We start from the raw sequence: 82,321 nt of genomic DNA, 5'->3' as shown, positions 1-82,321 counted from the left end.
CATTATAGAGTAGTTGATTGCTCAAATACTTGCTGGCGCATCGCCTGTCCGAAGACAGCGCGATTCGCTTTGATCTGTTTGCACTGATCAGTAATTAAGTCACGAACCCAAGAAGTTCGAAGGCTGTGCTCCGATCGCCGAAGGCGACCATCGCAAAAGCCGTTCTCGCGCCAAGGCGCTCGTGACGTCTTTCGTTGACGTTTTGCTGTTCAGTTTTCAAGGTTCAAAATTCAGCGTCCTGTAAAAGCGACTTCTCTAATTTATCATCGACCATCTTCGGAGTCAAGCATTATTTATTATTCTAAAAAACTTAATTTGCCGAAGCGACATGAAATATCATAATATGGTTCGACCTGTTTTGTCAACGCTAAAAGGGTAAAAAATTTAAAACGTGAAAAGTAGTTCAATTGGATTGCCAGATATTATTATTCCTTTTTCTATTCTAATGGCATCCTCTAATGAAAGAAACCGGAATGTCCGAAGACAGTCCGGCTTGAAATATGTCTACTCATTTTGCAGCTTCAACAAAATAATAGCGGTGGAAAATCCTTTCGCTTTTAGTCATGACTCCTTCAGTAAATACCATTTCCTTATCGACTAGGTATTCGATGAAGACTTCCAGATCGGAAGAATAATTTCTCAATTCTTCCTGTTCGTGAAGTTCCTGTATGGTCCAACTTTTCTTTTTCGCCATTACTTCCATGATATGCTTTGCCCCATCATCCGTGCGGGAATGAATGAGAAATTCGCTGGCGAGGAACAAGAGCTCCAGTCTTTTATCGATTGATTCATCACTAAGTACAAGCTCTTCATATAATTTGTAGATGGCCGGTTCGATTTTTTTCACTTGAGACCAGACCGTCACTTCTGGCGGCAGCCCATTCTCCAATACGGAAAGACGAGCCAAGTGATGGAGCGATTCAATCACATGACGATATGCGTCGAGATAATTCTTCTCTTCGAATAACACTTTTCCTTCCAGGTATCGCCGGATCAACTTGGCATACTCTAAGCCCATTTTAATTTTTCTGCCTGCAAAAGGATATTCCCTAAGCTCCGTGATGAGCTTTTCCATAAATTCATTACGATCGTAAATGATGCGTCCATTGAATAACCAGTCTACTATTTTACGGTTCGTTCCCAGCAGCAGCCATTTCTGAAGCTGCTTTTCAGTGATGATATGCATCGCAGCTTTTTTATTCTCATAAGTATAATGCTTGGTGAAAACCGCAGTTTCATTTTCCTTGGTGATGATCAGCAGTATCGTGTCAAAGGTATCCGTACTTGGACTGACCTTCTCTCTCTTCTCGACAAGCACGACTCCTAACGTACTTTCCTGGCTGGCGCGTTCCTGATAAATTGGCCTTAGTATTTGTTCCATTCTATTTCACTCCCTGCAGATTCAGGCTTGCTTACGGGTATACCCTTTTTTCATACGCTCAAATATTTTACTGGAATTTTTTTATCGTCAGCGAAATCCTTCTCTTTAAAAATGAATGAGTTGGATCCGCTTTTCTCTATTTCGACATATTTCCGCTGATTCCTTCATAAGAAAAGCATTAACACTTTTTCACTGCGATTATGATATAGTATGATTGATGCAAGGAGGAGTAAACATGAAGCCTTATAAAAATAAAATCAATCGTATTCGTACTTTTGCGCTGTCTTTGATTTTCATCGGCATCGTCATAATGTATATAGGTATTTACTTTAGAGAACAACCGGCAATCATGGTCACTTTCATGCTGTTGGGAGTTGTCGCCATCATCGGAAGCACAGGCGTCTATGCCTGGATCGGCCTTCTATCCATGAAAACCATTCCTGTCGAATGTCCGAACTGCGGCCGCCACACAAAAATGCTGGGCCGCGTCGATATGTGCATGCACTGCCGCGAACCTCTGACTATGGATCCTTCTCTTGAAGGAAAAGAGTTCGATGTTGACTACAACAAAAAGAATTCAAAAGTATAAACGAAAACCGCCAGCGACTGCTACGCTGGCGGTTTTTTAATTTCCAATAATTTATTTGGGAATTAAAAAAAGCGGGCATAAATTCTATGCTCGCTTTCTTATTGCGCCTTTGCTGAATCAGAAAGGCAATCCTGGCAGGTTCCATAGATTTCAAGCCGATGGTAATCCACTTGGAATCCAGTAACATGTGAAGCCAAATGTTCCACTTCATCCAAACCGGGATAATGAAAATCGACAATCTTCCCGCAATCATTGCAGATCATATGATAATGGTCGTGCGTAACAAAATCGAACCTGCTTGAAGAATCGCCATAAGTCAATTCTTTCACAAGACCAGCTTTTTTAAAGACACGTAAATTATTATAAACAGTTGCAACACTCATATTTGGAAAAGATTTTTCAAGCGCGCGATAAATGTCATCCGCTGTCGGGTGCGTTGTAGAATGAATCATATACTCCAAAATCGCATGGCGCTGTGGAGTGATTCTGACACCTGTAGACTTCAAAGCATCAAGCGCGTCTTTTAATAATACTTCAGACATCGCCGTGCACCTCACTTCATAAAGATTCTTACTTTATAATCGTTATAATTAGTGTACTCAAAAAGCACGGCGGATGTCAAGAAATCACTATAGACACGCTGGTTAAGAGATGTTTATTGGACATTATTTCTTACTGTGCAGCTCATTTTCTTTGCTGCCTAAACGCTGATTAATAAAACGCGCGGCAACAAACAAGAAGTCTGACAACCTATTCAAGTAGGCGAGCACTTCCGGAGATGTCCCTTCTCCGATGGACGTGGCAAGGCGTTCCGCCCGTCTGACCACTGTTCGGGCTACATGCAGCGCCGCTCCAGCTGGATGGCCGCTCGGCAGTATGAAGTTACTCAATGGGGTCAGTTCCGCATCGTATTGATCGATCCAGCTTTCCAGTTTTTCTGTATCTGCAGGGTCCAGTTTCCACTTTACTTCTTTTCCCGCTGGAGTGGCGAGTTCCGCTCCGACATGGAATAAAGTCGTTTGGATTTCATGGAATATATCACAGATTTCTTCCTTTTCACTGAAGAACTCGCCGTTCAGATGCGCAAGGGCCAAACCGATCATCGAGTTTGCTTCATCGCATGTGCCATAAGCTTCCACCAGCACGTCATTTTTCGGCACTCTTGAACCGTATACCAGGGAAGTAGTGCCTTTATCGCCGGTTTTCGTATAAATCTTCATGGTCAATACCCCTTTTCCATATTAACAAGATTTGTCGGTTCATGGTTTCCATTCAGCCATTTGCGTAAATTCGGAAGAAAAACCTCCATGGCCCGTTCAACGTACATCCCGGATTTACTGGATACATGCGGGGATACGATGACATTATCCATTCCCCAGAAGGGATGGCTTTCAGCCAAAGGCTCCTGTTCAAAAACGTCTAATACTGCATAAGCTATCATCCCGGCATTCATTGCTTCTATTAGAACTTCCTCATTTACTAGGTCTCCCCGTCCAAAGTTCATGAATACCGCTTCTTGTTTCATGGCTTTGAAATGCTTGATTCCAAGGAGATGCTTTGTTTCTTCCGTACTTGGCAGCACAGAAATGACAATATCGGCATCCGGGAGCTTCCCAAGCAATTCTTCAAAGGAAATCATTTCATTCATATGATCTGCCTGGTTCCCAGATCGGTTGCAGCCGATGGTCATGACACCGAAAGCCTGAAGCAGCCTGCCTATTTCAGAGCCGATTGCTCCGGGGCCCAGTATTAAAGCCGTCGAACCGAAGAGTTCCGTTGAGCGGAATTTGCGCTCCCATTTATGGTTGCGCTGATTTTTATAGATTTCCGGGAGGGAGCGTTTCAATGCCAATAGGTGACCGAGAACCGATTCCCCCATCGGTGTTTTATGGATGCCGCGCACATTTGATACGGTTATACCCCGTTTTGCAATGGCTTCATGCGGCATTTTTTCAATACCGGCACTTACTACCATAATCCATTTTAATTTCTTTGCGTTATTAATGTCATGATCATCGAGGTCTTCCCCATAAGTGACAAGGATATCCGCTGTCGGCAGTTTACTTTTGTCTTTATAAGCGAAATGGAATTCCGCTTCCGGAAAATCGCTGATGATGCTTTGCTGCATTTCCTCATTTGGTAAAAACGTGAACAATACTTCCATATATGTCTTCCTCCTATGCTTGGCTGAGCTCTTTAACCGTTTCAAGGACTTCCTGGATATGGTCTTTTACTTTGACTTTACGCCATTCTTTGACCACAGTTCCGGTCGGGTCGATTAAAAATGTAGAGCGCTCAATTCCCATGAACTCTTTTCCGTACATCTTCTTCTCCACCCACACACCGTATGCCTCGGAAACTTTATGATCTTCATCAACCAATAAAGAGAACGGCAAACCGTGTTTGCTGATAAATTTACTGTGCTGTTTTTCTGAGTCTGCGCTAACGCCCAAAATGACGGCTCCCAATTCAGAGAAATCTTTCTCTGCATCACGGAAATCGCAGGCCTGTGTGGTGCATCCCGGCGTCATATCTTTCGGATAAAAATAAAGCACTACGTATTTCTTGCCGGAAAAATCCTCTAAGGAAACTGGCTCACCGCTTTCATTTTTCAATGTAAAATCCGGTGCATGCAAACCTTCTAATGTCGTCAATGCAATCACTCCTTCTCTTATATCTATCGTACCGAACTGCAGGTGGAGTTTCAATTTCTTTGGCGTTAATGTATAAACTTGTCTACAATAAGGAATAGACATTAAGTAGGAGGAATAAAATCCATGAACCATTCTGAATCAAATAAACTGCACAAAGAAGCGCTTGAACATATCGTTGGAGGCGTCAACAGTCCGTCAAGATCGTTTAAAGCTGTTGGCGGGGGTTCCCCGGTTGTCATGGAACGCGCAAAAGGTGCTTATTTCTGGGATGTCGATGGCAATAAATACATCGATTTCCTGGCTGCCTATGGTCCCATTATCACTGGACACGGCCACCCGCATATCTCAAAAGCCATCTCGAACGCTGCCGAAACGGGTGTTTTATATGGCACGCCCACACGCCATGAAATCACATTCGCAAAAATGCTGAAAGAAGCAATGCCAAATATGGACCGCGTCCGTTTTGTCAATAGCGGAACCGAAGCCGTAATGACTACTATCCGTGTGTCACGGGCTTACACAGGCCGCACTAAAATCATGAAATTTGCAGGCTGTTATCACGGCCATTCGGATCTAGTGCTGGTTGCAGCCGGATCCGGTCCCGCAACACTTGGCACTCCGGATTCCGCAGGTGTTCCAAAAACAATCGCCGAAGAAGTCATCACTATCCCCTTCAATGATCCAACAGCTTTCGCTGAAGCGATGGAAAGATGGGGCGATGAGATCGCCTGCATTCTTGTAGAACCGATTGTCGGCAATTTTGGAATTGTTGAACCGAAAAAAGGCTTCCTTGAAGAAGTTCATCGCATAGCAGCGGAAAAGGGAGCCTTAATCGTCTATGATGAAGTGATTACGGCATTCCGCTTCCATTACGGCGGCGCACAAGATATGCTTGGGCTCAAACCTGATTTGACTGCACTCGGCAAAATCATCGGTGGAGGGCTTCCGATCGGTGCTTACGGCGGCAAGAAAGAAATCATGGAAACCGTCGCCCCTCTTGGACCGGCTTATCAGGCTGGCACAATGGCAGGAAATCCAGCTTCCATCCAGGCAGGAATCGCTTGCCTGGAAGTTCTTCAGGCTGATGGGGTTTATGATGAAATGGACCGTTTAGGGGAACGCCTCGAAAAAGGCATTTTGGAAGCAGCCGAGGAATTTGATGTGACAATCACAGTAAATCGCTTAAAAGGTGCATTAACTATCTATTTCACGGATGTGACTGTAGAAAACTATGAACAAGCTGAAGCTACGGATGGAGAAATCTTCGGACGCTTCTTCAAATTGATGCTTGAACAAGGCATAAACCTTGCTCCTTCAAAATACGAAGCCTGGTTCCTGACTACCGAACACACGGAAGAAGATATTGATGCAGCGCTGCAGGCAGTTAGAAAAGCATTCAGCCAATTATAAGAAGCAATTCATTATAGGAAGAAGGGATTCGTAAGTTATGAAATTAGGTGCACGTATATTAAAGACCGGCGTGGCTATTTCAATGGCCTTGTTTTTAGCCAACTTATTGGAATTGCCTTCTCCTGTATTCGCAGGCGTCGCAGCCATTTTCGCCATCCAGCCTTCCATTTACAGGTCTTACCTGACTCTGCTCGATCAAATATACGGGAATCTGATTGGCGCTTCGATTGCTGTCATCTTTGTATTGACACTTGGCAGCAATTATCTGACCATTGGACTTGCGGCCATACTGGCCATAGTCATCATGTTGAAGTTAAAGCTTGAAAACACTGTCCCATTAACACTTGTCACAATTATCATCATTATGGATTCGCAAACCAATAATTTCCTTTCATTCGCGTCTTTACGTTTTCTAACAGTTTTACTTGGGATACTCTCCGCTTTTATTGTAAATCTAATCTTTCTGCCGCCTAAATACGAGAGCCGTTTATTCACCTCTATTCATGAAGTCAGCGAAGAAGTGATTCGCTGGATTCGGGTGTCGATCAGGCACGCGTCAGATCATGCATCCGTAAAAGAGGACATCGACAAATTAACCGAGAAACTCGTCAAAGTGGATCAATGGTACCTGTTTTACAAGGAAGAACGAAGCTATACGAAAAAGCAGCAATATACAAAAGCGAGAAAACTGGTGTTATACCGCCAGATGATTGCAACATCCAAAAAGAGCTTGGAAGTATTGAAAAGGCTTCACCGCTTTGAAAATGAATTGACGGAACTCCCGGAACAATTCCACATGATGGTGCAGGAAAGACTCGAAAGCCTGGCCAGCTACCATGAGCAGCTTTACATGAAATATGTAGGGAAATTGCGGCCGGAGCACAGTGAATCTTCCGGAACAGACGCTTCGATAAAGCGGCATGAGGTAATGGCAATATTTGTAAAAGAAATTAATATTGCATTGGAATCCGAAGACAGCGACTTTTCGGTCTATCATTTAATGCATGTCTTATCAGCTATCCTGGATTACGAAGAGCAGCTCGAACACCTTGATTTGCTCATCATCGCTTATTTAAATTATCATAGTGATGAAGTTGATGAAGACCTGGAGAGTATGATTTGATACAACGCAAATAAAAAACGTGCGGAGATAATTTCTCCGCACGTTTTTCTTATGATTTCATACGAGGGTCAAGTGCATCGCGCAAACCGTCGCCCATCAAGTTAAAGCCAAGTACTGTCAGCATGATTGCCAGACCTGGAAAAATCATAGTCCATGGGGCGTTGGTCAGATAGGATCTGGAATCTGCCAGCATTTTTCCCCATTCAGGAGTAGGGGCCTGTGCTCCCAATCCTAAAAATCCGAGTGCTGCAGCTTCGATGATAGCCGTAGCAATTGCCAAAGTTCCCTGAACAATAACAGGTGCCATCGAGTTCGGCAGGATATGGGAAAACAGTATCCTGCTATCCTGCATACCAATTGCTTTGGCAGACATAATGTATTCGTCTTCCTTGATACTCAAAACTTTTGACCTTATCAGTCGTCCGAAGTTAGGAACGTTGATGATTGCAATCGCAATCAAAGCATTACGTAATGAAGGCCCTAACACCGAAACAACTGCAATTGCCAATAGGATACTTGGAAAAGCCAGCATAATATCAAAAATACGTGAAATGATGGTATCTACCCATCTTCCGTAATAACCTGCAAGAATTCCAAGGAAACTTCCGACAATCGCCGACGCTATTACCGCTAAGAATCCTACCCAAAGAGAGATTCTGGCTCCATAAACAATACGGGATAATATGTCCCGCCCAAAATCATCTGTTCCCATCCAGTTAGTAGAGGAAGGAGGCAGAAAACGTTCTGACATATCTTGTTCATTGATGCCCTGCGGTGTAAACAGCGGACCAAAAATAGCCAGCAGGATGAAAAAAATAACAATTCCCATTCCCACAACCGCCACTTTACTTTTACGGAAACCTCGCCATGCCTCTTTCCATGGTCCGGCAACTTTCTGCATTTCTGCATCCTTAGCGCTTACTGTCGTATCAGCCATTGTTCTCCCCCTTCCTAATCATATTTGATGCGCGGATCAACTAAACTATAGAGCAGATCCACAAACAGATTGATCATGACAAATATGAATGCAACAATCAGGATGCCAGATTGGATAACCGGATAATCACGATAATTAATTGCTTCATATATATATCTCCCAATACCTGGCCACGCAAAAATGGTTTCAGTCAAAATCGCGCCTCCAAGCAGCAATCCCATTTGAAGCCCGATGATAGTCAATACCGGAATAATGGCATTTTTCAATGCGTGCTTGTATACGACCCAAAACATTCTCAACCCTTTTGAACGAGCTGTACGAACATAGTCAGATCTCATGACTTCCAGCATGCTTGAACGTGTCATTCTCGCAATAATTGCCATCGGTATAGTCGCAAGCGCAGTCCCCGGAAGAATCAAGTGGCGCATAATAGTTGAGAGCTGATCAAATTGCCCGGTAATTATAGTGTCGATAATATAAAAACCTGTTATTGATTCAATAGGATCCCGAACATTCATCCTTCCCGAAGTCGGCAACCAATCCAATTCTATGGCAAAAATCCATTGGTTGAGAAGCCCCAAAAAGAAAATCGGCATTGAAACACCAATAAGCGCGATAATCATTGCAAGATAATCAAACCAAGAATTCTGGAACCATGCAGAAATGATTCCGGCATTGATGCCGATTATAATGGCAATGATAACAGCGAAAACAGACAACTCGATTGTTGCGGCTAAATAAGGCCAAACTTCATCCACTACTGGAGTTCTTGTTCGCAGCGACTGCCCCAGGTCACCTGTAACCAGTCCTTTTAAGTAATCAAAATACTGGATATACCAGGGATTATCCAAACCTAAAGTTGTTCTTAACGCTTTAATGGCTTCTTCAGAAGCCTGTTGGCCGAGAATAACTTGAGCTGGATCACCAGGTATTGCACGGATGATCATAAAGACGATGAATGTCATCCCGAGCAGAACCGGAATTAACTGCAATAGCCGTTTACCAATATAGTGAAGCATTTCTTCACCTCTCCATCTCTAACAAATATGTATTGATTAATTTAAAAAAGAGGGGAAATCTGTATGATCTCCCCTCTCGAAAAGTCTACTCCAGATCTACTGACGCTAATTTGTCTGAGCCTGTTGGATGCGCTTTGAAGTTCACAACATCGTTGCCTCCAGCCAATAACGGAGTGGAGTGAGCAAGTGGAACCCAAGGTGCATCTTCATGAATAATTTCCTGTGCCTGCATATACAGCTCATTACGAACCTCTTCATCAACTTCAGTCTGAGCTTCAATCAGAATGTCGTGCAATTCCTGGTTTTCGTAATAAGTGTAGTTGTTTGAACCGATATTATCCTGGTCAAGCAGCACATAAAGGAAGTTATCTGCATCACCGTTATCACCAGTCCATCCTAATAGGAAGGCATCAGCTTCACCGTTTGCAGCTTTTTCAAGGTAAGTTGCCCATTCGTAGGAAACGATTTCGGCAGTGATTCCGACTTCAGCCAAATCACTTTGGATCGCTTCAGCCACTTTTTGGCCGTCTGGCATATATGGACGCGGAACAGGCATAGCCCATAGTTCCATTTCGAATCCATCGCCAAGTCCAGCTTCTTCAAGCAATTCTTTTGCTCTTTCAGGGTCATATTCATATCCTTCGATATCGTCGTTATAACCACTGATTACAGGTGGCATCGGGTTTTTCGCAACTTCCCCGCGCCCTTCGAAGAATGCGTCAACGATAGCCTGTCTGTCGATTGCATGGTTCATCGCTTGACGGACCAAAGGATCGTTGAATGGTTCACGCGTATTTGTTAAACCAAGGTAGCCAACGTTCATCGATGGACGTTCAAACAATTGAAGATTTTCATCTCCTTCAATTGTCGCTGCGTCAGATGGATTAATACCATCAGCCAAATCGATTTCACCAGCCAATAGAGCGTTTAGACGGCCAGAGTTATCTGGAATCGCGCGGAATACCACTTCATCCAGTTTTGGTTCGCCTTCAACCCAATAGTCTTCGAATTTCTCGATGCGTACAGTGTCGTTCCGGTTCCATTCAACAAATTTGAATGGTCCTGTTCCTACTGGATTATCGCCGAAAGCATCGCCTTGCTCTTCAAATGCAGTTGGAGATGCGATACCGAACGGGCTCATTGCCAAGTTTTTAAGGAAAGGAGCCATTGGACGTTTCAATGTCATTGTAACTTCATAATCGCCTGTTGCTTCAACAGAGTCGATTACGTGGCCTTCTTCATCACCAAAACCACCGAACATTGAACCGTAGTATGGGAATTGATCTGCATCTCCTGCAGCCCAGCGGTCAAAGTTCGCCACCACAGCTTCTGCATTGAAATCAGTGCCGTCATGGAAAGTAACGCCTTCTTCAAGTTGGAAAGTGTACGTCAATCCATCTTCTGCAGCTTCCCAATCAGAAGCCAATCCACCTTCAATTTCTGTATCCTGTTCACCGAAGTTCACAAGCGTATCAAAAATGTTCTTAGTAACTTTAAATGATTCACCGTCTGTAACAGTGATAGGGTCAAGTGATACCGAGTCTCCACCGCGTCCGAAGATCAATACTTTCTCTTCTCCAGATTCCCCTTCGCCACCAGTTTCACCATTGCCTTCTGAACCTTCTTCCGATCCGCCACTGCAGCCGTAAAGCACTGTCGAGATCAGTAAAAGCATCAAAAATGCAAGGGACATGATTTTTTTGTTCCCCAAATTAACCCCTCCGTTTTTATTTATTATCATTGCGGCCTGCTTTCCTCATAAAGGTGGCAGGCAACAGAATGACCTTTTTCAACCTCCGCGAAAATTGGGACAGTCGTTTCACAAATGTCCATTTTGAATGGACATCTCGTATGGAAACGGCAGCCGCTCGGCGGATTTGCGGGACTAGGAACATCCCCTTTAATCACCACTTCTTCCCTCTCGAATGCTGGATCTGGCACTGGCACTGCTGTAAGCAGAGCCTGTGTATATGGATGCAGCGGCTTTTCGTAGAGGTCTTCCGTATCAGCCATTTCAGCCATGTTTCCTAAATACATCACTCCCACACGGTCACTGATATGGCGAACTACCCCAAGATCATGGGCAATGAATATATAAGTCAGTTTCAGCTCTTTCTGAAGATCCTGCATCAAGTTGAGAACTTGTGCCTGGATCGATACATCGAGTGCTGAAACGGGCTCATCAGCAATAATGAGTTTTGGATTTGTCATCAATGCCCGGGCAATGCCGATGCGCTGGCGCTGCCCGCCACTGAATTGGTGAGGGTAGCGTTTTGCGTGATAACTGCTCAATCCGACAATCTCCAAGAACTCATGAACTTTTTGCTTTCTTTCTTTCGGATCTCCGATATTATGGACGTTCAAAGGTTCCATCAATATTTTTTCAATCGTATGGCGAGGATTCAATGATGCATAAGGATCCTGGAACACCATTTGAATATCGCGTCTCGCCTTGCGCATTTCATTATTCGAAAGTGAAGTAAGCTCTTGCCCGTCAAATGTGACTTTCCCTTCAGTCGGTTCAAGCAGCCTCATCAGCATGCGGCCGGTAGTGGATTTCCCACATCCTGATTCCCCTACAATACCTAGTGTTTCTCCTTCTTTTACGGAAAAAGAGATGTCATCCACCGCTTTTACATGATTGCTCACTCTGCCGAAAATGCCTGATTTAATAGGAAAATACTTTTTCAGGCCCTCAACTTTTAACAATTGTTCGGTCATGCTTTTCTGCCTCCTTCGGATCAAATAGGAAGCACCGGGTCTGATGCTCTTCAGTTGTCTGGTAAAGCGGCGGAGTTTCCTCTAAACAGCGGTCGAAAGCGAATTCACATCTAGGTGCAAATCGGCAGCCGGTTTTGATCGAACCGGGTTTAGGAACATTCCCGGGAATCGAATAAAGACGCTCTTTCTTGAATCTCATGTCAGGCACCGATTCCAGCAGCCCCCTTGTATATGGGTGCTGTGGATCTTTGAATATCGCATCCACCGGCCCTTCCTCAACAACTTTACCGGCATACATGACCACGACTCTTTCACACGTTTCCGCAACGACCCCAAGATCGTGTGTAATGAGCAATACAGCTGTATTCAACTCTTTATTCAGATTCTTGATCAGTTTCAGAATCTGAGCCTGGATAGTCACATCCAGCGCAGTTGTCGGTTCATCCGCAATCAGCACTTTCGGGTCGCACAGCAGCGCCATGGCAATCATGACACGCTGCCTCATTCCACCGGAAAGTTGATGGGGATATTCTTTCATCAAACCTTCCGCACGCGGCAGTCCGACCAGTTTCATCATTTCAACCGCACGATTGTAAATCTGCTTTTTCGACCAGTCCTTCTTATGGATTTTTACCGCTTCCTCCAATTGGTTGCCGATAGTAAACAGCGGATTCAGTGAAGTCATCGGCTCCTGGAAAATCATTGCTATTTCATTGCCCCGGATATCGCGCATTTTTTTCTCGGGCAGTTTTGTTAAATCCTGATCTTCAAATAAGATTTCACCATTGGTGATTTTACCGGGAGGACTAGGAACCAATCCCATGATTGACAAGGAAGTAACACTCTTGCCGCAACCCGATTCACCTACAATTCCCAAAACTTCCCCTTCACGGATATGGAAGTCAACATTGTCGACAGCCGGTACCTCGCCGTCATCTGTGAAAAAGGTAGTCTGCAAACCTTTTACTTCTAAAATCTTCTCTCTTTCTATCATTTGGCCACCCCTTTTACACAAAAATAATTCTGAATATTTTATTTCTTTTAATTATACGTAAATTCAAACTATATGCAATAGTTCTTTTTATGGGGCTTCCTGATAAATTTTTATGAATAAAAAAAGCCAGCCGATAAATATTTCGGCTGACTTTCTATAAACACCTATATTATGGAAGGAAGTTTTTTTATTTGAAATGCTGAACCTGGAAAAGGTTATAGTATACCCCTTTTTGTTTCATCAATTCGTCATGTGTGCCCTGTTCAGCAAGATTACCATGGTCAATGACAAGAATTTGATCAGCATGGGTAATTGTCGATAAACGATGGGCAACTATTAATGTTGTTCTGTCATGTGCGAGGCGCTCAAGCGAATCCTGGATCAATGATTCACTTTCCAGATCAAGTGCTGAAGTCGCTTCATCGAGAATAAGCATTGGCGGATTTTTCAGGAATACACGAGCAATCGCAATGCGCTGTTTCTGCCCTCCTGACAATTTCACACCACGTTCACCGACTTTGGTGTCATAGCCTTCCGGCAGCAACTCAATAAAGGCATGGGCGTTCGCGGCTTTGGCAGCAGCTTCAACTTCTGCGTCAGTAGCGTCAGGTTTTCCCATTAAGATATTGGCTTTAACTGAATCACTGAAAAGAATAGAGTCCTGCAGGACAAGGCCGATCTGATCACGCAGCGTGTGGATGCTGACATCTTTCAGATTATGGTCATCCATATAGATGCCGCCCTCCGTCACATCATAGAAACGCGGAATCAGTGACACAATCGTCGATTTACCGCCGCCGCTCATGCCCACCAGCGCTACAGTTTCACCCGGTTTCACGGTGAAACTCATATTGGACAGCACTTCCGAACCGCCATCATTATAATGGAAAGAAACGTTGCGGAATTCCAGTTTTCCATCAACCACTTTCAAATCACGCGCACCTTTTTTATCTGTAACGTCGTAATCTTCATCGACCAGTTCAAATACCCGGTCCATCGATGCCAAAGACTGGACAAGCGTCGTGGAAGAATTGACAAGACGGCGCAGCGGATTATAAAGGCGTTCGATATAAGCGATGAACGCAACCATTGTACCAAGCGACAAATCACCCTGTATAACCTGATAACCTGCATAGCCGATCACTAGTAATGGCGCGACGTCAGTAATGGTATTGACCACCGCGAAAGCTTTCGCATTCCATTTCGTATGGTCGATTGCTTTTTCTAAAAATTGATCGTTCGTATCATTAAAGATTTTCTGTTCGTGCTTTTCCAGCGCAAAATTTTTGATGATGCTCATTCCCTGCACACGTTCATGAAGATAACTTTGGACATTTGCCAGTGCCTGGGAGCGTTCACGCGTCAAATCGCGAAGGCGGCCGAAGAAATACTTCACGCTTAGCGCATAGAACGGGAACGCTAAGAGAGCTACGATTGTCAGCGAAACATCCATCGACAACATAATACCGATGGCGATGAGAATCGTCGCCAAATCGAGCCAGACATTCATCAATCCGATCATCACAAAATTTTTCGTCTGCTCCACATCGTTGATGACACGCGAGATGATCTCACCGGCGCGTGTATTGGCATAATATCTGAGGCTTAACCGTTGAAGGTGTCCGTAAAGATATCCACGGATGTCATAGAGGATTTTATTGCTTACATACTGTGCATAATACTGCCGGAAATATTCAATCGGCGGCCGGAGAAGAAAGAACACGATTGCCGTTCCGCCAAGCCATAAATACAGCTGTTCCAATTTTTCCTGGCTCGACAGCGCTTCCGCCCCGATAATATCATCGATGACGATTTTGATGAGCAAAGGGATGAAAAGCGGAATCGCAAATTTAAATATACCAATAAGGATGGTTAATGCTATTTGCCAATAATATGGCTTTACAAAATGCATGTATCGTTTCATGCTGCTTTGTTTCTTATCGTTCAAACTATTCACTCCAATCTGACTTCAAAATGAAAAACCTGTTGGCTGGCAACAGGTTTTCATACTATTCAACGGATCCGGTTATGTCTGTGGAATTCATAACGGTCCGTCCATACTTCGATGAAGTCCTGGGCAAACGGGCCTCTGCGCTGTTTGATCCAACCTATCAGCTTTTCGACATTGCGATAAAGAATCTGGTCGATCACTTCAGGGTAGCCCATCTGCCTTTTGTGGTCTTCATACTCGTCTTCATCCAATAATGTGTAAGACATGTCCGGAAACACTTTGACATCTAGGTCGTAATCGATGTATTTCAAAGAACCATTATTATATACGAATGGTGAACTGATATTGCAATAATAATAGACACCATCATCACGAAGCATGCATATGATATTAAACCAATGCTCCGCATGAAAATAACAAATCGATGGTTCGCGCGTAAGCCACGTCCTGCCATCCGATTCGGTTACCAGGGTCCGTTCATTCGCACCGATTACAATGTTATTTGTACCTTTCAAAACAGTTGTTTCCTGCCAGACACGGTGGATTCGGCCGTTGTGCTTGTAACTGTGGATTTGTATCGTTTCTCCCTCTGCGGGAATCGCCATGTCCATCCCACCTTCTCGTCTAAGCCCTTATATTATCTGCTATTTCAATATTATATCAATCAATTCTGAAAACATACAGCAATACGGCGAGAAAGGCAAAAAATTACATAACGACCGAGCGTCCGCCGTCTACGATAATTGTCTGGCCGCGGATCATATCCGAATCGTCGGAAATCAGGAACATGGCCGTCTTGACCATGTCTTCGATTTCGACCATGCGTCCTGCCGGTGTGTTGACACGTGCATCATTCAGTAGATCATCGCGGTTGGGAAAATGTTTTAACGCTTCCGTATCGAGTGCCCCGCCGGAAACCGTATTGACCGAAATTCCTTTGGGCGCAAGTTCTACCGCCAAATAACGGGTGATTGATTCGACAGCCGCTTTCGAAACTCCGATAGTCGTATAATTTTCAAGATAGCGTATTGAGCCGAGTGAACTGATGCCCACGATTTTGCCGCCTTTATCCATCAGTTTTGCAGCTTCCTGAGCTCCAAAAAGCATGGCTTTTGCATTGATATTCATCGTCCAGTCCCAATGTGATTCTTCCAGCTCCATAATAGGGCGTAGAACACCGGATGCGGCGTTGGATACGAAAACATCCAATCTGCCGAACTCCTCTTTGATCGTTTCGAACATGCCGCGCAGCTTCTCAACATCTCCCACATTCGCTCTAACCAGTAATGCTTTGCGGCCACGCGCTTCAACTTCCTTCACTGTGTCAAGTGCCGCTGTTTTGCTGCGTGCATAGTTGACCACGATATCGTATCCTTCTTCTGCCAATGCGATTGCCATCGCCTTGCCAAGACCTCTGCTGCTTCCTGTTACCAATGCCACTTTTTGTTCAGCCATCGTTATACATCTCCTCTGCTTTTTAAAGCTGTTTTCATTTTTTGAACCGGACCTGATATCGGCAGCAATTCCATTTCCACCGAATCTACCCATTTCATATTTTCTTGGATCTCCAAGTCTATACCTTCGGCAATAAAGCCATCCACATTCCATGTTAAATGAGAAAAGACATGTTTGAAAGAAGTAATTTTCTCCGCTTTCGCAATTGTTCCGTTAAACTGTTCGGATAGGAGCTCCTCGATTTCTGCCCCATCTATGCTATCCGGCAATTCCAGCATCGGAAATTGCCACATATTGGCCAGCAGGCCTTTTGAAGAACGTTTTTCCATCAATAAAGACTCGCCGTTTCTTATCGCGACCATCGCGTAATTTACCGCTTTATTGTTTTTCGCTTTGGTTTTTACCGGAAGCTCATGTTGGCGCCCTTCGTGAAACGCGGCACAATGTTCACGAACCGGACACAGCAGGCATTTCGGTGAAGTCGGTGTACAAATGAGCGCCCCCAGCTCCATCAGGCCCTGATTAAAAGCGGAAGGATCTTCATGGCTGATTAATTCAGTAACCGCTTCTTCAAAAACTTTGCGTGTTTTGGGTTTCGCTATATCTTCTTCTATTAAAAGAATTCTTGATAGAACCCGCATTACGTTTCCATCAACAGCATGTTCCGGCAAACCATAGGCAATGCTGAGCACCGCTCCTGCTGTATAAGGTCCGACACCTTTTAGAGCTGAAATCTCCTTTCGGCTTGACGGAACCTTGCCTCCGTAATTTTCAGCTACTTCCTGAACACCTGCCTGAAGATTTCGCGCCCGTGAATAATAGCCAAGTCCTTCCCACTGTTTCAAAAGAATTTCTTCATCAGCATTCGCCAGATCGTGCAGCGTGGGAAACTTTTCGACAAACCGTTTATAATAGGGAATAACTGTGTCCACCCGGGTTTGCTGCAGCATGATTTCAGAAATCCATATTTGGTAAGGGTCGGCAGTTCGCCGCCATGGCAAATCCCTTTTTTCTGCATGAAACCAGTCAATCAAGTCAGTTTGAAATTGTTTTTTTTCTATATTAATAGTGGAACCCTCCAATGATTCTAGATTATTTCATTTAAATTCAGGGTATGTAATAAGTAGCAGCGACGGACATCTTCACGAGAAACAGCCGTCATTAAGCAAATTTTTTTCGAAGGGGGATGAGACGATGGATACAGGCACACACCTCGTCATGGGCATCGCGCTCGGCGGCCTCGCAATGGCTGACCCTGTTGTAGCGAACGATACAGTAACCATGACCGCAGTCATCGCAGGCACCATCATCGGCTCGCAAATCCCGGATGTTGATACGGTACTCAAATTACGGGACAACGCAGTCTATATACGTCATCACAGAGGTGCTACCCATTCAATTCCTGCTGTATTGACGTGGCCGCTGTTATTATCCGGCGCATTGTGGTTCATTTTCCCGGAAGTGAATTTGCTCCACCTTTGGTTATGGACGTTCCTCGCAGTTGTTCTGCATGTTTTTGTCGATATATTCAATTCTTACGGCACGCAGGCATTGAGGCCGTTCTCCAATAAATGGGTAGCGCTTGGAGTCATCAATACATTCGACCCCATTATTTTCGGCGCGCATGTCATCGCCTTGATGATCTGGGCATTCGGCGCCAATCCGGTATGGACAATCAGTATCCTGTACGTGGTGCTCGTGTTTTATTATATCTCACGCTTTGCATTGCAATCAGCCATTAAACACGCCATCCGGAATACAGTTCCTGGCGCCACTGAAATATTCGTTGCACCGACGATGCGATATTTCCATTGGCGGATAGCAGCAGACACAGACAAACATCATTATGTCGGCCGCGCATATGGCCGGACAATAAACTTCTATGACAAGTTCATGAAGAAACCCTTGCCTGAAAGTGAATTGATCCAGACCGCTCTTAAAGATAAAAACCTCTCAGCATTTGTTTCTTTTTCTCCATTATATCGCTGGGAAATAAATGAATATGGTGATATCTATGAAGTCCGATTAATCGATCTCAGGTATCGCAGCAATGATTATTATCCATTTGTGGCAGTTGCCCATCTGGACCAGGACTATAATATACTCAACTCGTATACCGGCTGGATTTTCAGTGAAGATAAACTTCGTAAAAAATTGGATTTCAGCCATAACTGATAATAATCACAAAACGCACACTCAAGTGGTGTGCGTTTTTACTTTGCTTTTTTGCTTATCGGAACTTGTTTTAATCGTTCAGCAAATGGGCGTATTTTGGATTGCTTGCCGCAAATTCGTGGATATTCCCGCCGTAGCTGTCGATCCACTGGCGTACAACTTTCTCTACCACTTCCGTCCCTTGGTAATCGTAGCCTGCTTTCGCATATGACGATTCAAAATCTGAAGCAAGAAGCTCAATCCACGTACGCGCCTTCTCTTCAGAGATATTCGGATTTTTCTCCTGCAACTCGCTTGTCAATTGCTCAATAACTTCTTTCATCCTTTTACTTCCCTTCTTTTAACGGGCGCAGCATGGAAATTGGCAATGCTTCTGTGAATTTTTCGCTTCCGAGGCGATAGCCCCATGCAAAACGGCCCTTCAGATAATCGATCTGGAAATAAACATTCGGGTCTCCCTCAATACGGTAGACTTCCCCTTTTTTGAAATCTTCCGGTTCGAGCAAATAAGAAGCTGCCATAATAGCTTTGCGTTCCAAAACCGCGAATTCATTGATGATTCCCAGTTGTTCAGCTTTTCGTGCTTTTTCCTTCAGTCTTGCTATTTCCGTACGCAGTTCCTGTTCGTCCATCTGGCTGTAACGTTTTTCTTCACTCATCTTCGTTCTCCTTTTTCTCTAAATATTCATTGATGACTTCTGCGGGGAACCCTTTTTGGTACAAGCCCTGCTTCACTTTCGATTTCAGGTCATAGCCGGTCAATTTGCTGCTGTGTTTGCGCCAAAGCTTGTCGCCTTGGGCTGCAACAATATCCGTCCATTGGTCTTCATCTTTTTCCAAATCCAAATCTGTGATCGCCAGCTTGATCACTGAATACGAATAACCTTTACGAAGCAAAGTATCACTTATTTTCTGTTCGATCTGCCTTGGCGTCTTCGTTTTTTCCTTGTCGGCCATTTTCTCTGCCAGACCCTTGGCAAGTTCCACCTGCTCTTCTTCTGAATAGGAAGCGAGAACATCTTTTTGCACCTGTTTATCAATCCCTTTCTTTTGCATATCCTGTTGGATCGCTTTCGGCCCTTTTTTGGATGATCTCATCTGCGTCCGCATCAGTGCCTCCGAAAAAGCGCGGTCATCAAGAAAGTTCAGTTCATATAATTTTTTTATCGCTTCATCTATTACTGCTTCCCCAAATTCTTTGTCTTTCAGTTTCTGGCGCACTTCGTTTTCACTGCGCATTCTGAAACTCAAAAAATCGAGGGCTTTATTGAATGCTTTACGGATTTCATCTTCGAAATTCATTTCTTCGATGGTCCACTGGTCCAGCTCTTTGCCTTTGGTCAATTGATACCTGACGAGCACCGTTTCATCGACACTGAAAGCAAACTTTTCCTCCAGAAAAATATTGTAGCGTTCCGGATTGTTTTTTCCCTGTGTGATTTTTGTAATTATGGGCATCGGGCGGCACCTCTTTCTTCCCTTCTAAGTATAACCTTTTAAGGGCTTAAATGCATCGATTCAGGGTACTATATAGGAAATGGAGGCGATATGCATGAAGATTGCAATCACTGGAGGAACCGGTTTTGCCGGCAATGAAATGACGAAGTTATTTCGTCAGCAAGGACATGAAGTTTTTATCCTGACGCGAAGCCCGAAACCATCTGATAATGGTGTCCATTATGTCGAATGGCTGACTGACGGCGCAAAACCTGAGCAACAACTGGCAGGTATTGATGCCTTTGTAAACTTGGCGGGTTCATCCATCAATGATGGGCGCTGGGATGATGAGCAAAAGAAACTGATCTACAGCAGCCGAGTCGAAGCGACCAATGAAGTGCTGCGCATCATCGAGGAATTGGAACAAAAACCGAAAGTGCTCGTGAACGCAAGTGCTGTCGGTATTTATCCCGCCTCAACAGAAAAATCCTATACAGAGCAATCGACTGTTCGAGGTGACGACTTCCTCGCCAAAACTGTTGTTGAATGGGAACGCCTTGCAAATGAAGCGAAAGACTTGGGTGTGAGGGTTGCTTGCGGACGTTTCGGCATCATTCTCGGCAAAAAAGATGGAGCTTTGCCGTTGATGGCGCTGCCTTATAAACTTTTTGGCGGCGGAACAGTCGGCTCTGGCCGCCAATGGCTGTCATGGATTCACGTGCAGGATGTTGCCCGGGCAGTTTTATTCGCCATTGAAACGGAAGAGCTGAGCGGACCTTTTAATGTGACTGCCCCCTATCCAAAACGCATGAAGGATTTCGGCAAGGAAGTTGGCCGAGCTTTGGGACGTCCGCATTGGTTCCCAGTACCTGAGTTCGCCCTAAAAGCTGTGCTCGGAGATAAGAGCCGCCTCGTTCTAGAAGGGCAGCGTGTTTTGCCGGAAGTTCTGCAGCAGCATGGTTTCGAATTTGCCTACCCCGATCTCAGATCAGCTCTGGCTGATATCTATAAATAGGGCTATAATGTAGGGATGACCAAAAGAAGGACGTGTGCACTATGAATGAAAAACCTATTATGGAAACCGGACAGAAATTTCCGTTGACGATCAAAAGGCTTGGCATCAACGGCGAAGGCATCGGTTTTTTTAAACGCAATGTCGTTTTTGTTGCCGGTGCACTGCCCGGTGAAGAAATCACCGCGCAAATTACAACGGTCAAACGAAATTTTGCCGAAGCCCGCATCGTAAAAATGCGGAAACCTTCACCACACCGCCAGACTCCTCCCTGTCCCGTGTATGAAGCGTGCGGAGGGTGCCAGCTGCAGCATTTGACATATGAACAGCAGTTAGTTGAAAAACGCGACCTTGTCGTGCAGGCACTTGAGCGCTATTTAAAAGGCGTCGATGTCAAAATCGAAAATACCATCGGCATGGAAGATCCATGGCATTACCGCAATAAAAGCCAGTTCCAGACACGCCTGAAGGGTTCGAAGGTCATCGCAGGTTTATTTGCGGAAGGATCACATCAATTGCTTGATATCGAACAATGCATCGTGCAGCATCCGGATACAACTGTTATCACCAATTCCGTGAAACGGGTACTCGAAGAACTGCGGATTCCGATTTATGACGGCAAAACGATGCAAGGCGTCATTCGGACAATCGTCGTCCGCACTGGCATTGAAACCGGCGAGATCCAATTGGTGCTGGTGACAACGCGCTCTAAAATTCCTAAAAAGGAATTATTGCTTGAAAAATTGAAAGACCTCGATGTCAACCTTGTCTCAATCGTCCAAAACATCAATCCTGAAAAAACTTCGCTTATTTTCGGAGAAGAGACAGTTACTTTGTATGGCAAAGATACCATCCACGAAAAACTGGGCGAGCTTGCATTCGACCTTTCGGCCCGCGCCTTTTTCCAGCTGAATCCGAAGCAGACCGTCAAGTTGTATGATGAAATCAAACGTGCTGCAGAGTTGACCGGCACCGAAAAAGTCGTCGATGCTTATTGCGGCGTCGGTACAATCGGTTTGTGGCTTGCCGACGGCGCAGGTGAGCTACGAGGAATGGACACTATCCATGACAGCGTTGTAGATGCGAAAGCAAATGCCAAACGGCAAGGCGTCAAAGCGAAATATGTTACCGGAACTGCGGAAAAGTGGCTGGATGTCTGGAGCAATGAAAATTTTGTACCTGATGTACTGACGGTAGATCCCCCGCGTACCGGACTGGCTGACTCCCTGTTGAAAACGATTTTGAAGGTGAAGCCGAAACGTTTCGTCTATACATCGTGCAATCCTTCCACACTTGCGAAGGACCTTCAGCAATTGACGAAAATTTACCGGATCGAATACATCCAGCCTGTCGATATGTTCCCACAGACAGCGCAGGTTGAATCGGTAACGAAACTTGTATTGAAATAGGAAAAAGACCTTCGGATTTTCTCCGAAGGTCTTTTTATGTCGAGAAACATCATCTGCTTCAATCATTTCGCTGCATATCTTTTAATGTCTCGAAGCTAGCGCAGCGATGCAGAGACAGGCGGACGCGTTCCGCAGGGAGCCGCCTGCTGCTGCATTTTGAATCTGTGGGGAAACTGAGTAACTGCTTTTTCAACGAACCCATTTCTTAAATTTTTTCTTTATAGAAAGCGATTCTAAGATATGGAGCAAAACAGCGAGACTCCCAGGTGAGCAGGCGAATGCCGACGAAGTGCAAGATCCACTCGGGCGAAGTGGAACGAGACCGAGTTAGCTCAGTGCGAGCCAAGAATTGGCCGAAGGTAGTGAGGCCGGCTCTTTGCGACGAAGCTAGCGCAGCGATGCAGGAGCACGGTTTTTGGAAAGCGAAGCTGTTTTGCGTAATATCGATTACTTACCTTTACTTCTTTCTTCGTAATTAAAGCCTTATTCCATAGCAGGTTTGCTGATTTTATTGCCTCGAAAAGCGATGATAGTGAAAATGATGAGAAGTATCAAAGCGATCAGCAACAGGAAACTCAGCTCATCTGTAACTTCAATGAATAATCCGCCAAGGGCAGGGCCGGCGAGGCTGCCGATACTGAATGCAATGCCGCACAACAGGTTGCCCGTCGGCAGCAATTCCCTCGGCATAAGATCTGCCATATAGGAAATCCCCAGTGAGAAGGTCGATCCAACGAACATCCCGGCAACGATGAAGAATGCCAGGGTCACCCAAGCGTTCGATTCGAAAAAGCTGGCGGTTCCGAAAGCCACGGCTCCCCCGAAGAGGGCAAGCAGCAAAACTTTTCGCCTGCCGATCCGGTCACTCAATTCACCAAGCGGCAACTGAGTCGCAATGGCACCAAGCGAAAACGCGGCGAGCATATAGGAAACCATGGAAACATCAATCGACTGCCTCAAAGCGTATACAGGATAGATGGCATTTAAGGACGCTTCCAGGAATCCGTAGCCAAGCGGCGGTAAAAAGGCGAACCAGCCGATGATAATGGCTGCTTTAAAACGGCTTAAAGTTCCGCTGGCCGTCATAGCACTTGTGGTGGTTTCGGGAAAATCATTTCTCAGGAAGAAAACCAGCACCCATGCTGAAAGGCATAAAAGTCCTGATATAATGAACGGCAAGGCTTCGAAAATGTTAACAAGAGGTACAAATAACGGCCCCGCTCCAAATCCTATGCTGAAAGACATGCCATATATGGCGATGTTTCTGCCCATCCGATTCTGTGCGGATGTACTGGTGATCCAAGTTTGGGTCGAAAAATGGAGCGCCTGGTCGCCGACTCCAATCAGGATTCGGAGGAAAAACCAGAACAGAACCGATTTCCATAAAGGAAATAACAGCAGGGACAAGATAACCAGTCCTCCGCCTATAATAATGATCGGCTTAAAACCGAAACGCCGCAATTGCGGCTCCATAAAGGGTGCGATTATTAACGTACCTATGTATAAACCGGTAGCGCTCAATCCGTTTAAAGCAGAGGAAACCCCGTCCTGCTCAAAAATAACCGCAATCAGCGGCAACAGCATTCCCTGCGAAAATCCGGAAATAGATACTATAGCGACAAGGATCCAGAAACGCCCATTGTCACTTCTTAAATAATTTTTCATGATGGCTCCTTCCAGTAAGCACCTTCTTTTGTATTTGAATGGAATTCAGATACAATTTTATCATAAGGAGGAGATGGAAGATGAAATTTTCAATGAATGAAAATGGTTTTTCGGGTGATTTGCCTTTTGGCGAACTGGCCGTTTCAACAAATGAGGAGTACGGTTTCCGCCCATACCAGTTGCTGGTGGCTTCACTGGCGGTTTGCAGTGCCGGGATTATAAGAAAAGTTCTGGAAAAACAGCGGATGCCCGCAGAAGATATACAGGCGGAAGTAAAAGAAATCATACGCATCGATGAAGAAGCGGGACGCGTTTCAAAAGTACATCTGCATTTCCTCATCAAAGGCGATATTGATGAATCGAAGATGCCCCGTGTGATGGAGTTGACAAGAAAGAATTGCTCGATGGTCCGTTCTGTGGAAAATTCGATTGAAGTTGTAGAAACATACGAACTCGTATAAACCAATAAAAGCTCAGTCCGTATCTGAATATCAGATTGCGGCTGAGCTTTTATGTTTCGTTTTCATTTTCGCTTTTTCTCATAAGACCATTTTTTCGGCTTGTGCCGGTGAAATGTTCGAACCCCCTCCTTTTACTTGTAAGTTATTGAATGGTTTCGACTATTCATTATGGCCTCCTCTCTATTGATTACCCATACACTAACACAGATTTTAAATTAAGTAAATATTCAAAAAAGAAAAACTATTAAAATCTCTCTTTTTACCTATGTTTAATTGAAATCCATTAGTAAATCAGCTACGATAGAATGCGAAATGAGGTGTACCTTATGGGAAAATCCATCACTGATAAGGAAAAACAAGTAAGTTATATGAAACAGCGCTTAAATATGTTCCTTGACGTTCTCGATTCGATTGAACCGGAAACTGCTGAACTTGAAGATATTGACCGCTTGATTGCGATGGTAGATGAATTGGATGGCAAAATGCAGCAATTCAAAAATCGCCCTTCTGATGAAAACTAATATACAGACAAAAAACGCCGGACAAACTTGTCAATTCAAGTTTGTCCGGCGTTTTTGTTATAGCGCTTAATGATGTCGCGGCGTGTCTGCATGACTGCATTTACCTGCCCCCCCACCATTAAAAGAATGGCTGATACGTATAACCACAGCATTAGCATGATTACACCGCCAATTCCTCCATAAGTCGCTGAATAATTTGCGAAATTATTAATATAGACTGAAAACCCGAAAGATACCGCCAACCAGCCGACCGAAGTAAAAGCCGCTCCAGCCAGCACAGATTTAAAATCCAGTTTAACATTGGGGGCTGCCCAGTAGATTACTGCGGCTACTACAAATATGATCAAGGGCGGAATCGTAAAACGCAATGTATTCCACGTTTCCAAAAACCCTGCTTCCAGACCAAAAAATGAAAAGATGAAAATACCGATCTGGCGGCCAAAAATCGGCAGGACCAGCGCAATCAGCAAAATGAATATCATTAAAACAGTGGTGATAATCGACATGCCTCTCGCAATGAGAATTGGACGATTTTCTTCTACTCCGTAAGACCGGTTCAATGATTTTATTAGTGCGTTCATACCAAGGCTGGCGGACCAGATAGTGGCAATAAGACCGAAGGAAAGCAAGCTCCGGTTTTCCTGGGTCAATATTTCATTCAAAGTTTCTTCGATAAGAAGGTAGATTTCACCAGGCACCACATTCGCCATGAATTGATAAATCTGATCTTCAGCGATGTTCAAGTAAGGCAGCAAGGTAATCAGAAATATAAGCAAAGGAAAAATAGACAACAGGAAAAAGAACGCTAACTGCGCTCCAAGTCCTGTGACATCTACATCGTTGATTCTTTTCCATAATTCCTTTAGAAATCCGGAGGGGCGAGTGACATCGTAACTAGGCTCCTTCGCCTCCGAACTTTCCGGCGGAAGATCTGATTCTGTTTTCTGGTTTTTTTTCAGGGAATTATTGCTTTTTCCCATATTCCGCATCGCGGTTCGAATTATTGTTTGATGAACTGCTGTTATCATCAGTCAAAGATGATGAAGCGGAAGGGTTGTCTTCCTTGAGTGCTGACTTGACATCTTGCGTCGAATCGACAACTGCTTCTTTCGTATCGATAAACGCCTCTTTCGTATCCATCGCCATTTCTTTTACTTGAGGAGTCAATTCTTTCAATTCATTGACTTTGTCCCCTACGTAAGAAGCGTCTTCGGAAACGCGCTCATAAAGATTCTGGAATTTACTTGCCTGCTGTTGAACTGCAGACTTCAATTCATCTTTATTGTTTGCATAGTATTTCGCATTCTCAGAAACTTTTTTCGATTTCTGCATAACATCATTGCGGGTATTGCGGTCGAATAGGGAAATAATGACACCTACTGCCGCTCCTACTAATAATCCTGTCATCAATTTGTTTTGGCTCATTCTGAATTCCTCCCAAAGAATAGTTTGTTCTAACGTGTCTTTTGAATTTTTCCCTATTCTCAACATATTTAAACTTCTCTGTATTTAAATTTTAAAAAACCCTTGACTATCGGCAAGAACTTTCGGAATATTAAATCATTGGGAGGTGCAAAATTATTTCAGGAAAACAGAATTACATAACTTAGGGGGAAATTAGATGGAAAGCTTTGAAAAGTTATTGGGAGAAATCAGTGGTTATGTATGGGGTGTCCCGCTCTTAATCCTAATTGTCGGTACAGGAATTTATCTCACAGTACGGCTTGGATTCCTTCAGCTTCGTTTATTGCCTTATGCACTTAAATTAACTTTCTCCAAAAATGTAGATAAAGATTCCAAGGGAGATATCTCCCACTTCCAGGCTCTTTCCACTGCCATGGCGGCAACAGTCGGTACCGGTAATATTGTCGGGGTCGCGACTGCAGTCGTACTTGGTGGTCCAGGAGCTATCTTCTGGATGTGGCTTTCTGCATTCTTCGGAATGGCTACAAAATACGGTGAAGCGGTATTGGCTGTTAAGTATCGTATTACCGATTCGAAAGGACAGATGGCAGGAGGGCCGATGTATTATTTAGAGCATGGCCTGAAACAGAAATGGCTTGCTGTCCTATTCGCTATTTTTGGCGCAATCGCGGCGTTCGGAATCGGCAATATGACACAATCCAATTCTGTCGCTTCAATTGTTGACGAAACTTTCGGCCTGACTCCATGGGCTACAGGACTTATCCTTACTGCCTTTGCAGGATTAGTAATCCTGGGCGGAATTAAAACGATTGGTAAAGTTACCGCATTCTTCGTTCCTTTTATGGTTTTGTTCTATGTTATTGCAGGATTAGTAATTATGGTCATGAATTTCGACTTGATCCCTGCCACTCTCGGCACAATCTTCAGTGCCGCGTTTACAGGTGAAGCTGCTGCCGGTGGTGCCATCGGTGCCGCAATCCGTTATGGTGTTGCCCGCGGGGTATTCTCCAACGAAGCCGGTCTGGGTTCTGCTCCAATCGCTGCTGCAGCAGCCAAAACAGATATGCCTGGCCGCCAGGCATTAGTATCGATGACACAGGTTCTTTTCGATACATTGATCGTTTGTTCGATTACAGGAATAACGATTGTCATGTCCGGTCTGTATACACAAGAAGGACTTGAAGGTGCACCTTTGACTAGTGCGGCATTTGGCCAGTATCTTGGCGGAGTAGGTCCTTACATTGTTGCATTCGGTTTGATATTCTTCGCATCTTCGACAATTATCGGCTGGTCTTATTACGGCGAGAAATGTTTCCAATATTTATTCAAGAGCCCGAACTTGCTTATAGTATACCGTGTACTATTTGTTGGAGCTGTCTTCCTTGGCGCAACTGCTTCACTTACGGTCGTCTGGACATTCTCTGATGTTATGAACGGCTTAATGGCAGTGCCGAACTTAATCGGTCTTCTTGGCCTGTCAGGTGTAATCGTTTATGAAACGAAGAGAATCGTTGCAAAAGCGAAAGAAGAAAAAGAAGAGAAAGCGGAACTTGCACGTTCAGGAAATTGACATTTTTTTTGATAAGTGAAATGATAAGGCATACCATACCGAAAGGCAGGAACTTATGATGGACTTATCGAAACAGTCTCCAGAAAACGTCAATTACATGATCGAGGAAATAAAAGCTAAATTGCGGATGGTCAATGTCGATGCGATGAAAGCTGAACATTTCAATGCTTCACAGTATGAAGATTTGCGCGATTTGTACGAAATGGTCAAAAAGCGTGATAATATCACACCAAACGAAATGCAGGCAATCGCTCAGGAACTTGGCTCATTGCGGAAATAAGAAAAGCGACATCAAAAGCTGGGCCGTTAGAGTCTGGACAAAGAAAAGCCCCCGAAATTTTTTCGGGGGTTTTATTTATGGTGATTTCTATTGAGGTTTCCTGTACTGCGCAATATACCAGCCGCCCTCTTTGATCACTGTATGGATGCCGAGCATATCCAGTCCGGCTGCTTCCCCCCAACCACGCAACTCTTCGCGGGTAGGAAGACGATACAGGTTGTCGAAAGAAGAAAAGAAGCTATTGAAGACATTTGCAAAAGGAGGATCATCGCTGCTGCCTGCGATAGGTGTGACGATGGACAGGATGCCGTTCGGACTCACCCAGTCAGCCAATTCGTGAATCAGCGCTTCCCGCTTTTCAAGATCGATATAATGCAGAACATTATTCATCATGACCATATCAAAAGGCTGATCGGGGTTGTAATCCCACAAATCCGCATTTTGAATTTGTATATTGTCATCATCTGCTGTCAGCTGCTGTGCTTTCTCTGTCACTTCTTCACTGATTTCAATTCCGGTAAATTGAGTTTCAGAAAATCGGCCAGCCAATTTTTTGATGTAGCCCGCTTCCCCGCAGCCGATATCCAGTACAGACCGGACATTGTTTTCGCGGATGCGCTTCGACATTTTCGGCATGGCCAGCACTTCAAGCAATCTGCTGGTTTCCGCAACTGTACCGGCGTGCTTTTCTTCATCAAAATGAAGGCGGTTGCTGTTGCGTATCATTTCAGGGTAATTCAAAAGTGTCGGAATATGAAGCTCCATCATCTCCTTCAGTAATACGCCTGAAGAATTATTTCCTTTCGGTTTAGGCAATTTCCATGAATTGGCGAGCTTGTGGCGTCCGCGCCCGGCCTCTTTAAGGTGTCCGATGGAAACGCCGACCGCCACCCATTGTTCAAGAAGGTCTTCGTCCAATCCGTAAGCATCTGCAACATCTGATTTTGCCATCGGACGTTCAAACGCCTTAAACAGATCCAGTTCATAACCGACATAGGCATGCCAACTGTAAAGGAACGGCTCATTTCTCTTCATATACATCCTGGCTTTAAACATTTTCATCACATCTATCATTTTAACCCCTCATCTTTCCATGGATAATCGTCTTCCCTTGTGTAATATCTCAGCTCTTTTGATTTTTTCGGGAGATCCCTCAAACGGACAGGGATAATGCCGCCCTGGATAAATCTGTCCCGCACATTTTCTTTCCACATGCCGAGCCCTGAGACATTGAGCATTTGCTTGAAATGAAGAATTGGATCCTCTTCCATCCGCTCAAATGTCTTCTGGCGAAGAAAGCTGACCGGTTTAAATGGATAGGAATAAGCAAGAGCGGCCAGATGGCTTAGCTGGATGACATGATCCGCCCTTTTATAACGGACCTTCTCATACCATTTCAGATTTCCAGGATTTTTTTTATGATTTCTAATCATATCCGCTGTGAGCTCGCCCAAAATATCTGCGTCCTGTATCGCCATATTCATGCCTTCTCCCGCCATAGGATGAACAGCATGCGCCGCATCCCCGATAATCGCTTTATTGTCCCTGACATAGGATGGTGCATGAAACATCACCGGAATCATCAATTGGATTTTTTTCCAGTCAGTCAATTGCTGGACATAGCCATCCATCGTCGGTGCAAGGTCTGTATAAAGCTTATGAAAATGGCTGATCGGTTTCTCTTTCAGTTCCTTATAATCACCTTCAGGAATCAGGTAAACTGATCGCACCTGATTGTCCGGCAATGGAAATAAACCAAGGAATCGATTATATGTAGAAATGATCTGGCCATCTGTAAAGTTTTCTGGCCTTGGGAAAGAAACAGTTAAGAAATGGTGATTATAGGTTGTTTGTTTGATCTCGATCTCCATGTGTTTTCTTGTCACAGATGCTCTGCCCTCTGCGCCAAAAAAGAAATCAGCTTCTACTTCAAATTTCTCTTTGCCTGATTTGAGCAATGCTGTCTTTTCGGTATATCCTGTGCAGGACGTTCCCGCCATATATTGAAAATTCTTATATTCAGATGCTGCTTTTAATAAGATATCTTTAAGCTCTTCATGATGAACCATGAAGGCCGCGTTGTATTTGCCAGGCAACACACTGTAATCCATGAAAGACTGGTCACGAACCTGGAGTGACCCCGACAGCTCGAGCATATCAAGGACTTTGATTTCATTGCTGCGGGCAGTGATTTCATCGTAAAGTCCCAAACCCTCGAATATCTGCATGCTTTTTGGCTGCAGCAATTCTCCCTTATAGGTAGGGGCTTTGGCCTTTAAACGCTCCGCCATCACCACATCGACATTGCGCTGAACAAGCTTAAGGTCTAATGCAAGGCCACCGATACCGCCACCGCTGATAAAGACTTGTGTTTTCATCAAACTCAGCTCCTCTCTACTGTATTCCTCAAACCTCCTTCAAAAAAACCTCTATGATTGCCTTCATTCTAAATAAAATCTGTTTATTTTAATTCAAATGAATACTTAAGACCTATAAAGTTATATTTATCCAATGTTTATCTAATTATTATGGATATTTAGCAGGCAGGCATTGCGGACTATGACTGAAAATTGATACTATAATAGAGATGAGAGGAGAGATTCATTTGACATCATTAAACGAGAAATTAACACGCTATGCAGAATTGGCGGTAAAGGTAGGCGTCAATATCCAGCCAAACCAGCAACTTTACATAGCAGCTTCACTGGAGGCTGCACCACTTGTGCGCCTGATAGTAAAAAAAGCTTACGAGACTGGAGCAAAACAAGTCTTTGTTGACTGGAATGACGATGAAGTCTCAAGACTGCGCTTCGAAATGGCGCCGGAAGATTCATTCTCGGAGTTTCCTTCGTGGAAAGTTCAGGAGCGTGAACAATTGGCTGAACAAGGTGCCGCGTTCATGAGCATCGTTTCGCAAAGCCCTGATCTTCTAAAAGGAATCGATTCGAAACGCATCGCCGCTTCACAAAAAGCAACCGGGCAAGCACTCAATAAGTATCGTCAATATGTCCAATCAGACAAAATCAGCTGGACTGTTCTAGCCGCTCCTTCTAAAGCATGGGCAGCAAAAGTTTTCCCGGACGTACCGGAGGATCAGCAAATCGACGCGCTATGGGAAGCTATTTTCAAAGCGGTGCGAGCGGATCTGGATCAGCCGATCGACGCTTGGAAAGAGCACGACGAATTATTGCATACGAAAGTCGATTATTTGAACGGCAAAAAATATGCAAAATTGCATTATACTTCCCCTTCCACTGATTTGGAAGTTGCCCTTCCTAAAGGACATTTGTGGTGCGGTGCAGGTTCAATCAATGAACAAGGCGATGCTTTCATGGCGAATATGCCAACTGAGGAAGTATTCACTGTTCCACAGAGAGACGGCGTCAACGGTTATGTTTCAAGCACAAAACCGCTTAGCTACGGCGGCAATATCATCGATGAATTCAAAGTGACTTTTGAAAATGGCCGTATTACAGATGTAACGGCAAAACACGGAGAAGATGTTCTGAAACAATTGGTGGACACGGACGAAGGCTCCCATTACCTGGGTGAAGTTGCTTTAGTGCCACATGAATCACCAATTTCAGCTTCCAACATTCTTTTCTACAACACGCTATTTGATGAAAACGCTTCAAACCATTTCGCAATCGGAAGCGCCTACTCATTCTGTCTCGAAGGCGGCAAGAAAATGTCTTCCGAGGAGTTGCTTGAACATGGTTTAAACCAGAGTATTACCCATGTTGACTTTATGGTCGGTTCTGAAGAGATGGACATTTACGGTATTCTGGAAGACGGTACACGTGAACCGATTTTCAGAAATGGCAATTGGGCATTTTAAATCTCACTAATTCGACACTTAATCTTTTTTCCATTATCATGTATACTAAGAAATGATAATCATAGTCGAGAGGGGAGTTATCATCATGTTGTCTGGTATTGTCACAGTATTAGGTTTTATGGCTGTAATCTTCATGTTTTTCTTCACGCTTCTCCATTATTTGGGGAAAGAATTGCATACACATGACGCAGAGCACGTAGATCCGCATCCGGAACGTAAATTCTGAGAATTATAGTTAGAAGCAGACTTTTTTATTAAAAAGGTCTGCTTTTTTAATAGGTTTAAATGACTGATAGATTACAATTCAGAAACATTTCATTTGCACATCGATTACATAATGAATCCTACGTCCTGCAATTCATCAACTTGCCAAGCCAATAGGCCCTCGTAATATTGCAGTCTGATGCCATTGAAAAAAGACGCGAATTTAAGCGTGTTAAAATTCAAAATGGACTTGTTTTATAATAGGAGGAGTTTAGGCATGTTTTCTTCATCGGATATTGGAATTGACTTAGGAACGGCAAATATTCTAGTTTATACAAAAGCAAAAGGCATAATTTTAAACGAACCTTCAGTAGTCGCACTGGATACAAAAAGCGGAAAAGTGATAGCTATCGGCGAAGAAGCTAAAGCGATGATCGGCAAGACGCCGACATCCATACGCGTTGTCCGTCCCCTTAAAGACGGCGTAATCGCAGATTTTGACGTCACCACTGATTTATTGAAGATGGTCATGCAAAAAGCGGCCAAACAGATGGGCGGCGCTTACCGAAAACCAAATGTAATGATTTGCACTCCGTCCGGCGCAACTTCGGTGGAACGCCGTGCGATTCACGATGCAGTCAAACAAAGCGGCGCTAAAAGTGTCCATTTGATTGAAGAACCGGTGGCTGCTGCGATTGGCGCTGACCTGCCAGTAAGCGAACCGATTGCCAGTGTTATTGTGGATATCGGCGGAGGCACAACGGAAGTCGGCATCATTTCATTTGGAGGCGTCGTTTCTTCCAACACAGTAAAAATCGCTGGGGACCGCATGGATGAAGACATCATCCAATATGTCCGCAAACATTATAATGTTCTTATCGGAGAACGCACAGCTGAAAATATTAAAAAAGAAATTGGCTATGCATTGATTCCGCATAAAGCGGAAACGATGGAAATTCGTGGCCGGGACATCATGACTGGCTTACCGAAAACAGTGTCACTTACATCAACAGAGATTCAGGAAACATTGAAGGAACCATTATTGGCCATCCTTGAATGCATCCGCGCAACATTAGAAAATTGCCCGGCTGAATTGTCTGGTGATATCGTCGACCAAGGCGTTGTCATCACTGGCGGCGGCGCTCTGCTTAAAGGCATGCAGCAATGGCTGTCTGAAGAAATCTCAGTACCTGTCCATATGGCGCCTATGCCGCTCGAATCAGTAGCTATCGGGACTGGACGTTCTTTAGTTATGATGGACAAACTCGATAAAATTTCAAAATAATCCTATTCCGGAAGCGCGAAGCTTCCGGATTTTTTAATTTTTCTGGACTGAAATTAGTCATCAGACCAAATTTCGATTAAAATAAAAGGTAGCAAATGTCTAAGGAGTGGATACTATGTCGATGCTGAATGAAATACTGGAATTCAACAAAAGTTTTGTGGAAGAAGAAAAGTATGAGCAATTCATCACCACTAAATTCCCTGATAAAAAGATGGTCATTCTGACTTGTATGGATACAAGATTATTCGAATTGCTGCCAAAATCCATGAACCTAAAAAATGGTGATGTGAAAATTGTTAAATCGGCCGGTGCTGTGATCAATCATCCTTTTGGCGGAATCATGCGCAGCCTGATTGTTGCAATCTATGAGTTGAATGCTGATGAAGTATACATAATCGGTCACCATGATTGCGGAATGTCCGCGATTGAACCACAGAAAATCATGGAAAAAATGAAATCAAGAGGAATCGCCGAAGAAACGATTGATATGATGCGTTATTCTGGGGTTAATCTGGATGAGTGGCTGCGCGGTTTCGATAATGTGACAGAAAGCGTCCGCCACAGTGTCAATATGGTCCGCAATCATCCTCTAATGGATATTAAAGTTCCGGTTCATGGATTGGTTATTGATCCAAAGACAGGAAAACTCGATTTAGTTGTAGATGGAAATGAAAATAGTTGAAAAAAACCGCTGAAAATTTTTCAGCGGTTTTCCTTTGGAAAATAAATATAATCAAGTGCAATCCCTTCCTTGCCGAACTGTCTCAGCAAAGATACAATCTGACCCCTGTGATAGGAAGCGTGATTAATGAAGGTAAATAACATCTCTTCTCTCGTCTCTTCGAATGTATTGCCGCGGAGATTTGTAAATTTCATAACTTCCTGCCACTGCTCTTCGGCCAAAGATGTAAAATATAATTCCATTTCAGCATGAAGCAGCATGAAGGCCTGCTTGGCCTCATCGATAGTATCTACATGAAATTGTTCGGCAGCCGGTTTTTCGATGCCGGTCATTCTCAGCAGCCAAAGTTTTTCAACAGTTATGACATGGCTGAGTGTTTCTTTGATGGAAGAAAAGGAACCAGCCCCTTCCCGGGTATAAACCGCTTCCTCAAGACCATCCATATGCGAAAGAATCTCCTGGCTGGCCCATTGATGATAGGCGAACAGTTTATCTCTTAACATAAGACACCCGCTTTCTGTCAGTGTATTATTCCCATAACCATCTTTTCATTTCTTTCCACCATTTTTTATAGGCGGCCTTGCCCTTTCAAAATTCTTTCTCCAAAATGGCATAATGGTAATGGTCTTCCCATATTCCATTGATATGAAGAAACTCCTTCAATAATCCCTCATTCACAAAGCCAGCCTTTTCCAGTACACGCACAGAACCCGTATTTCGCGGAGACACATAGGCTTCTATCCGGTGCAGCTGAATCTTCTCAAAACCGAAAGCCACTATCAGCTCCACAGCTTCTGTTGCAATTCCTCGCCCGATGTACGATTCATCAATCGAATAACCGACCAACGCACTGAGAAACGGCAGACGCTTAATGCTGTACATGGAAATATGGCCGATCAGCTTATGCGTACCAGGTTCGAAAATGCCGAAACTGTATTCACGGTTCTCTCTAGCCTGATAGATGGATTCACGTATTTTTTCCCGCTGTACGGCAGGTGTAAAATAACTGTCCCGGTGCTTCGGTTCAAAAATCGCCCAGTATTCCCGGTTACGCAGAAGCAATTGAACCATTTCTTCCGCATCATCAACTGTCAAAATACGAAGGTAGCAGAACTTACCGGTTAATAAAAAATTCATATCATTCAGCAGATGACGTCAGCGAAATAAACTCTTCAGCATCTTTCACACAAAGAGCAATCCCTTTTTCCCAGAACGCTTCCTGTGTAATATCTTCACCCAGATGCTTCATCGCCAAGTCTTCAGCAGTCATGATTGCCGTATCACGCAATAGCGCCATATATTTCTCTTCAAATCCGGCTCCTTCTTCCAGTGCTTTAGCATAAACACTCAATGAGAATAAATAACCGAATGTATAAGGGAAATTATAGAATGGCACATAAGTTATATAGAAATGGAGCTTTGATGCCCAGAAATGCGGATGTGTTGAATTGAGTCCTCCGCCAAATCCTTCATGCTGTGCTTCTTCCATCAATTCATTCAGGCGGGAAGCCGGCACGACTCCTCTTTTCCGCTCTTCATAGAAACGTGTTTCAAAAAGGAAGCGGGAATGGATATTCATGAAGAAAGCGACACTGCGCTGAACTTTATCTTCAAGCAGAGCAATCTTCTCATCATCTGAAGCTGCGTTTTTTACTGCCGCATCGGCGACAATCATTTCAGCGAATGTAGAAGCTGTTTCCGCGACATTCATCGCATATGAGCGGTTGATCTGATGCACTGGACGCAGCGCATATGAATGGAAAGCATGTCCCAATTCATGCGCCAGGGTAGCGACATTCGACATCGAACCGCTGTATGTCATGAAAATACGTGATTCTTCAGTCAATGGCAGGCCTGTACAAAAACCTCCTGGACGCTTATTCGGCCGATCTTCCGCCTCAATCCACCCTTTTTCAAAAGCATTGCGCGAGAATTTTTCGAGTTCTGGACCGAATTTTTTGAAATGCTCCAAAATGAAATCCGCGCCTTCCTGATAGGAGAACGTCTGGGTGCTCTCTGTTACCGGCGCATCCACGTCATACCAGTCAAGCCCATCTTTTCCGAGCAATTTCGCCTTCTGGTTAAGATAATCGACGAACGGCTGTTTATTTTTAGAAATGGCGCTCCACATGGCATCCAATGTCTGCTGTTTCATGCGGTTGATCTGCAGCGGTTCCTGAAGCGGATTTTCCCAGCCGCGTTTTTTGTATACTTCCAAACGGAATCCAGCGATGGAATTTAAAGTTTTCGCAAAGAAATCTTCTTTTTCTGTCCATGCATCTTCCAGCTTTTCATATGATTCTTTTCTTACTTGAGGATCGGCGTGTGAACTTAAATTGTTCGCTTGTCCAACAGACAGTGTTTTTTTCTGGCCATCAATCGTAATTTTAACTTTAATGTCGCCCACCAGCATATCGTACAGCTGGCTCCAGCCGTGATAGCCGTCCATGCTTAAAGCGGTGATCAGGTTTTCTTCCTTCTCGGAAAGCAATTGCTTTGCCTCATCCCGCCATTCATTTAGAACAAAAGAGAATTCCCGAAGTTTGTCGTCCCCCATCAATTGATTCCAGACAGCATCATCCGTTTTCGTCAGGTCCTGCTGAATTTTCTGCAGAGCCGAGTTGAAGCGCGCGCTCAGGCTGGCAGATTCACTCTGCAGCAGCGACGCTTTTTTATCTTCTGTATTTTGCGCCTGCAAGCAGCCAATAAAAGCGCTCGACTGGCGAAGATGCAGCATCATATCTTTTACTGCCTCAAGTACCTCTGCCACTTGTTGTGCATCACCGGCTTTTTCAGGCACGGAAAAATTATTGGAAAGTTTTTCGAACTCCTCTAATTTGGGTCCTGCTTCATCCATATGTACGCGGAGCTCTTTTGACTCGCTGCCCCCTGGGAACAATACATCCAAATCCCATACTTCCGGAAATTTCACTGTCATGGCTTTTCCTCCTGATAAACTAAATTTTCTAAAAACACTTATCAGTATACCATTTTTCTTCGGTTTACGGAATATTGGCGAAAGCCCACCGGACATAATGACATAATATCGACGATTTCACGGAACTTTTTATCCACTTTAGCTAACAGTTAATTGTTGTCAGAAACAAGGAAAGGTATACTGTTAGCGAGGAGGGATCACAGATGTTCCGTTTGATATTAATGACAATCGCCTTTCTGGCCATCGTTACAGTTAATGCATTAGCCAATATTCTGCCGATCAACGGTCAAACCACAGGAGAAATTTCAAACAGGCTTCCTGTTCTGTTCACCCCTGCCGGTTATGTCTTTTCGATCTGGTCAGTTATATACATACTATTAGCTATCTGGATTGTGGGATTCTGGGTCCGTTATAAGAAAGAGAGAGAACTTCCTTCGACAGCCATCAGTTTATATTTCATCTTAAGCGCTGTAGCAAACATCACCTGGCTGCTGCTTTGGCATTACGAATATTTTGCCTGGTCGATAGCAGCGATGCTTCTCTATCTCGGTTCTCTTATTCTCCTGTATCTTCAATATAATAATAATGAGAGAAAACTTACCGAACGACTTCCGATTTCAGTGAATATGGGTTGGATCAGTGTTGCGACCATTACTAATATCAGTTACGTACTGACTTATTATAATTGGGGAGGCTGGGGCCTTAGCAACGAGCTATGGGCGGTCATCATGCTGACTGTTGCGACAGCTCTTGCGCTGCATGTCCGTTTCCATCACTCCGATATCCCTTTCACTTTAGTATTTGTCTGGGCATTCATCGGCATTGCAGTCAAACATGGATTGGATGAAATGCTCGTTACAACAGCCTCCTTATTCCTGAGCGGGGTGATCATTACAGGAATCCTTCTTATCAAGAAAAAGTGATGATGCCTTATGAGAAATGGTTTCCATTAAAAAAAGCCTGCGCTATGCAGGCTTTTTTCTATTCTTCTAATTTAGTCAATAAAATCGGTTCACCTTTTGTCACCAGGACTGTATGTTCAATTTGAGCGACCAGAGACTGATCTGGCGTAATGAACGTCCAGCCGTCGCCAGATTCAATAATATGTTCCGCTTTCTGTGAGATAAAAGGTTCGACAGCGAGGACCATTCCTTCTTTAAGGATTGTCGTTTCCCATGCATCATAATAATTCAGGATATGCTGAGGAGCTTCATGCAGTGATTTACCAATGCCGTGGCCTGTCAGGTTTTTGATGACGAACAAGCCTTGCTCTTTCGCTTCCCGTTCAACTGCTTTACCGATCTGATTTAATTTTGAACCTGCTTTGACTTTAGTCATCGCCCGTTCGAATGCTTTTTCAGCCGCTTCGCATATCTTCTCTTTTTCAGGATGGCCATCTCCTACTACAAAAGAAATTCCCGTATCGGAAAAATAACCCTCATAAGAGCCGGATACATCAATATTGACGATGTCCCCTTCTTTGATAACACGTTTTCCGGGAATGCCGTGTGCAACTTCTTCATTCACACTGATGCAAGTATATCCTGGAAAATCATATTCGGATTTTGGACCCGAAACGCCGCCGAGTTCTTCGAACAACCGTCCGCCCAACTCATCAATTTCCTTTGTAGTCACGCCAGGCTTGGTCGCAGCTCTCATCTCCTCACGGATTTTCGCTACCATTTGTCCTGCTTTTTTTAACATTTCAATATCTTTTTCATTAGTTGCAATCATCAAATACCCTTCTTTCAAGCTTTTCTATTCAAGAATTATAACACAAAAGAAAAGCGACAGGGGCCGCTGGAGTCTGGACAAAGAAAAGAAGACTATCATAAGATAGCCTTCTTGTTTTATTCTTTCACATCAATCAATCTTGGAGCTGCTATGAACAGAATGGAACAGACAAATGCTGTCAGCAGGAACGCCGGCACCATATAAGTGGCGTTGTACACAAACGAGTAAATATAAACATTGCCCGTGGCGAATTCACTGAAGAACCAGATTCCCACAATGACATGGATGATATAGCGCAGAAATGCGCCGATCAAAGCTCCTGCTACAATCGATGAAACCGCTTTGCCACGCGAGCCATTCCGTAAATTCTTAAGATAAGCGGATCTCATTATACCGGCAACCCCTACACTCGCAAAAGCGACCAAGTAATCGAGCGTCACTTGTGTAAAAGCGAAACCGAATGAGAGAGGCACGATATAGACACGGCCCGTAACAAGCTGGAGCAGGCCAACTGTGAGACCGGTCAGAATACCGGCGCCCATTCCACGGCGGAACGCCATCAGGATGATCGGAATCATCACCAGACTGACCGATCCACCTTGAGGCATGCTGAACGCGATAAAGTCCAGGACAAATCCAAGGGCTCCGAAAATCGCAATTTCGAGCATCAATAATAATTTTTTATTTCTCATGATTTCCTCCCATGTGTTTGCACATCACCAGAAGGGCCGCCAATAAAAACCATACGAAAAGCGGCGCCAGGATAGACCCTGACGCCGCATAAGGGCAGGTTTCCATCCACATCCCTGCGCAAGTATTAACTTACAGGTTCAAAGGGTAAGAACGGTTCCGTTCACTCTCAGCAAAAGCTCCCCTTGTGGTGTATACAGTTATTTTCGTAACACCTGTATTGTAACGGACATAAAGATGGGATGCAAGTTCGTTTCATCTGGACACATTAGGGTATTGAGAAAGTAAATGTTGCAGAAAGGCGGTGAAGGCAGCAGAAATTGCTGCTGTGCTTATATGATCGAATTATTGAAGGATTTAATCAAAATCAAAAGCGATACTAAAGAAGGCGCCAATGACGCTCTTCTTTTTTGCGCCCGCTGGCTTGAAGAACATGGTGAAAAGGTCGAAGTCCATGACAATAAAGGATATTTGATGCTCACTGCCCAAAAAGGCCAAGGCTCAGAAAAATTGGTATGGAACGGACACGTCGATGTTGTCCCCGGCCATGAAGAACAGTTTACACCGATGGAGGAGCTTGGCCGCTTGTATGGCCGCGGTTCCGCGGATATGAAGGCTGGCGTAGCCGCCATGATGCAGGCATTCATCGAACTTGATGCTGAAAAATTAAATCGTGAAGTCCATCTCCATATCGTCACAGATGAAGAAATTGGCGGGCATAACACTTCTGAATGGCTGGTCTCCCAAGGGCACAGCGGCAATTTTGTCATTTGCGGTGAGCCGACAGGATTGAAAGTCGGGCTGCAGTCAAAAGGCATCTTGCACATGGATATGGTTTTCAAAGGAAAGCCAGCACACGGCAGCCGTCCATGGGAAGGCATTAATGCCATCGAACAGGCGATGAAATATCATATGGCGATGACTGAACTTCCTTTCCGCAAGGAGTCGACTGAGTATTATGAGCAGCCTTCCGTCAATCTTGCCATCATCAATGCCGGCAAGCGCTATAATATGGTTCCGGAGCTTTGTGAAATGTCCTATGATATCCGTTTTATGCCGGGTCAGGACCCTAAAGAAATAACGCGGCAAATGGTGGAACTCGGCGAGACACTTAATATCGACTTTGACTACAAGTCCAGTTCTTCCACTACACCTGCACTGACAACGACAGCTGAAAACCCTTATATTCAGACGTTGCAGGAAAGCATACGCAGCAATACAGGCAATGAACCTGTGCTTTTCGGTCAGCACGGCGCTGCCGATACTCGCTATTATGCCGCGGTCAACGGTGGCGAAGGGGCGATCGAGTTTGGTCCGACTGGCGATGACTGGCACGGCAACGCTGAATACGTTGAAATCTCAAGTGTCCATGAGTACAAAGATATTCTTGTGTCCCATGCCTTAAGTTAAGCGCCATGTTTAAGGATGCCCTAAAAAGGGCATTTAAATAGTATCTATAAAACGAATGGAGCGATAAATATGGCAGTAGGAAGATTATTGAGAACCGCAATTAAATACGGTCCTATAGCTTATCCGGTTATCCGTAAATTCATGAATAAAAAGAAAGCCAAAGGCAACGCACAAACAAATACCAGCCAGTATAAAACAAAACAGACAAAACGATAATAAAAATCCCGCTTCCATCAATTTGGAAGCGGGATTTTTGCTATCTTATATAATTGGCAAGATTGTTCTTATAGCTAAATAATCCGATTGGAGACTTGGAAGCAGTTGCGCCGATTGATCATCTTCCGCTGGCTGTTCGACATCGATTTCCGTTGATGCCTCTTCTTCGGCATCCGGCTGAAGACTTTCATCCGCCTGCTCCTCCTGCCCCTGCAGAATTTCTTCAAAGCTTACAGGATTCAGCGGAGGCAGCTCCCTATTTTCTATCGTCCAGCCATTTCGGTATTCAGCCAAAAATTCATTGGCCATTGCTTGGTAACCTTCTAAATTCGGGTGGACATCCCCCGGATTCGGAACTTTCGATGTCGCATTTTCTCCGAACGCCTCATCGACTGAAACAAAAATCGCACCGGCTTTTTCAGCTTCATTTTCCAAAATTCTATTCAAGATTTCCAATTGTTCAGCTATGCCTTCTTTCTGCGACTCACGGGCATGCGGATAGGCGAAATAATAACCCATTACATAGACATCCGCGTTCGGCGCAGATTCATTCAGCGTTTTCAAAATATCTGCGATATTTTTTCTGGCTTTATTCAATGCGAAATCAGATTGGATGCGCTGAAACTGAAGGGAACCATCGGCGGGATTTGCCTGCACAAGCCGCAGTAAATCATTGGCTCCTGCTGACAAAGTAATGATATTCGCCGATGCGAGAAGTTCCTGCGCCTCATCTTCTTCCACACGTTCCAGCACATCTGCTGTCGTAAATCCCGGAAAAGCGAGATCTTTTGAAAATAATGCGACCGGCTGATTGCGGCCCAGTTCCTGGGCAATCAAATCCGCATAGCCGGAATCAATCTGGCTGTCGGGAGTTTGACCTGCTGCAAGTGAATCGCCCAGCGCAATATAGACAGCCGGTATTTTCACCTCAGCTGCCGCTGTATTCATCATACTGACTGCCATTAACAGAGCGAGCAGGGTTGCCGCTGATTTCTTCATTTCATTCACCTCTTAGAATGCCCAGTTGCCTTTGCGGAAAACTGGAATCTTCGATCCGTCTGCTTTAATGCCGTCGATATCCATATCAGCGCTGCCAATCATAAAGTCTTCATGGACAATGGACGTATTCAATCCTAACTCTTCCAATTGCTCACGTTCAAGATCTCGTGCGCCGTCGTAGCATGTCGGATAGGAATCGCCGATTGCCAAGTGGTTTGAGGCGTTTTCATCAAATAAAGTATTGAAGAATAACAGGCCGGAATCCGAGATCGGCGATTGATGCGGCACCAATGCCACTTCGCCGAGATAAGCTGCACCTTCGTCGGAACTGATCATTTCATTTAACAGCTCTTCGCCTGTTTCAGCTTCAGCTTTAACGATTTTGCCATTTTCGAAAGTCAGTGTGAATCCATCGATGATGTTGCCTTGATAGACAAATGGCTTTGTATTACGGACATAACCGTTGACTCCATTTTTTAAAGGAACTGTATAAACTTCCTCTGTCGGCATATTCGCGATGAATGGATTGCCTTGCGGCGTTTTTGAAGCGCCTGACATCCAGATATGCTTGTCAGGCAACTCGATTGTAAGATCAGTGCCGGGCGCGGAATACTGCAATTTTACAAAACGATGATCATTTAACTGAGCAGCACGTTTTTCAAGGAAATCGATATGTTCCTTCCACAATGCAACTGCGTCTCCGCCGCCGATTCGCACGGTTTTGAATATCGCTTCCCACAGAGCTTCAACCTGCTGATCCGGTTCAAGCTCCGGAAAGACTTTAGCAGCCCATTTTTCTGACGGGATTGCCACAATCGACCAGGCGACTTTATCGGAACCGACTGCCTGGCGGTATTTGGCCAATGCCTTGCCTGCTGCTTTTTGTGAGCTCGATAAACGTTTGGCTGGAATACCGGTCAATAAATCCGGATCTTCCGCATCAATCCATAAGAATGAACCGCCTTTTTCAATAATTTCTTCCCGCTGCAAGACCGACCATTCCGGGTATTCAGTAAACGCCTCATCAGGCGCCAGTTCATAATGAGTGCGGGTCTGAACAGGATCCGAATAATTTACGTGTACGTTTTTTGCCCCGGCTTCATATGCTTTTTTAACAACCAGACGCGTGAAGTCAATTGTATCTGTTGTGGTGTTGATTAGAACTTGCTGATCCTTTTGGACATTAAGTCCAACGTATACGGTCAGCTCCGCATACTGCTCCATTTTCTTCTGAAAATCCATTATTTTTTCCCCTTTGTGTTCACAGTCTTGCTTGACCCTTCAATCAATTCTCCGCCATGCATGATTTTCTGAACAGGCTTCGATGGCAAGTCCTTCGTGAATTTTTTATAATGTCTTTCATCCTGATAAGCTAATAACGTCAATACTTCACCGTCTTTTCCGGCTCTCCCTGTCCGTCCTGACCGATGAAGATATTGGTCGATTGTTTTGGGCACATCCACATGGATAACGTGTGTCACAGAATCAATATCGAGTCCGCGTGCGGCGACCTCTGTCGCGATAAGAATAGAAACTTCCCCTTTACGGAATGCGTCAAGCGCTCCTTTGCGTTCCTCTTTATTCATTTCGGAATGCAATGTCACAATTTTCGTATCACGGAACTTCAATTTATTTTCTTTCATCAGCAGCTGGTCGAGATTATTGACGAACGCCAGCGCTTTGACATTGTCGATGTGCGAAATGCGGCGCAATAAATCCGTCTTATCGCGTTCATCCACTTTGATGAATGAATGCGTCACCTTGCCCTGCATCGGCATTTCTTCAGCTGTCACATGGATCCTTGTCGGGTGTTGCATCAGACGGTCGGCAACAAGCTCCACTTCTTCTGTGATGGTTGCTGACACCAGGACGAGCTGCCGCTCCGTCTGTGTCTTTTCAATCAATGCTTTCATCACGTTGCGGTGCTCGCGCGCCATCAACTGATCGCCTTCGTCCAGAACCAGTATACGAATCTCATGCATTTTCAACTTCTTGCTTTTGACGAGTTCGTTCAAACGGCCTGGAGTACCAACCACAATTGTCGGTTTCTTCTTCAATTTTTCCAGCTGGCGCTGCATATTCGCACCACCGATCAATTGAGCAACCGTTACATCCGTGCCTTCGGTCCACTCCCGCAGGACGTTGACAATCTGCATCGATAACTCCTGGGAAGGCGCAATGATCATGGCTTGCGTCGCTGCTTTTTCGGGATTTACACGTTCTAGAATCGGCAGCACATATGCCAATGTTTTACCGGAACCTGTCGGTGATTGAGCAAGAATATCATTGCCCGCCATCATTTCCGGAATCATCTGCTCTTGAATCGGCATAATTGATTCAAAACCTGTTTTCTTCCATTTTTCCTGCCAAACTGGCTTTAATTCTTCTATGAATGTCATTTTAATTCCACCTTCTCTTCAATGCTTACAGTGTACCATATTTGGCGGTCTAACGCCTTTTTTTGATGTATTCCACTCACTTGGACCGGCGGGAATAAAGAACAGCCGCTCCATAAATCGGAGCGGCTGAGGGTTCAGGATTCTGTTGCTTCTTTTCTCGTATAAACGACTTCTTTCTCCTGTTCGGTTACAGGACGCTGCGGCTTTTTGATGAAAAACGCCAACAGCAATGCCGTTAATGCAATGAAAGTTGAGACGAAAAAGGAGAAATTAATCCCTTCAAGCATCGCCATATTCCCTATGTTTTCCGCTGCTGTTCCACTCGCCATCAAATCAGCAGCAGCCGATTCTGTGCGGGTGTTCATCAGCGTAATCAGGAAGGCGGAGCCGATAGCTCCCGAAACCTGCTGCAATGTATTGTTGATGGCCGTTCCGTGGGGATAAGCCTTCATCGGCAGCGTATTCAACCCATTTGTCATGACTGGCATCATGACCAGCGAGATGCCAAGCATACGTATGGAATAGATAATCATAATCTGCCAATAGCTCGTATCCAATGATAATTGGCTGAAAAGGAATGTCGTGATTACGACAAGCGACAAACCTGGGATTGCCAGAACTTTGGCGCCCCATTTATCAAACAAGCGGCCGGTGATTGGCGACATCATTCCCATGATCAATGCACCCGGCAGCATCAATAATCCTGAATTGATCGGTGAAATTCCTTTGATGGTCTGAATATATATCGGCATCAGGATCATCGCCGAGAACATCGACATCGACAAGACAATTGAAATGACTGACGACAATGCGAACATCGGATATTTATAGATGCGGATTTCGAGCAGCGGCTCTTCCAGTTTCAATTGGCGCAGTATAAACAGCGCGAGAGAAATCAGCCCGACAGCTATTGTAAGGTAGACGACAGGATTGGACCAGCCCAGTGTGCCTGCCGAACTGAAACCATACAAAATACCTCCGAATCCTAAACTGGATAAAACCAGTGAAAACTTATCAAGGGAAATTTCGCGGTTCTGGAATGTTAAGTTCTTTAATTTGAATATCCCTAATAATAAGGGGATCAATGCTACCGGCAATACGATGAAAAACAATACCCGCCAATCGTAGTTTTGAACGATAAAACCTGATAATGTTGGTCCGATTGCCGGCGCCACGACCATGACTAGCCCGAAATAACCCATTGCTGTTCCGCGTTTTTCAACTGGAAACGCAGCGAGCATCACATTCATCAAAAGCGGCATCATCAAAGCGGCTCCGGAAGCCTGCAAAAGACGTCCTGCCAGAAGAAAAGCAAAAGTCGGTGCCAGGCCTGCAATCAATGTCCCCAATGAGAACAGGGACATCGCGACGATAAATATTGCACGGTTGGAAAACCGCTGGATGAAATAGGCACTGGCAGGAATCAATATTCCGTTCACCAGCATATATCCTGTTACCAGCCACTGGGCGGTAGCCGCTTCGATCCCAAAGTCCGCCATGATTTCAGGCAAGGCGATGTTCAATAATGTCTGGTTGAAAATCGCTACAAATGCCCCTGTAAATAGAATTGCAATTATGCCGTAAGGCGGTTTTTTCTGTTCGGTCATTTTGTTTCTTCCTCCGTATATTTCATGCTGAATTTGTTTTCCTCAATCTCCATTTCATTATTCTATACCTACAGTATATATTTATCAATAAAAATATACTGGTCGTTCAGTTTTATTGCTTAATTGTCCAGTTACAGGTATTCTGAATTTAAACTATGAGTATAAAGGTGAGTAAAATGAATCGAAAAAAACAAAATATATTAGACGCCGCCTACTCCCTTTTTATACAAAAGGGATATAATTCAACTTCCATTCAGGATATTCTGGATGAAGCGGGTATATCAAAAGGAACCTTTTATAATTATTTCACTTCCAAAACAGAATGCCTGATCGCCATCATGGAATCTGTCGCCAATGAAATACGCCAGAAACGCATGGAAGCTGCTGCTGGTAAACCGGTGGACGATCCGGAAATATTGGCGGAGCAGCTGTGTGTAAGGATTCAAATGAACCGGGAGAAGAACCTATTTTCTCTTTACGAAAGTATTTTCTATTCCCAGGATAAAGAGCTGAAGGATTTTGCGAAGAACACCTATCGGAAAGAGCTGGATTGGATCACCTCACGCATCATTGATATTCACGGCACAAAAGCCGCTCCTTATGCATTGGACAATGCTGCTGCTGTTCATGGGGCAATTCAGCAGCTCGTCAACATTTGGCAATTGACCACGGATGAAGACCTTCCTACAAAGAAATTAGCCGCATTCGTCATCAGTCGTCTGCACGTTTCCATTTTGGCTCAAATTGAATCAGGCGAACGTTTTATATTGGTTCCAAACGTTTATACGGAGAAGACATCCGATAATCTTTCTATCGAAGAACTTGCACAGCAACTCGAAAGGTGCAGTCATGTTTTTGAGGAAGAACAGAGTTCGCAACAGCTGGTTCTGTTCCTTGCAGAGGAGCTGAGAGCGGATGTGCCCCGCAAAGCTCTGATTGAAAGTGTATTGGGCACACTCGCCACACAGCCTGAACTCGAGTCGGATTTGATGATTTTACTTGAACAGGTTTGGAAAAAACTTGCCAAACTTTAAATAACCATAGCAAAAGGACGGTCCCAAAATCGGGCCGTCCTTTTGCTATGGTTTTCTTCTGCCTTTTGCAGCTTGTTCAAATGCATATGCGTATTCAATGAGCTGGGGTTCACTGAAAGCCATTCCGTAAAAAGTTATGCCGAATGGTTCATTGGTTTCAGTGCAGCCATATGGCACTGTGATTGCCGGGAATCCTGCGGCGGCTCCGACGTTACAGCCAAAATCCTGTGGCAGTATGATGGCATCGGCTCCAATTTCTTTCAGAGTCGCATCAATTCCTTGTTCCGCAGCGAGAAATCGGTTTCGCTCTAGCGCTTCCACGTATTCCCTTTCCGTCAGCATCCCTGTCAGATTATTGGCCTGTTCCAAAAGATTCTGTCCGAATTTCAGCATTTTATCCGAGTGTTCACTATTATAAGCTACCACATCATCCATCGATCGAATTGGATTCATCGGATCTGTTTTTGCTAAATAGGCATTCAGATCAGCCTTAAATTCATGCAGCAATACCGCAAATCCGAGATCTTCCTGATTGGAGCCAAGATCCACATCTTCGATGATTTCGGCACCGCATTCTTTCAGTTTCTTCTTTGCCTGTTCGAATAATTCCATCTGCTCATCGGTTATTTCCTTGAACAATTCTGGAGTTACCGCCAGCTTTACACCTTTCAAGCCGTCTTTTTTAAAATGGACACCCCATTCATAGGTTTCAAAATCAGCTGACATACGGGTGATTGGATCTTCAGGATCATAGCCGATCAAAACTGAAAAGGCTTTTACGGCATCTTCAACTGTCCGGCCAAATGTGCCAGCAGTATCCTGGGTGTGGGACAAAGGAATAATGCCATTCCGGCTGATTATTCCGACAGTCGGTTTTAATCCGACAACACTGTTCTGTGCAGCAGGGTTGATAATGGAGCCTGAAGTTTCCGTGCCGACTCCCACAGCAGCAAGATTCGCCGCAACTGCAGAGGCAGAACCGGAACTCGAGCCGCCGACATCAAAAGCACCGTAAGGATTATTTACCTGCCCACCGCGTGAGCTATAGCCATTTGTCATTTTGTCCGACATGAAGTTTGCCCACTCAGTCATATTCGTTTTGCCGATTATTACTGCTCCTGCTTTTCGCAGCTTTTCAATCATAAAGGCATCATTCTGTGCATAATGGTTTTCAAGCGCCAGGGAACCGGCACTGGTATGCATTTTATCAGCAGTACCCATGTTATCCTTCACGACAACCGGGATGCCGTGCAACGGTCCGCGTGCCCCTTTCCGATCGCGCTCAAAATCGAGCGCTTGGGCGATCTGCAGAGCGTCCGGATTGATTTCAAGGATTGCGTTTATATTTTTATCGCGCAGCGAAATGTTTTCCTTATACATCAAGACCAACTCTTCTGAAGTGATATGCCCCGCTTGCATTTCCTCCTGCATTTGGGTGATCGACATTTCGTCCAGACGCTCTTTGCGGAAATCTTCCAGCTTTTTCTGATGCATTGCGTTCCCTCCCCTATCCGTTTTGTTTCTCATACGAAAGTCCACTGTTAAAAAATAAAAAAGCCGCAGCTTACGAGCTAAGGCTTTTCTGCGTATATTCTTTCATCAATTCATATAAACTCAACTCATATAGTTGCCGTCCATTAATTTTAAAAACATTCTGTGCCACCAATTCCTCGATGACGTTCGAGCGTTTATCTTCGAATTTCGATTCAGGTATCTGTTCCATGATGTTCGTTCTCTCCTTGTGAAGTATTCCTTTGTCTTTACCCACTTGAGACCATTCATGAAACGTTTCCATGAAATAAAATAAAGAAAAACCGGATGCGATTTGCATCCGGATCACTTCCAAAAATTATTCAGCAAGCTGCAGCCACGCGACTGCTTCGCAGTGGGTGGATTGCGGGAACATGTCAACCGGCTGCACTTCCTGGGTGCGATAGCCGCCGTCTTCAAGTATGCGGAGATCTCTCGCGAGTGTCGCAGGATTGCAGGAAACATAGACTACCCGCTCCGGCCGCTGCTTCAAAATCGTGTGCAGCAATTGTTCATCGCAGCCTTTTCTCGGCGGATCGACAACAAGGACATCCGCTTTTTTGCCTTCTTTATACCAGCGAGGAATCACCTGCTCGGCAGGACCCGCCTCGAATAATGTATTGCTGAGTCCGTTCAGTTCAGCATTGCGTTTGGCGTCTTCGATGGCAGGCGGAACAATCTCCACGCCCATGACGAATTTCGCACGCTGTGCGAGGAACAGCGAAATCGTTCCGATGCCGCAATAGGCGTCGATGACGGTTTCATTGCCGGTCAGATTGGCATATTCGAGCGCTTGGCCGTACAGCACTTCTGTCTGTTCCGGATTGATCTGGTAGAAAGAACGCGCTGAAATTTCAAAGCGCACATTGCCGATTTTGTCTTCAATGACATCTTTGCCCCATAACGTAATCGTCTCATCGCCAAAAATGACATTCGTTTTTTCAGGATTGACGTTCTGGACAATCGACACCGTTTCAGGAACAAGTGACTGGATCAGTTCAACAGCCTGTGTTGACTGCGGGAATTTCTTTTTCTTGGTGACCAGTACGACCATGATTTCACCAGTGGCACGCGCTTTCCGGACAACCACATGGCGCAGCTGGCCGCGGTGAGTTTCTTCTTCGTAAGGTTCAATGCCCATTTCTGTCAGCTTGTGTTTGATGCCGGCCATAATACTGTCCGCTTCCGGTGTCTGGATGATGCAGATATCCGTATCTGCAATCCGGTGGGAACGCGGCTGGTAGAATCCAGCGACCACACGTCCATCCTCCATGCCGAAAGGAATCTGTGATTTATTGCGGTAGCGCCACGGATTTTCCATTCCTTTGACAGCGTGGACCGGTACATCCGGCAACTTGCCGATGCGGGTTATGGCATCGCGCACAAGCTTGCGTTTAAATGTCATCTGTCCTTCGTATGACAGATGCTGAATCTGGCATCCGCCGCATGTATCAAAGACCGGACAAGGTGCTTCCACCCGGAACGGAGAGGCCTTTTCAATTTGAAGCATTTTTGCAAAACCATAGGATTTGAGTGTCTTCATTACGTGGATGTGGACATCTTCTCCCGGCAAGGCGCCGTGGATGAATAAAGGATATCCGTCTACTTTTGCGACTCCTGCTCCGTCGTGGGTCAAATCTTCCACATGGACCAGCAGCCGGTCGTTTTTGTTTACAGGTTTCAATTCGTTCACTCCATTTCACATTGGTTTATTGTACTATAGAAAAGCTCGGGCGACCATCTAGACGCTGAAGTCCGGACAAAGAAAAAACGCGCCCGGCAAAGCCTGGGCGCGTCAGTCAGTCGCGGTCTTTCGATACCGGCCCGTCTTTCAACGCGAACCAGAAACCGAAGATTAATGAAGCGAGCAATACGAGAAACGGTGCATAGAATATTAAGAAATCCTGCATGGAAAATTCCCCCTTTTATGCATGATAATCCGATTTGCCTTTGACATAATCCTTATCGAACAAGAACAGCCGGAACAAGAGGTACAGTGACGGCAGCAGTAAACCAAGGCCGGCGATGAAAGCGATGATCAAAGCGATCGCCATTGCCTCGTTGGTAAAGCTGTCGTAGATTGTCAAATACGGATACAGCAGATATGGATAGTGAGAAACGCCATATGCAAAGAAAGCGGTAAAGAACTGGCCGACCAGCAGAATGAATGCCAAGCCGTAATTTTTCTTTTTCCAGATTAGATAAACGGTTCCGACAAACAACAGGAACGAAATCGCAAATACCCACCAAAGATCCAGAATCCGGCTGTAATGCTCCGGATTGTGGCCGCGCAATTCGAATATGATCCCTGTCGCCGTAACGATAGCAGGGCCTGCCCACACAAGTGCGTATTTACGCATCAGCTCGGTCGCCTTGACGTCACCCGCTTTATTGGCGTACCAGGTCAAAAATACGGCAGAGATGTAAAGCACCGCGGTGATACTCAGCACAACAATGCTCCACATCAACGGACTTGTAAAGAGCGCCCAATAATCAAGATAAGGCTGATCGCCGTTCATTTTGATGAAGCCGCCTTCTGACATGGCTAGTACCGGAGATAATGACGCCGGCAGCAGCAAACCTGACAAACCATACATGTAAATATAACCGCGGTGATTGATTTTGGCCCCGTAAGTCGCAAAGGCGTAATAAGAGCCGCGGATGGCGAGCAAGATCAGCGCCAGACTGGCCGGGACCAGCAAAGTTGTTCCGTAATAGAAAGCGGTTTGCGGAAAGAACCCGATGATTCCCACAAAGAAGAATACAAAGAATACGTTTGTGACTTCCCAAACCGGTGAAAGATAACGCTGAATAATATTGGTCAGGATGTGCTGTTTATCTGTAAACGCACTGTAGGCGTTGAAAAATCCGGCACCGAAATCGATGGACGCCACGATTACATACAGAAACAGGAACAGCCAGAGAACCGAAACTCCGATTATTTCAAGTGTCATTCCGGATCACCGCCTTTATCAGCTTTTTGTCTTTGGGCAAGTTCTTTCTCTACTGGGTTCCGTTTGTACATCCGTGATAATACAACGATTGTACCGATGCCCAGGATGAAATACAATCCTGCGAATAGGATGATCATCAAGTCAACCTGGCCGCTTGTAGTGGCGGCTTCGCTTGTCTTCATGTAACCCCGCAGAATCCATGGCTGACGTCCTACTTCCGTGAACCACCAGCCGGCTTCAATAGCGATCAATGCCAATGGTCCGGCCGCCACAGTCAACCAGCGGAACCATTTTTTCGTAATGATCGGCCACTTGCGCCATGCCGCAACGACATAGACAAATGAGAAGAAGGCCAGCCACATTCCGATCGTCACCATCGTATCAAACAGATAGTGTATCCAGAGCGGCGGAATTTCATCTTCAGGAAATTCATTCAGACCGATAACTTCAGCACTTGGTACACCGTGCGCCAGTATACTCAGCGCGTAAGGAATTTCAATCGCATACTTAGGTTCTTGCCCATCAAGGACACCGAAAAGAATTAATCTTGCTTCATCTTCTGTTTCAAAATGCCATTCAGCGGCAGCCAATTTCTCCGGCTGGTACTCAGCCAGATATTTACCTGACAAGTCACCGATCAATGCTGTCGCTATCGAAAAGACAAATCCGAGTTTCATTGTCATCAGCAATGCTTTTTTGTGATAGACGTGAGTCGAGCCCTGTACAATACGCAGCGCTGCGATGGACGCCAGTACAAATGCACTGGTCATGAAAGCCGTAGACATGACGTGCGCCACTTTCGTTGGCACAGCCGGGCTTAACATTGCCAGCAGCGGACTGATGTTGATCAATTCACCATTTACTAAGTCGAAGCCTTGCGGCGCGTTCATGAATGAGTTGACCATTGTGATGAAGACCGAGGAAGCGGCCGCTCCGAGTGCCACAGGAATCAGCAGCAGCAAATGTTTTCGCTGGTCTTCGAAACGGTCCCATGTATACAGATAAATGCCAAGAAAAATCGCTTCAAAGAAAAATGCGAATACTTCCATAAACAATGGCAAGGCGATCACATTTCCCGCCATTTGCATAAAGTTCGGCCAAAGCAGCGATAATTGCAAGCCGATTGCGGTCCCTGTCACAACCCCGACGGCTACCGTTATAACAAATCCTCTCGCCCATCTGCGGGCAAGTAGAATATAATGGTCATCTTTCTTTTTGATCCCGACCCACTGCGCAATCAAAATCATCAGTGGCACACCGACTCCGATTGTTGCGTAAAGAATGTGAAATGAAAGAGTCATCGTTGTCAGGATACGGCTTAATAAAGCTGTATCTTCAAATCCCATTTCCTTATCCCTCCCAAGGAATATACTTCTCCGTAAGTTCTACATTTATTGTACCCTAAGCGGGCCAGCTGAATCCTCTGGAGTGAATTTAAAAACAGCAGATTTACGCTAAACTTTGAATAAGCTGTGACAATACCTGATTTAATCACTTGATATTTATTAGAATTTTTAGTATTCTATTAAGAACATAAAAAAAGGGTGATTCATATGGAAACAAGCAGAAAAGTATTTGCCTACATCACAAGAGGCCCTGATGAAAACCGTGAATTACTGGTTTTCGAATACAAAGGTGAACCGGAAGTCGGTGTACAAGTACCTGGTGGTTCGATCGCTGATGGAGAAATGCTCATCGATGCGCTTTACCGCGAAGTCCAGGAAGAAACCGGATTGCCAAGCGACGTTTTGGATTTTGCAGGCAAAATCCATAAGTATAATTATTATCCTGAACATCGAGATAAAGTATACGAGCGCAATATCTTCCACTTCGAATATACGGGTGAAAAGGTCGATCAGTGGGAGCATACCATCAAGAGCGATGGCCGCGATAACGGTCTGACACTACTGTTCCGATGGGAACCGGTGGACGATCTGCCGAAGCTTGCAATGGAGCAGGATACGGCAATCGAACTTTTGTAGAAACAGGAAAGAAGCCTTGCAGTCAGATGACTGCAAGGCTTCTTTTATTTAATGTCTTTATCATTCAGCGCCTGGATTGGCACCAAGACTTCAATATGTTTTTCGAGGTTCTGGAATACTGCCGGCAGCACTCCCCCGAATTCACCATCGAGATTCAGCATGACACGCTCTTCGGAAGAGACTGAAATCCTGCTGGCTTTTGCATAGATGACGTGAGGATTTGTAAGATGCTCTCCGCGAAGTGCCAGTGAAGCCAATCGGATAAATTCCGCCATATTCACTTCTTTTAAAATCAGCAGCGTGAACTTCCCGTCGTTGATGCTGGCATCAGGCGCAAGTTTTTCAAAGCCGCCCACTGAATTGGTCAAGCCGATCAGGAACATCATTGCTTTGTCATCAAAAACTTCTCCGTCGTATTCGATCCGGACATTGGATGAACGGATGGATGGCAGCATTTCAATCCCTTTCAGGTAATATGCCATCTGCCCAAGAACCGTTTTCAATTTGCTCGGCACTTCATACGTCAGCTCCGTCATTCTTCCGCCGCCGGCGATATTGATGAAATAGCGATCATTCATCATGCCGACATCCACTGGAACCGAGTCCCCTTGAATAATGATATCGACAGCTTTATTGATATCACGGGGAATATGTACAGCACGCGCAAAGTCATTTGTTGTGCCCATAGGGATCAATCCTATTTTAGGGCGATCTTCAAACTTCGAGACGCCGGATACGACTTCGTTCAGCGTACCGTCCCCGCCTACAGCCACTATCAGGTCGAATTTTCTTTCGACAGCCGTAATCGCCGCCGCTGTGGCATCACCTTCACAGGTGGTGGCATGGCAGGATGTTTCATAGCCTGCGATTTCCATTCTTTCCAGCACTTCCGGCAAATGTTTGCGGAACAATTCCCTGCCGGATGTCGGATTGTAAATAATGCGTGCTCGTTTCATAAGATTTCAGCCTTTCTACACTTACTCTAGAAAATAAGACAATAAAAGCAGAAAAAAGTTCCTTTTATCCCAAGTTTTCTCTTTAAGTCAGTGATTTCGTCAAAACTGTTTTTAATTCCTGATAGACGCTGTCCCAAAACTCGCTTCTGTATACAAAGCCGTCTGTTATTTCGCCGATCACCGTTTTAAAATGCAAATCATATTGAGGATCTTCTTTTTCCGGCAATTTCGCTTTCAAACCATCCACGAATTCCTGGACCTTTTCCGATCTTGGACCCCAGTCTCCGAGTACTTCTCCGTCCTGCGATAAAACGATGTATTTCGGAATGGAACGCCCGCCATTCGTTAAGTAGCGGTCCATCAACTCTAGGTTTTCATCGCGGTAAACACAGCGGACTTCAACGTCTCCCGCATCCGCAATTTTACGGAGAATCGCATTATTCATCATGGCATCTCCGCACCAGTCTTCGGTAATCACGAGAATATGAGGATTCTTTTCTTTCAATAAAGAGATGAATTCCTTATCTTCCGGCATTGTGAATTTCTCATAAATCGAATAGGACTTTTCCTGGTTGGATTCCATTTGGGACATATAATTTTCAAGCGTAATCGCGTTTTCGAAATAGTTCTGTTCCAGTGTCATGATATCACATCTCCTTTAAATCCAGTTTACTTGTCTTTTTAGAAAGCATCAAATTATATCTTCCTAAAAAAGATGGCCCCTTAAAGGGCCATCCATCATTTTATCGTTTATTAATTTCTTCCAAAAGGATTTTATTCAATAATGGCGGGTTAGCCTGTCCTTTGGTCGCTTTCATAATTTGGCCTACCAGGAAGCCGATTGCGCGGTCCTTGCCGTTTTTGAAATCTTCGATTGACTGCGGGTTGGCATCCAATGTATTCGTTACATATTCTCGCAAAACGCCCTCGTCCGAAATTTGGATAAGCCCTTTCGCTTTCACGATATCATTGGCGTCGCCGCCTTTTTCAATCAATTCACGGAACACTTTCTTGGCAATTTTAGATGAAATCGTTCCATCTGCAATCAATTTGATCATGCCAGCCAGGCCTTCAGGTGTTAAAGCCGTGTCGGCAAGTTCTTTCTGCTCAGCGTTCAAATAAGCGGAAACTTCCCCCATCAGCCAGTTCGATACCAGTTTAGCGTCTGCTCCGGCATCAACTGTCGCTTCGAAAAAGTCGGAAATCGGTTTTGCCAGTGTCAATACCATGGCATCATATGGAGACATGCCAAGTTCTGAAACGTAACGCGCTTTACGCGCATCAGGAAGCTCCGGGATTTCTGCGCGGACGCGTTCAATCCAGGCATCATCGATGACAATATCCACAAGGTCCGGTTCCGGGAAATAACGGTAATCGTCAGATCCTTCTTTAACACGCATCAACACTGTTTTACCAGTGGATTCGTCGTAACGGCGAGTTTCCTGCGGAATGATGCCGCCTGACAGCAATACCTGCTCCTGCCGAATCTGTTCATGTTCGATCCCTTTACGGACATAGTTGAACGAGTTCAGGTTTTTCAATTCCGTTTTCGTGCCGAATTGTTCCTGTCCATATGGACGAAGGGAGATATTCGCGTCGCAGCGAAGTGATCCTTCTTCCATGCGGACATCGGAAACACCTGTGTATTGGATAATAGCTTTTATTTTTTCCAGATAAGCATACGCTTCTTCCGGTGTACGGATATCCGGTTCAGAAACGATTTCGATCAATGGCGTTCCCTGGCGGTTATAATCGACCAGCGAATAGCCTTTATCGGTATGCGTCAGTTTACCCGCATCTTCTTCCATATGAAGGCGCGTGATGCCGATGCGTTTTTTCTCGCCGTTCACTTCGATTTCAATCCAGCCATGTTCGCCGATCGGCTGATCAAATTGAGAAATCTGGTAAGCTTTCGGATTGTCCGGGTAGAAATAGTTCTTGCGATCGAATTTGGTGTGGCGGGTGATCTCGCAGTTTAATGCAAGTGCCGCTTTCATCGCCCAGTCCACCGCCGTTTTATTCACTACCGGCAAGACTCCAGGATAACCAAGGTCGATGGCGTTTGTATTCGTGTTCGGTTCTGCTCCGAAATGTGCAGGAGATGGAGAAAACATTTTGGAATCGGTTTTCAATTCTACGTGCACTTCGAGCCCGATAATCGTTTCAAAGTTCATTGTGCTGCTCCCTCCCATAATTGAGGAGTTTTCTTATGGAAATCTGTCGCCTTCTCAAAAACATCGGCTACACGATAAACCGTTTCCTCATCGAAATAATTGCCGATAATCTGCAGGCCAAGCGGCATATCGCCTTCAAAACCGCATGGCACCGAAATCGCCGGAACACCCGCAAGATTGACCGGAATCGTCAGAATATCGTTGGCATACATTGTGAGTGGATCATCAATGATTTCACCGATTTTAAATGCAGGCGTTGGTGTCGTCGGTGAGATGATGACATCATAGTTTTGGAATGTATCGTCAAAATCCTTCTTGATCAATGTCCGCACTTTCTGCGCTTTTTTATAATATGCATCATAATAGCCTGAGCTTAACGCATATGTTCCGAGCATAATGCGGCGTTTCACTTCATCGCCAAAGCCTTCTGCACGCGTATTCATATAGAAATCCAACAGGCTGCTCGCTTTATTCGTGCGGTAACCGTAGCGAATTCCATCAAAACGGGACAGGTTGGAAGAAGCTTCAGATGACGCCAGTAAATAATACGTTGCAAGTGCATATTTTGAATGCGGCAATGAAATCTCTTCCACTGTCGCGCCTTTTTCCTTCAATACTTCAAGCGCGTCGTAAACCGCTGCTTTAGCGGATTCGCTGACGCCTTCTGCGAAGTATTCCTTCGGTACGCCGATGCGGAGACCGTTGATGTCGCCCGTCAACGCAGCTGCAAAATCAGGAACTTCGACATCCGCGGAAGTGGAATCCTTTTCGTCGTGGCCTGAAATGGCCTGCAATAATAATGCATTGTCTTTTACATTGCGTGTCACAGGACCGATTTGATCCAATGAAGAAGCGAATGCGATCAAGCCGAAACGAGATACACGGCCATAAGTCGGCTTCATGCCGACAACGCCGCAGAATGCAGCCGGCTGGCGGATGGAACCGCCAGTGTCAGAACCCAGTGTGAAAGGCACTTCTCCAGCTGCTACTGCTGCAGTCGAGCCGCCTGAAGAACCGCCTGGCACATAATCCAGGTTCCACGGGTTTCGGGTCTTTTTGTAATAAGAGTTTTCGTTTGATGAGCCCATTGCGAATTCATCCATATTCAACTTGCCGACAATCACCATTCCTGCCGCGCGCAGCTTTTCAACTACGGTCGCGTTGTAAATAGGATTGAAACCTTCCAGAATACGGCTTGAAGCAGTTGTTACCAAGCCTTCTGTCATGATATTGTCTTTAACGCCGATCGGCAAACCAAATAATGGACCGCGTTGTTCCATCGGTGCATTATCCATTTCACTTGCCGCCGCCATCGCCTGCTCTTCATTCATTGCCAGAAAAGCATCGACTTTCGGGTCAAGTTCATTGATGCGTTCAATCGTCTGTTTTGTTATTTCTGTAATCGTCGCTTCATTACTATGTATCAATTCCTGTAATTCAGCAGCTGTCTTATCGTAGAATTTCATGGTTTCCCTCCTCGCTATTACTCCAGAATGGTCGGAACTTTTACTTGTCCCGCTTCATGTTCTTTAACATTTTTTAATACTGTTTCGCGCGGCAATCCAGCCTCCGCTTTGTCTTCACGCAACACATTGACCATCGGCAGCACGTGTGTCGTCGGTTCAACATTCTCTGTATCCAGTTCATTTAAAAGCTCCATCGCATTTGTGATGGCTTCCAATTGTTCTGCAAAATGGATCGCTTCTTCATCAGTAATCGCCAGACGCGCCAAATGGGCAACCTCGATCACTTCTTCTTTTGTCATTTTCGCCATTTCCATACACCTCCGAAATCAGTAAACATACGCTATATCATACCATTCCTTGACTCAAAAGAATAGAGACAGCCGCGCCGGCTGCCTCATAAGCCGCCCATTAAATCAGGAGCAGCCTTTATTTATTCATAAATATGGACAATCGGTTCAGTTTCATTAGTTTTTCTTAAAATCAGCGCTTCCGCTCCATTGACTGAATTCAAATCGACTTCCACTTGGATATTCTCCGGGAAGTGTTTCATAACAAGACCCGTCAGGTATTGTGTAAAGCCGATGACTTCCGATGAACCGTAAAACTGGATCGGGATTTCAATCTGCAATTTGCGGATCGAATCTCCTTGATAAAAGCCGGTTCCGATGACACTGGTGAAATTCGAGAAATATTCTTCGACGTCCTGCTTGAAGTTTTTGAATGCCGTATCCACTTCACGGTATTTCTCTTCGGGATTGCTCGAAGGGAAGATCACGAATTCTTCACTGATAGGATTCCACTTGGACACTGAATTTTCACCGCCCGGAGCAACTCCGTATGTGAAGTAAGTGCCGGCCGTTATTGTACTGCGGCTTTTTTGCTTAAAGAGCCCGACGGTGATCGGTATATCCGCCATTCCTTCTTTTTGGCGCAGCCGGTTGACGATTTCATCCGCCATCCGCTTGCCTTCTGATTCCAATTGTTCCTGGGAAATCGATTCTTCATAAGATACCCCTTGATCATTCTCACTGTAATAAATGGAGTTGAGGGCAAGTCCTACAGATACACCGCCAAGCCGGATTGTATCTTCATTGGTTTTCACCAGGTAATTCTGTTCAATAATATGCGCCAGGATTTCTGGTGACGGATTGTCACGGGTTTCACCAGCTTCCAGCTGTTCCTCAGATAAAGGAGGACGTTTGTCTTCCGCATTCAACCCTGTCGGATTGTCTTCGGGATGGTAACGGCGGAGCCAGGAAGAAACTTCTTCATCCGTTATCTTCTGGCCTTCCTGAAAATAATAATCGTCAGGTGAAAATTGATTTTGCGACAAGCGCAATAGCCCTTTTTCCGCTTCTTCTATATCATAGCGGGAATTCAGGCGGTTGACGATTTTTCCTCGAGTGGCACTTTGTTTGTATGGCAATAGGGTCCGATAAAACTGATCATCCAATTGCATACTTGGAATAATTGCGGTTTCCACTTCCTCTGTGCCAATCACTTCTGTTTCGTTCGTTTGCGTCGGCACACAGGCGGTTAGCAGCAAAATGCTGGCAGGGATCCACCATAAGCGTTTCATTATTAATAATCTCCTCATTTGTTCAATTCTTCTATCAATTGCTGCTCATTCCAGATTTCAATCTTCAAGTCACGGGCTTTGTCCAACTTGGATCCTGCGTCTTCTCCGGCAATCAGCAAATCCGTTTTCTTGCTGACACTGCCGGATAATTTTCCGCCCATCGCTTCGATGCGTTCTGTCGCTTCCGAGCGGTTAAGCTGTTCCAATTTACCAGTCAGCACAATTTTCTTGCCGGCAAAAGCGTTAGCGCCTGCTTCCACCTGCACACGTTTGCCCGTATAAGTAAGATTGACGTTTTCAGCAGCTAAACGTTCCACCAATGCGCGAACTTCTTCGCTGTCGAAATAAGTGACGATGGCATCCGCCATTTTATCGCCAATTTCATGAATAGCTGTCAATTCCTCAAGTTTGGCATCCATCAGCTTTTCCATTGAGCCGAAATGCTCTGAAAGAATACGCGCCGCTTTTTCGCCGACATGGCGGATGCCAAGGCCGAACAAAAGGCGTTCCATGGAATTGCTGCGTGAAGCATCAATCGCCGCTATCAAGTTGGATGCCGATTTATCACCCATTCGCTCAAGTTCCAGCAATTGATCTTTCGTTAATTTATAAATATCTGCAATATCTGCAATCAAGTTCTCCTGATAAAGCTGTTCAATCACTTTTTCACCAAGGCCGTCAATGTTCATGGCGTTGCGGGAAACGAAATGGATCAATCCTTCCGTAATTTGAGCCGGACACTTCGGATTGACGCAGCGCAGTACGACTTCCCCTTCGATACGGACCAGTTCCGCATCGCAAGCCGGACAATTTTCAGGCATGCGGAAAGGTTCTTCATCACCTGAACGAAGTTCAATCAAAGCACGGACCACTTCAGGAATAATGTCACCCGCTTTTCGGATGATCACTTGATCCCCGATGCGTATATCCTTTTCTTTGATCAAATCTTCATTGTGCAAAGAAGCGCGCTGGACGGTCGTGCCGGCCACCGATACAGGTTCCAGAATGGCAGTCGGTGTAACAGCTCCTGTGCGGCCGACGCTGAGTTCAATATCAATAAGGTTGGTCATCACTTCTTCAGCCGGGAATTTATAGGCAGTTGCCCATTTCGGACTTTTAGCGGTAAACCCAAGCTCCTGCTGCTGAAGAAAACGATTGACTTTGATGACGATTCCATCGATTTCGTATGACAGATTGCCACGTTTTTCTGTCCAGGTTTCGATATATGCTAAAACTTCTTCGACGCTGTGGCAGACCTTGCGTTCCCCATTCGTCTTAAAGCCAAGTTTCTGCAGGTAATTCAGAGATTCATGATGTTCATCCAAACCATAATTTTCAGCATCTCCCCCGATGCCATAGATAAAGACATCCAAATTGCGGTTCGCAGCTATTTTGGGATCAAGCTGTCGAAGTGAACCGGCAGCCGCATTGCGCGGATTGGCAAAAACTTCTTCGCCGTTTTCACCGCGCTGTTCATTCAATTTATGGAAGGATTTTTTAGGCATGAATACTTCACCGCGCACCTCAAGCGATACCGGTTCCTTCAATTTCAATGGAATTGAGCGGATGGTCCGTAGATTGACTGTAATATCTTCTCCAACTCGCCCGTCGCCGCGCGTTGCCCCGCGGACGAACTTGCCGTCTTCATAGATAAGTGAAACAGCGAGCCCGTCAATCTTCAGCTCGCAGACATATTCTATCTTTTCACCCGCACCGTTTCTGACGCGTTTATCGAATTCCCGGAGGTCATCTTCCCCGAAAACATTCGACAAACTCAGCATCGGACGGTCGTGCGTCACTTTTTCAAAATTCGAGATCGGTGCCCCGCCTACTCTTTGAGTCGGTGAATCCGGGAACACCAGATCCGGATATAAAGTTTCCAGTTCGATCAATTCATTGAGGAGCTGATCGTAAACTGCATCAGGAACCATTGGATTATCCAGCACATAATAGGCATGGCCGTAGTTACCGAGCAATTCGTTTAATTCACTTACCCGCTGTTCCGCTTTGATACGGTCCATAATATACCTCCCGATTATACTTTTTCAATCGGCGCAAATTTGGCAAGAAGCCGTTTGATGCCGACCGGGCTTGGGAATGCGATATCCAGTTCTGTTTGTTCGCCGTCCCCTTTGACACCTACTACAGTGCCCGTACCCCATTTTTTATGTGTCGCTTTATCGCCAGGCTTCCAGCCAAGCTTGTCGCCGCCTGATTGCTGATAGGCAGGACGCGTTACTGCAGCACGCCTCGGTGCCTGCTTGTAGCTCGTTGCTGCGCCGGCACGGTGCTGTGCAACCGTCTGCTCGATCAAGTCTTCAGAGATTTCATTGATGAAACGGGACGGCATATTCCAATTGCTCTTGCCGAATAAAGTACGGGAAGACGCATGTGTTAAATACAACCGCTTTTCTGCCCTTGTAATTCCTACGTAAGCCAGGCGCCGCTCCTCTTCCATTTCCTCTTCATCGTTATTGGAGCGAGAATGAGGGAATACATTCTCTTCCAGCCCAATGATGAAGACGACCGGAAATTCGAGCCCTTTGGCTGCGTGCATCGTCATCAGAATAATCGGTCCATCTGTTTCTTCTTCATCGTCCAGTGAATCAATATCCGAAATCAATGCAAGATCCGTCAGGAATGCAACAAGTGATTTATCATCGCTTTGTTTTTCGAATGCCTGTGTCACTGACAAGAACTCATTCAAGTTCTCAAGGCGGCTTTCGCCTTCGATGGTCTTATCGTTCTGGAGCATCTGGCGGTAGCCGGATTTCTTCAGAACTTCCTCGACCAATTCAGTGACCGACAGGTACTCCTGCATTTCCGTGAAACCGGCAATCATATTACGGAATTCAAGAGCCGTCTGGGCAATTTTCGGAGAGACGCCCATAAAGTCGACTTCCTGAAGTGCATCCATGATTGTGCGGTCCTGTTCAATTGCGAACCCGGCCATCCGTTCAAAGGAAGTTGCGCCGATGCCGCGTTTCGGTTCGTTGATGATCCGCGCCAGCGACAAATCGTCGTCGTTATTGGCGATCAGCCGCAGGTAAGCGAGAAGATCCTTGATCTCCTTGCGGTCATAGAACTTCGTTCCGCCGACGATCGTATAGTGCATATTCGATTTTACGAACATTTCCTCCATGATCCGCGACTGGGCATTGGTGCGGTAAAGAATCGCGAAATCGGATGTCTTATAATTTTCCTCATCCATCAATCTTTGGATGGTTTGGACGACAAATTGCGCTTCCTGCCGCTCATCACTCGCTTTATGAAGCGTAATGGCCGGTCCTTCATCATTATCGGTGCGCAATTCTTTCGGGTAGCGGCTTGTATTCCGTTTAATCACGTCATTCGCTGCCTGCAGAATCCGCTTCGTCGACCGATAATTCTGTTCAAGCATGATCACTTTAGCATTCGGATAATCTTTTTCGAATGACAGGATATTGGTGATATCAGCTCCGCGCCAGCGGTATATCGACTGGTCCGAGTCTCCGACCACACAAATATTCTTAAACTTGCTCGCCAATTTCTGGACAAGCTGATATTGCGCATTATTCGTATCCTGGTACTCATCCACATGGATATACTGGAATTTATTCTGGTAAAATTCCAGGACATCCGGTTCTTTATTCAATAAAGTCAATGTAGTCATGATCAGATCATCAAAATCGAGCGACTGATTTTTTTGAAGGCGTTTTTCATAGCCCTCGTAAACATCCGCAATCGTCTTCTCGTAAGGGTTATGCGGATTTGCGTTGCCTGCAAATTCCGAGGCTGTGATGCACTCGTTTTTCGCAGAAGAAATGGCGTTCAAAATCGTTCTCGGCTCATATTTTTTCGGGTCGAGGTTCTGCTGTTTCAAGACATTTTTAATAACCGACAATTGGTCGGTCGAATCAAGAATGGAAAAATTTCTTGAAAATCCTAATTTATCGATGTCACGTCGAAGGATACGGACACACATCGAGTGGAATGTGGAAACCCACATGCGCTCGCCTGTTCCGTGCCCCAGCAGGCCATCGATCCGGTTGCGCATTTCGCGCGCCGCTTTATTCGTAAATGTAATCGCCAGGATGTTCGAAGGATAAACTTGCTTCTCCAACACGAGATAGGCAATCCGATGCGTCAGCACTCTCGTTTTCCCTGAGCCGGCACCTGCCATAATCAGCAATGGGCCTTCAGTCGTCTTGACCGCTTCTTCCTGTTCCGGGTTCATTCCCTTTAATAGATTCTTCGTTATTAATTCCATTGTGCACCACCTCGAACGTTTGTTCTTATTATAACGATTGATCTATAGTTTCCGCAACCGCCGCAACGGTTCTAATCGCTTGTTCAATATCTGTGTAAATGACATTTCCCACAACGACTGAGTCTGCGAATCGCGCCATTTCCCGCGCTTTTTCCGCCGTGTCGATGCCCCCGCCATAAAACAGGCGGGTGTTGGATAAATGCCCTTTTACCGTTTCAACTAATTTGGGATTGCCGTAAATACCGCTGTATTCCAGGTAAAAAATCGGCAATTTGAAAAAATGCTCAGCCAGCCGGGCATATGCCACCACATCTTCCTCGTCAAGCAAACTGTCGGCATCGGTCAATCGTGCCGCTTTGCAATCCGGATTTAAAATGCAATAGCCTTCAGGAATCAGCTCTTCCCAATCCATCAGATCGCCGTATTCCCGGATCGCTTCATGGTGAAGGCCCTTGATCCATTTCGGATCCCGGCTGTTCAGTACCGTCGGGATGAAATAAAAATCAAATCCCGGCGCCACTGATTCAATTGTTGAAATTTCCAGCACAGCCGGAATTGAAAAATCCCGGACGCGCGCCATTAAATCCAGTACATTTTCGAGTGTGACATCATCGCTGCCGCCAATCAAGATGGCATCAGTCCCGGATTCACAAATTCGTTCCAAATGTCCATCGGAAATTTCCTTGGCTGGGTCCAATTTGAACACATGCCGCCACGATTGATAATCCATTTTGCTTCACCTGACTTCATATCATTTTCATCTATTTATTATAACAAAAGAAAAGCGTAAGCGCCCATGTAGCTAAACGAAATCAGAGCTCCGCCAATGCAAAAGGCTATCCACTAAGCCCAATCACTGACTTAGTGGACAGCCTTTAAATTCCGCTGCGGTTATTATGAGATGCCACTCTATTTGACCGCACCGCCAAACTTCTATTCTTTCGGCAACTGGAATGGTTTTTCATCCGGATAAAGACGTCCGAGCATTTCGTCGTAGCCGTCATTGCCATAATTTAAGCAGCGGCGCACCCGTGAAATTGTCGCTGTGCTTGCACCGGTTTCATTTTTGATCTTTTCATATGTCTTTTTCAGCCGCAGCATGCGCGCAACTTCAAAGCGCTGGGATAATGATTGGATTTCACTGATCGTGGCAAGATCATCGAAAAAGCGATAAGCTTCTTCCCGGTCTTTCAATGCCAATATTGCATCGATCAATTGATCAGTTTGGGGACCTCGGATTTTATCAACTTGCATTCAGCTTTACCGTCCTTTCCTTGCTATCCATTGCGGGAAAAAGGAAATCTCGCTCCTGTCAGCTTAGCATTTCCCCTAGTAACAAATAAACCACTTAGCTTTAGAGTTCTCGAATTCCGCGGCAACTATCTCATGAACGCCGGGAACAAGATCTTTTTATTCATGACATCGTAGATCCCTTTTTGCGTCACGCGGACATAAGGCAGATGGGTCGCCTGTAAAAACAGCAAAGTATAAATAGCGTCGCCGTGCTTATAGCCTCGTTCTTTCAACGCCTGCTTCAGAACAGTTTCCTGTTCCATAATCTGTTCCATCGGAAGATCGGACATGCCTCCCCCAAGAGGAAGCGGGATATGGCAGATCATTTCATCACTTTCCATCAATACGATGCCGCCGTTCATTTCTTTCAATTTATCAAAAGCGAGCCACATTTGTCTGCGGTTTTTACCGATTAGGATGATATCGCCAGTATTCGAGTAGGAAGAAGCGAATCCTTCAACAGCGGTAGTGAACCCTTTGATCAATGTATTGACACGCCATTTACCGTGCTTATCAATAAGCATCAGGAAACTTTCATCGTGATCTTTCGATAAAGTTCCATCGTGTGTATCAATATTGACCGAATAAGGTTTAATAATAACATCATTGACCATATCAAGCCCGAACGGCATGGAGAATTGGAAATCATCTTCAGTAAGATCGAAATCCATCTTCAGGTCCGGCAGAACATCCCAATTTATTTTAGGCAGTGCCTGTACTTTTTCACCGTTCCTCTTCAGCCATTTGCCTTTTGAAATGACACTTGACGGGACCGGGTTGTCGATTGAATCCAATATATTGAGGTTTGCGTAGCGGCCTGTTGCTATCAGCCCATGCATCGCTGTCATATTATAATATCTTGCTACATTATAGGATGACATCATATACGCTTCAATCGCCGGAACACCGGCTTCCAGAGCAATGCGTATGCAAAGATCCATAACCCCGTCTTTATGGAATGAAGGCGTTGAACCGTCCGTCGTCATCATCAATTTTTCATAGACATTCAGTTCGCGGTCCACGACGCCTTTCAAGAGACTCGGTAAATCCGGGCGGATCGACGAATGCCGGAGCGTCACGCCGTAGCCATGCAGCAAGCGCATCTCCACTTCATCAATCGTCATTGCTTCATGATCCCCATCGGCGCCAAGCAATTTCATGCGGGCAAGCGTTTTTTCGGAAGCTCCCGGGAAATGCCCTTCTATCTTCTTGCGCGTCATTTTCGCTTTTTGGATCCAATACAGCATCTGATCATCGCCAGCCATCAATTTTGGCCACCCCGTCAGTTCACCGCCAAGCAGTACTTCCGGACGATCGAGCCATTCACCGACCGATTTGGAAGTGAAGAGCATATCTTCAGCAGCCAGCTCTGTCTGCGAATCGAAACGTGTCCACCAGTAGAAAGTGAAAGGCAGTTCATTCAGCTGATCCAGAATTGAAAACGCTTTCTCATTTTCCATCGACAAAAACAACGTCAGGTTATCGGATATGAAAGTGGTTGTTCCCAATTGAGCTGAGTAATCCGCGAATGATTGGGGGTTGTAAAGCTGAAATGGATGTACGTGAGGTTCAATGTAGCCAGGTACAATAAATTTTCCCGTCATATCGGCAACTTCTGTCTCATCCCCGATTTTCGGCATTTCCTGTCCGGCATATACAATACGGTCGTCATGGATCCAGATATTACCGGTCATCCATTTTTTATAAATTCCATGCAAATAATAAGCGTTGGTCAGAACAAGATCCGGTGACTGTTCTTTCCCAATAATTTTCAATTGATTGCGCAATTCATTGTTTTTCCATAGTGGATTATCCATGAGCCCGCTCCTTTCCGATGCATAACTAGTACTTTATATACTAGCATAGTAATGCATTTAAATACAGTGAAACTGGGGAATAAAGGGAACATTCTGATGCCTTTCAAAATCGATTTATTTTTTATTATTTACCATTTTTAACGTTGATAAAAATAAAAACCCGGGAAGGTGAAAGCATCGCTTTCATTCTTCCCAGGTTCTCGCTGTAACTATTCATCCACTTAATTGTTGATTGGATTGCTGAATTGTTTAAGAACATCTTTTTTGTCATTCTCTTTGAAAGTCAGAACTTCTTCGACCGGCTCATACGACTCGCCGTAGAAATGTTCGTCTTTGTAAGTGTGGATGTCTTCGTACATTTTTTTCATGCCTTCAAAGATTTGTTCTTCACTCTCGTTGTTCGGCGCCCAGTAAAGGATTTCCATCGAATTCTCTTCGCCTGTAGCAATCGAACGTCGGTTATAGCCGATTGAAGATGCATGCTCAAAGCCTTCACGCGAATAGAAACGAAGACGTTTTTCTGTGTCTGTATCCTCGTAATTCACCGGCTCAACTTCAAGGATGATCGGTTTCTTCTTGTCTTTAAGCATTTGAAGCGTTTTACTGCCGATTCCCATACCGCGGGATTCTTTAGCTACAAACAGGTAATCCACGAAAGTGAAGTTCGGAAATTCAGCATACATCAAAACGTGGTATGGACCTTCATCTTTATAATAAACACTGCCTTTTTCCTTCAATAACGTGTCCATATGCTCTTTTGATTTCATTTCTACAATCGGGAAATATTGATTCAATTTTTCATACCAATTCATAATTATTGCTCCTTTCAAATTTAGGTGCCCTGCTGATTTTGTTGTCGGGGTAACGATGAGTCTTGATTCTGGAGTTTAAATAGAGGTAAACGTGGGCTGTTGAAAATCCTCAACTTTTTCTTTCAATTCCAGATAAGAAAAACGAAAGAAAAAATGACACAGTTCTTGTCGAATTTGTGTCATTAATTATTATACCATGTAATTTAGCCTAATGCACGCCATCCGATGTCCGTTCTGTACATGAAACCGGACCAGGAAAGGGCATCTACCTGTGCATATACTTTTTCCTGCGCTTCCTTAACAGAATTTCCTTCTGAAGAAATGAACAGCACCCGTCCGCCATTCGCAACAAATCCCTCACTGGTCGCTTTCGTCCCTGAATGGAAAATATCAACTCCTGAAAGGCCTGCGAGATTCGGAAGGATTTTTCCTTTGACCGGTTTGTCAGGATAGCCTTCTGCCGCTATCACTACACCGAGCACGGCCTGCTCTTGCCATTCAAGCTCGTATGTCTCGCCTTCAAGTAAAGCATTCATGAAATCACCGAAATCCGATTTCATTCGCGGCAGCACGACCTGTGTTTCGGGATCACCGAACCGCGCATTGAACTCGATCACTTTCGGCCCTTGCGACGTCAAAATGACGCCTGCATACAGAATGCCGTTAAACGGAGTCCCTTCGGCAGCCATCGCTTCAACCGCTGGTTTAACGATGTTGCTGTAAGTCGCTTCAACCGTTTCAGGGGAAATTTGAGGCACTGGCGAATATGCGCCCATGCCTCCCGTATTCGGTCCTCTGTCACCGTCGAAAGCACGTTTATGATCCTGGGAAATCACCATCGGGTAAATTGCGCCATCATAGACAAAAGACATGAACGAGAATTCTTCCCCATCCAAAAATTCTTCGATGACAACTCGCGAACCGGATTCACCGAACTTCTGATCTTCCAGCATATCGTGTACTGCGGCAATTGCATCTTCTTCTGTTTTCGCCACCACGACTCCCTTGCCGGCAGCGAGGCCATCCGCTTTGATGACGATCGGGGCTCCCATCTGCCGAATAAAATCAATGGCAGGCGCAATTTCAGAAAATGTTTTGTATGCAGCTGTTGGAATATCGTATTTCGCCATCAATTCTTTCGCGAAAGTCTTGCTGCCTTCAATTTGCGCAGCAGCCTTGGATGGCCCGAAGACCCGCAGTCCCTGACCCTCGAAAAAATCGACGATGCCAGCTGTCAAGGGCTGTTCTGGCCCCACAAAAGTGCAGTCGATTTGATGCTCTTTTGCAAAATCAGCCAGTGCCGCAAAATCCATTTCATCAATCGGCACAAGCTCTGATTCTAGGCGCATTCCATCGTTTCCTGGTGCCGCATATACTCTTTCTATAGAAGCAGATCTTGCAAACTGGCGGACGATTGCATGCTCACGTCCCCCCCTCCCAATAACCATAACTTTCATGCTTCTGCCCCTCTCGAATTAATGTTTAAAGTGACGAATTCCTGTAAAGACCATAGCAATGCCATATTCATTGGCTTTATCAATGGATTCCTGATCTTTCTTTGAACCACCGGGCTGGATGATGGCTTTTATTCCGGCTTTAGCCGCAGCTTCAACTGTATCGGACATCGGGAAAAATGCATCCGATGCCAGCACTGCACCTTCCGCACGCGCGCCTGCTTGCTCCAGCGCAATTTTGGCGGCGCCGACACGGTTCATCTGGCCAGCTCCGACACCGAGTGTCATAGACGAATCACAGACAACGATGGCATTGGATTTCACATGTTTTACTACGCTCCATCCGAGCTTCAGCGCTTCGAGCTCCTGATCAGTCGGCTGACGGTCTGTGGCAACACGGATATCTGCATCTTCGAAACCGAAACTATCAGGCTGTTGAACAAGCAAACCACCTTCTACAGTGACCGTATTCCACTTGTCCTGTTTTGTTGCATCAAAAGGAATCGTCAGCAAACGGATGTTTTTCTTTTGAGTCAAAATTTCCAAAGCTTCTGCTGAAAACCTTGGTGCTATAACAATTTCCAGGAAGATCTCTGACAATTTTTTCGCGGTTTCAACATCCACTTCGCGGTTCAGCGCAACAATCCCACCGAAAATGGAAGTGGAATCAGCCTCGTAGGCTTTATTGAATGCATCAGCAATAGCATTGCCGGTTCCGACTCCACACGGGTTCATATGTTTCACAGCAACCGCTGCCGGAATTTCGAATTCTTTAATGATCTGAAGTGCAGCATTCGCATCCTGAATATTATTATACGACATTTCCTTGCCATGCAGTTGTTCAGCTGCGGCGATGGAGAAATCTGAGCCCAGCGGACTGCGGTAAAATGCCGCTTTTTGATGGGGATTTTCGCCGTAGCGAAGCGATTGCTGCAATTCATATGTAAGTGTCAGGGCTTCCGGATATTCTTCTCCTGTGAGGTCGCTTAAATAATTTGAGATGTACGAATCATAAGCTGCTGTATGGCGGAATACTTTCGCTGCCAGACGTCTTCTTGTTTCAGGCGTAGTCGCAGCTTTGTCACCGCGAAGCTCACTCAAAACAATTGTATAATCGGCAGAATCGACTATAACCGTCACATAAGCGTGATTTTTCGCTGCGGAACGAAGCATCGTCGGCCCGCCGATATCGATGTTTTCAATGGCGTCGTCAACTGTCACTTCCGGCTTTGCAATCGTTTCGCGGAAGGGATACAAATTAACGCAGACGATTTCGATAGGGGAAATGCCGTTTTCAGCCATTTCACCCTGGTGCTGGGGATCATCATGTTTAGCCAAAAGGCCGCCGTGGACCAATGGATGTAGGGTTTTTACGCGTCCACCAAGAATTTCGGGGAATTTCGTTATTTCATCAACTGCGGTAATCGTGACACCGTTTTCCTCCAAAAACCGCTTCGTGCCGCCTGTAGACAGGATTTGATAGTCCATTTTTTCCAGCTCTTGCGCAAATTCCAATATGCCTGATTTATCCGATACACTTAACAACGCTCTCTTTTTCAAATCAAATCCTCCTAAGAATAATGCAGATGGTTTATTGAGTGAATAATCGCTGCAAAGTTGCAGGATAAAGTTTATGTTCAATTGCGTGGATTTCTTTTTCAACAGCTTCCCGGCTGCGCCCGTTCACTTTGAAGGACTCCTGGGCAATAATATTGCCCGTGTCCATTCCAGCATCCACAAAATGGACGGTAACTCCCGCCGCTTCAGCTCCTGCCGCCATTGCCTGGCCAATCGCGTCTTTCCCTGGAAAAGCCGGCAGCACTGACGGATGGATATTGACGATGCGGTTTTCATAAGCTCCTAAAAGCACTGGCCCGATCAATCGCATAAAGCCTGCCAGCACAATCCATTCCACTCGAATACTTTCAAGTTTCTCTTTCAGCATCTCTTCATATAATTGTTTGGAATCATAGTCGGATGGCATAAAAGCGAAAGATGGGATACCGACTAGTTTAGCGCGTTCAACGACATAGGCATTCGGACGGTCTGTTACAACAAGTGCGATTTCCGCATCCAGACTGCCTGTTTTTACCGCATCAGCAATCGCCTGAAAATTAGAGCCGTTTCCAGAAGCGAAAACGGCGATTTTAATCTTATTCTTCATTGAGTGTTCCATCCTGTTCACCTTTAAACTTTACACCGGCTGCTGCAGAAACACGACCAATAACGTAGGCTTGTTCCCCGTTCGCTTCGGCTGATGCCAATACCTGTTCAGCGTCTTCAGCTGAAACGGCAATCACAAAACCGATTCCTGCGTTGAAAACAGAAAATAAGTCGCGGTCTGACAATGAACCTTTTTCCTTCAGCATTTCAAAAACGCGCAATACCGGCCAGCTGCCAAGATTAATTTCTGCGCCCAGTCCATCCGGCATCATACGCGGCAGATTTTCGATAAATCCGCCGCCCGTGATATGCGCCATACCATGGATTTCTGTTTTGTCCGCAATTGCTGCCACTGTTTTCGCATAAATTTTCGTTGGGGTCAGGAGTTCATTGCCAAGCGGCCCAAGGTCTTCATAGCCTTCAATAATCTCTTCAAGTTGATAGTTATTTTGGTCAAAGACGATATTCCGCACCAGCGAATAGCCATTCGAATGGATGCCGCTGGATGCCAGGCCGATTAAAACGTCTCCGGCATTAATTTTTTCACCAGTAACAATTTTGGATTTCTCAGCTGCACCGACTGCAAAACCGGCAATATCGTACTCGTCTTCTTCATAGAGCCCCGGCATTTCCGCCGTTTCTCCTCCGATCAGCGCTGCACCGGCTTCAACACAACCGTCCGCGACACCTTTTACGATACTCTCGATCTTTTCAGGAACAGCTTTGCCGACCGCGATATAATCCAAGAAGAAAAGTGGTTCCGCTCCTTGGGCAACGATGTCATTGACACACATTGCAACGCAATCGATGCCGATCGTATCGTGTCTGTCAGCAAGAAAAGCCAGTTTCAGTTTCGTACCGACACCATCAGTGCCTGATACAAGGACCGGCTCCTTTAAATTCAATTCGGACAAATCAAACATGCCTCCAAAGCCGCCGAAAGCACCCATCAATCCTTTTCTTGCAGTACGGTCGACATGGGATTTCATCCTGTTAACAGCTTCGTAGCCAGCTTCAATATTCACGCCTGCTTGTTCATATGCTTTAGACAAATTGGTTCCTCCTATTGGCTGACTTCTTTTTCATGAGGCAAAACAGTATCCGGATAAATATCCGTCGGGTAATCCCCTGTAAAACATGCCAGGCAATGGCCGCATTTGGAACCCGGATCGGTGCGTCCGATATTTTGGACCATTCCGTCCACTGACAGAAATGTCAACGAATCCGCGCCAATCTGTTCGCGCATTTCTTCCACTGTATTATTGGCAGCGATCAATTCACCTGACGTGCTCGTATCAATTCCGTAGAAACATGGATTTTTGATCGGCGGTGAACTGATGACCACATGAACTTCCGTTGCTCCCGCTTCTTTCAGCAAAGTGACAATCCGGCGCGAAGTTGTTCCTCTGACAATTGAATCATCAACCATGATGACGCGTTTGCCATCAACAACCTGGCGGACTGGAGATAATTTCATCTTGACTCCCTGTTCCCGCAGATCCTGGGAAGGCTGGATGAATGTCCGGCCAACGTAACGGTTCTTTATCAAGCCGAGTTCATATGGAATACCACTTTCTTCTGAATAGCCTATGGCAGCGGAAATACTTGAATCTGGTACGCCCGTAACTACATCTGCATCAATTTGAATTTCTTTTGCAAGTTGCTTGCCAAGGCGTTTACGCGCTGAATGCACATTGATGCCGTCGATGTCTGAATCCGGACGGGAGAAATAAACATATTCCATCGTGCAGATTGAGCGTTCATTCGGATAAGCAAAGCGTTCCGCCCGCATCCCTTCTTTATCTATAACAATGAATTCGCCGGGTTCAACAGAGCGGACAAATTCCGCGCCGACGATATCAAATGCGCAAGTTTCTGAGGCAACTAGCCAGGCATCTCCAAGTTTGCCGATTGAAAACGGACGAAGGCCATGGGGATCAAGTGCGATATACATCGCCTCTTCTGTCAGGATTGCACAGGCAAAAGCGCCTTTTAATAAGGATAACGCATTTTTTATTTTTTCTTCAAAGCTTTCATACCCGCTCCGTTTAATCAGGTGCGCTAAAACTTCAGTATCGGAAGTGGTTTGGAAGATACTGCCCTGACGTTCCAGATGTTCTCTAAGATGATTGGCATTCACCAAATTGCCATTATGGGAAATAGCGAGGCCGCCGGTAGTCGAATTGAACAGCAGCGGCTGGACATTTTCGATGCCGCTGCCACCAGCTGTAGCGTATCGAACGTGGCCAATTGCTCCGGTGCCCGCCATTTTCGCAAGTTTCTCTGGCGTAAATACTTCATTGACCAAACCTTCACCTTTGACCGGTTTCAGTTTTTGACCGTCAGTCGTTACGATCCCTGCACCTTCCTGCCCTCGATGCTGCAAAGCATGGAGCCCGTAATAGGTTATTTGCGCAGCATTTTCATGTCCCCATATTCCAAAGACACCACATTCTTCGTTTAAGCTTCTGATTTCAGCAAGCATGGTATTGCCCCTTTCCAAGATGCGCGAAGCGTTTCGACCGAATCATGGATCCAGACGATGCCGTCTTCACTCTTGATCGTTAATTCTCCGGAGTCTGTGACTGTTCCAATTTGCTTGGCATCTTGAACGACCGCTTCGAATTGTGAAGCATGGTCTGATGAAACTGTAAGAATGAACCGTGATTGCGATTCGCTGAAAAGTGCTGTCGTTGCCGAACCGGAAAGGGTGATATCCAGTCCCAGGCCTTTCCCGAAAGCCTTTTCTGCCAGAGCCACCGCAACGCCGCCTTCAGCTACGTCATGGGCGGATGCCACCAGCCCTTTTTGAATGGCTGCAAGAATCTCCTGCTGGCGCTGTGCTTCTACACTTAAATCGATGGACGGCGCTTTGCCGAATATACGTCCTTCCACCATTTTCTGAAGTTCACTGCCGCCGAATTCGGTAAAGCTGTCACCGATCATATAGACCAGGTCTCCAGTATTTTTAGCGTCTTGTGTAGTTACATGCGACAAATCTTCCACCAGGCCAACCAAACCGATTGTCGGTGTTGGATAAATCGCCGTTCCATTTGTTTCATTGTATAGAGAGACATTTCCGCCAATAACCGGCGCATCAAGGATTGTGCAGGCTTCAGACATGCCGTCAGCCGCTTTCTCAAGCTGCCAGAAAATCTCGGGTTTTTCCGGATTTCCAAAGTTCAAGCAATCCGTTATTGCGAGCGGCTTCGCTCCAGATACCACTACATTGCGCGCGGCTTCCGCCACCGCAATTTTCCCGCCCATTTCAGGATCCAGATAAATATAGCGCGAGTTGCAATCCGTCGTCATCGCCAAGCCTTTATTCGATCCCCGAACACGGATAACAGCTGCATCCGATCCGGGACTGACCACAGTACTCGTGCGGACCTGATGATCGTATTGATCGTAAACCCATTCTTTCGAAGCGATGGTCGGCTGCTGCAATAAAGCCTTCAGCGTCTCACCGTAATTTTCTACTTTCGGTTCAACGTTTTCCATCTGCTGGTATTCCTTAAAGTAAGCGGGCACACTCGAAGGCTTGTGGTAAACCGGTGCATCTTCCGCTAGCGCATCAACCGGCACTTCTGCTACGATTTCACCTTTATGCACGAGTCTCAAAGTGGAATCATCCGTTACTTTTCCGACCGTTACCGCATCCAGGCCGTATTTCTCAAACAATTCGACTATCTCAGGCTCACGGCCTTTTTTCACAACGATCAGCATGCGCTCCTGCGATTCTGACAGCATCATCTCGTAAGCCGTCATACCGGTTTCGCGCTGCGGGATGTGATCCAGATCCATTTCAATTCCTGAGCCGGCTTTTGACGCCATTTCAGCTGAAGAAGAAGTCAGACCCGCAGCTCCCATATCCTGAATACCGATCAATGCGTCGGATTTTACCAGTTCAAGGCAGGCTTCAAGCAATAGCTTCTCCATAAATGGATCTCCCACCTGAACCGCCGGGCGATTGTCGCCCGAGGATTCCGTCAATTCTTCCGAAGCAAAAGTAGCGCCGTGAATTCCGTCGCGGCCAGTTTTGGCTCCGACATACATCACCGGATTGCCGACGCCGGAAGCTATTCCTTTTTGAATATCCTTATGGTCGATTAAACCAACACACATGGCATTAACCAAAGGGTTGCCGTCATATGAAGCATCAAACTGCACTTCGCCGCCGACTGTCGGGATACCGATGCAATTGCCGTATCCAGCGATGCCGGCAACCACTTCTTCAAACAAATATTTAACGCGAGGGGTGGTCAATTCGCCAAAGCGCAGGGAATTTAAAAGCGCAATAGGCCGTGCCCCCATCGAGAACACGTCGCGGATGATGCCGCCGACACCGGTCGCAGCTCCTTGATAAGGTTCAATCGCTGAAGGGTGATTATGCGATTCCATTTTAAAGACCACAGCCTGGCCGTCGCCGATATCGACAATTCCAGCGCCTTCGCCTGGCCCTTGAAGAACCCGCGGTGCCTTTGTAGGGAATTTTGCCAGCACAGGTTTTGAATTCTTATAAGAGCAATGTTCCGACCACATAACCGAAAACAAGCCGGTTTCCGTGTAATTCGGCGTTCTGCCTAAAATCTTTTCCACCATGGCGAACTCTGCATCGGACAATCCCATTTGCTGATAGACTTTCTGTTCTTTGATCTGTTCAGTATTTGGCTCAAGCGTGACTGACATTTGCTTCCCTCCACTGTTTAACGATTGATTTAAATAAAGAAAGTCCATCGCTGCCGCCGATCAAATCGGAAACGGCGCGTTCAGGATGGGGCATCATACCGAGCACATTGCCCCGTTCGTTGACGATTCCCGCTATATTATTGCGGCTGCCGTTAAAGTCATCCGCATAAGAAAACACGATTTGGTTATTGTTCTTCAACTGATCATAAGTCGCGTCATCGCAGTAATAATTCCCTTCGCCATGTGCGATTGGAATCCGTATTTCCTGGCCAGCCATATATTCATTCGTAAATAAAGTATTGGCATTTTCAACTTTCAAGCCGACTGTGCGGCACATGAATTTCAAGTTTTTATTGCGCAGCAGAACGCCTGGCAGAAGTCCTGCTTCCGTAAGAATCTGGAATCCGTTGCAGATACCGAGCACCGGTTTGCCCGCTTCCGCCGCTTTCTTCACTTCATCCATCACCGGTGAAGACTGGGCAATCGCGCCGCAACGCAAGTAATCACCATATGAAAAGCCTCCCGGCAATAAAATTCCGTCATAGCCGCTTAAATCAGTTGAATCGTGCCAAACGTACTCTGCTTCTTCACTCAGTTCATCCTTGACCGCGTGGTACATATCCAAATCACAATTGGATCCAGGAAATACGATTACTGCAAATTTCATTGAGAGACAGCCTCCTCGATTTCGAAACGGTAATCTTCAATCACCGTATTCGTCAATAACTTCTGGCACATTTCATTTACAAGTGCATCAACATCATTTGCGTCATCGGAAATCATCAATTCCAGATATTTGCCGATTCGTACATCTTCAACTTCTCCGTAACCCATCTTATGAAGTGAACCCATTACTGCAGATCCTTGTGGATCAAGTACGCTTTCGCGCAAAGTGACGTAGATTTTTACTTTTCTCATGAATGTTGTCCTCCCAGTTTAGCCAAAATGAGTTCATACGCTTCCGTTAAATTGCCAAGATCCCGTCGAAATACATCTTTATCGAGTTTTTGTTTTGTTTTTGCATCCCAGAGGCGGCATGTATCCGGTGAAATTTCATCCGCCAATAATATATGACCTTCTTTGTCACGGCCAAATTCAATCTTAAAGTCGACCAGATCCACACCGACTTCTTTGAAGAAACCGATTAATACTTCATTCACATGCAGAGCTTTTTCACGCAGTTCCTGCACTTCTTTAACCGAAGCCAATTGCAGCAATTCAATATGGTCTTCTGTAATAATGGGATCACCGAGTGCATCATCCTTATAATAGAATTCAACAATCGGCCATTTCAAAGCCGTACCTTCTTCCAGTCCCAGGCGCTTTGCCATGCTGCCGGCCACGATATTCCGCGTCACCACTTCCACCGGAATGATCTCCACCTGCCGCACGAGCTGTTCATGGTCAGACAATTGTTCAACGAAATGTGAAGCAATCCCCGCCTTCTGCAATCTTTCGAAAATCAATGATGTAATTTTATTGTTCAACGTGCCTTTGCCGATGATTTCCGCTTTCTTTTCACCGTTAAAAGCTGTTGCCGAATCTTTATACTCCACCCATAAAATATCCTGTTCGTCCGTTGCGTATAAGCGCTTTGCTTTGCCTTCGTACAATAGCTGACCTTTTTCCATGTAGGGTGACCTCCGTTTAGTTTAATCCAAGCCGGTTGAAAATCATGTCCACTTGCTGCAAATGATGGTTATAGTCGAAGCAATCATCTAATTCTTCTTTTGTCAGCTGGGAAGTGATTGTTTCATTCGCTTCCACGATTTTGCGGAAATGCGTCTGGTTCTCCCACGCTTCCATCGCGCAAGGCTGCACCGTATCGTACGCCGCTTCACGAGCCATTCCTTTATCGATCAATGCCAGCAATACCCGCTGCGAATATATCAGACCAAGTGTGGAGTCCATATTGCGTTTCATGTTTTCCGGGAACACCGTCAAATTCTTCACGATATTGCCGAAACGATTCAGCATATAATTCAAAGCGATTGTCGCATCCGGCAGGATCACGCGCTCTGCAGATGAATGCGAAATATCGCGTTCATGCCAAAGTGATACGTTTTCGTATGCCGTCAGCATATACCCACGGATCAAACGAGCTAGACCAGTCATATTCTCTGAACCGATCGGATTGCGTTTATGCGGCATCGCAGACGATCCTTTTTGGCCTTTAGCAAAGAACTCTTCCACTTCACGTGTTTCCGATTTCTGAAGGCCGCGGATTTCTGTCGCAAACTTCTCGATTGAAGAGCCGATCAAAGCCAGCACACTCAAATACTGCGCATGTCGGTCACGCTGCAAAGTCTGTGTCGAAATCGGAGAGGCCGCAAGACCAAGTTCCTTACACACATACTCTTCAACAAATGGATCGATATTGGCGTATGTTCCAACTGCGCCGGACATTTTGCCCGTTTCGATGGATTTAGCCGCCGCTTCAAAACGTTCCAGGTTGCGCTTCATTTCCTCATGCCATAAAGCAAGTTTCAGACCGAAAGTTGTCGGCTCTGCATGAACCCCGTGCGTCCGGCCCATCATTACAGTCATTTTATGTTCTTTGGCTTTATTTGCTAATATTTCAATAAAATTTGTCAAATCTTTGCGGATGATTTCATTAGCCTGTTTCAACAGATAAGACAAAGCTGTATCCACCACGTCAGTCGATGTCAGACCGTAATGCACCCATTTGCGCTCTTCCCCAAGTGTTTCAGATACCGCACGTGTAAATGCCACCACGTCATGCCGAGTCTCTTCTTCAATTTCAAGAATTCGATCCACAGAAAATGAAGCGTTTTTTCTAATTAAAGCCACATCTTCTTTCGGGATGTCCCCAATCTCTGCCCATGCTTCACATGCTAAAATTTCCACTTCAAGCCAAGCATTATATTTATTCTCTTCTGTCCAAATTGCGCCCATTTCGGGTCTTGTGTAACGTGCGATCATTAGTTTTCCTCCAGTTTATCCGTCCAAATGCCGGATTCGTCTATTTCTTTTAATGTTGCTTCCAAATTGTCAGTCAGTATGGTCACATGCCCCATTTTCCGGTTATGCTTTGCTTCTTCTTTTCCATACAGATGAATCGACCAATTTGGATATTGTGCGATTTTCGAGGCCAAAGGAGCTACATGCTGGCCCAATACATTGACCATCACCGTATCCGACCATAATTCCGGCTTGCGGAGCGGCCATCCGCAAACAGCGCGGATATGCTGGTGAAACTGCGAACTGCTTGTCGCTTCAATTGAATAATGTCCTGAATTATGCGGACGCGGCGCCAGTTCATTCACCATTATATCGCCATTTTCCAAAACGAACATTTCCACTGCTAATGTTCCAACCATTCCAAGATGCTCTGCAATTTTTTGGGCGGCTTCGGTTGCTTTTACAATTGTTTTCTCATCCACCCGTGCAGGCACGATCGTTTCATGCAAAATATGATTTTTATGAACGTTTTCCCCTATCGGCAATATAACAGTATCCCCTTTGCCATTGCGTTGGATAATGACTGAAATTTCTTTGGTAAAATCCACAAATGCTTCAGCTACGCAGGTTCCGTTATCAAAAAGTGGTTCAGCCAGGTTCAAATCCCTTTCTGTCCGGATCGTCACTTGCCCTTTTCCGTCATAACCGCCTTTTGCGGTTTTCACTATAAACGGATAATCGACTGTTGCTTTTTGTTCCAATAAATCCGAAAAATTTTCGGCAACAATATACTTCGCTACAGGGACACCCGCTTTAGCTATTTCTTCTTTCTCAAAGACACGATTTTGTGTAATGCGAATAAGCTCAGAGCCCTGCGGAACATAGGCGATTTTACTTAAATGCGATAATCCCTCAACATCTATGTTTTCAAACTCATAAGTGATTACATCACTTACAGCAGCCAATTCCTCCAATGCCTCTACATCATCATATGGCGCAATTAATTGCATATCTGCTATCTGGCCTGTCGGTGAATCCATCGATGGATCCAAAACCGCTATTTTAAAACCGGCCTCTTTCGCTGCCATTGCCATCATTCGTCCCAATTGGCCGCCGCCGATGATTCCAATCGTTTGTCCCGGCAGGATCGTTTTCATCATATTAAATCCTCCGTGCTTTTCAAAACTTCAGATTTTGTACGATCTCTTCTATTCTGAAGGGCTTCTGCCACTCGTTCGTCTGCAGTACCGAGAATTTGAGCAGCCAACAGTCCAGCATTTACGGCACCCGCTTTGCCAATAGCTACTGTAGCTACTGGCACGCCTCCAGGCATTTGAAGTATTGACAATAATGAATCCAGACCATTCAGCGCCTTAGATTGAACAGGAACTCCAATAACCGGCAACGTAGTTTTAGCTGCCACCATTCCTGGAAGGTGGGCAGCCCCTCCTGCACCGGCAATTATGACTTTAAGCCCGCGGTTTCTGGCATCTTCTGCATAGCTGAACATCAATTCAGGCGTCCGATGAGCGGAAATGACCTTCTTTTCGTAAGCAATATCGAGCTCTTCCAGAATTGCACAGGTATTTTTCATCGTTTCCCAATCACTCGAACTTCCCATAATCACACCGATTTTCGGATTCATCGTATCTCTCCTTTTAAAAAGTAAAAAGCCCTCAAATAAACTGCTCACTTTTACGTGAAAAGCAGTTTACTTAAGGACTTCAAAATCAACGAATATAGAGACTGATGGCATACATGCACATCCCTCGCGTCATTTCCATAAGTTGCTTTCCCGCATAGTCCAGACATTCCGGTGTCTTGGTAGAGACGCAGAAGCCAATTCTTCTGCATATATGGGGTTTCCTAATCAATCATAACAACTCATTATTTACTAGTCAATAATTAAATCCGAACAATAATTTTTCAGAATATATTATAGTTCGGTTTTTACTCTTTTAACAAATTATTCTTCTATTTTTATACCTTTAAATTTTGTTATTTGCCTTACTGGAACCGGCACCCCATCTTTTTCTTCGAATAACGGCTCTTCTTTTCTGCCAGCTGCCATATAGCCTTCTGCTTTCATACGCTCCAGACAATCTTCCATTGTTTCATTTTCGGCAACTTCAAACCATATTGTTTTCTTACTCATTTAAATAGATTTCCTTTCCTAACTTGCTTAACCCAAAATCCACCATGGATTGATTTAGGTTCATAAGCAATAATAAATGCTTTAGGATCGATTTCCTTAATAGTTGTATAAAGTTTCAATTCCATTTTTCTTGGTGTCAATATTTGCATGGATTGACGGTCGCCGTCTCGTCCATTGGCTGCCCAATCGGTAACACCATAACCTTTTTCACGCAATGCTTTAGGTAAAAGCTGATTTTGTTCACTCGTAATAACGTTTACTGTAATATATCCGAGAGCCATCTTCTCTTCTATTTTAGATCCGACAATAACTCCTGAACCATATCCGATAGCATACGCTACAAGATTTTGTATCTGATCCAAGTTATCCAATACTAATCCAAGTCCTACTATATATATTACTGTTTCTACCATACTGACTAACGCCGCTAAATAGCGGTATCCTTTTAACGTCATGATCATTCTTACAGTAAAAAATGATACATAAACAATATTAATGGAGAAAATGATGATTACCATCAACCATGGATTTATTTCCAATTCGTACACCCTTTCATTTTCCCTTAAGAATCAAATTACATATTAGTGGAATACGCCCTATAAAGCAAGAGCGAAAGGTCGTCTATAGCTTTATGATTACTGGGGAATTTATAGTAATCTACTTTTTTAAGAACTATTCTTCTTCTTTGATGGTTGCTTAAAATTAGTTGGTTTTATTCTTTTATAAGTATATAGAAGAATAAATTTTACTGTATATGTTTGGAACCTCAACAAAAAAAGCCGCTACCGCTTGCGCGGTAACGACCTTTCTTTTGTGCCCAGCGGCGTCCTACTCTCACAGGGGGAGATCCCCCAACTACCATCGGCGCAAAAGAGCTTAACTGCCGTGTTCGGGATGGGAA

The 82,321-nt window shown here is 45.1% G+C and carries 82 protein-coding genes, 1 rRNA gene and 2 riboswitches; of the genes, 19 read left to right on the top strand and 64 right to left on the bottom strand.

Going from position 1 to position 82,321, the window contains the following annotated elements; translation table 11 throughout:
* Positions 1-508: 508 nt before the first annotated feature.
* A complete protein-coding gene (locus AC2Q9J_RS16210; RefSeq protein WP_499041581.1) occupies positions 509-1,381 on the bottom strand; it encodes a nucleotidyltransferase-like protein in 873 nt (290 codons plus the stop codon).
* A 235-nt stretch (positions 1,382-1,616) separates the two neighbouring features.
* Here AC2Q9J_RS16210 and AC2Q9J_RS16205 point away from each other — a divergent pair, with 235 nt between their 5' ends.
* Positions 1,617-1,970 (top strand): YgzB family protein, encoded by a 354-nt coding sequence (locus AC2Q9J_RS16205; RefSeq protein ID WP_499041579.1) that lies wholly within the window; start codon positions 1,617-1,619, stop codon positions 1,968-1,970.
* Between the two features lie 98 nt (positions 1,971-2,068).
* Here AC2Q9J_RS16205 and perR read toward each other — a convergent pair whose 3' ends face one another.
* The 4 genes from perR to bcp form a co-directional block, all read right to left on the bottom strand.
* On the bottom strand, positions 2,069-2,512 hold the full coding sequence (gene perR / locus AC2Q9J_RS16200; RefSeq protein WP_084242262.1) for a peroxide-responsive transcriptional repressor PerR: 444 nt from the start codon (positions 2,510-2,512) through the stop codon (positions 2,069-2,071).
* Between the two features lie 123 nt (positions 2,513-2,635).
* Positions 2,636-3,190: a cob(I)yrinic acid a,c-diamide adenosyltransferase gene (locus tag AC2Q9J_RS16195; protein ID WP_499041577.1), complete on the bottom strand. Its 555-nt coding sequence runs from the start codon at positions 3,188-3,190 to the stop codon at positions 2,636-2,638.
* Between the two features lie 2 nt (positions 3,191-3,192).
* A complete protein-coding gene (locus AC2Q9J_RS16190) occupies positions 3,193-4,134 on the bottom strand; it encodes a D-2-hydroxyacid dehydrogenase (RefSeq protein ID WP_499041575.1) in 942 nt (313 codons plus the stop codon).
* Between the two features lie 13 nt (positions 4,135-4,147).
* Complete coding sequence (gene bcp, locus AC2Q9J_RS16185) at positions 4,148-4,624, bottom strand: thioredoxin-dependent thiol peroxidase (protein WP_499041573.1); 477 nt, start codon at positions 4,622-4,624, stop codon at positions 4,148-4,150.
* Between the two features lie 123 nt (positions 4,625-4,747).
* Here bcp and AC2Q9J_RS16180 point away from each other — a divergent pair, with 123 nt between their 5' ends.
* Positions 4,748-6,034 carry a glutamate-1-semialdehyde 2,1-aminomutase gene (locus tag AC2Q9J_RS16180; RefSeq protein ID WP_499041572.1) on the top strand — a complete coding sequence of 429 codons (1,287 nt, stop codon included), beginning with the start codon at positions 4,748-4,750 and terminating at the stop codon, positions 6,032-6,034.
* Positions 6,035-6,071: 37 nt separating this feature from the next.
* Positions 6,072-7,157 (top strand): FUSC family protein, encoded by a 1,086-nt coding sequence (locus tag AC2Q9J_RS16175; protein ID WP_499041570.1) that lies wholly within the window; start codon positions 6,072-6,074, stop codon positions 7,155-7,157.
* 49 nt (positions 7,158-7,206) lie between these two features.
* On the opposite strand, the gene nikC is transcribed toward AC2Q9J_RS16175, so the two are convergent.
* From nikC to mutY, 9 genes are all read right to left on the bottom strand, one after another.
* Positions 7,207-8,094, bottom strand: a complete 888-nt coding sequence (gene nikC / locus AC2Q9J_RS16170; RefSeq protein WP_499041568.1) for a nickel transporter permease — start codon at positions 8,092-8,094, stop codon at positions 7,207-7,209.
* A 14-nt stretch (positions 8,095-8,108) separates the two neighbouring features.
* Positions 8,109-9,113, bottom strand: coding sequence for an ABC transporter permease (locus tag AC2Q9J_RS16165; protein ID WP_499041566.1), 1,005 nt, complete (start codon positions 9,111-9,113; stop codon positions 8,109-8,111).
* Positions 9,114-9,198: 85 nt separating this feature from the next.
* Positions 9,199-10,806 (bottom strand): ABC transporter substrate-binding protein, encoded by a 1,608-nt coding sequence (locus tag AC2Q9J_RS16160; RefSeq protein ID WP_499041588.1) that lies wholly within the window; start codon positions 10,804-10,806, stop codon positions 9,199-9,201.
* 44 nt (positions 10,807-10,850) lie between these two features.
* Entirely contained in the window at positions 10,851-11,834 is a 984-nt protein-coding gene (locus AC2Q9J_RS16155) for an ABC transporter ATP-binding protein (protein ID WP_499041565.1), read from the bottom strand.
* The gene (locus tag AC2Q9J_RS16150) at positions 11,809-12,828 is read right to left on the bottom strand and encodes an ABC transporter ATP-binding protein (protein WP_499041563.1); all 1,020 of its coding nucleotides are present in this window, start codon (positions 12,826-12,828) and stop codon (positions 11,809-11,811) included. Before AC2Q9J_RS16150 ends, AC2Q9J_RS16155 begins: the two co-directional genes overlap by 26 nt.
* 187 nt (positions 12,829-13,015) lie before the next feature.
* Positions 13,016-14,740 carry an ABC transporter ATP-binding protein gene (locus AC2Q9J_RS16145; protein WP_499041586.1) on the bottom strand — a complete coding sequence of 575 codons (1,725 nt, stop codon included), beginning with the start codon at positions 14,738-14,740 and terminating at the stop codon, positions 13,016-13,018.
* Positions 14,741-14,841: 101 nt separating this feature from the next.
* Positions 14,842-15,384, bottom strand: a complete 543-nt coding sequence (gene ntdP, locus AC2Q9J_RS16140; RefSeq protein WP_084242271.1) for a nucleoside tri-diphosphate phosphatase — start codon at positions 15,382-15,384, stop codon at positions 14,842-14,844.
* Positions 15,385-15,487: 103 nt separating this feature from the next.
* A complete protein-coding gene (gene fabL, locus AC2Q9J_RS16135; protein WP_499041561.1) occupies positions 15,488-16,234 on the bottom strand; it encodes an enoyl-[acyl-carrier-protein] reductase FabL in 747 nt (248 codons plus the stop codon).
* Positions 16,235-16,236: 2 nt separating this feature from the next.
* Positions 16,237-17,235, bottom strand: coding sequence for an A/G-specific adenine glycosylase (mutY, locus tag AC2Q9J_RS16130; protein WP_499041559.1), 999 nt, complete (start codon positions 17,233-17,235; stop codon positions 16,237-16,239).
* A gap of 193 nt (positions 17,236-17,428) precedes the next feature.
* Here mutY and AC2Q9J_RS16125 point away from each other — a divergent pair, with 193 nt between their 5' ends.
* A complete protein-coding gene (locus AC2Q9J_RS16125; RefSeq protein ID WP_499041557.1) occupies positions 17,429-18,409 on the top strand; it encodes a metal-dependent hydrolase in 981 nt (326 codons plus the stop codon).
* Between the two features lie 70 nt (positions 18,410-18,479).
* Here AC2Q9J_RS16125 and AC2Q9J_RS16120 read toward each other — a convergent pair whose 3' ends face one another.
* Genes AC2Q9J_RS16120 through recX form a run of 3 tightly spaced genes read right to left on the bottom strand, consistent with a single transcriptional unit; the run spans position 18,480 to position 19,867 of the window.
* Complete coding sequence (locus tag AC2Q9J_RS16120) at positions 18,480-18,731, bottom strand: YfhJ family protein (protein ID WP_499041555.1); 252 nt, start codon at positions 18,729-18,731, stop codon at positions 18,480-18,482.
* A gap of 4 nt (positions 18,732-18,735) precedes the next feature.
* Positions 18,736-19,068: a YfhH family protein gene (locus AC2Q9J_RS16115; protein WP_499041553.1), complete on the bottom strand. Its 333-nt coding sequence runs from the start codon at positions 19,066-19,068 to the stop codon at positions 18,736-18,738.
* Positions 19,061-19,867 (bottom strand): recombination regulator RecX, encoded by an 807-nt coding sequence (gene recX, locus AC2Q9J_RS16110; protein ID WP_499041551.1) that lies wholly within the window; start codon positions 19,865-19,867, stop codon positions 19,061-19,063. Before recX ends, AC2Q9J_RS16115 begins: the two co-directional genes overlap by 8 nt.
* 94 nt (positions 19,868-19,961) lie before the next feature.
* On the opposite strand from recX, the gene AC2Q9J_RS16105 reads away from it, so the two are divergent.
* Both AC2Q9J_RS16105 and rlmD (AC2Q9J_RS16100) read left to right on the top strand, forming a co-directional pair.
* Positions 19,962-20,861 carry a TIGR01777 family oxidoreductase gene (locus tag AC2Q9J_RS16105; RefSeq protein WP_499041549.1) on the top strand — a complete coding sequence of 300 codons (900 nt, stop codon included), beginning with the start codon at positions 19,962-19,964 and terminating at the stop codon, positions 20,859-20,861.
* Positions 20,862-20,902: 41 nt separating this feature from the next.
* Positions 20,903-22,267, top strand: a complete 1,365-nt coding sequence (gene rlmD, locus AC2Q9J_RS16100; RefSeq protein WP_499041548.1) for a 23S rRNA (uracil(1939)-C(5))-methyltransferase RlmD — start codon at positions 20,903-20,905, stop codon at positions 22,265-22,267.
* A gap of 483 nt (positions 22,268-22,750) precedes the next feature.
* Here rlmD (AC2Q9J_RS16100) and AC2Q9J_RS16095 read toward each other — a convergent pair whose 3' ends face one another.
* Positions 22,751-23,932, bottom strand: coding sequence for an MFS transporter (locus AC2Q9J_RS16095; protein WP_499041546.1), 1,182 nt, complete (start codon positions 23,930-23,932; stop codon positions 22,751-22,753).
* A gap of 80 nt (positions 23,933-24,012) precedes the next feature.
* Between AC2Q9J_RS16095 and AC2Q9J_RS16090 the strand changes: the two genes are divergently transcribed.
* On the top strand, positions 24,013-24,393 hold the full coding sequence (locus AC2Q9J_RS16090) for an OsmC family protein (protein WP_499041544.1): 381 nt from the start codon (positions 24,013-24,015) through the stop codon (positions 24,391-24,393).
* Positions 24,394-24,719: 326 nt separating this feature from the next.
* Positions 24,720-24,914 (top strand): SE1561 family protein, encoded by a 195-nt coding sequence (locus AC2Q9J_RS16085; protein WP_499041542.1) that lies wholly within the window; start codon positions 24,720-24,722, stop codon positions 24,912-24,914.
* A 35-nt stretch (positions 24,915-24,949) separates the two neighbouring features.
* Here the strand turns inward: AC2Q9J_RS16085 and AC2Q9J_RS16080 are convergent, their stop codons facing one another.
* Positions 24,950-25,894 carry a YihY/virulence factor BrkB family protein gene (locus AC2Q9J_RS16080; RefSeq protein WP_499041540.1) on the bottom strand — a complete coding sequence of 315 codons (945 nt, stop codon included), beginning with the start codon at positions 25,892-25,894 and terminating at the stop codon, positions 24,950-24,952.
* Entirely contained in the window at positions 25,878-26,339 is a 462-nt protein-coding gene (locus AC2Q9J_RS16075; protein ID WP_499041538.1) for a YtxH domain-containing protein, read from the bottom strand. Before AC2Q9J_RS16075 ends, AC2Q9J_RS16080 begins: the two co-directional genes overlap by 17 nt.
* 196 nt (positions 26,340-26,535) lie before the next feature.
* On the opposite strand from AC2Q9J_RS16075, the gene AC2Q9J_RS16070 reads away from it, so the two are divergent.
* Both AC2Q9J_RS16070 and AC2Q9J_RS16065 read left to right on the top strand, forming a co-directional pair.
* Positions 26,536-27,909, top strand: coding sequence for an alanine/glycine:cation symporter family protein (locus tag AC2Q9J_RS16070; protein WP_499041536.1), 1,374 nt, complete (start codon positions 26,536-26,538; stop codon positions 27,907-27,909).
* 58 nt (positions 27,910-27,967) lie between these two features.
* On the top strand, positions 27,968-28,189 hold the full coding sequence (locus AC2Q9J_RS16065; RefSeq protein ID WP_084242285.1) for a DUF1128 domain-containing protein: 222 nt from the start codon (positions 27,968-27,970) through the stop codon (positions 28,187-28,189).
* An 87-nt stretch (positions 28,190-28,276) separates the two neighbouring features.
* On the opposite strand, the gene AC2Q9J_RS16060 is transcribed toward AC2Q9J_RS16065, so the two are convergent.
* Complete coding sequence (locus AC2Q9J_RS16060) at positions 28,277-29,263, bottom strand: class I SAM-dependent methyltransferase (protein ID WP_499041534.1); 987 nt, start codon at positions 29,261-29,263, stop codon at positions 28,277-28,279.
* Complete coding sequence (locus tag AC2Q9J_RS16055; protein WP_499041532.1) at positions 29,260-30,567, bottom strand: FAD-dependent oxidoreductase; 1,308 nt, start codon at positions 30,565-30,567, stop codon at positions 29,260-29,262. Before AC2Q9J_RS16055 ends, AC2Q9J_RS16060 begins: the two co-directional genes overlap by 4 nt.
* A 227-nt stretch (positions 30,568-30,794) precedes the next feature.
* On the opposite strand from AC2Q9J_RS16055, the gene AC2Q9J_RS16050 reads away from it, so the two are divergent.
* The 4 genes from AC2Q9J_RS16050 (at position 30,795) to AC2Q9J_RS16035 (ending at position 34,198) form a co-directional block, all read left to right on the top strand.
* A complete protein-coding gene (locus AC2Q9J_RS16050) occupies positions 30,795-32,027 on the top strand; it encodes an aminopeptidase (RefSeq protein WP_499041530.1) in 1,233 nt (410 codons plus the stop codon).
* Positions 32,028-32,112: 85 nt separating this feature from the next.
* Positions 32,113-32,253, top strand: coding sequence for a hypothetical protein (locus AC2Q9J_RS16045; RefSeq protein ID WP_499041528.1), 141 nt, complete (start codon positions 32,113-32,115; stop codon positions 32,251-32,253).
* A 255-nt stretch (positions 32,254-32,508) separates the two neighbouring features.
* Positions 32,509-33,516 carry a rod-share determining protein MreBH gene (gene mreBH, locus AC2Q9J_RS16040; RefSeq protein WP_499041526.1) on the top strand — a complete coding sequence of 336 codons (1,008 nt, stop codon included), beginning with the start codon at positions 32,509-32,511 and terminating at the stop codon, positions 33,514-33,516.
* A 115-nt stretch (positions 33,517-33,631) separates the two neighbouring features.
* Positions 33,632-34,198 (top strand): beta-class carbonic anhydrase, encoded by a 567-nt coding sequence (locus AC2Q9J_RS16035; RefSeq protein WP_499041524.1) that lies wholly within the window; start codon positions 33,632-33,634, stop codon positions 34,196-34,198.
* A 20-nt stretch (positions 34,199-34,218) separates the two neighbouring features.
* Here AC2Q9J_RS16035 and AC2Q9J_RS16030 read toward each other — a convergent pair whose 3' ends face one another.
* From AC2Q9J_RS16030 to AC2Q9J_RS16020, 3 genes are all read right to left on the bottom strand, one after another.
* A complete protein-coding gene (locus AC2Q9J_RS16030) occupies positions 34,219-34,701 on the bottom strand; it encodes a DinB family protein (protein ID WP_499041522.1) in 483 nt (160 codons plus the stop codon).
* 85 nt (positions 34,702-34,786) lie between these two features.
* Positions 34,787-35,335: a GNAT family N-acetyltransferase gene (locus AC2Q9J_RS16025; protein WP_499041520.1), complete on the bottom strand. Its 549-nt coding sequence runs from the start codon at positions 35,333-35,335 to the stop codon at positions 34,787-34,789.
* 1 nt (position 35,336) lies between these two features.
* Entirely contained in the window at positions 35,337-37,136 is a 1,800-nt protein-coding gene (locus tag AC2Q9J_RS16020; RefSeq protein WP_499041518.1) for a M3 family oligoendopeptidase, read from the bottom strand.
* A gap of 203 nt (positions 37,137-37,339) precedes the next feature.
* On the opposite strand from AC2Q9J_RS16020, the gene AC2Q9J_RS16015 reads away from it, so the two are divergent.
* The gene (locus AC2Q9J_RS16015; protein ID WP_499041516.1) at positions 37,340-38,059 is read left to right on the top strand and encodes a TspO-related membrane protein; all 720 of its coding nucleotides are present in this window, start codon (positions 37,340-37,342) and stop codon (positions 38,057-38,059) included.
* 58 nt (positions 38,060-38,117) lie between these two features.
* On the opposite strand, the gene map is transcribed toward AC2Q9J_RS16015, so the two are convergent.
* Complete coding sequence (gene map / locus AC2Q9J_RS16010; protein ID WP_499041514.1) at positions 38,118-38,870, bottom strand: type I methionyl aminopeptidase; 753 nt, start codon at positions 38,868-38,870, stop codon at positions 38,118-38,120.
* Positions 38,871-38,986: 116 nt separating this feature from the next.
* Positions 38,987-39,562, bottom strand: a complete 576-nt coding sequence (gene thiT / locus AC2Q9J_RS16005) for an energy-coupled thiamine transporter ThiT (protein WP_084242297.1) — start codon at positions 39,560-39,562, stop codon at positions 38,987-38,989.
* Positions 39,563-39,656: 94 nt separating this feature from the next.
* Positions 39,657-39,756: riboswitch (TPP riboswitch) on the bottom strand.
* 140 nt (positions 39,757-39,896) lie between these two features.
* Between thiT and AC2Q9J_RS16000 the strand changes: the two genes are divergently transcribed.
* Positions 39,897-40,970, top strand: a complete 1,074-nt coding sequence (locus AC2Q9J_RS16000; protein ID WP_499041585.1) for a M20 family metallopeptidase — start codon at positions 39,897-39,899, stop codon at positions 40,968-40,970.
* A 69-nt stretch (positions 40,971-41,039) separates the two neighbouring features.
* Positions 41,040-41,186, top strand: a complete 147-nt coding sequence (yxzF, locus tag AC2Q9J_RS15995) for a small protein YxzF (RefSeq protein ID WP_179135655.1) — start codon at positions 41,040-41,042, stop codon at positions 41,184-41,186.
* Between the two features lie 45 nt (positions 41,187-41,231).
* Here yxzF and AC2Q9J_RS15990 read toward each other — a convergent pair whose 3' ends face one another.
* From AC2Q9J_RS15990 to AC2Q9J_RS15975, 4 genes are all read right to left on the bottom strand, one after another.
* On the bottom strand, positions 41,232-42,185 hold the full coding sequence (locus tag AC2Q9J_RS15990) for an SGNH/GDSL hydrolase family protein (RefSeq protein WP_499041511.1): 954 nt from the start codon (positions 42,183-42,185) through the stop codon (positions 41,232-41,234).
* A 12-nt stretch (positions 42,186-42,197) separates the two neighbouring features.
* Positions 42,198-43,427, bottom strand: a complete 1,230-nt coding sequence (locus tag AC2Q9J_RS15985) for an aminopeptidase (protein WP_499041509.1) — start codon at positions 43,425-43,427, stop codon at positions 42,198-42,200.
* Entirely contained in the window at positions 43,427-44,584 is a 1,158-nt protein-coding gene (locus AC2Q9J_RS15980; RefSeq protein WP_499041508.1) for a DEAD/DEAH box helicase, read from the bottom strand. Before AC2Q9J_RS15980 ends, AC2Q9J_RS15985 begins: the two co-directional genes overlap by 1 nt.
* Before the next feature lie 134 nt (positions 44,585-44,718).
* Complete coding sequence (locus AC2Q9J_RS15975; protein ID WP_499041506.1) at positions 44,719-46,191, bottom strand: DHA2 family efflux MFS transporter permease subunit; 1,473 nt, start codon at positions 46,189-46,191, stop codon at positions 44,719-44,721.
* Positions 46,192-46,367: 176 nt separating this feature from the next.
* On the opposite strand from AC2Q9J_RS15975, the gene AC2Q9J_RS15970 reads away from it, so the two are divergent.
* Complete coding sequence (locus tag AC2Q9J_RS15970; protein WP_499041505.1) at positions 46,368-47,225, top strand: TetR/AcrR family transcriptional regulator; 858 nt, start codon at positions 46,368-46,370, stop codon at positions 47,223-47,225.
* Positions 47,226-47,270: 45 nt separating this feature from the next.
* Here the strand turns inward: AC2Q9J_RS15970 and AC2Q9J_RS15965 are convergent, their stop codons facing one another.
* From AC2Q9J_RS15965 to AC2Q9J_RS15940, 6 genes are all read right to left on the bottom strand, one after another.
* Positions 47,271-48,719, bottom strand: coding sequence for an amidase family protein (locus AC2Q9J_RS15965; protein ID WP_499041502.1), 1,449 nt, complete (start codon positions 48,717-48,719; stop codon positions 47,271-47,273).
* A 70-nt stretch (positions 48,720-48,789) separates the two neighbouring features.
* Positions 48,790-48,948, bottom strand: coding sequence for a Fur-regulated basic protein FbpA (locus AC2Q9J_RS15960; RefSeq protein ID WP_084242305.1), 159 nt, complete (start codon positions 48,946-48,948; stop codon positions 48,790-48,792).
* A 126-nt stretch (positions 48,949-49,074) separates the two neighbouring features.
* Positions 49,075-50,439, bottom strand: a complete 1,365-nt coding sequence (gene rlmD, locus AC2Q9J_RS15955; RefSeq protein ID WP_499041501.1) for a 23S rRNA (uracil(1939)-C(5))-methyltransferase RlmD — start codon at positions 50,437-50,439, stop codon at positions 49,075-49,077.
* Positions 50,440-50,554: 115 nt separating this feature from the next.
* Positions 50,555-50,665, bottom strand: a complete 111-nt coding sequence (gene cydS / locus AC2Q9J_RS15950) for a cytochrome bd oxidase small subunit CydS family protein (protein WP_499041499.1) — start codon at positions 50,663-50,665, stop codon at positions 50,555-50,557.
* Positions 50,666-50,680: 15 nt separating this feature from the next.
* Entirely contained in the window at positions 50,681-51,709 is a 1,029-nt protein-coding gene (locus AC2Q9J_RS15945; protein ID WP_499041498.1) for a cytochrome d ubiquinol oxidase subunit II, read from the bottom strand.
* Positions 51,706-53,055, bottom strand: a complete 1,350-nt coding sequence (locus AC2Q9J_RS15940) for a cytochrome ubiquinol oxidase subunit I (protein ID WP_499041496.1) — start codon at positions 53,053-53,055, stop codon at positions 51,706-51,708. Before AC2Q9J_RS15940 ends, AC2Q9J_RS15945 begins: the two co-directional genes overlap by 4 nt.
* 207 nt (positions 53,056-53,262) lie before the next feature.
* Between AC2Q9J_RS15940 and AC2Q9J_RS15935 the strand changes: the two genes are divergently transcribed.
* Positions 53,263-53,691, top strand: a complete 429-nt coding sequence (locus tag AC2Q9J_RS15935) for an NUDIX hydrolase (protein WP_499041495.1) — start codon at positions 53,263-53,265, stop codon at positions 53,689-53,691.
* Between the two features lie 44 nt (positions 53,692-53,735).
* Here AC2Q9J_RS15935 and AC2Q9J_RS15930 read toward each other — a convergent pair whose 3' ends face one another.
* The 27 genes from AC2Q9J_RS15930 to rrf all read right to left on the bottom strand — a co-directional run.
* Complete coding sequence (locus AC2Q9J_RS15930) at positions 53,736-54,647, bottom strand: diacylglycerol kinase (protein WP_499041493.1); 912 nt, start codon at positions 54,645-54,647, stop codon at positions 53,736-53,738.
* Between the two features lie 82 nt (positions 54,648-54,729).
* Entirely contained in the window at positions 54,730-55,290 is a 561-nt protein-coding gene (locus AC2Q9J_RS15925) for a thioredoxin family protein (RefSeq protein ID WP_499041491.1), read from the bottom strand.
* A 100-nt stretch (positions 55,291-55,390) separates the two neighbouring features.
* Complete coding sequence (gatB, locus tag AC2Q9J_RS15920; protein WP_499041489.1) at positions 55,391-56,821, bottom strand: Asp-tRNA(Asn)/Glu-tRNA(Gln) amidotransferase subunit GatB; 1,431 nt, start codon at positions 56,819-56,821, stop codon at positions 55,391-55,393.
* Entirely contained in the window at positions 56,818-58,287 is a 1,470-nt protein-coding gene (gene gatA / locus AC2Q9J_RS15915) for an Asp-tRNA(Asn)/Glu-tRNA(Gln) amidotransferase subunit GatA (RefSeq protein WP_499041487.1), read from the bottom strand. Before gatA ends, gatB begins: the two co-directional genes overlap by 4 nt.
* Positions 58,288-58,304: 17 nt before the next feature.
* A complete protein-coding gene (gene gatC / locus AC2Q9J_RS15910; protein WP_112224931.1) occupies positions 58,305-58,595 on the bottom strand; it encodes an Asp-tRNA(Asn)/Glu-tRNA(Gln) amidotransferase subunit GatC in 291 nt (96 codons plus the stop codon).
* A gap of 122 nt (positions 58,596-58,717) precedes the next feature.
* Positions 58,718-59,866 (bottom strand): CamS family sex pheromone protein, encoded by a 1,149-nt coding sequence (locus AC2Q9J_RS15905; protein ID WP_499041484.1) that lies wholly within the window; start codon positions 59,864-59,866, stop codon positions 58,718-58,720.
* 14 nt (positions 59,867-59,880) lie between these two features.
* Positions 59,881-61,887, bottom strand: a complete 2,007-nt coding sequence (ligA, locus tag AC2Q9J_RS15900; protein WP_499041482.1) for an NAD-dependent DNA ligase LigA — start codon at positions 61,885-61,887, stop codon at positions 59,881-59,883.
* Between the two features lie 14 nt (positions 61,888-61,901).
* Positions 61,902-64,115, bottom strand: a complete 2,214-nt coding sequence (pcrA, locus tag AC2Q9J_RS15895; RefSeq protein WP_499041480.1) for a DNA helicase PcrA — start codon at positions 64,113-64,115, stop codon at positions 61,902-61,904.
* 28 nt (positions 64,116-64,143) lie between these two features.
* Positions 64,144-64,845, bottom strand: coding sequence for a heptaprenylglyceryl phosphate synthase (gene pcrB / locus AC2Q9J_RS15890; RefSeq protein ID WP_499041478.1), 702 nt, complete (start codon positions 64,843-64,845; stop codon positions 64,144-64,146).
* A gap of 203 nt (positions 64,846-65,048) precedes the next feature.
* On the bottom strand, positions 65,049-65,369 hold the full coding sequence (locus tag AC2Q9J_RS15885) for a YerC/YecD family TrpR-related protein (protein WP_101803366.1): 321 nt from the start codon (positions 65,367-65,369) through the stop codon (positions 65,049-65,051).
* Between the two features lie 125 nt (positions 65,370-65,494).
* Positions 65,495-67,225 (bottom strand): adenine deaminase C-terminal domain-containing protein, encoded by a 1,731-nt coding sequence (locus tag AC2Q9J_RS15880; protein WP_499041476.1) that lies wholly within the window; start codon positions 67,223-67,225, stop codon positions 65,495-65,497.
* A 221-nt stretch (positions 67,226-67,446) separates the two neighbouring features.
* Positions 67,447-68,037 (bottom strand): GNAT family N-acetyltransferase, encoded by a 591-nt coding sequence (locus AC2Q9J_RS15875; RefSeq protein WP_499041474.1) that lies wholly within the window; start codon positions 68,035-68,037, stop codon positions 67,447-67,449.
* A gap of 203 nt (positions 68,038-68,240) precedes the next feature.
* Positions 68,241-69,494 carry a phosphoribosylamine--glycine ligase gene (gene purD / locus AC2Q9J_RS15870; RefSeq protein ID WP_499041472.1) on the bottom strand — a complete coding sequence of 418 codons (1,254 nt, stop codon included), beginning with the start codon at positions 69,492-69,494 and terminating at the stop codon, positions 68,241-68,243.
* An 18-nt stretch (positions 69,495-69,512) separates the two neighbouring features.
* Positions 69,513-71,051 (bottom strand): bifunctional phosphoribosylaminoimidazolecarboxamide formyltransferase/IMP cyclohydrolase, encoded by a 1,539-nt coding sequence (gene purH, locus AC2Q9J_RS15865; protein ID WP_499041470.1) that lies wholly within the window; start codon positions 71,049-71,051, stop codon positions 69,513-69,515.
* 31 nt (positions 71,052-71,082) lie between these two features.
* Positions 71,083-71,655 carry a phosphoribosylglycinamide formyltransferase gene (purN, locus tag AC2Q9J_RS15860; protein WP_499041468.1) on the bottom strand — a complete coding sequence of 191 codons (573 nt, stop codon included), beginning with the start codon at positions 71,653-71,655 and terminating at the stop codon, positions 71,083-71,085.
* A complete protein-coding gene (gene purM, locus AC2Q9J_RS15855; protein ID WP_499041467.1) occupies positions 71,645-72,706 on the bottom strand; it encodes a phosphoribosylformylglycinamidine cyclo-ligase in 1,062 nt (353 codons plus the stop codon). Before purM ends, purN begins: the two co-directional genes overlap by 11 nt.
* A gap of 11 nt (positions 72,707-72,717) precedes the next feature.
* Entirely contained in the window at positions 72,718-74,139 is a 1,422-nt protein-coding gene (purF, locus tag AC2Q9J_RS15850; RefSeq protein WP_499041465.1) for an amidophosphoribosyltransferase, read from the bottom strand.
* Positions 74,115-76,343 carry a phosphoribosylformylglycinamidine synthase subunit PurL gene (gene purL, locus AC2Q9J_RS15845; protein WP_499041463.1) on the bottom strand — a complete coding sequence of 743 codons (2,229 nt, stop codon included), beginning with the start codon at positions 76,341-76,343 and terminating at the stop codon, positions 74,115-74,117. Before purL ends, purF begins: the two co-directional genes overlap by 25 nt.
* Positions 76,327-77,010 carry a phosphoribosylformylglycinamidine synthase subunit PurQ gene (gene purQ / locus AC2Q9J_RS15840; RefSeq protein WP_499041461.1) on the bottom strand — a complete coding sequence of 228 codons (684 nt, stop codon included), beginning with the start codon at positions 77,008-77,010 and terminating at the stop codon, positions 76,327-76,329. The genes purL and purQ overlap by 17 nt, the downstream gene beginning before the upstream one ends.
* Positions 77,007-77,261 carry a phosphoribosylformylglycinamidine synthase subunit PurS gene (purS, locus tag AC2Q9J_RS15835; RefSeq protein WP_499041459.1) on the bottom strand — a complete coding sequence of 85 codons (255 nt, stop codon included), beginning with the start codon at positions 77,259-77,261 and terminating at the stop codon, positions 77,007-77,009. The genes purQ and purS overlap by 4 nt, the downstream gene beginning before the upstream one ends.
* On the bottom strand, positions 77,258-77,974 hold the full coding sequence (purC, locus tag AC2Q9J_RS15830; protein ID WP_499041457.1) for a phosphoribosylaminoimidazolesuccinocarboxamide synthase: 717 nt from the start codon (positions 77,972-77,974) through the stop codon (positions 77,258-77,260). The genes purS and purC overlap by 4 nt, the downstream gene beginning before the upstream one ends.
* Before the next feature lie 16 nt (positions 77,975-77,990).
* Entirely contained in the window at positions 77,991-79,286 is a 1,296-nt protein-coding gene (gene purB / locus AC2Q9J_RS15825; RefSeq protein WP_084242332.1) for an adenylosuccinate lyase, read from the bottom strand.
* Positions 79,286-80,425: a 5-(carboxyamino)imidazole ribonucleotide synthase gene (purK, locus tag AC2Q9J_RS15820; protein ID WP_499041455.1), complete on the bottom strand. Its 1,140-nt coding sequence runs from the start codon at positions 80,423-80,425 to the stop codon at positions 79,286-79,288. The genes purB and purK overlap by 1 nt, the downstream gene beginning before the upstream one ends.
* Positions 80,422-80,910: a 5-(carboxyamino)imidazole ribonucleotide mutase gene (gene purE, locus AC2Q9J_RS15815; RefSeq protein ID WP_499041453.1), complete on the bottom strand. Its 489-nt coding sequence runs from the start codon at positions 80,908-80,910 to the stop codon at positions 80,422-80,424. Before purE ends, purK begins: the two co-directional genes overlap by 4 nt.
* A gap of 135 nt (positions 80,911-81,045) precedes the next feature.
* Positions 81,046-81,145, bottom strand: a riboswitch (purine riboswitch).
* Between the two features lie 86 nt (positions 81,146-81,231).
* Complete coding sequence (locus AC2Q9J_RS15810) at positions 81,232-81,420, bottom strand: NETI motif-containing protein (protein ID WP_499041452.1); 189 nt, start codon at positions 81,418-81,420, stop codon at positions 81,232-81,234.
* A complete protein-coding gene (locus AC2Q9J_RS15805; RefSeq protein WP_499041583.1) occupies positions 81,417-81,938 on the bottom strand; it encodes a DUF2179 domain-containing protein in 522 nt (173 codons plus the stop codon). Before AC2Q9J_RS15805 ends, AC2Q9J_RS15810 begins: the two co-directional genes overlap by 4 nt.
* 297 nt (positions 81,939-82,235) lie before the next feature.
* Positions 82,236-82,321: ribosomal RNA gene (gene rrf / locus AC2Q9J_RS15800) — 5S ribosomal RNA — on the bottom strand; the annotation flags it as partial.

The sequence above is a fragment of the Planococcus sp. RAB007_Raresut genome (genome assembly GCF_057369535.1).
Note: the sequence above shows the minus strand (reverse complement) of the source record. Positions and strands in the feature narration are given on the sequence as shown.

What these genes read in the sequence shown, in the direction of transcription:
- AC2Q9J_RS16210 (WP_499041581.1), bottom strand. Translation starts at nt 1,381, where the DNA reads ATGGAACAAATACTAAGGCCAATTTATCAGGAACGCGCCAGCCAGGAA.
- AC2Q9J_RS16205 (WP_499041579.1), top strand. Translation starts at nt 1,617, where the DNA reads ATGAAGCCTTATAAAAATAAAATCAATCGTATTCGTACTTTTGCGCTG.
- perR (WP_084242262.1), bottom strand. Translation starts at nt 2,512, where the DNA reads ATGTCTGAAGTATTATTAAAAGACGCGCTTGATGCTTTGAAGTCTACA.
- AC2Q9J_RS16195 (WP_499041577.1), bottom strand. Translation starts at nt 3,190, where the DNA reads ATGAAGATTTATACGAAAACCGGCGATAAAGGCACTACTTCCCTGGTA.
- AC2Q9J_RS16190 (WP_499041575.1), bottom strand. Translation starts at nt 4,134, where the DNA reads ATGGAAGTATTGTTCACGTTTTTACCAAATGAGGAAATGCAGCAAAGC.
- AC2Q9J_RS16180 (WP_499041572.1), top strand. Translation starts at nt 4,748, where the DNA reads ATGAACCATTCTGAATCAAATAAACTGCACAAAGAAGCGCTTGAACAT.
- AC2Q9J_RS16175 (WP_499041570.1), top strand. Translation starts at nt 6,072, where the DNA reads ATGAAATTAGGTGCACGTATATTAAAGACCGGCGTGGCTATTTCAATG.
- nikC (WP_499041568.1), bottom strand. Translation starts at nt 8,094, where the DNA reads ATGGCTGATACGACAGTAAGCGCTAAGGATGCAGAAATGCAGAAAGTT.
- AC2Q9J_RS16165 (WP_499041566.1), bottom strand. Translation starts at nt 9,113, where the DNA reads ATGCTTCACTATATTGGTAAACGGCTATTGCAGTTAATTCCGGTTCTG.
- AC2Q9J_RS16160 (WP_499041588.1), bottom strand. Translation starts at nt 10,806, where the DNA reads ATGTCCCTTGCATTTTTGATGCTTTTACTGATCTCGACAGTGCTTTAC.
- AC2Q9J_RS16155 (WP_499041565.1), bottom strand. Translation starts at nt 11,834, where the DNA reads ATGACCGAACAATTGTTAAAAGTTGAGGGCCTGAAAAAGTATTTTCCT.
- AC2Q9J_RS16150 (WP_499041563.1), bottom strand. Translation starts at nt 12,828, where the DNA reads ATGATAGAAAGAGAGAAGATTTTAGAAGTAAAAGGTTTGCAGACTACC.
- AC2Q9J_RS16145 (WP_499041586.1), bottom strand. Translation starts at nt 14,740, where the DNA reads ATGCATTTTGTAAAGCCATATTATTGGCAAATAGCATTAACCATCCTT.
- ntdP (WP_084242271.1), bottom strand. Translation starts at nt 15,384, where the DNA reads ATGGCGATTCCCGCAGAGGGAGAAACGATACAAATCCACAGTTACAAG.
- fabL (WP_499041561.1), bottom strand. Translation starts at nt 16,234, where the DNA reads ATGGCTGAACAAAAAGTGGCATTGGTAACAGGAAGCAGCAGAGGTCTT.
- AC2Q9J_RS16125 (WP_499041557.1), top strand. Translation starts at nt 17,429, where the DNA reads ATGGATACAGGCACACACCTCGTCATGGGCATCGCGCTCGGCGGCCTC.
- AC2Q9J_RS16120 (WP_499041555.1), bottom strand. Translation starts at nt 18,731, where the DNA reads ATGAAAGAAGTTATTGAGCAATTGACAAGCGAGTTGCAGGAGAAAAAT.
- AC2Q9J_RS16115 (WP_499041553.1), bottom strand. Translation starts at nt 19,068, where the DNA reads ATGAGTGAAGAAAAACGTTACAGCCAGATGGACGAACAGGAACTGCGT.
- recX (WP_499041551.1), bottom strand. Translation starts at nt 19,867, where the DNA reads ATGCCCATAATTACAAAAATCACACAGGGAAAAAACAATCCGGAACGC.
- AC2Q9J_RS16105 (WP_499041549.1), top strand. Translation starts at nt 19,962, where the DNA reads ATGAAGATTGCAATCACTGGAGGAACCGGTTTTGCCGGCAATGAAATG.
- rlmD (WP_499041548.1), top strand. Translation starts at nt 20,903, where the DNA reads ATGAATGAAAAACCTATTATGGAAACCGGACAGAAATTTCCGTTGACG.
- AC2Q9J_RS16095 (WP_499041546.1), bottom strand. Translation starts at nt 23,932, where the DNA reads ATGAAAAATTATTTAAGAAGTGACAATGGGCGTTTCTGGATCCTTGTC.
- AC2Q9J_RS16090 (WP_499041544.1), top strand. Translation starts at nt 24,013, where the DNA reads ATGAAATTTTCAATGAATGAAAATGGTTTTTCGGGTGATTTGCCTTTT.
- AC2Q9J_RS16085 (WP_499041542.1), top strand. Translation starts at nt 24,720, where the DNA reads ATGGGAAAATCCATCACTGATAAGGAAAAACAAGTAAGTTATATGAAA.
- AC2Q9J_RS16080 (WP_499041540.1), bottom strand. Translation starts at nt 25,894, where the DNA reads ATGGGAAAAAGCAATAATTCCCTGAAAAAAAACCAGAAAACAGAATCA.
- AC2Q9J_RS16075 (WP_499041538.1), bottom strand. Translation starts at nt 26,339, where the DNA reads ATGAGCCAAAACAAATTGATGACAGGATTATTAGTAGGAGCGGCAGTA.
- AC2Q9J_RS16070 (WP_499041536.1), top strand. Translation starts at nt 26,536, where the DNA reads ATGGAAAGCTTTGAAAAGTTATTGGGAGAAATCAGTGGTTATGTATGG.
- AC2Q9J_RS16065 (WP_084242285.1), top strand. Translation starts at nt 27,968, where the DNA reads ATGGACTTATCGAAACAGTCTCCAGAAAACGTCAATTACATGATCGAG.
- AC2Q9J_RS16060 (WP_499041534.1), bottom strand. Translation starts at nt 29,263, where the DNA reads ATGATAGATGTGATGAAAATGTTTAAAGCCAGGATGTATATGAAGAGA.
- AC2Q9J_RS16055 (WP_499041532.1), bottom strand. Translation starts at nt 30,567, where the DNA reads ATGAAAACACAAGTCTTTATCAGCGGTGGCGGTATCGGTGGCCTTGCA.
- AC2Q9J_RS16045 (WP_499041528.1), top strand. Translation starts at nt 32,113, where the DNA reads ATGTTGTCTGGTATTGTCACAGTATTAGGTTTTATGGCTGTAATCTTC.
- mreBH (WP_499041526.1), top strand. Translation starts at nt 32,509, where the DNA reads ATGTTTTCTTCATCGGATATTGGAATTGACTTAGGAACGGCAAATATT.
- AC2Q9J_RS16035 (WP_499041524.1), top strand. Translation starts at nt 33,632, where the DNA reads ATGTCGATGCTGAATGAAATACTGGAATTCAACAAAAGTTTTGTGGAA.
- AC2Q9J_RS16030 (WP_499041522.1), bottom strand. Translation starts at nt 34,701, where the DNA reads ATGTTAAGAGATAAACTGTTCGCCTATCATCAATGGGCCAGCCAGGAG.
- AC2Q9J_RS16025 (WP_499041520.1), bottom strand. Translation starts at nt 35,335, where the DNA reads ATGAATTTTTTATTAACCGGTAAGTTCTGCTACCTTCGTATTTTGACA.
- AC2Q9J_RS16020 (WP_499041518.1), bottom strand. Translation starts at nt 37,136, where the DNA reads ATGACAGTGAAATTTCCGGAAGTATGGGATTTGGATGTATTGTTCCCA.
- AC2Q9J_RS16015 (WP_499041516.1), top strand. Translation starts at nt 37,340, where the DNA reads ATGTTCCGTTTGATATTAATGACAATCGCCTTTCTGGCCATCGTTACA.
- map (WP_499041514.1), bottom strand. Translation starts at nt 38,870, where the DNA reads ATGATTGCAACTAATGAAAAAGATATTGAAATGTTAAAAAAAGCAGGA.
- thiT (WP_084242297.1), bottom strand. Translation starts at nt 39,562, where the DNA reads ATGAGAAATAAAAAATTATTATTGATGCTCGAAATTGCGATTTTCGGA.
- AC2Q9J_RS16000 (WP_499041585.1), top strand. Translation starts at nt 39,897, where the DNA reads ATGATCGAATTATTGAAGGATTTAATCAAAATCAAAAGCGATACTAAA.
- yxzF (WP_179135655.1), top strand. Translation starts at nt 41,040, where the DNA reads ATGGCAGTAGGAAGATTATTGAGAACCGCAATTAAATACGGTCCTATA.
- AC2Q9J_RS15990 (WP_499041511.1), bottom strand. Translation starts at nt 42,185, where the DNA reads ATGAAGAAATCAGCGGCAACCCTGCTCGCTCTGTTAATGGCAGTCAGT.
- AC2Q9J_RS15985 (WP_499041509.1), bottom strand. Translation starts at nt 43,427, where the DNA reads ATGGATTTTCAGAAGAAAATGGAGCAGTATGCGGAGCTGACCGTATAC.
- AC2Q9J_RS15980 (WP_499041508.1), bottom strand. Translation starts at nt 44,584, where the DNA reads ATGACATTCATAGAAGAATTAAAGCCAGTTTGGCAGGAAAAATGGAAG.
- AC2Q9J_RS15975 (WP_499041506.1), bottom strand. Translation starts at nt 46,191, where the DNA reads ATGACCGAACAGAAAAAACCGCCTTACGGCATAATTGCAATTCTATTT.
- AC2Q9J_RS15970 (WP_499041505.1), top strand. Translation starts at nt 46,368, where the DNA reads ATGAATCGAAAAAAACAAAATATATTAGACGCCGCCTACTCCCTTTTT.
- AC2Q9J_RS15965 (WP_499041502.1), bottom strand. Translation starts at nt 48,719, where the DNA reads ATGCATCAGAAAAAGCTGGAAGATTTCCGCAAAGAGCGTCTGGACGAA.
- AC2Q9J_RS15960 (WP_084242305.1), bottom strand. Translation starts at nt 48,948, where the DNA reads ATGGAACAGATACCTGAATCGAAATTCGAAGATAAACGCTCGAACGTC.
- cydS (WP_499041499.1), bottom strand. Translation starts at nt 50,665, where the DNA reads ATGCAGGATTTCTTAATATTCTATGCACCGTTTCTCGTATTGCTCGCT.
- AC2Q9J_RS15945 (WP_499041498.1), bottom strand. Translation starts at nt 51,709, where the DNA reads ATGACACTTGAAATAATCGGAGTTTCGGTTCTCTGGCTGTTCCTGTTT.
- AC2Q9J_RS15940 (WP_499041496.1), bottom strand. Translation starts at nt 53,055, where the DNA reads ATGGGATTTGAAGATACAGCTTTATTAAGCCGTATCCTGACAACGATG.
- AC2Q9J_RS15935 (WP_499041495.1), top strand. Translation starts at nt 53,263, where the DNA reads ATGGAAACAAGCAGAAAAGTATTTGCCTACATCACAAGAGGCCCTGAT.
- AC2Q9J_RS15930 (WP_499041493.1), bottom strand. Translation starts at nt 54,647, where the DNA reads ATGAAACGAGCACGCATTATTTACAATCCGACATCCGGCAGGGAATTG.
- AC2Q9J_RS15925 (WP_499041491.1), bottom strand. Translation starts at nt 55,290, where the DNA reads ATGACACTGGAACAGAACTATTTCGAAAACGCGATTACGCTTGAAAAT.
- gatB (WP_499041489.1), bottom strand. Translation starts at nt 56,821, where the DNA reads ATGAACTTTGAAACGATTATCGGGCTCGAAGTGCACGTAGAATTGAAA.
- gatA (WP_499041487.1), bottom strand. Translation starts at nt 58,287, where the DNA reads ATGAAATTCTACGATAAGACAGCTGCTGAATTACAGGAATTGATACAT.
- gatC (WP_112224931.1), bottom strand. Translation starts at nt 58,595, where the DNA reads ATGGCGAAAATGACAAAAGAAGAAGTGATCGAGGTTGCCCATTTGGCG.
- AC2Q9J_RS15905 (WP_499041484.1), bottom strand. Translation starts at nt 59,866, where the DNA reads ATGAAACGCTTATGGTGGATCCCTGCCAGCATTTTGCTGCTAACCGCC.
- ligA (WP_499041482.1), bottom strand. Translation starts at nt 61,887, where the DNA reads ATGGACCGTATCAAAGCGGAACAGCGGGTAAGTGAATTAAACGAATTG.
- pcrA (WP_499041480.1), bottom strand. Translation starts at nt 64,115, where the DNA reads ATGGAATTAATAACGAAGAATCTATTAAAGGGAATGAACCCGGAACAG.
- pcrB (WP_499041478.1), bottom strand. Translation starts at nt 64,845, where the DNA reads ATGGATTATCAATCGTGGCGGCATGTGTTCAAATTGGACCCAGCCAAG.
- AC2Q9J_RS15885 (WP_101803366.1), bottom strand. Translation starts at nt 65,369, where the DNA reads ATGCAAGTTGATAAAATCCGAGGTCCCCAAACTGATCAATTGATCGAT.
- AC2Q9J_RS15880 (WP_499041476.1), bottom strand. Translation starts at nt 67,225, where the DNA reads ATGGATAATCCACTATGGAAAAACAATGAATTGCGCAATCAATTGAAA.
- AC2Q9J_RS15875 (WP_499041474.1), bottom strand. Translation starts at nt 68,037, where the DNA reads ATGAATTGGTATGAAAAATTGAATCAATATTTCCCGATTGTAGAAATG.
- purD (WP_499041472.1), bottom strand. Translation starts at nt 69,494, where the DNA reads ATGAAAGTTATGGTTATTGGGAGGGGGGGACGTGAGCATGCAATCGTC.
- purN (WP_499041468.1), bottom strand. Translation starts at nt 71,655, where the DNA reads ATGAAGAATAAGATTAAAATCGCCGTTTTCGCTTCTGGAAACGGCTCT.
- purF (WP_499041465.1), bottom strand. Translation starts at nt 74,139, where the DNA reads ATGCTTGCTGAAATCAGAAGCTTAAACGAAGAATGTGGTGTCTTTGGA.
- purL (WP_499041463.1), bottom strand. Translation starts at nt 76,343, where the DNA reads ATGTCAGTCACGCTTGAGCCAAATACTGAACAGATCAAAGAACAGAAA.
- purQ (WP_499041461.1), bottom strand. Translation starts at nt 77,010, where the DNA reads ATGAAATTTGCAGTAATCGTATTTCCTGGATCCAATTGTGATTTGGAT.
- purS (WP_499041459.1), bottom strand. Translation starts at nt 77,261, where the DNA reads ATGAGAAAAGTAAAAATCTACGTCACTTTGCGCGAAAGCGTACTTGAT.
- purC (WP_499041457.1), bottom strand. Translation starts at nt 77,974, where the DNA reads ATGGAAAAAGGTCAGCTATTGTACGAAGGCAAAGCAAAGCGCTTATAC.
- purB (WP_084242332.1), bottom strand. Translation starts at nt 79,286, where the DNA reads ATGATCGCACGTTACACAAGACCCGAAATGGGCGCAATTTGGACAGAA.
- purK (WP_499041455.1), bottom strand. Translation starts at nt 80,425, where the DNA reads ATGATGAAAACGATCCTGCCGGGACAAACGATTGGAATCATCGGCGGC.
- purE (WP_499041453.1), bottom strand. Translation starts at nt 80,910, where the DNA reads ATGAATCCGAAAATCGGTGTGATTATGGGAAGTTCGAGTGATTGGGAA.
- AC2Q9J_RS15810 (WP_499041452.1), bottom strand. Translation starts at nt 81,420, where the DNA reads ATGAGTAAGAAAACAATATGGTTTGAAGTTGCCGAAAATGAAACAATG.
- AC2Q9J_RS15805 (WP_499041583.1), bottom strand. Translation starts at nt 81,938, where the DNA reads ATGGTAATCATCATTTTCTCCATTAATATTGTTTATGTATCATTTTTT.